Origin of the sequence: Ornithinimicrobium murale (assembly GCF_003352835.1) — a bacterium.
Taxonomy (GTDB): domain Bacteria; phylum Actinomycetota; class Actinomycetes; order Actinomycetales; family Dermatophilaceae; genus Ornithinicoccus; species Ornithinicoccus muralis.
This window is the reverse complement of record NZ_QLVD01000032.1, coordinates 1-114652: the sequence shown is the minus strand read 5'-3', so window position 1 is coordinate 114652 and position 114652 is coordinate 1. Positions and strand designations below refer to the sequence as shown.

Below are 114652 nucleotides of genomic sequence, written 5' to 3'. Positions count from 1 at the left end.
CCGATCCTCCCGATCGCCCTCTTCCGTAACGCACAGTTCCGACTGGCCAACCTGGCCGGCCTGGTGGCCGTCATGCCGCGGTTCACCTCGGCGATCCTGGTGGGCCTGTACTTCCAGGTGGCCTGGGGCGACTCGGTGATCGAGGCCGGAGTGAAGATCATCCCGTTGGCAGTGGGCGTCACGATCGGCTCGGTGATCGCCAGTCGGATCGCGCGACGCCACGGGGACCGGCGGACGGCGGTCCTCAGCGTGGTGCCCACCATCGGGTCCCTCGTCGCGCTGCTGCCGGCGTTGTTGTACGACCTCGACTACATCATCGTCGCGGTGCCCCTGGTGGTCCTCGGCCTGGGGATCGGCGTCTTCGCGACCCTGAACTCGGCGATGATCATCGGCTGCGCCCCGCAGAGTGAGGTGGGCGTCGTCAACGGGGTCCGCCTGACCGTCATGGGCATGGGCGGCTCGATCGCCACCGCGATGAGCCTGTTCCTGGCCACCAGCATGCTGCCGGCCGAGGCGCGTTCGTCGTTCTACGAGGCGACGCTGGACCCCCAGCACTTCGCCGGTCTCAAGGCCGGCTTCATCGCGGTGTTCGTGCTGATGATCGTCACCAGCGCCCTGAGCGCTGTCCTCACCGCGAGGATCCGGGACGAGCCCGACGCCGCACCGATCAGGATTCGAGAAGCAGCGACACCTCGGGCTGGCTAGCGTGGTCGGCATGACCATCGCATTCGAGACACAGGCCCAGCGCATCGGTGACCGGCTCATCGTGTCCCTGCCGGATGAGGCGAGCGCGCACCTGCCCTCCCGGGGTCAGGTCGCGGTCGACGCGGACCTCAACGGGCACTCGTTCACCACGGTGCTCGAGCCCGATGGCCGCAAGGGTCACTGGGTGGCGGTCGATGACCAGCTGGAGCAGGCCCTGGCCCTGCAGGACGGCACCGCAGTGAGCGGGCAGCTCACGCCGACGAAGGCCTGGCCCGAGCCAGAGCTGCCCGAGGATCTGAGCGCCGCCCTGGACGCAGCACCGGACATCGCCGAGGAGTGGGCCGACATCACGCCGATGGCCCGCTGGGAGTGGGTGCGCTGGGTGCGGGCGACCCGGAGCCCCGGGACGCGCGAACGCCGGGTGGAGGTCACCATCTCCAAGCTGCGAGACGGCAAGCGCCGCCCGTGCTGCTTCGACCTCGCCTCCTGCACCGACCCCGAGCTCTCGCGCGGCGGCAAGCTGATCGACGCTGGGTGATGTCTGTCAGAGCCACACAACCCGGGCCGCACAACATCGGCGCCGGACGCCCTCCACTGCCTTCCCACAGACGCAGAGACCCCCGACATTGTCGGGGGTCTCTGCGTGCCCTGGGGCGACTGGCGGTGGCGGTGGGATTTGAACCCACGGAGGACTTGCGCCCTCACACGCTTTCGAGGCGTGCTCCTTAGGCCGCTCGGACACGCCACCGCCTGGCAGGTTACCCGAGGCGGTGGGCGGCCAGGAAATTTGACCGACCCGAGCATGCCACCACCGGGTGGTCAGGTTCGGTTGCGTCCAGTGACCAACTTGACCAGGAACAGCAGGATGCACGCACCGAGCAGCGCTGTCAGGAAGCTGAAGAAATATCCTGCCCCTTCGATGTCAACGCCAAGTGCACCCAACAGGAATCCGCCGAGGAGGGCACCGACGATGCCGACCACGATGTTGAGCAAGAGTCCCTGCTGTGCATCGGTGCCCATGATCTTGCTGCCGAGCCACCCGGCCAGGCCACCGATGACGACCCAGGCAATCCAACCAACTTCTGCACCCATGTGTCCACCTCTCCATGCCACGGCAACCTGCCGTGTCGCGGCGTTGACCCTACGCGTCGCTCGGTCGCTTCGCGCTCCGGACGGACACCCCGGGCGTTCGGGTCAGCTGCCGCGGTGCGGGCCGAAGAAATCGACGAGAGCCGCAGCACACTCGGCCTCGAACACGCCGCCGACCACTTCGGGGCTGTGGAGCGCGCGTCGGTCGCGCGGCAGGTCCCACACCGACCCGCACGCACCGGCCTTCGGGTCCCAGGCCCCGAACACGATCCGAGCCACCCGCGCGAGCACGGCGGCCCCGGCACACATGGCACACGGCTCGAGCGTCACCACGAGGGTGCACCCCTCCAACCGCCAGGCCCCCAGCGCGGCCCCCGCCTCCCGCAGGGCGACCACCTCCGCGTGCCCGGTCGGGTCGTGCAACACCTCCCGGACGTTGGAACCGCGCCCGACCACGGCACCCTCGGCCGAGATCACCAGGGCACCGATCGGCACGTCCCCACCGGCGCGGGCACCCGAGGCGAGGTCGAGCGCCTGACGCATCCAGTCCGCATACTCACCGTGGGCCCAGGCCGGCGCCCCGCTCACCGGGGCGGCTCTCCGGTCGGCCGGACCGTCGGGGGACTGTGCCTCGTCCGGCTCGGTCATCATGCGTGCTCCTCCGCGGGGTGGGTCCAGCGTGACAGATCGTGGCGGCGCCGTCGGCTCAGGAGAAGACGACGATGCCATAGACCGCGAAGACGGCCAGGTGTGCGGCCCCGTGCATCGCCGTCACCCGCGGCGCGGAGAAGGTCGTCACGGTCAGCAGCAGGGTCACACCCAGGAGCAGCAGGTTGGCCGGCGACTCGGCCAGGAGCACGGTCTGACCGGTCAGCCCGCCGATGATCAGGACCGCGGGGATCGTCAGACCGACGGTGGAGACGAGCGCGCCGTGGCACAGGTTGCTCATGCGCTGGATCTCACCCTGCAGGGCCGCGCGCACCGAGGTGATCGACTCCGGCAGGAAGACGATGACGGCGATCAGGATGCCGGACAGCGCCACGGGTGCACCCAGTCTGCCCAGGCCCTCATCCAGCAGGCCGGCCATGTCGTGGGAGAGCAGCACGATGGGCAGCACGGTCACCACGAGCAGGGCCGCGCGCAGGAGCAGCTCGCTGCGGTGCTCGACGATGACCTGCCGGATCCCTGGGGTGGTGTTCTCGCCCGATGGGGCGGCGACGCACGGGTCGACCTCGCGGAAGTCATCGGCCTGGGCGCCCATCTGCCGCACCAGGAAGAAGGCATACAGCCCGACGGTCAGCAGGACGACGGGCACGGCCTGGCCCGGCGTGTAGGAACCGGACCGGCCGATCAGGGCAGGCAGAGCGAAGGCCAGCGCCGAGAGCACGACCAACAGGGCCAGGTATGCCGAGGTGCCGGTGCGGTTGTGCGCCAGGCCGCCGTGGCGCAAGCCACCGACGAGCAGGCAGAGTCCGATGATCGCGTTGAGGATGATCATCGAGACGGCCATCACCGAGTCGCGGGCGATGGTGGTGTGCTCGCCCGGGCCGAGCATGACGGCAGAGATGAGGACCACCTCGATCAGCACGATTGAGAGGGTCAGCACCAGGGAGCCGTAGGGGTCGCCCAGGCGACGCGCGAGGTGCTCCGCCTCGTGGACCACCCCGAAGGCGCACACCAGGATCACCCCGACGATGAGCGCGAGGGCGCCGACCAGGAGCGGGGCGGAGACGGGTGGCTGCAGCAGGGTGCCGGTGAGTTGGAGGGCCAGGACGGCGCCCCATCCGAGCACGAGGCGCCCGAGGGCGACGGGGGTCAGGACGGAGGTGGTGGCAGCGGGCATCAGGGATCGAGGCCTGTTCCACGAGGCCGTCCCCGTGTCGAGCGAGCCGGACGGGTCGTCCCGTCCGCGGCGATGCGATCACGCACTGCGCCGGATCCATTCTAGCGGAGGCGGACCGGCCGGCGACCCGATGGCGGACCGGCCGGCGACCCGATGGCGCACGGAGCGGTGGCCCGGCGGCGGAGGCGCGAGCACCTGGGTGAGCACTCCGCCTACGAGGTCGTCGTGGGTGACTCCCCCGCGGTAGGTTCGGGGCATGCGCGTCCACGTTGCCGACCACCCGCTGATCGCCCACAAGCTCACCTACCTGCGCGACAAGCGGACCGACACCCCCACCTTCCGTCGCCTGACGGACGAGCTGGTGACGCTGCTGGCCTATGAGGCCACGCGTGAGGTGCGGGTCGCGCCGTTCGACATCGAGACGCCGGTCGGGCCGACGACGGGCATCCACCTGGCCACCCCCAAGCCCCTCGTCGTGCCGATCCTGCGCGCCGGGCTCGGGATGCTCGACGGCATGATGCGCATGCTGCCCACCGCGGAGGTCGGCTTCCTCGGCATGGTTCGCAACGAGGAGACCCTCGAGGCGACCACCTACGCCAACCGCCTGCCGGACGACCTGTCCAACCGGCAGTGCTACGTCCTGGACCCGATGCTCGCAACCGGCGGCACCCTCGCCGCGGCGGTGCACTTCCTCGCCGAGCGCGGGGCCCACGACATCACCGCCATCACCCTGCTCAGCGCGCCGGAGGGCATCGAGCTGTGCCGGCAGGAGCTGTCCGCCCTGACCCCGCCGGTCACCCTGGTCACCGGGTCGATCGACGAGCGTCTCAACGACCAGGGCTACATCGTGCCGGGACTGGGCGATGCGGGCGACCGGCTCTATGGCGTGATCTGAGGCGTGGCCTGAGGACCTGGCGCTCTGCATCTGGTGCGGTTCCCGCTCCGTGCTCTGCATCTGGTACCGGTTCCTGCTCTGCGCTCTGCATCTAGTGCGGCTCCCGCTCTGCATCTGGTGCGGCTCCCGCTCTGTGCTCTGCATCTGGTGCCGTATTGCACCCCGAATGCAGAACCGGGGGGGCGCGCTGCCGACGAATGCAGAGCCATCCGGCGCGCACCCCTTCGGCACAGCGCAGCCGCCCCGGATAGGTTGCCGTCATGGCCACCCCGTCCTCCCGCAGCAACGTCGAGCCCTTCCACGTCATGGAGGTGCTGGCGGCCGCTGCCGAGCGGCAGCGCACCCATGGCGATGCCATCTTCCTGTGCGCCGGGCAGCCCTCCACGCCGGCACCGCAGGCCGTGCGCGAGGCAGCAGTTGCGGCCCTCTCCGGCGAGGTCCTGGGTTACACCGAGTCGACGGGGATCCTGCCGCTCCGGGAGGCCATCGCCACGCACCACCGGCAGGCCTACGACATCGAGGTCGACCCCGCCGACGTGATCGTGATGACCGGCAGCTCAGGCGCGTTCACCACCCTGTTCCTGGCGGCGTTCGAGGCCGGCGACACGGTCGCGATGACACGGCCCGGCTATCCGGCCTATCGCAACACGCTGGCCGCGCTCGGCTGCGAGGTGCTCGAGCTCGACTGTGGTCCGGAGACCCGCTATCAACCGACCGTGGCGATGCTCGAGGCACTGCCGAAGCCACCGAAAGGCCTGATCGTGGCGAGCCCGGCGAACCCGACTGGCACGGTGATCGACGCCGACGAGCTGGCCGCGATTGCCCGCTGGTGCGAGGAGGTCGGGTGCCTGCTGATCAGCGATGAGATCTATCACGGCGTGACCTACGGCCGCCCGGTCGCGAGCGCCTGGCAGACCAGCCGGGAGGCGGTCGTGGTGGGGTCGGTTAGCAAGTACTTCTCGATGACCGGCTGGCGCCTGGGTTGGGCGATCGTGCCCGAGTGGCTGCGTCGCCCCATGGAGGTGCTGACCGGCAACCTCAACATCTGCCCTCCGGCCATCACGCAGTATGCCGCGCTGGCCGCCTTCTCCACCGAGGCGCGGGTCGAGCTGGAGGGCCACGTCGCGCGGTATGCCGAGAACCGGGACCTGCTGCTGCGTCGCCTGCCTCAGCTGGGACTGACCTCTTTTGCGCCGCCGGACGGCGCGTTCTATGCCTGGTGCGACATCTCGCACCTCACCGACGACTCGCTCCGCTGGTGCCAGGAGGTGCTGGCAGCCACCGGTGTGGCGCTGACGCCGGGCGTGGACTTCGACACAGCGCACGGTCACCAGTGGATGCGGCTGAGTTTCGCCGGCGGCACCGCAGAGATCGGCGAGGCGCTGGACCGGCTCCACCAATTTTTGTAGTGGATCGGACCGCCCCGTCCGCATTCTTGTAGTAGATCGGACCGCCCACTCCTCCGTAGAGTCGTGACGTGAAGGTGACCGTCGAGGAGACCGAACCAGGCACCCGGTGGACCGCGACGGCCCCCACCGGGGCCACCGCCACAGCGCGGCTCAGCCGGTTGCACACCACCCACACCTGGTTGGAAGCCGAGGAGTCCGTGCCCTCCCCCACACTGCGTGGGCTTGCCACGGCACTGGCCGTGGCGACCGGTGTGCCTGTCGCGGCCAAGGCGAAGCCCAGGACAACGAGGCACCGGTGGCTCACGAAGGCCGGCGCCACGGCATACCAGATCGTCCCACCCTCGGACATCGACTGCACCGACCCGGACAATCTCGCCTGGGCCAGCCGGCCGGTCCCGACCGGGCTCGAGATCACGGACCTGACCGGTCTGTCGGACGACGCGGTCCTGGACCTGTGGACCGACTTCTACGTGTGGGTCCACGAGGGCTGGTCACCGGTGGCCGACCGGCAGGCGGCACGCAAGATCTTCGCGCCGATGATGGCCGAGGAGCTCGACCGGTCACGCAGTGTGCTGGTCGTGCGCGACGGGCGGCCTAGTGCGCACGGATTTGTCTTCGCAGAGGACGACGGCTGGCTTGTCTGCTGCGAGGCCGTGGCGCCCGATGTCCCGCACGGGCTGGAGGACGTCGACACCTGCCTGCGCGCTGTCGTCGGCGTTCTCGCGCGCACTGGCGCACAGGATCTGACCGTTGACGGCCACGTCGACGACCCGCACCTCTACCCGGTACTCCAGGGGGTGCCGCACGTGACCGGCGCCGGGCTGCACCTGCTCCACCTGGGGTGATGCCCGTTCTGCCAGGGCGACATCTCGTGCCCTGGGCTGCGCAGCATCGATGAGTTCCGGGGAGCCGAAGGGTCTACAGCACCATGACCATGACCACCCACACGCTCCAGACCGAGGGCGCCGAGATCACCTATGACGTGCACGGCGAGCTCCCCACCACTGACGGTTCACGACCGCTGGTGATGATCGGCCAACCGATGGACGCCGGCGGCTTCTATGCCCTCGCGTCCCACTTCCCCGAGCGCACGGTCGTGACCTACGACCCCCGCGGACTGGGACGCAGCACCCGGTCTGATGGTCTGGACACACAGTCGGCCACCGTCCAGGCGGGCGACGTCCATGCCGTGATCCGGGACCTCGACGCGGGACCGGTCGACATGTTCGCCAGCAGCGGCGGTGCGATCACAGCACTCGCCCTCGTCACGGCATACCCCGAGGACGTGAGGACCCTGGTGGCACACGAGCCACCCCTGAACCACGTGCTCCCGGACGCAGCGGCGGCCCAGCGGGCATCGGATGAGGTGCAGGCGCTCTATCAGGCCAAGGGTTGGGGCCACGGCATGGCCGCCTTTGTCGCGATGACCATGTGGCAGGGGGAGTTCACCGACGACTACTTCGACCAGCCCCCGCCGGACCCGGCACAGTTCGGGATGCCGACCGAGGACGACGGCTCCCGCGACGACCCGCTGCTGTCCAACCGGTCCGATGAGGTCGGCGAGTTCCGCCCCGACCCCCAGGTGATCGGCGCGGCACCGACTCGCGTGCTGATCGCCGTCGGGGAGGAGTCCCAGGGGATGCTCACCGGACGGATGGCCACCCACACGGCAGAACTGCTCGGTCAGGAAGCCACTGTCTTCCCCAGCCACCACGGTGGCTTCAGTGCCGAGGACGGGCCGTGGCCTGGCCAGGCCGGCGCGTTCGCGGTCCGGCTGCGCGCGGTGCTTGCGGAGGCTGACTGACCCAGCGGGACGGGCCCCGTCACGGGCCCTTGCTCGGCGACGTGACACTGGTGTCCCCTGGCACACCAGTGGGTCGGCTGGTGTCCCCTGGCACACCAGTGGGTCGGCTGGTGTCGTCCGGCGCACCAGTGGGTCGGCTGGTGCCCCCTGGCGCACCAGTGGGTCGGCTGGTGTCCCCTGGCGCACCAATGTCACGTGTCCCGAACGTGCCCCGCACCCCGAACGACGCACGACGACTCGCCCGCCGCAGCGTCGCCAGCAGGGCGGGACCCACCAGCAGGATGAGCACCGCGTTGGTGATTGCGCGCCCGGTGTCCCAGCCGAGGGTCGAGGTGAAGAAGGTGAAGATCAGGAAGCGGTGCAGGTTCTCCAGGACCGGGGCACCCGGCTCATAGCCCAGCGACCCCTCGACACCAGAGACCTGGACGCCGGTCACGAACGGCCAGAACCACATGTTCATCAGGGCGCCGAACAGATACGCCACGACCACGCCATAGACCGCCAGCATCGCGATCTCGGCCTTGCCGGTCACCCTCCGGGGCAGCAGACCCGCGAAGAGTCCGATCCAGGCCGAGGTCAGCATCTGGAAGGGCAGCCACGGCCCGACACCTGCGGTCAGCAGCGCCGAGGCAAACATCGAGGTGCACCCGAGCACGAAGCCGAATCCCGGCCCGAAGACCCGCCCGGCGAGCACCATCACGAAGAAGACCACCTCGATCCCGGCCGTGCCCGCGCCCAACGGACGCAGCGCGGCGTTGACCGCGGAGAGCACGCCGAGCATCGCCAGGGCCTTGGAGTCCATGCCGCCCTCGCTGATCTCGGCGAGCACGATCAGCACGAGCATCGGCAGCACGGCCATGAAGACGAACGGGGCGTCGACCGTGTGCTGCACCACGGTCGGCTGGGCGGGGATGAACAGCGGCCACAGGAACATCGCCAGCCCGACCAGGCTCACCAGGGCGATCGCCAGCGTCGACCGCGGACCGATCCGGACAGCCGCCACCCGGTTGGCGCCTGCCCGCCGCCGCGGCAGCGGTGCCGCCGTGGCGCTCATCCGACACCCCCGGTGAGTATGCCGAGGCGCGCCTCGATCACCTGACTCACCGTGAGCCAGGGCTGGCCGAGAATCTTGGCCACCTGTGGCGCGAACATCGGCGAGGCGCCGATCACCTCGGCGGCGGTGCCGTCGGCGACGATCTCGCCCTCGGCCATCACGATGGCGCGCTGGGCGACGGTGGCCACGAACTCCACGTCGTGGGTCGCGACCACCACGGCCTTCCCCGTGGCGGCGAGCTCGCCGACGATCCGGGCCAGCTCGTCCTTGGCGCGATAGTCCAGCCCGCGGGTCGGCTCATCCAGCATGAGCACGTCCGGCGCCGCGACGAGCTGCACGGCCAGGACCAGGCTGAGTCGCTGCCCCTCGGACAGGTCACGCGGGTGCCGGTCGCCGACGATGCCCGGAGCGATCCGGTCCAGCAGCGCCCGCGTCGTGCCCACATCGCGCCCGGACTCCTCGTCCGCGGCGCCGCACTCGGCGTCGACGGTCTCCAGGTAGAGCAGGTCGGAGGCCGACTGCGGCACCAGTCCGACCAGCTCACGCGCCACCCTGGCGGAGACCGCACCCGGGTCCTGACCCTGAACCTCGACGGTCCCGGAGTGGCGCGGGCCCGAGCCCTGCAGCGCCCAGAGCAGAGAGGACTTGCCGGAGCCGTTGCGACCCATCAGTGCGGTCACCGTGCCGGACTCAAGAGTGAGGTCGACGCCGCGGACCGCGAGCACGTCGCCATAGCGGACCACGACCTTGCGCGCCAGGAGCGCCGGACCGCGCGCCGACGCGCTCGGTCGCCCAGAATCTCCGGCGCCCACGCGCTCGGTCGGGGTGAAACTCCCGGCGCCCACGCGCTCGGTCGGGGTGAAACCCCCGGCGCCGACGCGCTCGGTCGGGGAAGAAGTCACCTCACCGGGCGCCCGGTCGGTGGATATCCCGGGCGACGGCGCGCCCGGTCGGAGGGACTCGCGCAGGGGGCCCGCGACGCGACGAGCGTCGCGCACGGACAGCGGCAGCGGTGACCAACCGGCGACGCGGCCCAGCTCGACCACGGGCGGCGCGACCGGTGAGTCGGCCAGCACCGCGGCCGGCTCACCCGACACCACCACGCCGTCACCGGGGAGGAGGACGACGCGGTCGGCATACTGCACGACGCGCTCCATCCGGTGCTCGGCGACGACGGCCGTGATCCCCAGGTCGTGGACCAGCCGGGTGATGGCCGCGAGGGCCTCCTCCGCAGCGGTCGGGTCCAGGGCGGAGGTCGGCTCGTCCAGGACCAGCACGCGTGGCCCCATGGTGAGCACCGAGCCGATCGCCACGCGCTGCTGCTGGCCCCCCGAGAGTGTGCGCAGCGGGCGGCGGCGCAGCTCGGCGATGCCCAGCAGGTCCAGGGTCTCCTCCACGCGCTTGCGCATCACGTCCGGGGCGACGGCGAGCTGCTCCATCCCGTAGGCCAGCTCCTCCTCCACCGTGTCGGTCACGAAGCCGGCGAGCGGGTCCTGGCCGACCATGCCGACGACATGGGCCAGCTCGCGCGGCGGGTGGTCGCAGGTGTCCAGGCCGTCGACGGTGACCCGGCCCTCGAGGTGCCCACCGGTGAAGTGCGGCACCAGCCCGTTGATGGCCCGCAGCAGCGTCGACTTGCCCGCGCCGGTGCGCCCGACGACCAGGGACAGCTCGCCCTCGGGCAGCTCCAGGTCGACATGGCGCAGGGCCGGGAGGTCGGCCCCGACATAGGTGACCGAGACGTCCTCGAAACGGATCATCGGCCGGCCTCCACCAGCTCGGGTGCGCGCCGGGGCATGGCGGTGCGCAGCTCCTCGGCAGTCAGCGGTGTCGGCGGGGCCAGCACCGCGGGGAGCGCGCCGACCAGGATCGCCAACACCACGGGCAGCTCGGCCTGGGGCCAGGACAGTGGGAAGAGCGAGGGGTGCAGGTTGGTCGGGTCGACCGACAGCAGCACGGACAGCAGCAGCCCGACCAGGATGCCCGAGCCGGCCACCACGGACTCGGCCAGGCCCCACGAGTCGGGGCGATAGCGGCTGCGCTGCACCCGGCGCCCGGTCAGGATGAAGCCCCCGGCGGCGAGCGCCAGGCCGAGCACCAGCATCGGCAGGCCGAGAGCGGCCGGCGCCGTGCCGTCGAGCACGCCGTAGATCCCGACGCAGACGCCGACCAGGCCCACCAGCGTGCACACCCCGGCGAGCGCCCGGGTGCCCCGCGGCACCTGCGCCGAACGCCCGTAGCCGCGGGAGTCCATCGCCGAGGCCAGCAGCAGCGACCGGTCGAGGGCATCCTCCAGGACCGGGATGATGATGCCGCGCAGTGCCCGCAGCCCCCGGCCCGAGCCGCCGCGCAGCCGTCGCGCGCGCCGCACGCGCTGGACCGACTCGGCCAGCTGGGGGAAGACCGACAGCGCGACGACGACGGCCGAGCCCACGTCATAGAGTGCGCTGGGGACGGTCTTGAGCAGGCGCTTGGGGTTGGCGAGGGCGTTGGCCGCCCCGATGCACACGATCATGGTGGCCAGCCGCAGCCCGTCATAGAAGCCCCCGAGGACCGACTCGGCCGAGACCGCGCCGAGCAGCCGGATGCCGGCCAGCCAGTCCGGCAGCGGGATGGTCGGCAGGGTGAACAGGATGGTGCCGCCTGTGTTGCCGCCGAAGACGACCCGGAAGGCCACCCGCATCAGGACGATGAACGCGCCGACATAGAGATAGAGCCGGAAAGCCAGCGCCCACGGCGCATCGCCCCGACGCGCGACCACGACGGTGCACGCGACGGCGAGGATCAGCGCCAGCAGCAGCGGGTTGGTGGTGCGGCTGGCGGCCACGGCCAGCCCGAGGGCCCACACCCACCACGCAGCCGGGTGCAGGGTCCGCGGCAGGTGATAGGCGCGCCAGCGCAGGGCCGGGCTCAGCGTCACGGGTCGACCTGGTGGGTGATCCCTGGGTCACGGCGGCGCCGCGAGGCCAGGAAGGCCAGGGCCCCCAACACCAGGAGTATGCCGACCGTCACCCACAGTGCGCCGGCTCCACCGCCCTGCTGGGACGGGTCGGAGGTGAACTGCTCGCTCGCCGCGGAGTCGTCAGTGTCGGCGGCGGAGTCGTCCGCGCCGTCGGCGGAGTCGTCCGCGCCGGCGGCCGTTTCGTTCGGGTCGCCTAGCCCGCTGGTCACGGCCGCACCATCGGCCGGTGTGTCCGGGCCCGCGGTGTCGGTGGCGTCGTCCCCCGCTGCCTCGGCGCTGCTGCTCGCGGAGGAGGTCTCGGGGGCGTCCTGGGCGGTCGCCGAACCGCTGGTGCCCTCCTGGCCGGAGGTCCCGCCGCTGGCTCCTGGTGTTGTGGAGGTCGGTGACGCCGACTCATCGCTCGGGCCGGGCGTGGTGGGTGGCTCCGGTGTCGTGGGCGACGGGTCGGGCTCCGGGGACGGTGATGTCGGCGCGGGCGGCGGGTTGGTGCCCGGCGGGGGGCTGGGCTGCTGGGACGGCGGCGGCGTCGGCTCCGGTGCGGGCTCAACCGGCGGCTGCGTGGGCTCGGGCTCCTGCGTGGGCGGCGGCTCCGGAGCGGGTGACGGCTCGGGAGCGGGCCGGCTCGGCGCGGTGCGGGGCGCCGTGCCCCGTGAGGAGTTCAGGGCAAAGGACAGCGCCTCGAAACCGCCGGCGCGGGCGGTGCTGCTCGCGACGCCCAGGTTGCTGAACGTCCAGCTGCCGCCGTTGTCGGCCTGCCAGTAGGACCAGAAGGCACCGTCCGGCGGCATCTGGACGCACTGCTCGGTGTAGCCCTCGTCCCCCTGGACCGGCAGCGGCTCGTCGGCAGCCGGGCGGCCGTTGACCCGGCAGATGACCGACAGCCCGTTCTGGTTGGTGCCGGCCAGCTGGAGGCCGGCTGCCTGGAAGGCCTCCAGACCGCTGCCCTGGAACGGTTGGCCCCCGCTGCCCTCGGCGCAGCGCACGACGGTGGAACCGCCCAGGCCCTGGAAGTCCACGACAACCGTCACGCCGAGGTCGTCGGTGCAGGGCCCCGCATAGCTCTGCGGGGACGGGCCCTGGGGTGACGCGCTCTGCGGGGACGGGCTCTGCGGGGACGGGCTCTGCGGGGACGGGCTCTGCGGGGACAGGCTCGCGGAGGCCAGGCTCGCGGAGGCCAGGGCAGGTGACCACAGGCCCGCGGCGACCAGGGAGAGCACGGCGAGCACGCGGCATACGGCCTGGGTGGTGATGCGCATCGCGGGCGGCTCCTGGTCTCTGGCCGGTGACCGGACCGGCCGGACACCGCGGGACTGCCGGCGCCCGGACTCCGGCCCGCAATCCTCGGCGGGTGTCGTGGAGTCCAACTCGGCTGCGGGATGATCGGGCTCGCCGCCTGCGATGGGCGGCCTACCGTTGCGGGTCAGCGCCGGACTCGGACCGGCTTCCCCTGCAGCGTCGTGGGATGTCTTGAGGGTAGCACCGGACGGCCCGCCGACACCCTCGCGCGTGCGCCCTCCACCGGCGCCGGGGATGGGACGATCTGCGCATGTCCGGGGCGCAGCAGACTTGCGGGCGGGGTGCGCGCTCCTGGCATCCCGCCCACCTGGCGCTCGGTGGGCTCGCGGTGCTGGTCGCGCTGGGCCTGGTGCTTGCGAGCCTGAACCGTGGGTTCGACTGGACTGACGAGGCCTTCGTCTACACCATGATCGCCAGCGACCGGCTCGCCGTCGGGGAGGCCTGGGGGTTCCAGCACCTGCTGCACCCGGTGTTCGAGGCGGTCGGTGAACGGGTGCTGGTGTTCCGGGTGCTGCGCCTGGTCGGCTACCTGGCGCTGGCGGGTGTGCTGACCTGGACGGCCGGCCGGGTGCTCGCCCGCCTCGGCAGGCCACTGGCGCGCCGGGAGTGGTGGCTGGTCCTGCTCCTCGCGCAGGCCGGCACCCTGCTGGCGTGGAGCTATCCGCCCCGCTACCTGGGCTACAACGAGCTGTCGTCCTGGCTCGGCCAGCTGCTGTGCGCGTGCCTCGCGCTCGGCCTCGTGCCCGCACCAGGTCCACCTCGACGCCGGCTGCTGGTCTGGCTGGTCGCCGGCCTCCTGCTCCCGCCCCTGGTGATCGCCAAGTTCACGACCGGGGTCGGCTGGGTGCCGCTGCTGCTGCTCGCGGTCGCCGTGCCGGTGCCCGGGTGCTCGCGGCGGCTGCGGGGTCTCACGGTGCTCGCCGGCATGGTACTGGGCCTCGCGCTGCTGGTGGCGTGCGGCGTGCCCGTGGTCGACACCGTGCGCCAGGCGACCGGGCTCCTGGTCGATGTCCGCGCCCAGGAGGTGACCGACCACTCGGTCCCGGTCGTGCTCGGCACCTATCTGTGGGCGACCCTGCGGACCGCGTGCGCCCTGTCGGTGCCGCTGGCCCTGTTGGCCGTGCTGGCGCTGCTGGTGCTCCGCCCCGCGGGCCGCCGCGTCGTGGCGCTGGCCTGGCTCCTGCCGGTCGTCGTCGTGCTGGGGCTGCTGCTCTCGCCGGCGAGCGGGTCGTGGGACACCCTCGGGGTGCTGTCCGCGTTCCTGGGGTCTGGGGGCGTGCTCGGGCTGGCCCTGGTCCGCTGGCGGGGCGTGCGCTCTCCGGACCGCTCGGCGCTCTCCGGTCAGCGCCCTCCCCAGTCCCCCGGTCCGGTGCTGGTGGTCGGACTAGCGCTCGCGACACCGCTGCTGGCGGCGGCGGGCACCAACAACGGGATCTGGGGCCAGACGCTCTTCGCGACGACGGTGTGGGCGGTGCTGCTCGGCACCGCCCTCTGCCTGCTGTCCCGTGCAGCGGACCCGGTGGTGCGGGGCGCACCGGTGCTCCTCGGCGGGCTGGTGCTCGTCCTGACCGCTGGGCACGTGGCCGGTGACGTGCTCATCCACCCCTACCGCACCACGCCCTATCTCTCCCAGGGCGCACCGACCTCGGTCCCCCAGTTGTCCGGCATACGGATGGAGCAGCAGCAGACGCAGGAGGCGGACTGGCTGGCTGCCGTGGCGCGTGAGCAGGGTGCGGCGGGGGTGCCGGCCGTCGCCATCGCCTCGCCGGGGCACCTCTTCGTGTTCAACCGGAGCGGGTGGGCCAGCCCGTGGCGTGGCACCAGCTGGGCGAGCTCCGTGGTCGAGGCCTGCCGCACGCACCCGCCCGAGGAGCTGTTCGTGGTCGACCCCGGTGCCGCCGTGCCCGGCGCGGCCGAGGACCGGGAGCTGCTGCGGACCGCGCTGGGCACCTGTGACCTGGCCTTCCCCGACGACTTCCGCGTGGTGGCGCAGCGCGCGGAGACTGTGGTCTGGCGGTGGGGCTCGACCGCCAGTGGAGGCCTAGGCGCTGCGGACGGTCTGCTCGATCGCGGTGCAGGCGCGCTCCAGGTCGTCGGTCGACGCTGAGCGGTGGGTGACGAGTCGCACCCGGTCATCGCCGATGCGCTTGACGTAGACGCCCCGGGCGATGAGGGCCTCGATGAAGGCGTCGATCGACAGGACCGCCGGGTCGACCTGCAGGGAGACGATGTTGGTCTCGACGGGCCGGTTGACCACCGTGAGGCCGACCACGGAGTCGAGCCGCTCGGCGACCTGCTGGGCAGCCCGGTGGTCGGCGGCGATCGTGTCCTGCCACTCCTGGAGCGCGATCAGACCCGGTGCGGCCAGCCACCCGGTGTGCCGCATCCCGCCGCCCAGCCGCTGACGCAGCCGACGGGCCCGCTCGATGAAGGCCTGGCTCCCGGCGAGCATCGACCCCAACGGCGCACCGAGGCCCTTGTTGAGACAGAACTGCACCGCGTGCACGTGCTGGGCGATCTCCCGGGGGTCCACGCCGAGCGCGTGGGCGGAGTTGAACAGCCGGGCACCGTCCAGGAAGACGGGGACGTCGTGCTCGTCGGCGATGCGCCGGATGTCCCGGTAGTTCTCCAGTGGGGTGACGAAGCCGGAGTTCAGGTCATAGGTCGCCTCCAGGCTGATCAGCCCGGTGCGGGCGACCTGCAGGCTGCTGGCGCGCAGCTCGCGTGCCAGGGCGTCGGTGTCATAGGTCCCCCGGTCGACGGGGATGCAGCGGATCTGGACGCCCGCGTTGGCGGCGAGTCCGGCACTCTCGAGGTTGCGGACGTGCGAGGCCGGTCCGAGGATGACCTCCTCCCCCGGCGAGGTGAACGCCATGACGGCGATCTGGTTGGACATCGTCCCGGAGGGGGTGAGCACCGCATCGGCCGTCCCCAGCACCGTGCACGTCTGCTGGACGAGGGCGTTGGTCGACTCGTCCTCCCGCAGGAGGTCGTCGCGGAAGCCCAGCGCCTGCACGGCCTCCAGCATCGCCGGGGTCGGCTGGATCGCGGTGTCGCTGCGCAGATCGATGTGGCGCGTCTCGCCCTGGTCAGTCGCGGACATCAACGGGCTCCTCCTGCTCCTGCTGGCCGGCCAGGGCCTTGCGACCTGCGGTGTCCTTGCCGAACCACTTGTTGACGATCATGGTGAGGGCGCCATCGCCGGTCACGTTGCCGGCGGTCGCGAAGCTGTCCTGGATGGCGAACAGGGTCAGCATGAGGCCGATCTCGGCCTCACCGAAGCCCAGGGTGCTCTGCAGGATGCCCAGCGAGGCGAGGATCGAACCACCCGGGATGCCGACCGCCCCTACCTCGATGACGGCCAGCAGGATCACGAAGGCGACGATGGAGCCGGCGTCTGGCAGGCTGCCGGTCGTCAGCACCGACACCGTCATGGCCGCGACCCCGATGCCGATCCCGGCGGCCGACTGGTGCACCGTGTTGAAGAGGGGGATCGCGAAGTCCGTGACGTCGTCGTCGATCATCTTGGAGGAGTGGACCTGTTTGAGGGCCACCGGCATCGTCACCGCGCTCGACATGGTGCCCATGCCGGTGAAGTAGGCCGGGATCATGGCCTTGATCATCCGCAGGGGGTTCTGCCGGGAGATCGCCCCAGCGACGCCATACTCGATGGCCAGCCAGACCCACTGCATCACGACGATGAGCAGGAACATCCCGAGGAAGACGGGAATGTTGCTGAAGATCTCGCCCTCGGCGGCGAGCTTGATGAAGGTCAACCCGATGAAGAACGGGATGACCGGCAGCACGATGGCCTTGATCGACCACAGCACGATGTCGCGGAACTGGAGTAGCCCGTTGCGGATGACGGTGGAGGAGTCCCACGTGGCGCCGATGCCGAGGAGGAACGCCAGCAGCAGCGCGGTCAGGATCGCCAGTGGTGGGTCGATGACCATCTCGAAGAAGGGGTCCGGCAGTTCGGCGCCTCCCTGCGACGGGTCGCCCTGGTTGGTGATCCTCGGGATCACCAGGATGGCCACGAGCACGGCGAGCGCGATGCCGAGGACCGTGTCCAGGTAGGCGAGGATCACGCTCGTCGACAGGAGACGGCCGACCTTGCCACGAAAGTCCGCGATCCCAGCGCCGATGAAGGCCAGCACGATGAGCGGGATGAAGAACTTCAGGAGGCCGCTGAGGAGTGTCCGGAAGGACTCGGTGAGGCCCAGGACCGGGTCGGGAAGGATGAGCCCGAGGCCCACTCCCACGAGAATGGCCACGATGATCCGGGGCAAGAGACCAAACTTCACGATCGCTCCTTGAGTGGAAGCCCCCGACCGATCGGGAGGCTAGCACTCCCCCTGACACCGCAGTGCGACGGCCTGCTGTCGTTCCGGGCGGCGTGGCGCACCGGCGGGTGTCCGGGCGCCTGCCATGATGCTGGGCGAGTGTGACCGACTGTCTGCCCACGCCCGAGGAGTCCCGATGCCCAAGAACATCAAGCAGATCCTGATCTGGCTGCTGTTCGGGTTCATCGTCTACGCGATCATCACCAGCCCGGAGCGGGCGGCCGACATCGTCCAGGCGATCTGGGACATCATCGCCACCGGCTTCAAGAACATCGGCCAGTTCTTCAACTCGCTCATCGACTGACGATGCGCCCTCCCCGCGTCCCCGTGAGCCGGTGAGCCCGGTGCGCGAGAGGCGTGTGCACAGCCGGATCCTGGACCGCTACGTCCTGGGGGACGAGCGGGTCGTGGTCGCGATCCGGCACCACTGGGGCCGGATGATCGAGCCCGTGCTGACCACGCTGGCCGGGCTGCTGGCGGCTTCGTGGCTGTCGGCCAACGCCCCGCCCGAGGCGAGTGTCCTGCCGTTGGTCGCCTGGTGGCTGTGGTTCGCCGTGGTGCTGCGGCTGCTGTGGAAGGCGCTGGAGTGGCGCAACGAGTGGTTCGTGGCGACGGACAAACGACTGCTGATGACCTACGGCCTCATCACCCACAAGGTGGCCATGATGCCCCTGCGCAAGGTCACCGACATGAACTATGCCCGCTCGCCGCTGGGCCGGGTGCTGGGCTACGGGCAGTTCATCATGGAGTCCGCCGGCCAGGATCAGGCAATGCGGGAGATCAACTGGGTCCCGGAGCCGGACGACACCTACCGCCGGATCTGCGACACCATCTTCGGCCCGGAGGGCCGCGACCCGGAGGACGACCCCTTCGGCGAGGGCGCCCCAGAGACCGGCACCTCGGCATACAACCGGTGGGAGCGGACCGACGACCAGGCGGAGCCCGCCCACCAGCAGGTCGACGAGCAGGAGGAGGGGCCGGCCTGGGAGGTCTCCCACGAGGACGCCGCCTTCTATGCCCCGGTGGGTCAGTGGGAGGACCCGGACATCACCGGTCCCATCCCGCGGCCCAAGCGCAACTGACAGAGTGCCGGGCCGGGGGCGCCTCCCCCTTAGGATCGACGGGCACCAGACCGTTGTCATGTCTAGAGGAGCCCGCTCGTGACCGTCCGCGAAATCACTGTCCTCGGCCACCCGGCGCTGCACCAGCCGACCCGGCGCGTGCGCGAGGTGACCGACGAGGTCCGGACCCTCGTGGCCGACATGTTCGAGACCATGGAAGCGGCCGACGGCGTGGGGCTGGCCGCGAACCAGGTGGGGGTGCGGCTGCGGATCTTCGTCTATGACTGCCCGGTCCCGGGAGAGCCCAACGCCCGCGGTGTGGTCATCAACCCGAGCCTCGAGCGGCTGGGCACCCCGTCACCGCTGGACGAGGATGAGGACGGCGAGGGCTGCCTGTCGGTGCCCGGCGAGTACTTCCCCCTGGCCCGCCACCCGCGCGCCCGTGTGACCGGCACCGACCTGGACGGCAACGAGGTCGTCATCGAGGGTGAGGGGCTGCTGGCCCGCTGTCTGCAGCACGAGACCGACCACCTGGACGGCACCGTCTATGTCGACCGGCTGATGGGGCCGATCAAGCGCCAGGCACGGGAGGCGGCACTGGATCGCGGTTGGGCCGACCGGGGAGTCAAGAAGTGGAACCCCGAGACCGCCAAGGCCGAGGACGTCTGAGCCGATGACCGCTCACGCCGCCGCCGAGCGCCAGGCCCTCTGCGACACCTTCGAACGTGTCGGGCCGGCCGCACCGACCCTGTGCGACCCGTGGTCGACGGCGGAGCTCGCTGCCCACCTGGTGATCCGCGATTCCCGACCGGACCTGGCCGTCGGCGCCGCCGTGCCGTTCCTGGCGCCCAGGTTGGAGCGCGGGATGGAGTCCTATGCGACCAGGCCGTGGGCCGAGCTGGTGCACCTGGTGCGGACCGGGCCGCCCGCGTGGTCGCCGACCCGGGCGCCCTTCGTCGACGAGGTCGCCAACCTCAGCGAGTTCTTCATCCACCACGAGGACGTCCTGCGCGGCGAGGGGCAGGTGGGCCCGCACCGCGAGGTGTCCCCGGACCTTGAGGCGGCCCTGTGGCGGCAGCTGACCACGGTGGCCAAGCTGCTGGCTCGCCGCCTGCCCACCGGCCTGGTCCTGGTGGCGCCGGGGCATGGCCGCTCGGCGGTGAAGGGCCCGACGGGCGTCGGCACCGCTGTCCTGACCGGGGCTCCCGGTGAGTTGCTGCTGGCGCTGTTCGGTCGAGCACGGGTGGCCGAGGTCGAGGTCACCGGGCCGGCCGAGGCAGTCGTCGCGCTGCGTGGCGCGCTATAGGTGAGCGACGCTCGGACCACCGCTGCGGCGTGAAGGGTTGGTCCCGTTGCTGCCGGGGGTGCGCAGCCGGTAGCCCACACCGCGCACCGACTCGATCAGCCGCGGCCCGCCAGCGGCCGTGATCTTGTTGCGGAGCCGGCTGACGTGACTCTCGACGGCGTGCGGCGCCATCCGGCGGGAGTCCCCCAACAGCTCGGCCAGCACGTCCTTGCTGACGACCTGGTCCTGCTGCTGTGCCAGCACGACGAGCAGCCGGAACTCGGTCCGGGTGACGGGCACGGGCCGGTCGTCGACATGGACCTCGTGGTGGTCGGGGCGCACGGTCACATTGGCGAACTGGTAGGGCGTGCGGGCCGGTTCGCCCTCGTGGACGTGGTGGAACATCGAGCGCAGGCGCGCTCCGATCAACTGGGACGAGGCGGAGGCGCGCACCACGTCATAGACACCGGAGTGCAGCAGGGTGACCTCATCGGTCTCGCTGAGCTGCTCGGCCACCAGGAAGGTCGGCACCAGCTGCTCGCGCAGGCCACGCACCAACTCGATGGCCGGGATGTCGAGGCCGCGAACCAGCGCCACCACCATGGAGGACCGGTTGGCCCGGTGGGTCCGGGTGAACTCGGCGGTGGACAGCACGTCATACTCCAGGCGCTGCTGCATGAGCACCTGGAACACCATCTGGGCAGTCGCGTGCCCAGCAGTGGACGGAAGCACTGCGATCGGGCGCATCGACATCTCCTCAAGGGCTCCAACAGCGCCAAGTCACTCGGCGAGGCCCCTCGCTGTTGGGAGAATCTTTACCATAATCTTACCCAACCATTGCCTTTTGCAACAGCAACGCGGCAGTTCTCGCGCGATGGCGCGGCTAGAGTGGCCTGACTGCCGCGAAACAGGGGTTTGGGATCGCCGCAGAATCCACGGTCTGGCGAGGTGTGCGGTCGGCCACATAGTGGAATCTCCAAGTTCCTCACGATTGGCTCGCTGAGACTGGCTGGCTGCTCAACCCTTGGTCAAAAGTCGCCTCCGGGTTCGTCTCAACCAGCGGTTGCGCACGCGCGGGGCCTCCACCATGGAGAGATCCCCCGATGTGTGCAGGAGTTTCCCCATGCCCCGAAGTGCCCTCAGCATCCTGAGCGCCATTGCGCTGGCCGCCACGGTCAGCGTTGCCCCTGTTGTCGCCAGCCCCAGCGATGACTCGCCCTCAACCCCGCCCGCCGAGTCTCCGTCAGCAGTCACCGTCGAGCGCCTGGCCGGGAAGAACCGCTATGCGACCGCCTCCGAGGTGTCCGCCCAGTGGTCGGCCAGCGACAAGCGCGTCTACGTCGTCAGCGGTCACAACTTCCCCGACGCACTGGTTGCCGCCTCGCGCGCCGGCGTCTTCAGTGCCCCGGTCCTTCTGACGAAGTCTGACCACCTGCCCAGCCAGACCGTCCACGCCCTCGAACGCCTTCAGCCCAAGCGCATCACGGTCGTCGGTGGCGAGGGCTCCGTGTCCGACACGGTCCTCTCCGAGCTCAGCTCCTACGCAGGAGGCGAAGGTGTCGAGCGCCTGACCGGAGATAATCGGTATGCCACGTCCGCGCGCATTGCGGCGCAATACACCAAGAACCGTGACCGGGTCTTCCTCGCCAGCGGCGCGGACTATCCCGACGCGCTCTCGGCGGCAGCCGTCGCTGGCGCCGAGCACGAGCCCTTGCTGCTCACCAAGCCCGGACAACTCCCTTCCGTGGTCGCCGACCAGCTTCAGCGTCTCGCCCCCGACCAGGTTGTGGTCGTTGGCGGTCCGAAGGCGATTAGCGATGCGGTGGCCAAGGACGCAGCCGCATACTCCACGAGCGGGGACTACCACCGTGTCGCCGGAGAGGACCGCTACAAGACCTCGGCTGCGGTAGCGAAGGAGTTCTCCACCGATCTCACTCCCGGCTACGTCGCCTCTGGTGCGGACTACGCCGATGCCCTGGTGCTGAGCGCCCTCGCAGCACGCGACGAGGTTCCTGTTGTCCTCACACCGGCCGACCGCATTGCGAATGGCACCCGTGAGGCGCTCAACCACCTTGAGCCCAATCGCATCTTCGTCGCTGGTGGACCACAAGCCGTCTCCGAGGATGTTGTCGGAGCATTGGCAGACCCTGGGACCCCCCCGCCGTCGCCTGAGCCTCCAGCGAATGGCACCAGCGCTGGGTCCTGGAACGGAATGGCTGACTCCGCTGACGACGAGTTCAGCGACCTGGTGGGCGGACTGGACCTCGGCCACGGCACGTCCTACTACACATCTGGCCAGTTTGGGCCCAACTGGCCGAATTCCCGTGACAAGGAGCGCCTCGCAGGCGGCATGACCTTGCAGTTGGGAATGGCCTCGAAGAACTACAAGAAGGGTGGCCCGACGTCCTACATGTCGTGGCCCAACATCGCCGCCGGCAAGCACGATAGCGAGATCCGGGAGTGGGGGCAGGCACTGTCGGAACTGAATGGCGATATCCGGTTCTCGTTCGACATCGAGCCGGACGTCAAGTTCAAGCAGGGCAAGATTCCTGGTGACTGGACAGCTGCCGACTACCGAAAGGCCACCCAGCGCATGGCTTCCATCCTCGCGGAGGAGGCCCCGGAGGTGCAGTTCACGTACTGGGTAGGCGGAACGCAGAAGGACATCGTGTCCGAGATGTATCCTGGGGACGAGTACGTGGATGTCATCTGTTGGGACCCCTACATCAACGCAAGCCGTTCGCCGGACACTACGCCCCTTGAGTTGTGGTCAGACTTCAAGAACTGGCTCGACGACCAAGCGTGGGGTCAGGGCAAGGAGCTCGGCCTCTGTGAGACCGGCTTCCATAACGGCCACTCAGATGCAAAGGGCGCCGCCTTCTGGGACAAGGCCCCAGCGGCCGCGGAAGAACTCGGACTTTCCTTCATCACCTACTTCCACAGCAACACTGGCCCCCGGGGCGACTACACCATGGAGAGCATGCCGCAGACTCGCGAGGCCTACGCCCGAGCGATGGCGGAGTTGCAGAACTGACTGCGAACAGCCAGGGACGGGTTGGCCGGTGCCATGTGCACCGGCCAACCGCCCCTGGGCTTCACTGGTGACGTAGCTCATCCTGGGCTGAACGGCACTGCATTCTGTGCTGCGGCCCTGGTGATCAGATCTCGCACGTTCTTGGGGTTGGATCCGGCAACGATGGCCAGACCTGACGCCGCCAGAGCCCCAGCGAGTTCCTCCTGATGGTCGTCCACGTGCTCTGAGAACTTGCTTCGACGGGGAAACACCACGGGGCACTTGCCCGCACGCAACGCCATCAGAGTTGATCCGACGCCGCAGTGGGTAATCACAACATCCGCATTCTCGGCGGCGCTGCGCATGTCGTCGAAGGGCAACCATTGGTGCACGGTTCCGGGGAGGTCCGAGGGAGCTTGGGTATGGCCCAACTGCCAGACCACTTCCGCGTCGGGCGGCAGCGAACGGGCGACCACCCGCACGGCGCGCGAGAACGGGAACCGCTCGGACCCCAGGGTCACCAACACGCGACGCACTACTCCCTCTGGGCGCGGCTCCACTCTGAAAGCGCTGAACACTCCGCTGGTCCTTTGCCACCGACCATTCTCCCAAGGACCCTGGCAGTACAGGTGGACCCCCGGAACCCGCTCAGCAAGTCGTCCGGTAAGGGAGGGTCCTGACAGGCGGGTAGCACTGTCGATGAAGTGCGTTGCGATGCTGCTGAACCGCGCAGCAACCAAGTACGGCACGCTCAATGCCGCCCCAGTCGACACCACCAGTGCAGGACGGTGCCTCCTGACCAGCATGACCGCGCCCGGGAAGGTCCGGGCCGCACGCAGGCCTTGCCGAGCGCCGACCTCAGGCACCCATTCAACGGTAGCCCCAGCGAGAAGGGAGCGAGATTGGGCGGTTTCAGCCGTGACCCAGACCACCTCCGTGCCTGAGGCAACAAACCGTGGCACGAGAGCGTACAACTCGTCTAGGTGCCCCCCGGGCGAGGCCACAGCCAACGCAGGAGCACCCATTCCGTCATCACGAGACATGAAACTCGCGCCCGTTGAGGTTAGCGAGCAAGCTACCGCAGGTGTCCTCGAGCCATGCCAACTCGCCCGGCTGGATTGTGTCCCGCCAGGCACGAGCCACGGTCTTCGGATCGCGATCAAGATTGTGCAGTCGCCCCGAGTCGGGTGTCATATCGCCCTGGGCGGGTGCTTCCGCTTCGGGTCGTTCGCCTGGCAGGGCAAGACCAAGGCGCGTCCTTAAGTGGTGGAGCCCAACGTACCCGCCGCAGGCTAACTTCTCGTGGGACACGACGATGCCATCTACAGGGCCGTCCAGATCCTCCAGGGCGAGCTGATGCAGCACGGTCCACATCCGGGCGATGAGGTGGAGGTCAGTCTCTGGCTGTGCCAGCGCTCCGACTGGACTTGAGAGGTTCTCCAATTTCCGCACTTCCTCCGGGTCCGGCGCCCAGCCGATGCGGCGAAAGCTCGCCAGAACCGCCCCAGGATGCCGGTATACGAGCACCACACGAGCGTCTGTGGTCTCCGTTATGGCTGGGAGAGACAGCATGGCGAATGGGTCCTTGACAATCACTCGAACCCAGGGCAGGGGCGCCCACCACTGGTGATAGCCGTACCGGCTGTACACCCATGGGTTGAGACCTGCGAACGCCTGCCGCAAAAGAAACTTCTGACGCTGTGTGGGCGTGGTCAGGCGCGTCCAACCGCTGAGGGTGCCGCCGAGGGCATACTGCCTACCTCTCGGGTTCATAGGCTCACGACCGGTGAGCGCGGCCTGCGGGGAACGTGCGAGCTCTCTGGCGAGCCAAGTTGTTCCCGACCTCGGCATTCCTGTCACAAGAATCGGCTGCGGCTTCATCGCATCTCCCGGAAGTCCCAGGACATCAGCCGTGTAAGGTCGTCAATGTCATAACCGTACTCCTGCATCCGATCACCAAATAGTTTTTCGATTCTACGTCGACGCAGGCGCTCCAAGCGCGACCCTTGCTCCATTCGATTCCAAGACTCGACATAGCGGTTGGAACGTGCGGGCTCCAAGCGGTCGGTAGCCAAATCAGACCTTAGACCTAAGAACTGACGGATGCCCTGGAGTGCTTCGGCAGGGGCTGCCATCAAATCCTCATAGCGAATGACATGCAACCTCCGGAGGTTGGACGCGTCCCTGCGAAGGATGTCATGCGCATGGAACCAGTGATCGACAAGGTTCGGAAGGCTGGTTGTCCGAGTCCATTTCTTAGTCGACAACGACACCACGAGCGGATGTCGCAAAATCACGATAAGGGCACTTCCTGGGAAGATAGATTGGAGATATCGGCCCATCAGCATGTTGGGCGGCGACTTCTCCACAAGGAAATCTCGGCGCGTATCCCAGTGCGGGGTCCAGGCTGCCAGCAGTTGCTGGGCCAAAACGGTGCTCTCCGACTCGTGAACCTCTGTCAGGTGCGACGCTGGCCTGCGCGCGAATCGGCCAGGCCCCCCGTGATGACGTGCGGGCGCGTAGACAGACTGAAGATGCTGCCCCTCATCCTCCAGTACGCCCGTGCCCTCGAAGCCCGAGATGTCTGGATGGTCCGCCAGCATGCGACCGAGCAGCGTCGTGCCGCTGCGGTGCAGTCCACCCACGAAGATGAGCCGAGTTGGTTTCACCGACGACGGGTGTGCCCGGTCACTACTCTGACCCCCTGGAAGGCGTTCTCTGAATGCCGTCACCGTTCACTCCTCAATGAGAATCACTCCGACAGGAACAAGGCCAGCCCACGAACAGGTCAGGTGCAACCGCTGAATGCTGCTGGCCTTCGAGGCGCTCGAGGCAACGATGAGCACCCGTGTCCCCGAAAGCGCGCCAGTGTCAGTGGCTGTCGTGCTGAGCGTCTCTGCGAGCCGCACCGCAACTGGTTGCTCCTCATCTGCGAGAACCGCGCAGACGGGCTCGTAGGAGCCCAGGACGCGCCGACACTCGCGCATCCCGGACGGGGTTGCACCCACACCTTCGGCGACCGGTATTCGAGCCAAAGTTGGAATGACCAACCCCGTCATGCGTGCCATCCGCCTTCGGCCGATGCGGCGATTGACGTGCAGGGCGAGCAGCGAGCCTCCAGTGGCACCCAGCATTAGCCCGCTCACAATGGCGACCAGCCATGGCCCGGTCGCTCGCACTGGAGGGTCGACCCTCAGGACCTGGGCCACTCCCGAGGAGACTCCTAGGCCTGGTGCCAATTCGTCACGCAACTCGATGAACGCGGCAACAGCCGCCTCCGCACCGTGGGAAGCCGCGTCAGCGTCGGGATGGGTGTATGTAATGTTAAGGATGCGCGTGTTGGGGTCCGCGGTGATCTGCAGCTCATCAACGACGTCCCCAGGGTCGGCACCCGTGGCAGCCGCGACAGCTCCGAGAACAGCGCCCGATCGGGCAAGCGCGGCTTCGCTGTCCATGGACAGTGGCCTGGCATCAATCGGACCCACGGTGAGATTTCTGGGGGCCAGGACGGAATAGGTGACTGCCGTGGGCACGCCAGCCATAGCCTGGATTCCCGCCCCCACCAAACCTCCACCCAATGCACACACCACTATCAGGACGACATTTCGACGGAGGCAGGTAAAAAGGTCCACCAACCGATACTTTCGAACCCGCACTCCCTCGCGGTGCATCACACCGACCGCGATCAAGCAGATAAAGATTGCTGGTCCGACTGAGTTGTACACCGGCATGGTTACCAAGCTCGCCAAGATCGAGCATGCCGCAGCGATCGAGTAGCTAGAGGCGTCTCGCAGGTGTCTGAGAACTTGCCCGATGAAGAAGCTCAGGAACAGGAGGGCTCCGACGAATCCGGCACCAAAGATCAGGAGCCACAGCTGTCCTTGGGTGCCCAGCGCAGGTGGCGAACACGCCGGACACAAGCTAGTAGCCCCGCCGGCGATACTTGAGAAGTTTCCCTGTACATCACGGGTGGTCCCAAACCCGAGGAAAGGGGATCCACGAAAGGCGCTGTCTACTGCTAAGAGGCTGAGGTTTGTTCGCCCCTCGTTACTATGAGGCGTGTTGATTCGCTCCACAATCAAGTCACCGAAGGAAGACGATGCGATGGCGAAGAAGCCGACCACCAAGGAACCCATCATCAGGAATAGAGCATTGATGTGACCCTTTAGCCCGATACGCACGGCAGCGAATATAAGCATGCTCAGAAGAGCGAGCCACAGGCCTCTATTGAGAGAGGACACAATTGGGATCGCGGCCAACGCGACCACAATAGGAACAGCTAACCTGGATAACCCGCCTCGACGCCACCAAGACACCACGAAAAAGGGAGCGGTGACCGCGATACACAACCCCCACTCATTCGTAAATGCGAAGGGGGCACTTGGCCGGGCCTCGGCGTACCCGAGAAAGGTGTGTATCTGGGCCACCTGCGGGTGGATCAGCCCTCTGACGAAGCCGTCGGCGGCGATGCTGCCGGGAAGCAACAACTCCAGGAGCGAGGGGAACTCGAGCGTGGGGACAATGACGGCCAACAGTCCTCCAGCGACGAGGACCAAGAACATCCAGCCTACTGCGTGAGCGATCCGTTGAGTCGAGAGGGAACCACGAAGGGTCACGACGTATAGCAGCGCAATGGTCCCGATGACATACCAGCCGAACCTGAAGAGGAACGTCAGGTATCTCATTGAACTTTGACTGGGGATCGCCCCGGGCGCGTCGACCTGGAGCAGCAGGGCACCGCCAAGGACCCATGCCAAGAAGAGGATCCAGAGCCCGATGCCAGGTGGCGCCAGCACATCGCGTCTCCGCAGCAGATGGACCAGCATCGGGATCGCCAAGGCGAAGAATGAGACCTGCACCAGACCGAGGACCCACCAGAGGGGGAGCCCAGCGAAGATGACAACGAACGGCCAGTCAGAGCTCCACAGGCGCCACGGTGACCGGGTGCCGCCAGGCCGCGCGCGAGCCTCAGGAAGCCCCGAGGCAGTGCCCAATCCGTCCTCCGCGGTAGTCTCAGCTAAGCCCTGGCTGGACACGGTCATTCCAGTGACGGCCATGGTGCGGGGCGCCCGACGAAAGCTTCTAGGGCGTCCCTGCTAGGAGCGAAATGCTCAGTCAACTCCTGGCGGGCCCGCTGGGGCATGGACGTGCTAGGTCGCGCATTGTAACGGTCGAACCGAGTCAGGTCGTACCGACTAATACCAAGGAATTCGGCCAGTCTCGAAAATTCCCCCAGTGGGTCACTAAAGAAGTCCTCGCTATACATTATATGCATCTGATGACGCCCAAGAGTCAGGGCAGTCGGCGCAAGCAGGGACAAGTACTCTCCCCTTCCGCGATAGGCGTGATGCCGGTGGGAGAAACTCCGGTACGTCGGGTCGGATATCATACGCTGAGCCTCGCCTGCGAGCCGCGACTCCTCTAGGCCTAGGGCAGCAAGGAAATCCTTTGTCTCGAAACCGCGCTCCTTCTCATGCTTCCAGGCGGAAAATGCACGCTCTACCGGGTCTCGCAGCATAGCGACCAGTCTAACTTTTGGTAGGTCCCGAGCGATGCGAGTTAGGGCCAATGGGTGGAACATGTAGTAGCCACTTGCTTCAAAGGCTACTGGCTTGGACCCTTGAGGAACTTTCCTGCGCGCTACCGCGCTTAGTGGAAAGTGCCCGGTATACCATGCTTCCCCTCGGTCATAGTGCACGTCAAAGTAGTTGATCCCCTTGTGGAACGTCGGTCGGACGACCTGCGGATGTTGCATGAGAGCACGGAATAGCGAGGTCGTTCCACAGCGCTGGCCACCGATCAAAATGAAGTCCGGGGTCAGACGGAAGGGTGCAGATCGGCGCCCCACCTCAACGTAGGTCGATCGACCCAGCCTCCTCAGCATGGCTGGCGCGGCATCCCGGACTGCGTCAGCCAACATCACAGCCCCTCTCCCCGCGCTTGCATTCGGCCGATTCAGCCTGGCGCCTAAACCGCTGGGGGAGCCCAAACATGCCAAGCATGATCTGACGATGCCTGGGCAGCTGGGCTCTCCATTGCTCATCTTTGCGCAACGGGGTGATACCACCGGCAAAACGTGATGGGTTCCCAGACAGACCGTGACTCGGGCCGAGTAGCACCGCACGCTCCCCGAGGTGAGAGAGCGCTTGATCACTCACACAAAGATCCAACTCATGGAGGACACGTCTAACCTGGCTCCGAGCATCCTGGATCATCCCCTCGTAGGTCATCACTGACACCGGAACCCCCTTCAAGCGGAGCGCATCAACCTCTGCCTGACACAGGGTCCATTCCGCTGCCGTCGTGACCATGCCGCGGCTGAACATCACCTCCAACCCTTGGGTAGCCTGGGGTCGAACGAGATCTCGCTTGCTCATCGACCAGGCAACACCACGAACATCTCTCACGACGTGGATCACCCTGAGGTCTATCGAACCCCCTGCTAGAGCCATCGCCTGTGCTGGCCACTTGCTGGCGTCGACCACAATCTCAGCACCAGCCACCTCGGCAATCACCTGGTACAGCTGGGAGTAGCGGTCCGCGTAACTCTGGACCGCAGCAGAAAAACTGGCGCCTTGCCGGGGGGCCAGGTGTCGCGGTATGAACCGTTGCCGAGCGACAGTCGCTTGCAGGTCCGCCATCTCCGCGATCAGGCCTTGGCTCCAGCCGCCAAAAGCCCGTTCGCCAACAGCACACCAGAATGTACATTCCGAGAACCGCTCCCCACAGCCGCACAACTCGTCCCCGCTGTGCACCCGGCGGAACAGGTCAATTAACTCTCCGACGTTGACGAAGCCATGGATCTCCCCGAGCATGCGCTCCAGCAGGGTACTGCCCGAACGCCCCGAACCAGCCAGATACAAGACCGTGGGCCTGCGCTCCTCCACCACTGCGAACCCGTCCCCTCCGTGCGACGTTGAACGCGCTCCGCCATCGGGCCCGTGCGTGGACCGGCTCGCACGAACGACCGGCTCACTCACGCAAAGGTATAGGCTTCCTAAAGGTTTGGTCAAGAGCCTCGCGGTCATGTGCGGTAACGTGGCACCGCCGCGCGGTTGGCGCCGGTTCTTCCGAGAGGGGGAGGTCGATGGAGACTCCTGTAGCTACCCAGGGCCTACCGTCGTTGGTCACTGCGTTGCGGCACCACGTCGCGGCACTGGTGTCCGTTGTTGCCGTGTTCGTCGGGTTGGCCGTTGTCTATGTGCTGACAGCGACGCCGCTGTTCACAGCCAGTGCGGTGCTGCTCCTGAACCCGTCGGCTGGAAACCCGCTGTCCCCGGAAGAGACCGTCAGCAGCACGCGAATGACGGTCGCGATGGAGACCGAGCGCGGCCTGGCGACGACCCCAACGATTGCTGATCTGACCAGTGACGCGATAGGCCGCGAGGCACCAGCTGCGGAGGAGAGCCTCCAGGTCAGCGTGCCTGGGGGCACTCAGATGCTCCGCTTTTCCTTCACCAGCACGACCCCCGAGCGCGCCCGAGAGGGCGCCCAAGCGTTCGCGGAGACGTTCCTGGCCTATCGCGAAGGCCGAACAAGAAGCAACCAGAGCACAAGGTTGGAAGCCCTAGGGGCCCAGGCAGAGGCCGTCGAGGAGAGCCTTCAGGTCGCGATCGCTGCCGATGGGACAGCCGAAGAAGAAGCCTTCGCCTCGAACTCTGTGGACATATTCACCGGGCGGCTCGCGCAGCTCAATGCTGACATCAGCGCGGTCGAGGTCGAGAGCACGCAACCTGGCAGTGTGATTACCCCTGCGGAGCTTGCCACCAGTCCCGTTGGCCCCAACCCCAACCTTGTGGTGATTGCCTCGGGGATCGCGGGGCTCCTACTCGGCATCTTGCTAGCACTCTTCCTCGAGTGGCGTCGCGACCTAGTCCGGGAAGACGACGAGTTTGAGGTCAGCGGAGTCCCTGTCTTTGCCAAGCTCCCCCGGCGGGCAACTCCTGGCCTGATTGCTCGCACACAGAATGGGCAGCTCGTGGACCCGAACACGCACGAGGCGTACCGCCGTCTGCGGGCGGGGGTCGTGGCCAACGGTCCTCGCCCCCACGTCCTCGGAGTCGCGGCTGTAGGAGAACATGAGCATGCCTCCGCCGTCGTTGCCAATCTCGCTGTCGTGCTGTCGGAAGCACGGTTCTCAGTGCTTCTGATCGCTGCCGATCCACGGAGCCGGCAGTTGGAGTCCTTGTTCGAGATCCCGGCGTCTCCGGGCCTTTCAGACGTGGTCCAGGATGGGCGTGATCCGAAGGAGGTCCTCCAGACCTCATCCGGCATCGCCGTCCTCGCTGGCGGAGCGGATGCCTACGGAGCCAGAGAACTCTACGCCGGGCAGGCCCTGCGGAATGTGGTCGACCGATTCCGCGCCGAGTACGACTACATCCTGATCGCCGCGTCAGGCACGGGTACCGCTGATGGCGACGCCGCGATCGGGGCGGCGGACTCCGTACTGCTCTCAGTGACCAGCAGCCGAACGACGCATGCCCAGGTTACCGCAGCACTCGATAGGTTTGCACGGCTCAACATCGTCACCCTTGGGGCTGTCAATGTTCCGCCTGCATCGACTGACCCGCAGCCGGAACCAGCACACAGTTTCCGTCGGCGGTCCCCTCACACCAGCGAGACGAGGGAGGGTAGTCGTGCCCGGATCCCCTAGATCTGATGTTGCGGAGCTGCTTTCCCAGATCTGGCCAGCCCCATACGAGTTCGAGTTTTCGACCCGCCCACGCCCGCATGCTGCGGGCTTGACCTTCGCACTGCTCCCACGTCCGCAACATCCAACCTTGTTGGTGCCGACCCGACCGCACGCAGTCGCGGCTTCAGTGCTGCGAAGTTATTGGTCGCCAGCGACCCGACGTGGTGCAGCCGCCACGGCCATAGTAGCCCGAGCGGCCGCTTTGGGGGCGGTGCGCCTTGCGCCATGGACCGTCACAATCCACGGCGCACCGGGAGCGCAGAGCTTCCTAGATTATCTGAGTTCGCACCTAGGCCAGGAGATTCACGCTGGTATTAGCCTCGGTCCCCCTCGCGCTAACCGGAAGCCAGTCCTGCGTCTCCTGACCGCCTCGGGGGCCCCGGTAGCCTTCGCAAAAGTGGGTGTGAACGACCTGACCTGTTCCCGAGTGGTCGCCGAGACCCGGGCCCTTCAAGTTCTGCGCGACGTGCCCCTGCGGCACCTCGTGGTGCCCGAGGTTCTGCAGGTCCCAACGTGGGCGGAACTGACGTGCCTTGTCACCCGCCCGGTTCCCACCAAGTCCCGCGGCCGAGGCGACCCTGCCTTGCGAGGGGTGGCACTTCGCGGGCTGGTCGCTGCCCTAGGGCAAGAAGTTCACCCCCTCGCCGAGTCTCCGTGGTGGCAAGGGCTCTCCAGCCGGATTGACTCATTGGCGGACACCCCTGATGCGGCTGCGATCAGGTGCCACCGTGACCAAATCGGCGTCGTGGCCTGTGGCGCCGAACTCCTGCACGGTGCCGCCCATGGAGACTGGTCGCCCTGGAACGTGGCCACGGACGGGGACACGGCGGTCGCATGGGACTGGGAGCGCTTCGCCACAAATGTGCCCGTTGGTCTGGATGCCCTCCACTTCGCGACCCAGGACCAGATCGGCGTGCGCGGCGCATCCCCGCCCGAAGGGTTGCACGCCGTCCTGCGTCGCTGCCAGCACGTGGTCGTTGAGAACGGCGCACTGCCCTCACACGCCAGGATCCTCTTCGCTCTGTACCTCCTTGAGTTGGGTGAACGATTCCTTGCCGACGAGCAGGAAACAGCGGGGTCGAGGCGTGGCCCACTATCGAACTGGTTGCTGCCAACCCTCAAGGAAGCAGTCGCAGGCCTGGGCCAGGTGGTCAGGTGACCACCTCCGGAGACTCCCTGCATCGCGCCGCAAGGGGTAGCCTCCTCAATCTCCTTGGGTCCCTCGTCTCCGGAATCACCACCTTCGTCCTCACGATCGCTGTTACCAGGCTGTCGTCGCAGTCTGAAGCAGGCGTCTTCTTTTCGGCGACATCGCTGTTTCTGCTGGCGACCAGCTTAGGCCAGCTGGGAACGAACACAGGCCTGGTCTACTTCATCTCGGGATCGCGAGCGCGGCGGGAACTACGACATGCCAAGACCTATATGCGAATCGCGGCCCTGCCGGTCCTCGTCGCGGCAGTGCTGATCGGACTCGGTGTCTTTGCCCTCGCCGACCCCATCGGGAACCTCCTCAGCCCCGGCGAGGAGGAGCAGTTCGCCGGGTACATGCGGGTCATGGCCATGTTCGTACCCTGCGCGGCTTTGCTGAACCTTGCCCTAGCGGCGACTAGAGGGCTCGGAACGATGCAGGCCACGGCCATCCTCGACCAGATGGCGAAGCCGCTGTTGCAACTGCTTCTCGTCGGAGTCGCGCTCACCGCGATCGGACCAGGCGCCGTGAGTTGGGCTTGGTCTGCTGCCTACCTACCGGTTGCTGTAGTCGGGTGGTGGTGGTGGACGCGACTCCGGGACAGGGCCGAGACCCAGGTCTCAGACCCGACGTTCCGACCGCAACGGGCCTTCTGGCGGTTCAGTGGCCCGAGGGCGCTGGCCGGAGTCACCCAGGTGGCTATGCAACGCCTGGACATCATCTTGGTCGGCGCCCTCGCGGGCCTGCAGGCGGCAGCCGTCTATGGGGCCGCGACACGCTTCCTGGCCCTCGGACAGATGGTGGCTCGCGCCGTCTCGCTCAGTGTGCAACCGCTCTTCGGCGAGTCCCTGGCCCGTCGTGACTTCACGGACGCCCAGCACCTGTACCAGGCCGCGACGGCGTGGTTGATCCTGGTGACCTGGCCCCTGTATCTCGTCCTAATCGGCTTTGGCGAGACAGTACTCGGGATCTTTGGCGATGGTTACAGCGTTGGTCTGACGGCCCTGATCGTCCTCTGTAGCGCTATGCTTCTCGCGACCGCGTGCGGGATGGTCAACATGGTGCTGGTCATGGCCGGGAAGTCGTTCTGGAACCTGACCAACATCCTGGTCGCCTTCACGGTCAACCTCGGCCTGGACCTGCTCCTGATTCCTTCCCACGGCGTCCTCGGGGCGGCAATCGGCTGGGCGGCAGCGATCGTCCTTGGGAACATCCTTCCGCTGAGTCAGGTCGCCCACTGGTTCCGACTCCACCCGTTCGGCCGTGGCACGACCCATGCGATGGGCGGATGTCTCCTTGCCTTCGGTGTTGTCCCCGTAGGGCTCCGGATGACACCACTCGAGGGAACAACCTTGTTCATTGTCAGCATGGTCGTTGCTGGCATCCTGTATGCCGTGTTCCTCGGGACCTTCCGTAGGCCCCTTCAACTCGCAGTCCTGATCAACGTGCTCCGCAACCGTCGGAGGGCACGCAGAGGGGATGATCTGCTCACAAGTGACGCACCACGCGGCCGGGGTTACCAGTCATGAGGACCCGACAAGGGACCACCCCGCGCACAACCGCGCCAGCACCAATCATACTGTCGCTCCCGATGACGGTGCCCTTGAGCACGATCGCCCTGGCGCCGATCCAGACATTCCGCCCCACGTGGACAGGTTTCGTAGCACGATCATCAGGTGGCAATTGCCTTGCCTCTGGCGCGAGGTTGTGAAAGTCGGAGTCCGTAATGTCACAGTTTGAGATCAGAGCCTGATCCTCGATGACAACTTCTGAACGAGCTCCGATCCAACAGCCATTGGGTAGACATTCCTCCCCGATGCGCACTCGGCCGCCCCCGTTGATGTGGACACCACGTGTGACCCGGGTGCCGGCCCCGATCACGACGCTGGTGCCGTGTGAGATATGCAACCAACCACGGATGTAGACGTCGCCTCGGAGCGTCAGTTGTAGGTATCGCACCCGGTGCGCCCACGCATTGAGCCGGAGGACCACGCGCACCGCCACGGCAAAGATCCGGGGCGCCTCGCCCAAGCGCCGTGCGACGGCATCGTCAGCCATCGCTCATCATCCCGAACAAGGCTAAACACCCCGTCCGAAGCGATGCAGCAACCCCAGCGCGTACTCGCCCGAGGGAGGCACAACGGCCACCGCACCGGCTAATGCCCCCCGCCACTGCAGTGGGTCGCGCCGCAGGCAGCGAGCGGCCCACATCCACGCCCGGCGGCGGTGCCCCGAACATGCGTAGGCGAAGGCTATCTGCCCCATGAGGCGGGCTGCCCCTCGAGAGTGGCGCGCCACGTCACTGTGCTGATCGAGCATCCAGATCGAGCTCTCGATCTTTGTGTCCCACCTACGCGAGAAGAAGGAGCTCTTCCCCCACGTGACCTTCACCAGCGGGGAGTCGACATGGAGCACCGGGTGAACCTGGGAGTAACGAAGCAGTAGATCCCAGTCCTCGTTCTGAGATCCTGGGATCTCCTCGTTGACGAGCCCGACAGTCTGAGTTAGGGCCGACTTCCGAAAGAGGAACGTCGAGGAATGCAACATCGACATCCGTGACCTGACGAGCATGTCATGCGTCACGACGTCGGTTCCGGCGAGACGCGGAGTCACACGGCCGTCGTAGTGGACCTCGATGGCGGACGTCACCAATGGCGCCCCGGGTGAAGCGACTAAGGCGTCGACCTGTTGAGCCAGTTTATTCGATTTCCAGTAGTCGTCATCGTCACAAAAGGCGACGAGCTCATTGTTGGAAGCAAGGATGCCCGTGTTTCGCGCGCCTGCCAGTCCAGGGGTTCTCACATTCCGTAGAACTCGCACGGGACGCTCCCCACCAGCAGTCAGTGACTCGTCCGGTTCCGCCTTGTCGAAGACCACTACGACCTCTAGGGGGCCCGCGTATTCCTGAGCGCGGACCGCCGCGATCGCGCGCCGGAGTTCCACCGGGCGCTGATGTGCCGGAATCACGACACTGACACCCGCACAGGCGTCTGGCGGCTTATCGGCGCGCTCGAACAATCCCTCCTGCGAGTCGAGCATCAACAGCCAACCTCCACAACCTCATCACCGGGAAGAGTGTCGATGACCAACTCGGCCTCCTCGATTTGTTCCACCGCAGCGTCGACGTCATCCACGTCCGTCAAACCAATCGCATACTCCCAGTGGCCATAGACCGAGCGTGCAGCATCAAGTTCGTCCTCAAGGTCGGCGTACTGCCAGGCAATCCCTTCCCACACACCGAGGTCGTCGCTCAGCGATAGCGCCGCAAGTCGGAGCATCTGGACGTCGATCTGACCATCGACAAGGATCCGTGAACTCAGCAGCTCCACGTGCGACTGCCTCAGATTGCAAAGCGTTCCGAGGACTTCGTCCGCAGGGGCCATGCCGTCTCCATAGGTCTCCTCGATCTCCTGGGCTGGTAACGCCGGCTCAGGCAGAGTGGGGCGTACCGGCGCCATGTCCTCCTCCGTGATGGGTTCGCCAATCTGGTCGTCCGTGCCTGTGGCCGTTCCCTCGGCCGCGCTGGGCGCGGGAAACGAGCTTGAAGTGGACTCATTGGTGCTTGTGGTCGATTTCGGGCCACCCGTTGCGCGAGGCCCGATCACCTGCGTCGCATCAGGGGTCGCAGCAGGGCCCGCAGTACCGGAGTGTGGTGCGGCACCACCAGTCGCAGGAACGTCACTACACGCCGTTAGCGCGCCGAGGACCATCACGCCCGCTACTGCTAGGTGCACGGGTAGCGCTCGGAATGTGGTGCCCTGTTTCGCGTGGTCATTCATAGTCCGACGTCCTCTCAGGCTCTGATGATGGCGGTCATGGACATGGCCCGTGAGGTCGGAGCATTGGTCTCGGCGACCAGACCCCCATACGGACCGATCGGGGCCGACTCCGCCACCAACAACGAACTCACCCGACCACCACCAGTCCCGACCTGCGTGGACAGCACCGTCGGTCCCGTTGGCGGTATCCACTCCGTCGTCGACCCGCCACGGTCCGACCAGTACGTCAATCCCACCCGGTCCTCTCCCGTGACCTGCACCACCGGCGAGACATGCGTAGCGGTATTGCGGACGACGTCAACAGCGACCACCTCGACGGCCTCACCCGCCGCACCCCGATAAACCACAACCGTCAAGTCCCACTTGGTCACACTCGACCCGGTGAAAGTGACAGCCTGACCCGACTCGCTCCCGTCGGCCACACGCGAGAACAACCTGGTCGACATCGGAGACAGGACGGTCTCCTCCTCCATCACCCACGGCACCACACCACTGGTCGCCACCGCCTCGTCATCACTGGCCGTCAGGAAAGCCAAGATGGCATCACCGGCCTCAATCCCATCCGGGAGCTGAAGCGACACCCCAGTCGCATGGCCCTGAGTAGCAGCCACGGCCACTACCTCCGGCTCACCCGGGGACACCTCGTCATTAACCATGACCTGCGTGCTAGCCGTGTCAGAGGCACCGGCATCGTCCACCACAGTCAACGCCACAGTGAACTCACCAGACGCGGCGAACTCATGACTAACCACGGCTCCGACAGCCGTCCCACCGTCACCAAAGTCCCAACTATAGGACTCAACAGACCCATCACCATCGGACGACAACGACCCATCGAACTCACACAACAACTGAGCACACGACACATCCATCGCCGCAACCGGCGCCTCATTGCCGACGACCACCTGAAGGGTCTCGCTCACTGTGTCGGTGGCACCGTCATTGTCGATCACAGTCAGAGACACTGTCTGCGAACCAGCCTCAGCGAACTCGTGGCTCACGAGTGGACCGGTTGCGGTCGAACCGTCACCAAAGTCCCAACTGTAGGACTCAACGGTCCCGTCACTATCCGACGACAACGACCCATCGAACTCACACACCAACTGAGCACACGACACATCCATCGCCGCGTCGGGAGCGACATTGCCGGCCTCCACCACCAGTTCCTGCGTCGCCGTGTGGGTCGCAGAATCGTTATCGGTCACGGTCAGTGCGACGCTGAATGTGCCGGACTGTGCGTACTCGTGCTCCGACGTGACGCCACTTCCCGACGCACCGTCGCCGAAGTCCCACTCGTAGGACGTGATCGTCCCGTCACTGTCACTCGACCCTGAGCCGTCGAAGAAGCAGGTCAGCTCATCGCATGAGGTGTTCACTACTGCCAACGGTGCGACATTCTCCGTCTGCACGGACACGACCTGTGATGTGGCACCGGTGGCACCGTCGTCATCGGTCACGGCTAAGGTCACGGTGAACTCACCGACCTCGGTGTACTCGTGGCTGACCACGGGCCCGGTAGTCGTCGCCCCGTCCCCGAAGTCCCAGCTGTAGGACTCGACCGTTCCGTCGGTATCGCTGGAGGCAGAACCGTCGAATGAGCACACCAGCCCGGTGCAATCACTGATGATGCTCGCCGTTGGTTCCTCGTTGGATCCCGAAGGGGGTGGCCCCGCAGCTAGGAAGAGCGCTGCAGTGCGCCAGTCCATGCCGTCAATTGCTGGTCCACTGACGGCGCTTGCCGCACCTTGCGGTTCCCCGTCAGCCCACGAGATGCGCGAGAGGTTCCCCGTCACCGAGTTGCTGAAGTAGAGATATCCTCCGGCAGGGTCGAAGAACAGCTCACCAACGTTGGCCTGGTCGAATCCCGGAACCGTGCGGGTCGTCTCCCGCAGAATCCCACTGTCCGCGAGGAACCCTCGAGCAAACAGCGAGCTAGACCCGGCGCGGGTGTAGTACAACTGGTGGTCCTGATAGGCTAGGCCCCGCACCGTGGGGATCTGGCCGTAGAAACTCGGCTGGACGCCACCATAGGTAGAACTCCCCGAACCTGTTGGGTAGTCAGCCCAGTACGGGTCGTTGTAGGGATCTATCGCCGTAGCCGGGCCGAAAGTCTCACCGTCGAACGTGCGCCGCCAGAACTGGCGATCGTCGGTGACGTAGAACAGCTCACCGTCGATCATCTCGGCTCCGCGCACAGTGGACCAGTCGATGTCGTTCGGCGGGGCTTGGCCCGGGGAAATGTCCACCGCGCCGCCTGTGAACCACACGTGCTGGAGACCAGGGTCCTCGGGCTCTGGTGCTGGCTCGTCGGACTGCATCACGATCTCTATCCCGTCAATGAGGGGATTCTCGACCTCGTGCAGGAACTGGATGTCCACGGCTCCGTCCGACGTGATGTCGAACTCCTGGACCGTACCCGTGTCGTGCCCGACATCGGCAGCGATGTCGTAGTCGTCCAGCACTGTCGTGCCATCGAGGACCACATCGAACACGCGCTGACCAGGTTGACTCGTCCCTGAGTAGCGGTTGGCCAGGTACAGCCGCACGGTGATCTCCTCGCCGCTGGGGACGGGGAACGACCAGGACATCTCCCCACCATCAAGGCGGATGCCAGGGTCCCAGCGCTCAGAGTCAAAGAGCGCGGCAGGAGTCGTAGGAGGAACGTCGGAGGTCACACTCGGCACAGGTGTCCAGGTCGCGGCGTTGCTGCCGCTGTTTCGCCATGGGCTGTCCGCTGCCTCGTCCCCGGCCCAGGCCGGTCCCTGGTCAAGTGCTGGCAACTCGGGCCCAGCCGCATTCACCCGGAAGAGCACGTCTTCCTGGACGAGGGGTGGCAGGCCGATGTAGTACACGTTGCTCGGCAACTCGCCGGTGTTCCCAGATCCCAGGTCGTAGCCACCGTCGGTGGGGAAGAACGCCAAGCGCGCACGCCGGTAGTCGAACTTGCCCACCCACAGAGTGTCGCTACCCATCCACAACCCCGCCTCTGTGGAGGTAAATGCCTCCGCGCCGACGCCTCGCGGGTGTCGTGCCGGGTTCCACGAGAGAGGAACGCCGCTGGCCCCGTCCAGCCCTGTGAGGCCTGGCCTCGGGACAGATCCAATCGCCGGGAAGTCACGGCCGTTCATGTTGTTGCCCCAGCGCTGATGACCACCAGCGTAGACAGCGGTCCCGCTCGTTGTGACCCCAAGGATGGAGTCTCCACCACTCTCATCGACCCAGGTCGGTTGGACATCGTCTCCGGAGTCATCCACATCCCACCGCGCAACTGTGTCGCACAAGGTTCCGGGGTTGCCGCCACCGGTTGTCCCCACCGCGAAGTACTCTCCGTCGGGAGACGCAGCCAGATCACGCATGTAGGTGTCGAAGGCCCACGAGTAGCAGCCAGGTTCGTACCTCCTCGTACGCCAGTCGGGGCGAACCTCCGCTGTGGGCCCGGTGAGGTCGATCAAGGTCATCTGCCGACGGTCCAGACCGTCCGCCTTCCGGAAGTTCCCAATGACCGCCAGGGTTGTCCCTGCCGGATCGACCGCCACTGACATCGCACCAACGCCCGCTCGGGCACCGTCTGACCCCTCCGTCCAGTTGTGGTTTTCGGTGAGTTGCACACTCAAAAAGTCGAGCCGCGCCCCCGACGCCGCGTTGAGGGCGACGAGCCCTCCGTGCTCCTCCCCACCGACCTCCCGGAACAACCCCCCGACATACAGGGTGTCTCCCGACAGTGCCAGGTCCCTGACCTGCCCGTTCATGGCGGGCGCCGCGAAAGAGGACACGATGGATCCATTGCTCACGTTGAGCAGGAACACCTTCCCGCTCTCCCCGTTGATACCTGGGAACGTTCCGCCGACGTAGACCGTCCCGCTCGTAGGACCAGGAATGATCGCGTTCACCCGACCGCTGGGAATGCTCGGGTTGAAACCACTGCGTATGGACCCCTCCGTGGCGTCGAAGGCAAAGATCCGCTGTCGGTCCTGCGTAGTTCCACCCCAGGTCTGCGACACGCTAGTGAATGAACCGCCCGCCACCATGGTGTCGCCGGCCTGGGCGATGGCCAGAACCTTGCCGTCCAGGACTTGCGGTGTCCACGCCACGGGGACTGCCGAGACCACTCCAGCATGCTGGGCCCCGACGGTCTCGGCCCTGGGTGTGATCCCGGTCGTGGTGACAGTCGGTGGTGGAGCGGCCGAGGCCGGGAGCCCCAATCCGACAGCTGTCGCCAGTGCGGTCACGGCAACCAGCAGAACACGTGGCATACGGAACATAGCGGACATCTGGCTCTCCCTCGAGCGCGGAGACCGACCCTGAGTGGGTCGACAGTGGCGAGTATGCCGCTCCTGACGCGATTCCGCTAGACCTACAGTAGACTTTTTATTTACTTGGCCTTGACTGATTCGAGAGTTGTTGCTTACTGGCGCCTCCACTCTCGCCGCTGGGCCCGCCCCCTGGAGCCTTGGGCCGCAAGGGCCACTCGTGCTTTCCGAGCACACCCCCGTAGAAGGCGGGCTTGCCATGTATCCTCCGCACAGCACCCCACGCGACCGGCCCCAGAACCAACATCCCTCCACCGATCAGTCCAACCGCGACCGGCGGCACGCCCACCATCGCCAGGCCAGTCAGGCTCAGCACGATCGCGATGCCCCTGCGGATGACGCCGGGAGGGACCCAGCTCGCCAGGCGGGCACCCAGATAGGTGCCGGGAACGCCGCCGATCACGAGGGGGATCAGGATCGACCAGGTGACACCAGTGACGATCACGTGGCTCACCGCGGCTGCGACGACAAGCGGGATCGCCTGGAGCAGGTCTGTCCCGACCAGCCGCACCGCAGTGAGAGTCGGATACAGCAGCAGCAAACTCACCATGATCAAGGACCCCGCACCGACGCTGGTGATCCCCACGAGCAGTCCGCCAAGCATGCCCACCAGCAGTGTCGCCACCGGCCGCAGTCTGGGGTTGGGGTCGGTGCCGGGCGGTCGCGAGCCACGCAACTCGAAGTAGACCCGCGAGATGAAGGTCACCGCTGTGAGCAGCAGGGCGATGCCAATGGCTAGCTTCACAAACTGCTGCTGACTCTCGCCCGCTCCAACTCGATCGATGATGAAGGCTCCGGCAAAGGCGAAGGGCACCGATCCGACAATCAGCAGCAGCGCGAGCCTGACATTGGGCGAGCCGTGCTTCCAGTGCACGGCGGCCCCCACCGATTTGTTCACAGCCGCTGCCACCAGGTCGTTGGCCACGGCTGCCGTGGGCGGGATCCCGAGGAAGATGAGAGCCGGCGTCATGAGTGCCCCGCCACCCATGCCGGTCAGCCCCACCACGATCCCTACGGCGAAGCTGACAGCAAGCAGCGCGATCGCATCCTGGGTCAGCAGGTCCACGGGCCCACCGGCACTCTTTGAGGACAGATCACCCGGTGCAGTCTGCCAGTTCACGGGCAGGCAAGGGAAGAGTAAAGTCGAGTCAATCTGCCGCAAACCACAAGACGCCCCCGGCATCCCGGGGGCGTCTTGCTTTTGGTCTGTCTCAACACAGAAGCGCGCCCGGCAGGATTCGAACCTGCAACCTTCTGATCCGTAGATCTCAGCCCGGGAGCCAGACGCCGCCCCGGCACGCCTACAGGCGACGTCAACTTTCACCACATGCTAGCAGGTCAAATCCTCTTCCCGCCCGACGACTGCCCCAGGCGGGCCCAGTCGCCCCCAGTCCCCCAGACCGATGAATCAACAGAGTAGTTGGACGTTTTTGAGCCGAGGCCAACCAACTGTCACTGGTTGACCTTCACGGGGCATCAGGAAGCGACGACCACCGGTACGTGGGTAGGCGAAGCTTCAGAGGGCCTCACCTCACCTGCCCGGGAATCCCCCGGTGCTGTTCACCCGGGCCGGGTGCGGCGAGGTCGGCCAGGGCCGGTCCAATAGGTCACCTGGCTTGACTCACGTTAGGGACTGCGGCGCGCTATCCAGGCAGATCCAAATGTTGAGCGACCAGCGGCATGTGCGGACGCAGCGACGGCTCCAGTACGGTCCCAGGGTGAACATCACGATCCGTGGCTACCGCCCGGGGGATGCTGAGGCAACGTGGCGAGCCTTCCATGAAGCAATCCATCGCACCGCTGCCTCGTACTACAGCGAGGAGCAGATGAAGGCGTGGGCTCCGGGCGTGATGGATGCTCAGGGGTGGAACGCCAGGCGCACTCAGGCCTGGACTGTCGTGGCCGACGTCGACGGTGAAGTCGCAGGCTTCAGTGATCTCACGGCGGACGGGCTACTGGACATGCTCTTTGTCCACCCGGAGTTCGGACGTCGGGGCGTGGGGCGACTGCTGGTCGAAGCAGTCCTCAAGGAAGCGCAACGCCGTGGGCTCAACGAGGTGCGAACGCACGCGAGTAGGGCGGCCCGCCCAGCTTTCGAGCGGCTCGGCTTCATCGTGGATCACGAGAATGAAGACAACTGGATTCGGGGGCAGAAAGTGCCGAACTTCGACATGTACGTCGCTCTCGCGCCGTAGAGCTACGCCAAGGAACAACTCGGCACGTCGCAGATTCGCCGCCTCAGACACCACCATGAGCCATCGGCGGCAAAGTCGGACTAGCGTAGCCGTCATCCACGCGGCAGATGAGGTCATGTTTGGCGTGGACGAGGTTGCGCGAATCAGCTTGGGTAGGGCGAGAGGATCCTGCTCTCGCGGAAGGCCTGCGCGACTCGGTCCGGCCCCCACGAGATGAGGCTAGGCAGGTCGTGACCCGCGGCGAGTAGCTCGTGCACCACTTGATCACCAACCCAGTACCCGGCCCTGCTCGGCCACGGATGCTCGTCGGTCACACCGCACAGTGAGTATGCGATGGCAGCATCGGCCCTGGTGAGGTTGGGAACGAGCGTCGCAGCGAGAGTGGGGAGCGCTGCTTGGCACTCCTGCACCCACCGCCTATCAGGGACAAACAAGTATGCGATGTCTGGGTGTCCAGGTCGTAGCTGTCGGGTGGCCGCTACCGCGAGGCCTTCGAGCCAGACGCGCATGCCGACATGGTCCTCCAAGGCGGGTTGGGTCACGAGGAGGGGAAGAAGCGCGCGGACATGCACCACGTGGATGAGCTCGTGGAGCACAAGGAGTGCGTCCCGCTCGGGATCCGGCAGCATCTCCAGCGCCACGAACAGCACGGGAGTTCCGTGAATGATCTTTACCCACGCGTCGGAGTGACCAGTCCCGACCATGAGCACTACGTCGAGGCTTTGTTCGGCACGCATCAGGCCGCGAGCCACGAAGTCCTCGGCGGCAGCGTTCAGAGCCTTGAACACGCGTGATTCACGCTCGACGACGCCAGGGGCGAGGTCGGGGACCAGCGCTGCGGCCGCTTCTCGGCCACTGCGGTGCCCATATCCGGAGTAGTAGGTCTCGAAGATGTCAGCATGAGCCGCTTCGTACTGGCTCACCCAGGCCTTTACGCGCTCTGCCGGACCCAGATTCCTCAGGTGCACGTAGGCGGGCACGGTGCTCGTGACATTCAGCATGCGGGCAGCCTAGGCAGGTCACGCCGAATACCGCCGGTGCCCGCCGCGCCTCCGGCCGTCCGGGAGGGAGGGATGAACACATGGAACCGCCCCACTCACCGCTGGCGGCGTGGTCGGACGCTACGCGCCCACAGCGGCAGAAGAGGATGTCAAGTTGGGCGACTGAATCGGTCGCCTGGGGGCGTTGTGTGGTCTTGTGTCGCTGCTGTGATGGCTAGGAGGACTGGGAGCAGGGCAACCAGGTAGCGGGGTCGGGCTTCGAAGAGGGTGAGGTAGCCGGTGAGTCCGATGAGGGTGAGGGACCAGGTGGTGACGAGCCAGTGGTAGGGCATGACCAGCAGGCGCATACCGGTGATGGCGAGTAGGGCGAGCCAGATGCCTTGGGTAATGCTCGCCTTGGTCCCGTAGTGCTCGCCGGAGGCGACCGTCCAGGTTGACAGTTCATTCAGGAGCGCTTTGTTGTGGGTCGGCTCTTGGCGACTGTCGGAACCCTCGCCGGATGCCCAGAAGGTGCCATCACCCCAGACCCAGGCAACCTTCTGGGAGAAGAAGACGAGGTTGTCCCTGACGCTGCGGCTGGTGATCTGATCCCGGACTCGTTCCCGGAGCATGTCCTGTTGCCGCTGCGGTTCGGAGAGTGCGGCCGTGGCCTCGATGAGTTGTTGGTTGTAGGCGCCGTAACGGCGCACCGGCGACGACTCTTGTGAGTCGTAGGTGCCAGAAGCCAGCCAGAGCTCGACGGGAAACGGATGGCGCACGTCCTGGAGCCGTTCACTGGTCAAGCCGGTCGCGTGCTGGGATGCCAGGTTGATGCCGGTGAGCGTCGCGGTGACGAGGACGGCACCCAGCCCGAGTGCGAGTACGACTTTGCGGGCCAGCCGCCAGGAACGGGCCGTCATCATCACGATCAGGAGCATGAGGGCGACAGCGATGAGCGCGACGGCGATATAGGGCTTGAGGATCATCCCGACCGTCAGGGCTACCGTCGTGGCGGCTGCCCACATCATGCGCCGCCCCGGCGAGGCTGCCAGGGAGGCGCACGTCATCGTGGTCACCGCGACAGCGACACAGGCAGCGCCGGGAATGTCGGTGTAGGGGACAGCGACTTGGGGCGAGAGCCCGATCAGCACCGCACCGACCGCCTGCACTGGCAGGATGCGTCTCGGGTGGCCCAGCAGCAGCACGGTCGAGCCGAGACAGGCGAGGAGCAGGCCGACGAGGAGGACCTGGAGGAGGACCAGAGTGGTCACTGCAGACAGACCAAGCAGTGCGCCGGCCCGGATGGCAGTCACCTCTAGGAACAGGAGTGGGACGTTGTTGGGGAACCGGGCGAAGTAGTCAAGCAGGTGGGCGCTGAGCGTGTCCCCGGTATGCACCATCACAGCGGCCTGTGTCACCGCGCCGGCATCCCAACCGAAGGAGATGGTGGCTGAGGCTGCGTATATCCCGCTCAGGACCATCCCAACCGCTGTGCCCGCAGCCACAGCACCACGCGGATAGGACTGGGACCAGTGAGCAGCCGGGAAGCTTCCGCCCCGCCTGGCCACCAGGAGAACCGCCAGGGTCACCGCCGCTGAGATCAGGACAACTGGACGGTCGAAGACGAACCACGAGTTGCGCGGAGTCAGCACCGCCACCACGACGACGCAGCAGAGGCCGAGGCCGAATGCGACCTGAATTGAGCGTCCGGCCCGTCGTGGTGGCCGACAGATAGAGACGATGCCCCAGCCGCTAGTGGCTTCTAGTCCTGCAGGCTGGGCTCGGGGCACAACTCCACGGCGGCCGGGTCATCGATGGTCTGGTACGGCGTCCACCGCAGGGTCTCCGGTTCCGTCAGGGCGGCGTCGTACGTCTTGGTGAACTCAGTCTCGGAGACCGCCGGGGCCGGGTCGTACCCGTGGCCATGCAGGCACTGGGCGGCGTCGAGGTTCAGCGCATACAACTGCGAAATCTGCTCCGTGCCCAGAGGCTCCACCTCCGGGAAACCAGCCTGAGCGCTGCACAAGCGCATCTGACGATGGGTCTGGTCCACTCCGCCCGGGCTGTCTCCGGCAACCGGGCCGATCTGTGCAGAACCGTCTGCGAACCGCTCGATCGGGACCCCTCGGGACTCCATGCAGTCGTACTGACGCTCTTGGGCGGCTTGACCGGCCCGCTGGATCGCCGTGCTCGCTTCACTCATGCCCGTGTCCGGGCCGTCCTCCACCCCGTAGGTCTCTTCCGCTGCCGGGACTGAGACACCGGCCGGGGTGAGGTCCGATGCCGGTCCGGGAAGGACATCCACCACCCAGAGGCCCGCCGCGGCGACCCCTACGATGCCGGTCGTGGCCACCAGTGCCTCTCCCAGGCGTCGACGTCGACGGGCCCGGTGCGCGGTGGTCAGCACGGCTGTCAGGTCGACCGCCAGGTCCGGATGCTGCCGCGCGGTGTGCAGCGCGTTGGCGAGTCGTTGTTCCTGGTCAGTGTTCATGAGCGAGTTCCTGTTCTGCGATGTGGTGGCGCAGGGCGGCTAGACCGCGGGAGGCGTTGCTCTTCACGGCCCCGCGGCCGATGCCCAGCTCGTGGGCGACCTGTTGCTCGGACAGGTCGCAGTAGTAGCGCAGGACCACGACACGTCGTTGCTGTGGGGGAAGGTGCCGCAGCGCGGTCACCAACGCCTGAGTCTCGGCGAACCTGCCGATGTCATCACTCGGGGTCTGCCGGTCGAAGTCGGTCACCTCGTCAACGAGCACCTCGGCGCCGTGTCGGCGCCACTGGTCGATGTTCTCGTTGACCATGACGCGGCGGACGTAGCCGATGGCACTGCCCGGCGTGATCCGGGACCAGGTCAGGTATGTCTTGACCAGCGAGGCCTGCACCAGGTCATTGGCCCGATGCGCGTCCCCGGTCAGATACCACGCGATACGAAGCAACTCAGGGGACGCCTGATGGACGAAGTCCGAGAACTCCGCATCCCGCCTGGCCTTGCTCGGCACCCGGACCTCCCTAGTCGGATCGTGAACATCATCGTCCTACGCCCCTCCTACGCAGGCTGCCCCGAAAAGGTTGCATCCATGAACTCGAAACTGCCGGGACGCGGAAGGCGACACCACGTCCATCAGACTCGAGCAAGCCTTCCCGCCAACTTCCGGCTCTCGGCGTGACCGGATCACCTACATATCCCCGATGACAGTGTCCGCTCATCGGCATGAGGGTGAAACAGCGAGCCTTGCGCAGCGCACCGGCGAGGATCTGCCCCTCGCTTCGATCGGACCGCCACGCGCGACGACGTCGCATCGACCAACGCCTATGCCACATAGAAGTGGACGTTGTGGCAAGTTCGCTGCATCTCGACATCTCGACATCTCGACGGCAACCGACCAGCTCGAAAACATAACACAGTGTTGTTTTTTACATAACGTGAAGGGATGTTACATGGCAGGTGCCGCTGCGCAAGATTGGCTGCATCTCGACAAATCTCGACAACTCGCGAGTGTCGAGATGCAGCCAAGGTTGCACGGTCGCGTGCCGGCTACCTTGCATGATCATCCCACTTTCGTGGGGTCGTGCAAGACCCGTGTTGCCCTTCTCTACTGCTCTCCCGCGCCCATCACTGACTGAGTCTTCGACGCTCATCCCGGCCCTTGCGCACCTGCAGGCACCGGAGTGAGGCGTCGACCCGGCGAGCGGCAAGAGCCGGATGAAGCGGCTCGAATGCCGTGAAGGCGGACCCAGCCACGCAGCCTTCCTGTCCATCGGTTGCGCCCCTGGCCGCTCAGCAGGGCCGCCGGCTCGTCAAGACGCGGAGCGTGCGGCCAGCCAAACAGACTTGGCCCGATGGCGTTTGACCGCGCCAGCGAACAGGGCCAGAGCAGGCGCCAGAAGGAGAACGGCAGCCACGGTGGCCGCTCCGTGCACCGAGGTGAAAAGTGCAACCAGGACGGCGACGATGCCGGTGAAGGCCACCCACACGGGGACAGAGAGGACTACCAACGCGACGCTCAGGGGACGCAGTGAGGGAAGTGGTCGAACCACGAGCACTGTCCCAGCAACCAGAGCGATCACACCGGCCGTCCACAGCCACCACGCGGCCTGCCAACGTGCCGGATCCTCCAACATGCCACACGGCGCGATCTGGCAGGCGCCGGTCACGAACAGTTCCGGTTGAGGGGGCGCCCACAAACTCGCGGCCGCCATCATCACGAGCCCGGCAGGCATCAAGAGACGGGGAAGATGCTTCGGACGCATGGGGGACAGTCTGGCCCACCCATCACCGTCAGCACCACCGCGTCCGTTAGCAGTAGCGCTGCAAAGGTCTTCTTACTGTGTGAGCAAGTTGCAGTTATGCGACATACGGATGGCAGTTATGCAAAGTTCGCGGCATCTCGACAGGAGGGGCGCTCACCTCGCCGTCACGCCAATGCTCTGGCAACGAGGGAGGGACAGGCGAGGCCGCCGACCAAGAGAACGTAGTTGCTCGAGGGCTCTCTGGACTGCTCGAATGAGCGGATGCTGCCCGACGTGATGCCCACGCTGACCGGTGACCGAGTCACCTTGCGCCCCTTCCTCGACACTGACGTAGCCCTCGTGCAGTCCGTTGCGGACGATCCCTTGATTCCGCTCATCACCACCGTGCCCGCCTCTGGGACGACTGAGGACGCCGCCGCCTACATCGCTCGGCAGCACGATCGGATCCGCAGCGGATCGGGCTACTCGTTCGCCATCGCCGAGAACGACCATGGTCAGCCAGTCGGCCAGATCGGCCTTTGGTTGGCCAACATCGACGACGGTCGGGCCAGCACCGGCTATTGGGTGTCACCCCAGTTTCGTCGGCGCGGTCTTGTGCGTGCTGCGCTGCACTTGCTCTCGGACTGGGCGCTGTCGCTGGGCGAGGTAGAGCGTTTGGAGCTCTACGTCGAGCCGTGGAACGAGGGTTCCTGGCGTGCGGCCGGGGCGTGCGGCTTCGAGCGCGAAGGGCTCCTTCGCTCGTGGCAGCGCGTAGGAACCGAGCGCAGGGACATGTTCATGTACAGCCGGCTCCCGATCGCTTGATCCCTATTGCGCCCCTTGCCGGGCAATCCTTCCTGCATCTCGACCGCTCGGCTCTTCTCTAGATGCCGACGGTCCCGTCGATCGCTTCGCGGATCAGATCGGCGTGTCCTAGGTGCCGCCCGTACTCCTGGACCAGGTGAAGCAGGATCCACCGCAGGGAGCATGGTTCGTCGTAGGGCGTGTCCTGGGACAGGGCATCCAGAGTCGAGGCCTTCGACACCACCAACTCGGTGACACGTTGGGACTCGTCGAGCCAGGTGAACAACCGCTCTGGTGAGTCTGCTCCGGCAGTCCTGAAAGTCCACCCCTCGCTCTCTCCCTCGTGCTGGCTCTTCCAGCTGGGTGACTCGATCCCGCCGGCGAACGTCAGATTCACCCAGGCGGCCTCTACCACGGCCAAGTGCTTGAGCAGTCCGCCGAGCGACAGCTCGCTGGGCGCGTGCTGGTACGCAAGCTGCGAAGGGGTCAATCCTGAGCACTTCCAACGAAGCGTGTCCCGCTGGAAGGCCAGCATCCCCAATAGCATCAACTTCTCATCGGCCACCATTGGTGTCTGGGCGCGGTCAGCGGGATCAACGATCGTCGTCACCCCTCAACCGTATGCGGGAGGACCCGTCCGCACTGAGATCCCGCGCCACCGACACTCGGTCCTTCCAGTCTGGCTACTTTGCACGGACCCACGATGCAAGCCTCGATCGTGTCCGCCGCGGTTGGTCGTGCAAAGTAGGCGGTTCACTGTCGGCGGCAGTACGGGATGCTTCAGGTGTCGCCGTGAGTTCTGCGGTCTCGGGTTGTCGAGTCCGACGCCCAAGGCTGGCCGTCACCCGGTGTGCGGCGCGTGGAACTCGCTGTGGTCTATGTCGGTCACGCCCAGTGAATCGGTCGACCTACGTCGACGAAACCGAGCCTGCGGTAGACCCCGTGGCCGATCTCGCTGCTGCTCAGCGTCGCTGGCAGGCCCGGGGCAAGGGCAAGAACTCGCTGGGTCAACGCAATGCCCAGTCCGGCTCCACGGAACTCGGGTAGGACCGCGACGGCGCTGACAACGACACAGGAGCCGGTCACCAGACCCAGAGCAGCGCCGACCGAGCGCCCACGGAAGTCTGCGAGGAGCAGCGATAGGCCCGGCTGACGCTGAGAACCTGCAGGATGAAGTTCTCCCGGGCGGCTGGGCGGGCCACCGTTTGATTCGAACACCACTCGTTCCCAGGCAGCAACGTGAGAATCGGCGGTGACTGGCCGGATCGCGACCCCGACCGGGAGTGGCTGAGCATTCAACGCTGCCGGGGCTCGGTGCATCCACGGGTTTGACTCATCGCCCCGACGGCCCGGCATGTCATACGCATCAAAGTCGCGGAAAGAATCGCACACCGTGCCCTGCACCTCGGACAGCGCACGGCGCGGAGCCTCATGCGTCAACGTCACAGCGCCGAGGAGGAAGCGATGCGGAGCCCCCTGTGGGGACCAGCCGTAATCCCCGTCATCCGCCCAGGCCCTACCAAGCCCTCGGTGGAGCACACGTTGCAGCGCACTCTCGCCCTCGGCACATTGAAGGGCACGGACGTCAGGCATGCAGGCAGCGTAAGACCGGGCGCTGGCGTTCGCCCGAGGCGGCACGGTCGGGCGTTCGCCGGGAGCGCGGCAGAGGCGCTCGTCGCCCATGCCAGAATGCCGGTCGTGGACTCTCGGAGCGTCGCCACCGATGACGGGGCACAACTCCACGTGGAGACGTGCGGCGCTGGACCTGATGTGGTCGTCCTGTCGGGTGGCCCTGGTTGCGTGCACTACCTCGCGGACGAGGCGCTGGCACCGGTTGGCTTCCGATGCTGGTTTCCAGACCCGAGGGGAGTGTCGCGCTCAGTCGGCGGTCCCCACGGCATGACGCGTGCGATCGCGGACCTGGAGGCTGTGCGCCGGGCCCTCGACATCGAGGCATGGATCGTGCTGGGGCATTCCTTGGGTTCAGATCTCGCCGTGCGCTACGCCCTTGATCATCCTGACCGGGTTAGGGGCGTGGTCGGCGTAGCCGGTCACGGGCTGCACCGCGATCGCGAATGGTCCGCAGCCTACGAGGCAGGGAAGAAGAACGGGCCGAAGATCGACATCGACTAGGTCCCCGAGGTGCACGCCGCACTCTGGGGATCCTTCAAGGACTGGATCCATGAACCCATGCTGTGGCGAACCCTTGCCGACAGCACGGTCCCTATGCGTTTCATCGCGGCCGGTGGCGACATCCGGCCGAACTGGCCACTGCAACAACTCGCCCTGCTGGTCCCTGGAGGGGCGTTCGATGTGGTGGCCGACGTGCCTCACGACTTCTGGGCCACTGATCCCGAGCTTTGGCGTGCGACCTGCAGCACTGCATGCGAGTTGCTGCGCTGAACCGGTTGCAGAACGGACTCAATTCGACAGATCCGGCCGTTGGGTCGCCGCTGTACGACAGCGGGTCTACGGCGGTGAGGGCGATGGCGTGGTCGTAGGTGGGCAGCGGCAGCGGGCCGCGGGTCCCCCGGAAACGCCATCCGCGCCGGGGGAGCTCCGGGCCCTGCGGTGGTTCTGCCGCGGCTCGCCCGTGGGTCCTCGGTTCTGCTCAAGGAATACGGCGGGGCCAGTGACCATCACTGAGAACAGTGCTTGTCTCCCCTCGGCTGGGCATCCCGGACGGCGGCACTTTTCAGGTGGGTTGTTGGCGCCCGCCTGTTCTGCTGGGTGCGGTGTGGTCGCCGGCTTCGGGCTGGTGGAGGTGGGTGTCGATGGCGTTCGCGACGTCGCCGTCGGTCAGCGGGAGGGCGTGGGAGTACTCGCGCAGGGTGGTGGCGGCATCGGCGTGGCCCAGGCGCGCCTGGGCGGCGAGGATCTGACCGCGGGCGACCAGGAAGGTCGCGACCGAGTGCCGGAGCCGATGCAGCGTGGCGTCCGGGACACCGGCGCCCTCGCGGAGCCGGGCGAAGCGGTTCCCCAGCACCTCGGCACCCACCCTGTGGTGGTGGCCCGGGTCGGGGCTGAACAGCCACGGCCCGAGGGGTTCACCGGCCCGGGCCGCCCAGGCGTGCTGCAGGTGGTGCCACAGGTGCGCGGTGGAGGACCCGGGGGTCAGGACGCGGCCGTGTCCGGACTTCGGCAAGGTGAGCTGCCCGGCGGACACGGCCCGTTCGATGGCCAGGACCCGCCCGGTCACGTCGCCGATCCGCAGGGCAGCGAGCTCGCCGCGGCGGGCGCCGGTGTCCGCGGCCAGACGCACCAGGAGCAGGTCCTGCTCGGCCCGGTGCAGCCGGCCCGCCGAGGCCACCCGGTCGGGCCGGTGGTTGGCGTGGGTCTCCAGGACGGCGCCCTCGGCGGTGCGGATCAGGGCCCGAACCGCGGCGTCGGGCAGCGGGCGCCGCGGCGGCACCCGGGCCGGGCCGCGCATGCCCCGCAACGGCTGCTCGGGGAGGATCCGTTCATCCCAGGCCCAGGACAGGGCCGAGCGCAGCACCCGGAACCGGCCCCCGGTCACGGACACGGTGCCCCCGTTCGCCTGCCACCGGGACATCGCCGCCCGCACCAGCGCTGGCCTCAACCCGGCAGCGTCCTCCAGGCCGATCGGGTCCGCGGCCAGGGCGCATGCCACCGACCGGTGACTGGCCCGGGTGGATGGCTTCCACGGGTGCTCGGCCGCCAGCCACGCCTCGAGCAGGCCGGCAACCGTCAGCCCCTTGCCCGTCGCCGCCGGCGCCGTGGTGAGCAACTGGACCCGAGCGGCGTCGGCATCGGCCCGGGTGCCGTGCACGGTGACCGACACCTGCCGCGTCCGGCCGCTGACGGGGTCCGGCGGGGCCGGGACACGGACCTCCCAGATTCCCGGGCGGCGCTCCCGCTGGCTGCCGCTGCCCCGGCGACGCCGAGGCGGGTCCGAGGATGTCCGGCTCTGGCGCTGAACCATCCCCCATCATCCCACCGCTCGCGCAATCAAGGGATCTATCAAGGGATGAGGGACGACCATCTCGCAGGGAGGAGACCCACAGGACGTGAGGTCCAGACCCGTCGGCGCTGGCCAGGGCGCATAGCGTCGGTGTCGACACAGAGCGCGCCCGGCAGGATTCGAACCTGCAACCTTCTGATCCGTAATCTCAGCACAGGAGCCAGACGCCGCCCCGGCACGCCCACAGGCGACGTCAACTTTCACCACAGCCTAGCAGGTCAAATCCTCTTTCCACCCGCCGACGGCTCCAGTCGGGGCCAGTCGCCCCCAGACCCCCAGACCGTTGAATCGACAGGATAGTTGGACGTTTTTGGGCCGACCGCTCGACCCACGCACACGCTCGGATCGAGGAGGACGGCGTCCACCGGGACCCGCCGGCTGCCCGTCTTCTACCCGGAACACTCCCCCGTGGATCAGTCTCTCGGCCGGGCTGTGCGCAAGGGTCCATCGCGCTCGCGTGATGTGGATCGAAGCTCCGCGTTGGACTCCACGACGGCGCTGCCACCGGATGAGGGCGTTGAGGACGTGCGGTTCTGAGGGTGCCAACCATGGCCCAGTGAGGACGACAACAGCCAACCCTGCTGGAGCACGAGCTCGCGGCCCTCGCCTTCCAGCAGGTCGACGCCAACGACCAGGCCGTGGTCGACGTGGCCCAAGCCAGACCCTCGACCGAGGGTTCGCTGGGCTGCCGCACGGGCAGAGTGGGACCCGTCAGCGATCGGGAGACCATCGCCCCCGCACGTGCGCGCTCGGCCGCCCGTCGCAGGTGATCCTCGACCGGAACGAGCACCCCGAGGACAGACAGTGGGGTCGGACAAGGTCCACGACGCAGTCGGCGGCGACCTCGGGTTCGCCGGATCCCTGCCCAGCGCCGGTCCGGGTAGACTGCCCACATGGCACCCGAGGTCGCAGAGGTCGAGCGAGCGCTGCTCGCGCTGTCTCCCGACGAGCGCGCAGCCGTCATCGAGCGCGGCCTGCTGAGTCTGCATGACGCAGCCGATATGGACCGGGCGAACACTGATACTGCCTGGCTCGCCGAGGTTGATCGACGGGCGACCGAGCACACTAGCGGCGACGCACATTTAGTTGACGCGGGCGAGCACTTCGCCGAGCTCAGAGCGCGGCTGGCTGCGCGTGAGCGGTGAGGCTGCGCGTCCGCGAGCACGTTGACGCGGCAGCTGAAATCGACGCGGCTGTTGACGGTACGCGGACAAGCGTCGACTGCTGGCCGTCGAACTGCTGGACGCGGTCGAGGCCAGTCTCGCTCACGTCCTCGCGTGGCCGGACTCTGGGCGACCCTACCCTGGCCTCGAAGGGCGCACCCCGGTCCCGCGGACGACGCGGGTCAGGGGCTTCCCCTACAGCATCGTCTACCTCGTCGACGGCGACGACCTCGTTCTCCTCGCCTACCATCACGACAGGCAGCGTCCCGGGCACTGGAGGCACCGGCTCGACGGGTGACTGGCTCGCCGTCCACGCGTGCCGGAGGTGGTGCCACAGGTCGGCGGTGGAGGACCCTGCTCACTGGATGACGAGGATGTCCCCTGGCCTCGCGCATCGGCCTGGCGGCTGGCCAACAGTATGGCGCACCCTCAGATCCGGGCCGCGCCTACACGTTCGGGCTGCGCACACTCCTCGGTGGGGGTGGACCGACTCATCCGTGAGCGGACGGAGACGTCTGGGTGGTCCTGACGGCACGCGGGACCTCACGCGCTGGCTTGGTTCAGACGACGACGGCGAGGGCGTCGATTTCCACGATCACGCCCGGCCGGGCGAACCCCGCGAGGTCATGGGCGGATGTCGAGATGCGCTGAACGTTGCACGGTGGTGTCGAGATGCAGCGAACTTGTCGCAACGCCCACTTCTATGTGGGCATAGGCGTTCGTCGATGGGACGTCGTCGCGCGTGGTGGTCCGATGAAGCGAGGGCAGACCCTCACCGATGCGCCGCGCAAGGCTCGTGTTTCGCCCTCTGCCGATGAGCGTGCCCTTGTTGGTTGGCATGATCATGCACTAGTGAGGATGGCTATCCACCGTTGGTGGAGCGTCGGCCGACAAGACCGAACCGTGGCGGCCGACGGGACGCGCACGCGCGCGGCCGTCACCTCGCACCCCGGTTTGGATCTCCTCGGCCGTGCCCACTCAGCGCCCCTTCACCGGGCTTCATCTCGGGCGGGTCTTATGGGACACCCGAACAGGGATGCTCTCGCTGACCTGCGGCGTTCCCGTTTGGGGTTCGTCTATCGAACGGACTGGACTGCTAACGACGCGGCGGGGTGCACCCCTTGCTCGGCGAGCGCTGCTGATGGCAAGGTTGACACGGAAGTGTCATCCGAATCGATGAGTTCTGGCCTTGGCGCCAGTCAGCACTCGAGGCGACGCCCGAGTACCAGCTGTCACGACAGGAGACGCAACATGACGAAGCTCACCCAGCCCACGGCCGCCCCCACGGTCGTCGACCGAGCCCGCTTCGACGAGGCCCTCGCCGAGCAGGTCGCGGCGGAGAAGGAGGTCACCCGGCACGACGACCGGGTCTCGGCCAGTCGCCGCCGCCTTCCCATGGTGGAGGTGGCGGACTACACCTTCACCGATGCCGACGGCCCAGTGCGGCTGTCCGAGCTTTTCGGCGAAAAGTATCTGCTGCTCGTGCAGAACGTGATGTTCGGCCCCGACTGGGATGAGGGCTGCCCGAGCTGCACCTGGGCGGTCGACAACCTCCCAGCCAACATGGAGCGGCTGACCGACGAGGGCATCGCCTTCGCGATGGTCTCGCAGGCGCCGGTGGCCAAGCTTGAGGACTGGCGCGCCAAGCGGACCTGGGACCACCGGTGGGTGTCCTCGTACGACACCACCTACCACTACGACTGGGGGTGGACCCAGACCGACGAGAACGGCGAGGAGGGGCAGCTGCCCGGCTACTCCTACTACCTACTCAAGGACGGCAAGCCCTACCTGACCTACATGACCACCGCGCGCGGCACTGAGGCGACCCTGCCTGTCGCCCACATCATGGACCGCAGCGTCTACGGCCGTCAGCAGGACTGGGAGGACAGCCCGGAGGGCTGGCCGCAGGCGCCGACGTACGGGTGACCCGGCGCTGGCGTTGCCGCAAGGGGATCGGCTTACGGGACGCGAGCCGCCCCAGCTATCGCCCATGGGGGCCGCCACGGAGCATCAACAGAACACCGCCATTTAGCGGACGAAGTCACAGCAACAGGGGAAACGCCGCGCGCAGGGGTGTTGCAGTGGGGTGCACCCCAACGCGACACGTGCCCTTCGGTGACTACGCGCTATTCCACTGGTCTTGAACATCTACAAAGCCGCGAGGCCTGACTCGCCTTGGGCGGCGTGCACTGCAACGGGAGCGCTCGACAGGATAAGGGACGCGCGCCCCTGATCCTGTCGACGACCGGTTTCCGTGAATCCATGACGCTGTTGCGCGGTGCTGCCCGGCCGTTCCCGGGGGACTCAGGGGCGACCGGCTCCCATCAATCCGGAGGCGTAGTTGATGCCGTTGATCTTGGAGCCGTCCCAACTGGACCAGTCGCGAAGGGAGTGGATGACCTGCCCGTCCCCGAGGTAGATCGCTACGTGGAAGATGCCAGATGCGGAACCGTTGTCGCTGTAGAACAGCAGGTCGCCACGTTGGATCTGCGAGAGTGAGACACGGTTTGTGGCGTGGTACTGCGCCTCGCTCCCGTGCGGGATGTTGATTCCAGCAGCACGGAAGGCTGCTGTGGTGAAGCCGGAGCAGTCATAGGCACCGCCACTCTTGGAGCCCCAGCTGTAGGGCAGTCCCAGGTTGGCCTGGGCCCAGGCGATGGCCCCCTCGCCTCCCTGACCTGCCGCCGCCGGCGCCTCAGGGGCGACTGGCTCGGCCGGTGCTTCCGGCCTGGCCTCTGACCGGCTGGCCGACTGGCCCTCAACGCGTGAGCTTCCAGCGGAGACTCCGGCACCGTCCAAGGTCTCGCCACTGGCGCCCCAGGTGTCGTCGGTGGCGGTCTCGACCGGAGTTTCCGGTTCTGGTTCAGGGGTGACCCCGGTGAAGCCGAGGTCACCGAAGTGGGTGTGCTGACCATCTTCGGCGGGTGGGGCTGGGACTGCCTTGACTGGAAGATCGCTCTCCAAGTCGTCGGAGGCAACCTTCAGTGTCTCAACCAGGCTCGACCAACTATCAGCAGTCAGGTTCACGACCTGGGCTCCCTGCGACACCGAGAGCTGGTCGTTGCTGACAGCATCGACGGTAGTGATCGGGCTTGCCGGTGCAGCCGGAGCTGCGGCGCCGATCGTCGCGGCGACAAGCAACCCGGATGCTGCCACAGCGGCGGTTCCGGATAGGGGGCAGGGCAGGTTCAGGGCAGCGCGGTGGCGCCCGGGCAAACGTCGTTTCATCACGGGGATAACCTCTCCGGCGCCTGCGGGGTTAGCTGTCGGGCTCGGGCTGGAGTTGCCCGGCGCTGACCCAGGGGGTTGAGTCAGCCCTTGGCCCCAAGGAACGTCTTGCGCTCCGCTGGTGGGTCCCCCGCTCTTGTCATACGGACGTCTCATTCGACCCGGAGCGCTGACAAGATTCGGCGAACGCCCGAGACCCACCCAGGGACAGGTAGGTAACAAAACGGTAACGGCCAGGACTCCGGGGGATGCGCATCAGAACCGAATCCTGGCCGATCTTCATGGAACCTTCATAAAGGCCTCGCAGTCTCAGCCCGTGCTTGGAGCGCTGGGTCTATTCGATCGGGACCCACCAGGTGACGGTTGTTCCGTGACCCGGGCCGGGGCTGGTGATCGAGAGGTCTCCGCCGTGGGCCTTGACGATGCCGCGGGCGATCGTCAACCCCACCCCGGAGCCGCCACGCTGCCGATCGCGGGCCGTGTCGACACGGTAGAACCGTTCCAGAACATGGTCGAGAGCCTCGACAGGGATGCCGTCACCTGAGTCGGAGAGTGTCACCACAACCCGTCCCCCGGTGGGCTGGGCCGCAAGTGTGACCACCCCACCCTCGGGAGTATGGCGAAGAGCGTTGTCTAGCAGGTTCGTCATCACCTGCCCCAACCGATCCGGGTCAGCAGATACCGCGGGCAGGTCCTGCTTCACGTCTCTCGCGAGTCGAACACCTTTAGCCGCGTAGACCGCCTCGTGGGCGGTGATGGCTCGCTCGAGGAGACGTCCGAGGTGCACCGGTTCTCGAGCCAGCTTCAAGTGGTTTTCTTCGATGCGCGAGACGGTGCTGATGTCTTCGGCCAACCGTGCGAGCCGTTGGGTCTGTCCGCGGAGCATCTCCACGGTCGGCGGGTCCAGTTGAGTCACGCCATCCTCGGTGCCCTCCAGGTAGGCATCAAGGGTGGCGATGGGGGTGCGCATCTCATGGGCGAGGTCTCCCAGCAACTGCCGGCGGGTGGTCTCGGTATCCGCGAGTCGGCCCGCCATCTGGTTGAACGAATCGGCCAGGACCTTGAACTCCGGTCCCAGGGCCGGGGTTCGCACCCGGGCCTCATAGTCACCGGCAGCGATGGTGGACGCCGCCTCTGCTACCCCTCGCACCAGCCGCGCCACCCGCCTGGTGAGGTAGTAACTGGCGGCTAACGCGACCACCAGGGCAGCAGCCAGGGCCACCACCAGGGCGACCGTGATCGCGGAACGGAACGCCTCCTCGACGTGGATGGCCTCCTCGTCCGGGTTCTCGTGGCCAGCCAACACCATGTGCTCGCGAAACAGGGCGAGACCCACGATCTCAGTGACAAGGAGGATCGTCGCAAGTCCGACCAGGACGACCAGCCCCTGCGCTATCAGGAGCCTGGTCACCAGACCAGTTGTCCGCAGGTGTTCTCGAAGGCTCACCGCCGACCCTCCCCTTCCCACGAGGTGGCCTGTTCGACGTCCAGCCGGTAGCCCACCCCTCTCACCGTATGTATGAATCGTGGGCTGCTGGCGGGGTCGCCCAGTTTGCGCCGCAGGTGGGCAACGTGGACGTCGACCAGTTGCTCATCACCAACCCACGCCTCTCCCCAGACACCATCGATAATCTGGCGGCGAGTCAATGCCTGACCCGCCCGCGCGGCCAACGCCTGCAGGACGTCGAACTCAGTGCGGGTCAGCACCACACGACCGCCATCCAGGTGGACCTCGCGGGCCGAGCCGTCAATCCTCATTGGGCCGAAGACCATCGGCCGGGTGCCTGCCGGTGGCTCCTTAGCCTGCTGCTGTCGCGGCCGCCGCAACATCACCTGGACCCGCGCCACCAGTTCGCGCGGGCTGAACGGCTTCGTCATGTAGTCATCGGCCCCCGCGCGCAACCCGGCCAGCGTGTCCGGCTCCTCGGCTCGTGCAGTGAGCATCACGATGTAACAGTCCGAGAACTCACGCAGCCCGCGGCAGACCTCCAGGCCGTCCAGGCCGGGTAGTCCCAGGTCGAGGATGACGACGTCGGGGTCCAACCCGCGAGACCGCTCCAAGGCTGTCGGGCCATCATGGACAACCGTGACCTCGTAGCCGTCCCTGAGCAAGTACCGGGCAACGACCTCGGCCAGGGGCTTCTCGTCATCGACCACGAGCACCCGAAAGCCCCGGCCGGGGCCGCGCCGGCCAGGAGGTTGCAGGTCAGGGGGCGGCAGGTCAGCTGTCATGGGCCGCTTTAGGACTTGACCAGTCGGGCGATGGCTTGTGAGGCCTCGTTGATTTTCTGCTCTGCCTCGGGTCCACCGGCTTTTGCGGCGCCGACGACGCAGTGCTTGAGGTGGTCATCGAGCAGTCCGAGCGCGACGTTCTCCAAGGCCGAGGTGAGTGCGCTGATCTGGGTGAGGATGTCGATGCAGTAGGTGTCCTCATCGACCATCCGGTGGATTCCTCGAGCCTGCCCTTCGATGCGCTTGAGGCGGGCCAGGTAGCGGGCCTTGTCGCTGATGTAGCCGTGCGTGGCCTCCGTGTGTGGTGTGGCCTCGGTGGTCATCTGAATGCTCCTGTCTGGTGAGGGTGGGGTCACGACCTGGCCGGGTGGGCTGGTCACTGGCTGACCTGCTGCTGGTCGAGGAAGGTCTTGGCGCTCTGCGCCGGTGTCAGGTCGAGTCGGCGCAGCAGCTGGGCGTTGAGGGCGACCACAACGGTGGAAGCGGACATGAGGATGGCGCCGATGCTCATCGGCAGGACGAACCCGATCGGTGCTAGGACGCCCGCGGCCAGCGGTACGGAGATGAGGTTGTAGCCGGCGGCCCACCACAGGTTCTGCTTCATCTTCCGGTAGCTCGCACGCGAGAGCTCAGTGACGGAGAGGACCGAGCGTGGGTCCGAGGAGGCCAGGATCACCCCGGCGGAGGCGATCGCCACGTCGGTGCCGGCGCCGATGGCGATGCCGACATCGGCCTGGGCCAGGGCCGGGGCGTCGTTGACACCGTCGCCGACCATGGCGACCTTGCGCCCCTCGTCCTGGAGTTCGGCGACCTTGGCGGCCTTGTCCTGCGGACGTACCCCGGCGAAGACCCGGTCGATGCCCAGTTCCTTGGCGACGGTGTCGGCCACGGCCTGGGCGTCGCCGGTGATCATCACGACCTGAGCGCCAGCAGCGTGGAGCGCGTCGACCGCAGCCTGGGACTCCGGGCGGATCTCATCGGCCAGGCGCAGCGCGCCGATCACCTCACCGCCGGCCAGGACGTGCAGGATGATCGCACCCTGGGCCCGCCAGTCCTCGGCGACCGGCAGCTCGCTGGCACCGTGCTGCTCCAGCAGATAGGGACCCCCCACCTCGATGACTGTCCCGTTGACGCTGGCCTTGACCCCGACTGCCGGGGAGGAGGAGAAGTCTGAGGCGGAGGACACTGTCAACTCCCGGTTGCGGGCCGCGCCGAGGATCGCCTTGGCCAGCGGGTGCTCACTATCGGACTCTGCTGCCGCGGCCAGGGCCAGCACCTCCTCCTCCTCGCGCCCAGTCACGGGTTCGACGCCGGTGACGGTGGGCTCGCCCCTGGTCAGCGTGCCGGTCTTGTCGAAGAGCACGGCGTCGACCGTGCGCATCGATTCCAGTGCGAGGCGGTCCTTGATGAGGACCCCGCCCCGGGCGGCACGTTCGGTCGCGATGGACACCACGAGCGGGATCGCCAGACCGAGGGCGTGCGGGCAGGCGATCACCAGCACGGTGATGGTGCGCACGACCGCCGAGTCCGGCAGACCTATCAGCGACCAGATGGTCGCGGTGACCACCGCGGCACCCAGGGCAAACCAGAACAGCCACGCCGCGGCCTTGTCGGCGATCCGCTGGGCGCGTGAGGAGGAGGCCTGGGCATCGGCGACCAGCTTTTGGATGCCGGCTATGGCGGTGTCCTCACCGATGGCCGTGACCTCAACCCGCAGCCCAGAGTCGGTGGCCACGGTCCCGGCGACCACCTGCTCACCGTTCCCGCGCCGGACGGTCTTGGACTCACCGGTCACCATCGACTCATCCATACTCGCCGAGCCGTCGACGATCCGCCCGTCTGCGGGGACCGACCCACCGGGGCGGACCAGCACGACGTCCCCGACGACCAGATCGCCCGGGGCCACCTTGACTATGTCCTCGCCGCTGACCTTCTCGGCCTCATCGGGCAGCAGTGCCGCCAGGGAGTCCAGGGCCGAGGTGGTCTGGGCCAGGGAACGCATCTCGATCCAGTGGCCCAACAGCATGATGACCACCAGCAGCGCAAGTTCCCACCAGAAGTTCAGCTCGTGATCGAGGACGCGCAGGCTGGCGCCCCACGAGGCCAGGAAGGCCACCGTGATGGCCAAGCCGATCAGCAGCATCATGCCGGGCTTGCGGGTGCGGATCTCTTCCACCGCGCCGGTCAGGAACGGCTGGCCGCCCCAGGCGTACATGACTGTCCCCAGCACGGGAGAGACCCACCAGTCCCACCCGCCGGCGGGCAGGTCATACCCCAGGAGGTCGGCGAACATGTCGTTGAATCCCACGACCGGCACGGCCAGGACCAGCATGATCCAGAACAGTCGCCGGAACTGTCCCACGTGATCACCATGACCGGCGTGACCACCATGACCTGATTCACCATGTGACCCGTGCGCGCCGTTGGCGTCATGGTCACCGTGCGCGTGGTCGGGGTCATCAACCATCTGTTCTGCGTGGTGAGCATGCTCACCGTGCTGACCTGGGCCGCCGTGGTGATCATCGGCGCGGTCAGGGCCGTGGTTCTGGTCGTGGCGCATGGTCATGTTCCTATCGCATACCTGTCATGGAGTGAGTCCGTGCCGCGTGTGGGGCTCCTGCGGTGGGGGTTTGTGCTCGCGGGTGTCTATGCGGCCGTGTAACGGTCGGGGTCGGCGTCGAAAAGGGGACCGCAGGAGTCACAGCACAGCCAGTAACGGGTGCCCAGGTAGTCGCGGTACAGGCCGGCGTCTTCGGCCTGGGCCTTGATGACGGTGGTGCCGACCATAACGGGGCACTCGGCGATGTCCTGTGCGCCGACTTGGGCCAGGTCATCCGCGGAGGGTGCGTGCCCGCCGCAGGACCCCGCGCCGGAGGCCGCGCCGGTGTCGTGATCGTGGTCATGGTGGTGGGTGGTCATCTTGGTTCCTTTCATCGGTGTGTTCTCACGCTGGTGTAGCAACGCGGGCGGAGGCGGTGGTGGAGGCCATCGCTCCGGCGGGCGCGGCGGCCTTCGATGTGAACGTCCGCAACCGCAGGCTGTTAGAGACGACGAAGACACTGGAGAAGGCCATCGCCGCACCGGCGAGCATCGGGTTGAGCAACCCGAAGGCGGCCAACGGGATCGCTGCGGAGTTGTAGGCAAAGGCCCAGAACAGGTTCGTCTTGATTGTCCGCAGCGTCCGTCGGGAGAGCCGGATCGCGTCGGCGGCAGCCCGCAGGTCGCCACGGACCAACGTGATGTCGGCGGCTTCGATGGCCACGTCGGTGCCGGTGCCCATCGCCAGTCCCAGGTTGGCCTGGGCCAGCGCCGGGGCGTCGTTGACACCGTCGCCAACCATCGCGACGGTCTTGCCCTCGGCCTGCAACCGGGCGACGACGTCGACCTTGTCCTTGGGCAGGACCTCGGCGATCACCTGCTCGATCCCGACCTCAGCGGCGACCTGCTGTGCCACGGTCTGGTTGTCACCGGTGAGCAGCACCGGGGTGAGTCCGAGCTCCTTGAACTGGGCGATTGCTTCCGCGCTGGTGGGCTTGACCTCATCGGCCACGACCAGGATCCCGCGCGCGGCCCCGTCCCAGCCGACCGCGACGGCGGTTCTGCCCTGGGCCTCGGCCTCCCGCTTAATCCCGGCCAGGTGGCCATCGAGGTGCTGGGACCACTCCTGTAGCAGCGATTCGCGGCCGACCAGGACCGCGTGGCCCTCGATGACCCCTTGCACACCCAGGCCTTCGACGTTCTCAAAAGACTCCGGGACCGGCAGGTCACCGGCCTCGGCGGTGGCGCCCTTGGCGATGGCCTGGGCGATCGGGTGCTCGGAGGCGTCCTCGAGCGCGCCGGCCAGGCGCAGCAGCTCCTTCCGGTCGACCCCTGCTGCCGGGACGGCGTCGAGCAGCGTCATCTTGCCGGTGGTGACGGTGCCGGTCTTGTCCAGCACGATCGTGTCGATCCGCCGGGTGGACTCCAACACCTCAGGGCCCTTGATGAGCACGCCCATCTGCGCGCCGCGGCCGGTGCCGACCAGCAGCGCTGTCGGGGTAGCAAGCCCGAGGGCGCATGGGCAGGCGATGATCAGCACCGCCACCGCAGCGGTGAAACCGGCACTGAGCGGGAAGCCCGCACCGATCCACGCCCCGAGCGTGGCAACGGCGATCGCGATCGCGATCGGCACGAAGACCCCGGACACCCGATCGGCCAGGCGTTGAATCTCGGCCTTTCCCGACTGTGCCTCCTCGACCAGGGTGGCCATCTGGGCCAGTTGGGTGTCCGAGCCGATCCGGGTCGCTTCGACGACCAGTCGCCCGCCGGCGTTAACCGTCGCACCGGTCACCGCGTCACCCTCTGCGACCTCAACCGGCACCGACTCGCCGGTCAGCATGGAGGCGTCGATCGCGCTGGTGCCAGAGACGATGATCCCGTCGGTCGCGATCTTCTCACCGGGGCGCACCACGAACTCGTCCCCGACACTCAACTCCTCGACCGGGATGCGCTGCTCCCGCCCATCACGCAAGACCGCGACCTCCTTGGCGCCGAGCTCGAGCAGGGCGCGCAAGGCGGCCCCGGCGCGGCGCTTGGAGCGCTTCTCAAAGTACCGACCCAGCAGCACGAACGTGATGACCCCGGCCGCGACCTCCAGATAGATATTGCCCAGGCCCTCAGACCGGGAGACGGTCAGCTCGAACGGGTGGACCACGCCGGGCTGGCCGGCGGTACCGAAGAACAGCGCCACGACCGACCATGCCAGGGCAGCGGTCGTGCCCACCGAGATGAGCGTGTCCATCGTCGCCGCGCCGTGCCTGAAGTTGACCCAGGCGGCCTTGTGGAACGGCCAGCCGGCCCACACGACCACCGGGGCAGCGAGCACGAGCGAGGCGAACCCCCAGTAGTCGAACTGCAGGGCAGGGATCATCGCCATCGCGATCACCGGCACCGCCAGGACCGCGGCGCCAATGACGCGGTGACGCAGGCCACGCAACTCGGCATCCTCGGCCGAGCCACCCTCCCCGACCATCTCTCCCGAGGCCTTCTTGGGTGGGGCCGGTAGGGCAGCGGTGTACCCGGTCTTCTCCACCACAGCGATCAGCTCGCGGGGGTCGTAGCCCTCAGGTGCGGTGACCCGCGCCTTCTCGGTGGCGTAGTTGACGCTCGCGGTCACGCCATCGACCTTGTTCAGCTTCTTCTCGACCCGCATCGCGCACGAGGCGCACGTCATGCCACCAATCTGCAGCTCGATAGTGCTCGACGTGGTGGGTTCACCCGTCGTGATCATGATCGTCTCCGTCCTCGTGTCTGGTGCCATCCTCCGGGTCCGTGTCAGTGGCGGTGGGCGCTTCGCCGGTGGTGGGGCCCTCATCGCCGGACCCGGCGTTGTGATTAGTCATCGTGTCCAGGACGAACGGGGCGGTGCGCACTTCTCCGGCGACCTGGAAGTCCAGGTAGAGCAGGTACCGGCCCGGTGTCGGGGCGCTCACCTCGAAAGCCACCTCCGGGCCTGACGTCTGACCAGGCTGGGGCTCCTCGCCGCGCGGGTGCACGTGCAGGTACGCCAGGTCCCCCTCGCGCAGCGCGACCAGGTGACCGTAGGCACCCAGGTAGGGCTCCAGCGTGGTCACCGGCTCGCCATCGCGGGTGACCCGGACCGTCAGCGTGGAAGACTCACCGGCGGCCAGGTCTCCCTCGATCTCGACCTCGTATCCGTCGGTGCGGGCCGTCCTGGCGGGTTCGTCCGCCTGCTGAGGGGAGAAGTCCCCGCCGACCTGCACCACGGTCGAGAGGGTGATGTCCTCACCGGTCGCGGTGGGCACGAACTCGGCATACACGCGGTGACTGCCCGCCTGAGGCCACTGCCACGGGATGGACCACTGGCCCTGGGCGTCGCGTTGCGGGTGCACATGACGGAATCCGGCACCGTCAGTGCGGACCACGATCAGGTGCAACTCCTTCTCGTGGGACAAGTCAAAGTCGCTCACCGGTTGACTGTCCGGACCTTCGATCGTGAGGGCGAGCTCCTGCTCCTCCCCCACCGTCGATGGTGCGGTGACACCGGTCAGCCGGTAGCCGTCCGCAGCCAGAGACAGTCCGGTGTCAGTGGTCGCGCTGCCTGGGTGAGGGGTCCCCATGTCGTTACCTCCTGCGTCACTGCCTCCTGCGTGGTCCCCCGCGTGATCGCCGGTCTGCTCCGACCAGGACTCCACGACCCCATCCGGGACGACCGCGCCCGCCGTGGCGAACGCCACGGCGAACACGGTCACCAAGGTCAGCCCGTAGAGGCCGAGTCTGGCTGGGGCACGCATGGTCAGTTCCGCGCTGCCTGGTACCCGGCCTCATCCACCGCTGCGATCACCGCAGCGTCGTCAACAGGGCCGTCTGCGGTAATCGCAAGCGTCCCGGTCGAGGCGCTGACGTCGATCTGCTCGATGCCAGGGATCTGGGAGATCTCCTCGCGCACGGCGGACTCGCAGTGCCCGCAAGTCATCCCGGTCACGGCATAGGTCTGGGTGTTACTCATCTTTGATGTCCTTTCCGTTCTTCATCAGTCCAGACACCTTATACCCGTATAGGGTATGACGCAAAGGCTGGATTTTCCTACCTCCGTTGCGCGTGGGTTGGTGACCCTGTGCGCGGCCGGTGGGGACGAGGGGATGCATGGGTGCGTCTTTGGCGCGGCCCCCATGAGGGACAAAAGCCATCGCGTGCATGGGCGCGATGACCATGTCAACGTGTCTGCTAGGCCCACGAACAATGTGGTGGGGGGCCGGTCAGACGACCGTGGAAAGCGGAGCGGGTGCTGGTTGAAGGCCGCGCCGCTTGCACGACGTCCGAGCCACCAGGCTCAGATCAGAGGATGGTTCTCGATCGGCGGACTTAGGTCAGCGGATGGTGGCAAGCAGTTCGTCACAGGCTTGCTCGCAGGCCCGGCATGCCTCTGCACAGATGCGGCAGTGCTCGTGCATCTCCGCATGGCGGGCACACTCATCCCCACAGGACTTGCACGCCTGGGCGCAGGCCTGCACCTGGGCTCGGGTGAGGTTCGCGTCATAGCCGGTGTGTCGGGATAGGACGCGGGCAGTTGTGTCGCAGATGTCAGCGCAGTCCAAGTCGGACCTGATGCACTTACCCAGGTCAGCGACCATGTCCTCACTCAGGCAAGCGTCCGCGCAGGCGGTGCACGCTTGAGAACAGGCCATCACTGTGTCTACGACTCTGGCGAGCAGCTCCCGGTCGAGGTTGATCTGTGCAGGATATGCATTCATCATCTCGGCGGTTCTCATCTCTTCCTCCATCCTGCTCGGCGTTGGCCATCAGCACCGAGGCTTTCCAATTCTTCACGCTACGGCGGACGGGGGGCGCCTGCACCCGCACAGGGGATACCTGACGATGAAGATTTCATGAAGGCACTGTCGTGAGGACGCCGATGGTGCTGTCCCACCACTGCGCGGCGTGAGTCTTCAGGTGGCAACCCCAGAGTAAGAGTGCAGGCCGGTGATGAGCAGGTTGACGACGGTGTAGTTGAAGACGACGCACAGCATGCCCAGGAGTGCCACATAGGTTGCCTGTCGCTTGGTCCAGCCGCTGGTGGCGCGGGAGTGCAGGTAGGCGGCGTAGACGACCCAGATGATGAACGTCCAGATCTCTTTGGGGTCCCAGCCCCAGTAGCGGCCCCAGGCCACCTCCGCCCAGATCGCACCGGTGATGAGAGTGAACGTCCACAGCGGGAAGGCGAAGATGTGGATCCCGTAGGTCATCGCCTCCAATTTGTCTGCATCGGGTAGACCGGCCAGCCAGCCTCGGACTCGGTTCTTTTTATCGGCCGAGTCGCGCAGCAAGAAGGCGACGCCGAGGGCGGCCCCGATGACGAACAGGGCCACGGACAGCGTGGCCAGTGTGACGTGGATGGACAGCCACATGGTGTTATCCAGGGCGGGCATGAGCTGGGAGGCCTCGGTGTACCAGATCTTCCCGGCGATGAGGACAACCATGACCGGGAGCACCACGAACGGCCCCAGCCACATCCGGTCACGCTTCAGACTCCACGTGGAGAAGACGATCAGGGCGAAGGATGCGGCGACGATCGCGAACTCATACATGTTGCCCAGTGGCCAACGCTGCACCGACAGGCCACGCAGTGTCGTGCCGCCGACGACACCGAAGGTCGCCAGCCAGGTCAGCTGCACTCCGATGACGCCCCAACGGCGGGTGACCTCGGTGGGGTGACTAAGGGTGGGTGGCTCGACCGCCACGCCGGTCGGCCCGGTTGGCTCCGTAGCGTCAATATCGTGGGCATCTATGGATGCCGTCTGAGGATCGGTGTCGGCCCCTACGCGGACCTTCTGTGCGAATTTGACGGTGGCGGGGCGCTCCCTGGCAGCCCCAGTGACCGCCAGGTGTGCCGAGAAGGAGATGAGGGCCAGCGCGAGCACGGCCAGGCTGGCCCAGATGGCGATGTCGCTGGCCAGGGCCAGGTGCGGGTCAGTCATACGGTGTCCTCATCTGCACGGTGAAGTTCAGTGGTGGTCCGGTTACTGGTGGCGGTGGCGATCCGGTTCAAGACGTCGTCGACGGCGACCTGGAGTCCTGGATCGCTGCCCTTGGGCTGGCCAGCGACGCTCACTACCGTCCGCACCGGAGCAGTGGTGGGGTGTTCGCGGTCGATCCGGACGTAGATCCGTCGCCGTTTGATGCCGAGCATCAGTGCCAGCCCGATTGTGGCGGCGATCGCGAAGCCCAGGGCTGGCATCCGGCCGGGGTCGTGACGCACCAGCAGCCCGGCCCAGCGAATGACACTCTCAAACTCCACCGTGGTGCCGTCGGACAGCTCGAAGTACTCTCCCGGTCGGATCAGCATCGCGACGGGGTCCCCGTTTTCTTTGGTGAGCTGGGTCATCTGGTCGGTGTCGATGCTGAAGACCGACTGCGCGCGCCCGTCGGGAAACAGGTCCCCCTCGAAAACCGTCAGGGCCAGCGCTGGGTCGACCAGGCCCGGGAAGGAGGACGTCATCCCGACCTCGGGATCAACCTGCAGGGTGGGTAGGAAGCCGCCGACCAGACCGAGCCCAGGCTCTCGGCCGGTGACCTTGATGGCACCTTCGCTGGCGTAGTTGTTGTCCTGGGGCAGGAAGGTCACAGCCTCGGAGTAGAGGATCGCCCCGTCGGGGTCGCGAACGGTCACGATGGGGGCGTAGCCGTTGCCGAGCAGGAAGATCGAATCCCCCGCGACCGAGATCGGGTGGTTTACTGCGAACTCCTGCTGCTCCGGCTCCTGGCCGGGGGCCTCGACGGTCACCAAGCCGTCGAACTTGCGTGGTTGCCCGAACTGGGCGCCCTCGCTCTGACTCTCGAAGGCCACGTCGAGTTCGTTGAGCTGCACCGTGAATGTGGGAATGTCACTCTCATCGGCCAGTGGGCTGAAGTTGAGTGTGTCAAAGGCACCGGGATGGGCCGTCCACGACTGCTCCTCCTTGAGGATGATCTCCCCCCGCCAGCCGAACAGGTGACCGCCGGCGAAGGCGACGATCACCCCCAGCAGGGCTACGTGGAAGAGCAGATTGCCTGTCTCCTTCAGGTAGCCCTTCTCACCGGTGACCCATAGGTCCTCCTCGTCGGCGCGCACCCGGTAGCCCTTGGCTGCCAGCGCGGCACGCGCGGCGCTCAAGACCTCGTGTGGGTCGGCCGCGACGGTGCCGCCAGCCTTGGCCAACAGCCGGTTCAGGCGACGGGGTGCCCGTGGTGGCTGGGCTCGAACTGACTTCCAGTGCTGGCCCATCCGCGGAATGATGCAGCCGATCAGGCTGATCATCAGCAGCAGATAGATGGAGGCGAACCACGGCGAGGAGAAGACATCGAAGAGGAACAACCGGTCCAGCCATGGCGCCAGATCGGGGTTGCTCTCGAAGAAGGTGCGCACCTGCACCGGGTCGACCGAGCGCTGCGGGAAGATCGAGCCGGGGAAGGACGCGGCAGCTAGCAGCAGAAGCAGGTAGATGGCGGTGCGCATACTGGTGAGCTGTCGCCAGGCCCAACGTGCCCAGCCCAGTGGGCCGAGCCGGGGACCGCCCAAAGTCGTGCGGTCTTTGGGGTAGCCGGACTCGAGCCGTTCCGGTGCCTGCATGCTGGCCATATCAGATGACCGTCGTAAAGTTGCTGGTCAAGCGGGTTTGGACCCACGCCATCGCCTCGGCCCAGACACCGAGCACCATCAGCGCCCCGAGGAGGGCGAACAACCCGCCACCGACCCGCTGCACCACTAGGTGGTGGTCTCGAAGCCACCGGGACCAGCGACTCACCCATCCCATCCCCGCAGCGACCAGGACGAACGGCAGTCCCAATCCAACGCAGTAGGCAACCCCGAGCACCACCGCCCGGGTGACCGCACCGTCTGCGGGCAAGATCGAGGTTCCCAACGTCTGGATCGCGGCCAGGGCCGGACCGGTGCATGCGGAGAAGCCGAGCCCGAAGACCACTCCGAGCAGCGGGGCACCGCTCAGCCCAGCAGCCGGGCGCCAACGCACCGAGACCCCTCCGCTGGGCTGCCACAGCATCACCACTCCGAGGGCCAGCACAATCACGCCACCAACACGCAGCAACAAACCCTGATGCTGCACCAGCACCAGTCCGAGGGAGGAGATGACCACACTCATCGTGAGGAAGACGACTGAGAAGCCCGCCACGAACAGGACCGCCCCCACCACGAGACGCCACCGTGCACGCACGGACACGGCGGACTCGTGCGAGGTCATTCCGGACAGGTACCCGAGATAGCCCGGGACCAGCGGCAGCACGCAGGGGGAGGCGAAAGAGACCAGCCCGGCCAGCGCCGCGATGCTGGCCGCTAGTACCAACGGTCCGGTGAAGACGATCTCACTCATCGGGCCGGCTCGCTCCGAAGGACGTCCTCAACCAAGCCGTGCAGGGTCGCGTCGTCGATTGGACCGCTCACCCGAGCGGCCACCCTGCCTTGCCCATCCAGCAGGATGGTCGACGGGGTCGCGACCGCTAGGGCACCGAGCTGGGCACGCGTGCGGCCGCCGTCGTCCTGCAGCGAGGGGTAGGGGACGTCGTAGGCCTCCTGAAAGGCCAGGGCGCTGGCGCTCGAGTCGCGACTATTGACACCGATGAACTGCACCGACGCACCGGCCTCGTCCAGCTCGGCGGCCACCTGCACCAGATCGGGCGCTTCCTCAATGCATGGCCCGCACCACGAACCCCACACATTGATCACCACGACTTCACCGAGGTGCTTGGCCGAGGACCATGTCTCATCCTCCAACGTGGTCCCCTCCAACGTGATCACGGTCTCGCGCTGCTCGGGCGTCAACGCCTGGATCGTGCCGTCACCAGCGATGTAGCCCTTCTGGTCCCCCTGGCGCGCCTGGTCGCTGATGCCAGACCCGTCGCTACAACCGGCAAGCACCAGGGCCGCGAGGAAGGTGCCGACCACAGCGGCTCTGAAGCGGGCAGAACTCACGGAGAAGTCACCGCCAGGTCATCCCGGTTGCTGCGCAAAATCTGGCTCTTGGTTCATCAGTATCGGAATACTCCCTCTCTACCTGCCTACCCTTACCCGGATAGGGTATTCAGCAGCGTACGCCATCCTTCGTGATGCCCTTCGCCAGGGTAGGTAATCACTGGAGAACCCAGGGCTTTCCGTGGCCAGGGGCATGGGCTCGTCAAGAACGCTCCGTCGCAGCCCGCAGCCCGCAGCCCGCAGCACGGTGGGCAAACAAGAGAGCCCAGCGGCTAGGGGATGTCAGGAACCTGCGAGGAGCTGCTCCATCTCAGAGATTTCGGCCTGCTGGTCCTCGATGATCTGCTCGGCGAGCTCGAGCGCCTGCGGGTTCTCGCCATTCTCCAACTCAGCCTCGGCCATCTCTACCGCGCCCAGGTGGTGCTCGATCATCAACTCCAGGAACCGCTGGTCGAACTCGGCGCCTGATAGCGACCCAAGCTCGGTCATGGCCTCCTCCTGGCTCATCCCGTCCATCTCCATGCCGTCCATCTGCATGCCACCGTGTTCCGGGGCGGTGTCCTCGCCCCAGGCCTGGAGCCAGGAGGTCATCTCCTCGATCTCTGGTCCCTGGGCGGCGGAGATGTCCTCCGCCAGGGTGCGCACCTGCTCGGCGGCCGCGTTCTCGATCGCGAGGTCGGCCATGTCGATGGCCCCTTCGTGGTGGACGATCATCATCTGGGCGAACTCGGTGTCGGCCTGATTGTGTGTCTGGTCCACGGCGGCATCGGGTCCGGTCGTCGTGGCCCCAGCAGTAGAGGTGGGAGCCGGGGATGCGGCTTCATCCTCGGCGCTCTCGCCGCATGCGGTGAGGCCAAGGGTGAGGAGGCCAGCGACTGCGGCGGTGCTCACGCGGCGTGCAAACTTCACGGGGATCCTTCTTCATCGGCGGTTGGGGTCACTCCCGAGTCAACAGGGCGAAACAGGCACCGACCGCACTGACGTCCAGACCTTCACCAACTCTTCATGGAACGGGTGAGTGGTCGACCGGCGGCGTGGGTTAGCGTGTTGATGGCCGTTCCGCCCGGGCCGTGACAGGCCCCGTAGTCCGGTGAAGATCGGACCGACCGCCCGGCCCCACCCCTCGGGCCACATGGGATCGGTCCGCGTTCCTAGGAGAAGGTGTTCTGTTGCCCCGCTTGCGCGTTCTCGCAGTTGTTGTTGTTGGTTTGATGGTCGTTGCCGGCTGTTCCTCGCAGACCCCCGATGCGGACAACGAGATCCTGAGTTCGCACAACCTGGTGGGGATGGAAGCGACCGAGATCATCGAGCACCTGGATCGGCTGGACGTCCAGGATCGTCCAGCCGGCCTGATGGCATCAGTCCGCGTCGATGAACTGCAGCTCTCGACCGGGACCGAAGAACTGAGCCTCGACCTTCCCGAAGACCGCTTCTACCTCTCGTTCGCTCCCTACATGAACCAGACCCACGAGTGCTACTACCACAGCCTCACCACCTGTCTGGGCGAGTTGAGCAATGAGGACGTCCAAGTCACCGTCACCAACGAGGTCGGCGATGTGGTGGTCGATGAGGAACTGACCACGTTCGATAACGGATTCGTGGGCCTGTGGTTGCCCCGTGATCTCCAGGGAACGCTGCGCGTCTCAGCAGAAGGAGGCACTGGGCAGGTTCCGGTCTCGACCGGAACTGACGATCCCACGTGCCTCACCACGATTCAACTTACCTGAGGGCGGACCTGAGGCGCCCCTCGGCGGGCACGTCCTGACTTCGTGCTTGATGGCGGCGCCGGGGCCCAATGTGTGACTCAGGCATCTCCGGGCGGCGCGTAGGCCCCCAGGAGAGTTGCTCGCAGCATCGGTCCCGCGTCATCTGGTTCGAGTCGTCCGGCAGCAATCTCGTTGGCCGCGCCGTGCATCAGCGCGTGCATCGTGGCCAACAACCAGTCGACGGGCAGGTCCGCGCGAAACAACCCCTCCTGCTGGCCACGTTCTAACAACCGTCGGACCCGTCCTTCGAGGTCCCCGTGAAGGTCACGGATGCGACCCTCGGGCAGTTCCCGCTGTGCAGCGGCCAGGAGACTGCGGGACTCATCCACGAGTTTCCAGCTCGATACGACGAGCCGTCCCAACGCCTCACGCGGATCCCCGTCGAGGTCGAGCTGTTCCAGCACCCCGTTGCCACGATGCAGGACATCGGCCAGTGCGGCATCAATGAGCTCTGCCCGGTTTGAGAAGTGACCGTACAGCGTGACCCGGCCCACGCCGGCCGCGTGAGCGATCTGGGCCATCGTCGCGTCCGGGTTGGCGCTCAACGTGCCGCGGGTAGCCGTCAGGATCGCGGCCTGATTCCGCACAGCGTCGGCGCGACGGCGTCCTGTCTGCCCCGCGGTGACCGCCCCACCTTCTCCCGGGCTCCCGGCGCGCCTGCTTGCTGAGACCGCTCCATTCGTCACGCGCACCAACCTTTACTCGAACAGGAATGTATGAGTTAGTGTACCCGTTACATAACCCGTACACGACTGTTCACTTTCAACTCCTCATGGGAAGGAGGGGTCATGACGACCTCCACCAGCCAGACCTCCGGACCGACTCCCGGCGCCCCGGGTCCCAACATCCCCTACCCTCGACGCTGGCAGGCGCTCACCATCCTGGCGATCGCCCAGTTCATGCTGATCCTTGATGTCACCGTGGTCGCGATCGCGCTGCCCCAGATGGGAGCCGACCTCGACCTGGGCCGGCAGACCCTGACCTGGGTCGTCAGCGCCTACACGCTCACCTTCGGCGGATTGATGCTCCTCGGCGGAAGACTCGCCGACCTGATTGGTCCACGCCGCCTGATCTTCACCGGCATGGTGGTCTTCACCATCGCCTCCCTCGCCACCGGCGCAGCACAGGACGGCTTCACCGTCCTGGCCGGACGCGTCGGCCAGGGCCTGGGGGCCGCGATGCTGTCCCCGGCCGCCCTGTCAGTAGTGGTTCGTCTGTTCGAGGGCGATGAGCGCAACCGTGCGCTCGGGATCTGGTCGGCCCTCGGCGGTGGTGGCGCAGCCGTCGGCGTCCTGGTCGGCGGACTATTGTCGGCCGGTCCCGGGTGGCCGTGGGTGTTCTGGGTCAACGTCCCGGTCGGGATCATCGTCGTGGCCGTGCTGACCAAGGTGCTCCCCGCCCTGCCGCCGGTCGACACCGGTACCCGTGATCGCGCCGACGTACTCGGCGCCCTGCTAGTCACGGCAGCTACCGGCACCGCCATCTATGCCATGATCGACGCCGGGGAGTCCGGCTGGCTTCAGCCGCGCACCCTCGCCCTGTTCGGGGCCGCGATCGTCGGCTACCTGCTGTTCGTGCTGCGTCAGCGCACTGTCGCCTCACCGCTCATGGACCTGAGGTTGCTGTTGCGTCGACCGGTATCTGCCGGGGTGTTCGTGATTGGCATCGCAACTGCCCTTATGGTCGCAGTGTTCTTCCTCGGTACCTTCTACCTCCAGGACCTCGCGGACCTCGGACCGCTCATGACCGGGCTGTTGTTCCTCCCGGTGGCCCTGTTCACCATGGCCGGAGCGAACGCCGGCGGCCGGATCATCGGCCGTACCGGCGGCCGCAGCCTCGGCGTCATCGGCCTCACGGTCGCCGCGATCGGGCTCGCCGTCCCCGCCGTCTGGACCAGCACCCTCGGGGTCGTGGTCGGGATCAGTCTCGGCGCAGCCGGCATCGGCACCCTGTTCGTCGTCGCTTCGGCCACCGCCCTGGGAAACGTGGCACCGCACGAGGCCGGCATCGCCTCCGGGGTGCTGTCCACCTTCCACGAGTTCGGAGCCTCACTCGGCGCAGCGGTGGTCTCCAGCGTCGCGGCCGCCAGCCTCGCCGCACAGACCACCACCGGCTACGCCTCAGCATTCACAGTGGCAGCCATCGCGGCTCTCATCTCAGCCCTAGTAGCAGGCTTCGCCATCCCCGGCCGGGCCAAGGACTAGAACTGCTTCGCGTGGGCGACGTCCTCGAATGCTGCGCCGGCCGCCTCGGTGAGCTCGGCCTCGCTGGAAATGCGCGCCGCTCGATAGTGCCCTTGTGTCGTAGGTGGAGTCAGCGACCGCCAGGGGCTGGCTGGTGCCCTCCAGCGAGTAGCGCACGACGCTGTCGTTGCGGTAAACGCACAGCAGGACCCCGACGGTGGCGGCGTGGCGGTCGCGGGCGCGGAGGTTGCCATCGACCTAGGAGACGTTGAAGTCGAGCTTGCCAGCGTACTCAGGCTGAAAACCGGACCACCTTGCGTTCGATTACGACGTAACGGCCCTGTGGAATGTGGAAGAACAGCAGGTCGATGTAACATTCATGCCCTCCGATCTCGAAACGCAACTGGCGCCCGACGAACGCGAAGCCGTGTCCCAGTTCGAGCAGGAAAACCTGCAGGCGGCGCGGTGACGTCGATGAAGTCGAGCCCGGACCCATGGGATAGATCGGTGCCCTTGGTGGAGTGCTCACGCGGCAGCCGCCGGTGTTCTCGGCGCTGCCGCGTTGCCAGGGCGGGCGTGGGGCGCAGAGGACCACCCTCCGATCAGCGCGGCACCGATGGCCCCAGCTCTCGCCCCATTGCCGGTAAAGTTCGTTCCGTAGCACTTCGCCCCAGGGATTGGCTCACACCCTTAGCCAGAATGGCCCCACCGGCGGAGGGAAGACCTGGTGTCCGGGCACCGGCCGCGGCAGAGAGCGCGACCATCGAGTGCTGTGCCAGGAGGTCGGCAGACTGGACCATCGGGGTACGCAGAACCGAGGGGACCATCACGTCACGTCCCAAGGTCAGGTCCCGCACCGAGAGCCCGTAGGTCAGCGGATCCCTTCTCGTTCCTGGTTGCAGTTGGGCGTTGAACTCCTTGAGTTTACGGTTCACCACCGCTGCCGGGCCATTGATTTGGTGGCTGCCGGTGGCCACGTCCCGGGCCATCAGGGCAAGGTCGGTTCCGGCCCCGATACTCTGCCGTGCTAGCCCCGCTGCCTGCACCACGTCCACGCGGGCAGCGATCGTAGCCGCACTGGCCGTTGCGCCACGATCGAGCACCACGTCACGCATGGCCGCCCGCAGGCTCTGACTGGACTTAACCAGCTCGACTGGCGGCAGCGTGCGAGCAGTGGTGAACTCCGAGAGGTGCCCCCGCAAGGCTGACCACTGGTGGGCAGTCTCCCGCAGTGCCGGTCCAAGCCGGTCCTGATAGGCATCCCGCGATAGATGCCCTGCTTCCATCGCGGCACCGATCAGGGTGTCACTAGTTCTGGTCGCCAGCGCCTGAGTGAGCGCAATCGCCTCCAGTGTGGCGCCCGTGGGCGAGCCCGCCAGGACACGGTGCGCCTTGATGTCCCATTCTGCGAACGCTGCGGACAGCCGCGACATCGCCGGCTCTGGAGTGCTCCACTGGTGTGGCCTGCCGTTCACGGCCGCGCTGGCGACATGTTCGATCGTCGATACCCGGTCCCGCAGCGCCTGGACCCCCGCGGCCCGTTGTCTCTCGCCGCGGCTGATCTGCGTGCGCACTTCCTCACGCAGCGAGACCTCCACGAAGTGGCTGGCCACGTACACCGTGTGCAGCATGCGTGCTCTGACGCGTTGGGCGGCGCCGGCTGATAGCTGTTCCGGCTGGGCACATGCGGCCTGGCGCAGCAGGTTTGCAGCCTGATCGAGTTGCCGCGGCGCGGGCACGTGGGGATGCTTCTGGGTCGGCGCCGGCCAAGGGAGATCGACCACGGCTCTGGTCATTTCCGCGAGCCTGGCGATCGCCATGCTGTGGTCGATCCCCTGTGAGGGGTGGGCCATTCGGGCCGAGAGGTCGGTTGCCGCGTCGACGAGCGCGCTGAAACTGTGCAGCACGTCGTCGGCGTTGGTCGTGAGCTCAAGCAGGGATTGCCGACTGGCAAGTTCAGCTCGGAGCACCGGGTCCTCCACACCGCCGAGTGCTGCGCTGTTCACGCTGCGGCCTCGCGGACGAGGTCGCGCACGTCGGCAACCACCTTCGAGAGACCGACCAGCTGATCATCGACAGGGACCTGGCGCAGCAGCAGTTCCGCGGCCCGCAACAGCAGTGCCGGATCGCTCTCCCCCGGCTCGGTGCCCTCGACGTCGTAGCCCTCTGGCAGCAGTTGACACACGCCGCAGAAGGCCAGATAGGCGCCAAGCGCGAGGTCCTCGGCGACCAGCGCCTCGGCTTCTGCGACCGGTCGCTGCCCAGCCAGCCTCGAAGCTCGGCGAAGTAGCCGGGCAACGCCGGCCAGAAGGTGGGCGCCCTCCTGCTCATCATTCATCTCTGATTGCCTCCTTCCGGTCTTCGGTGCGAAGACCCCTTGTCCACTCATGAATCCACATCGGCCGCCGGCACAGCAGTCGTCTCGGGGGCCCTGTGGATAACTTCCTGCGGGGTGTCCGCGGTGTCGGTCACACTGGGTCACACACCTAAGGCAGTGAGAGCGGCATCCAGAGTTGGAGACTCCCGAAACCACTTCAATTGCACTAGTGCAGTTCACCCAGAAAAGGGGAGTGAGGATGATGCAGCGGCGCACGCTCGCACGCCGGAAGGCCCTGGCGGTGACACCGGGACTGGTCGCCAGCACGGTGTTCACCTGGATGATCGGGCTGGTCCTGCCGGGGTGGCTGGCGCTGCCCCTGTTTGTCGTTGGCCCTCTCGTGCTGCTGATCCTGGTGTTCGGGGGGTTGGAAGGTCGCGCGGTCCGAGTGCTGCGCGGTGGCAGGGCAGTGACCCCGGATGAGGCGGCCGCTGTGGCGCCGGCGGTCGAGCTGCTGCATGACTTGGGAGTTCTTCCACCGGACTGCCGCCTCTACGTCATCCCCGGCAGCACGGGGTGGGACACGTGGGGTAGCGGGCGCCGCTCCATCCTGATGACGGAGGACCTGCTGTGGGCCACCTCCCGTGGCGCCCTCGACGATCGGGCTGTGGCGGCGTTCCTCGCTCACTCCGCCGGGCGCGTGCGTCACGGCTTGACCCGTAGTGACCCGGCGATCGAGTTCTGGTCGCTGCCCTGGACGGTGATCCGAGGAGTTCTAGACACGATGTTGAGCAGCACGGTTACCCAGCCGTTGGTCGCCTTCTCTTGGCACGCACGGTTCATCGTCGGCTCGGTAGCCGTCGCACAAACAGCGCTCAGCGGGCACTATCCGATGGCGGTGACGATCGCCGCCATCGTGCTCGTGAGTTACCTCGCCCCGTGGTGGCGCCGCCGATGGTGCGCCATCAGTGAGCGCCTCGCCGACCAGTACGTGCGCGCGACAGGCCTGGGAAGCGACCTAGGGAGAGCACTGACACTGCTATCGAGGACACCGGAGACCTTGCGACGCGTCCAACGCCTCACCCACGACCCGACGGTTTCCACGCGCCACCGGTGGATGGGGAAGCCGTGATCTGCGAGAAGTGCCGTGTCCCGCACGACAGACTGGATTGTGAGGACGCCGCCCGCCCTGCGCGTGTCTACCGCTCGTGCCCCTGCCAGCACAACTCGACGCAACCACCGGCTGGTGAACCGGCCGAAACCGAGGAGGGTCGGCCATGAGTCTCACCATCGCTATCGAGGTCGTGGCTGCCCTGATTTGCGGTCCGGCGCTGCTGGGTACCGCGCTGCTGCCGCTTCGGCAGGCGTGGGCCGATCGAAGCGCAGCCCGGGTCGTACCCCGAGCCCAGCCGCCATGTCCCCACAGGGCAGCACCTCCGCAGGCACCACCAGAAGGGACCTGATCATGGACTTGCAGATCACCGGCGAGGCCAGCGGCCTCGGCTTGGCCTTCCTCATCGCGGCCGTCCATGGCGACCATCGTGGCGAGGTGAAGTGGCGATACCCCTGCTGCACCACCTCGCGGACCTGAGCTTCTGCCTGCTCCGTCGTGATGTCCGGATCCATCGCTGGCCTCCTGTCTCAACCCGTAAGGCAGCGAACCACCCGTTCACTCACCCCACCGTGGGACTCACCGCTTCACCGCTCCAGACCACGACCCTGCGACTTGCCATCCTGGCTGCCCGCGCCTGGCTCGAGCATGTGCTGACCACGTCTCAGTCGGCCGGCTCCATCGGTGGCGCAGAAGCCGTAGGGCACGCCACCTTGTCCGCCGTCCAAGCGTGGCTGCTCCCAGCCCCGCGCCTCCACGACCGAGTGCCAGTGGTAGCTCGGTGCGGACGGCCCGAGCTCACGCTTTTGGATCTGCATCTGCTCAGCCAGCCACATCAGGTCCCGCTCCTCAGGAGCCGGCTCCGGCAGGTGCGCGCTCACGAAGTGCTCTGGACGTAGGTCCGCCAGGGGGACCGTGAAAAACTCCTCACCGCTGTGGAAACGGTCTTCTGGGACGAGGAGCTCCCGTGGCAGTCGCACCTCCACGATCGCTTCTCCGTAGCCGGCCATTCCGGCCGCGTTTCCGTCTGGCCACGTGGAGAAGTGCGCCCACGGCCGGTTCACCGGTGCGTTAGACATCATCTTTCGACCCTGCAGAATCTGCACTGCAGCCTGGGGCGAGGTGTGGTGATACAAGGTCACGAAGTTCTCGTCGCTCATGTGCCCCTAAGCCGGTCGACCTGAGCTCCACGACCACGCCGACCGGCACGAGGGACTCACCAAAGCACCACACGCGGCCCGCGGCTGTTAGTCAGTAGCCTCCTGCCATGGCTTATCCCGGGCGTGGCTACCCCCAGACGCTTCCGCAGTTCCGCGGTACCGGCACAGTGCACCAGACCCCTGCCCAGCGCCAAGTCTTCATCCAGTTCGTGGCGGCGGAGTATCAGGCTGGTCGGTCGCTGCGTGAAGTGGCCGCGCTGACGGACCGAACTCAGATGGCCGTGCGACGTGCCTTAACTGAGGCCGACGTGCCACTTCGTAGACCCGGTGCTCCACGGATCAGGCGGGCTAAAGGGACGGGGTCTCTCGCTTAGCCCCGCCCCAAACCCGCTCAACCTCGGGCGGCGTTGACGATCCGACTGACGAGGCCCCGGCTGATCTCGGCGGCAGCTGCCACCTGGCCACCGTGGGCCCCCGCGCCCACCGCGGCTCGAACGGCCTGGTCGCGGATCTCGCGGGCGTGCTGAACCTGAGCTTCAGCACACCTGAGTTCTCCGGCGGCAGCTTCTACCCGGTCGAGCAGTGCACGTTTATGGCGGGCCGTAGCGCCGATCTCGTCCATAGAGGTCGAGGGTAGCGACGAGTTGTGCAGGTAGGTTCCTAGGTCATGGCGCCGGACGATTCGACTACTGCCGTCGACACCCGACCGGCTGGACCTGGTGGACGAACCTGCTCGGTGCCACAGGTCCTGGCTGACCGAGGCGAGCGTGCGGTACGCCTGACCCGTCAGCGCCCCGGTTCCCGATGAGGCGGCGTCTTTGGTGGGGTGACCTGCCGGCCCTGTTCGAACGTTCCGCGCGAAAGCCCGGGGGCACTCCTTTCCGATGGGGACTGTTCCCTGACCTGATTCGCCCGCATCTGGTCCAGACTCAGGATCGGGGTATCTGACTGGGCTCGGGACTCCTCGTAGCGCGCCAGTGCGTAGGGCACGAGCAGGGGCATTGCCATCCGGACTTGCCCGCGGCCGGGAGCGTAGATGTCTCCCTGGTCCAGGAGCCGCTGGCGGACCATGCTCAGATTCGGGGCGGTTCTGCCCAGTGTCGTCGCCAACTGCTTGGTGGTGGCCTCTCCCCCGTGCAGCGCGAGGGCGGCCATGTACTCCATGGAGCGGTCTGCTAGGCCGTTCCAACGAGGGGAGAGGGTTCGCCTGTTCACCTCCTGGACTGCGGAGGTGATACCCGTCTTGGCGTCATCGAGAGTGATCCGGTGGGGGCCGGGGGCAACCCGCCAGATCGCGTCGGCGAAGAGTTGCACGTGCGCTGGGTACCCGTTGGTGGCGTTGGTGATGGCTTGGAGTGCGTCGGGGTGCCAGCTGACGCCGCGGCGGCCCGCGGGAACAGCAACCGCCAACTCGACCTGCTCCGGAGTGAGAGTGAGCGGGACATCGTCCTGGAAGAACAGCCGATCCGGGTGGGTCACACCGGCGTCGGTGAGGACCTGCGGGGTATGCGGTAAGCCGCTGGCGGCGAATGTGACCGTCGCTGTGGGGTGGTCCACGTTCAGGCGGTGGAGTGCCGCGGCGATCAGGGTGAGATCACTGGGGTGTGCGGCCTGCAGTTCGTCCACCGTGATCAACAACCCTCCGCTGCCCCGGTCCTCGCGGATGGCGTCGGAGAGAGTGGCCAACGCCGCAGCGATCGCACCGGGGTCGTTGACGCGGCTGGCTGCGGCCGTGCTGTCGTCTCGGGTGCTAATCCCGACGCTGAGACCAGCCACGCCTACATTGAGTCCACTGAGCCGCTCCACCGCGTTGCGGGCCTTGACCCAGGCACCCGCTCCGTCCTCCAGTTTGGTGCGTGCTTTGGTGATTAGCGCGTCAACGACAGACTCGTGGTGCCGGATCGCCTGCACGTTGACCACATCGAAACCCTGCTCTGACGCGGCGCGCCCATACGCGGTGAGCATCGTGGTTTTACCCACACCGCGAGGGCCGGTCAGCAGCATGTCCCTGGCCGCGACACGTCCCTGGGCGGCCACGCTATTGAGGGTTCGATGCCACTCCTGGATCAGCGCGTCCCGACCGACGAGCTCAGGCGGACTGTGCCCCGCCCCGGGTGTGTACAGGCTTCCCTCCACGACGCTTATACCACTTTATAGAAGGCTGGTTGTATAAAGTTATCTAAAGCCTCGTCGGCGTGCGTTGCGGTCACCACTCCTGACCTGCGTTCAGCTGCTCGCGCAGGCGCTCTCGCCTTGCGTTGGCGAGGTCGTACCGGACTCGCGCTTTGAGCCCACGATCCATGACCCACACCAATGTGATCATCCCCAGCAGTGCGGGGACCAAGGCCACCCACCTGGCGGTCTCGTTGTCGGTGGTGAAGTTGACGATCATGGCGCCACCCAGAAAGACCAGCGTGACCAGTCCGTACCGCACGTTCGCTCGCCGGTTCTGCTCGACAGCATTCCCGGCCTCCTGCCGAGCCTGAGTCACGTGACTCAGGCTCGCTGTCTCCTGTTGCGCGTAGACCAGCACGCGCTGGTGATAGCGGACACCGTCGAGCCGTCTCATAGTGGTCAGGTAGAGGATGCCGGCAACCAATAAGGTCAGGACGCTGACCATCATGAGGATCCATGTCGCCCACGCTGCGACACCGGAGTAACTGCTGCCCCACAGGAAGCTGGCGGTGACGACAGCCGCGCAGACTCCAATGGCGATCGCGCCAACCCAGAGCCAGTAACGCTTCCGGCTGCGGAGCTCGCCAGCGGAGTCCTGCAGCAGGCGCGCCTCGTCCTCTTGCTTCATTGATCCGGTCACCCCTTCCATTCCCGTCTCGTGGGCTCTTGTCGACCCCCACGAGTTCAGCCACTGCCCTTGGCTCCATGCGATCGCCGGACAGGACGGTTAGGCAGGCGCTCCGGAGCCGGCGGCAAGTTGGCCCCAGCAGCGAGTCTGGCCTGCGCTTGCCCGGCAGCGGCGATCACGGCCTCCCGGAGGAAGCCAGAGCGGCTCAGCATCCGCCGGGTTATCTGGCGGTCTTGGATGATGGCCTCCTCGAGGGCATCGATCGTGCTCGCGTGCAGCGGGTAGGTCCTGCTCAGTCCCGCCGGCTCCCCCTGCTGGTGACGCCGTGCGGGCGGAATCTGTAGGGCGGCGCGCCCTTCCGGTCCTCGCTGGACGTGTTGGTCCAGGGCTCGGTGGAGCCAACCTACGAACGCGTCTGGGGAATCGGGGTCGGTGTCCAGGTCTGCGACGTAGGCCGATCTGGCCAGGTCCCAGGTCTCCCGGTCCCAGTACGTTCCAGTAGGAATGACCTCATCGGCCGCGGCTGAAGGGGTCACGAGCGATCACCGTCCTGGGTGCACACGCACTGGACGCTAGTCACCGGCTCTGACACCGGATCGACGTCGGCCATGGCTCCACCGTTTCCAATCTGTTGTTCCTATTCTCAGTGCGGAGCCTACTGAAAATCTTCGACCATAGGGCAGCATCCCCGTGCATCTTGTGGATAAGCCCTAGCGCAGCGACAGGGCGGGCGAGGTACTCAAAACCGCCGGGCGTCAGAGTTCGGGGTTTTAGGTGAGTTGGCGCGGTCTGGCGCTCGGTCGGCGCGGGCGAGGCGCTGGCTGTTCCGGGTGACCCGCTCGGTGTTCCTGCACATCCGCCCACGCGGTGCGCCCGCTTCCCCACCCGTTGACTTGGACGGTGACGCTTTTGGCATTCACGCGGATTACCGTCCGCCAGTAGCCACGGATCCGCACCTGATCGCCGGGCATGACCGTGCCCGGGCCGTGTGTCGTCTCCTGGCTCGTCTGCTGCCAGTAGGCCAGCTGCCCTCGGTCGAGTTCCAGTTGATCATGCACCTGGCACCACTTGTCAGTGCCTCGCTCGTCCGCGCGCTCGAGCGCGTCCAGGGTTCGCTGCCCAGCCGCGACGTCGCGCTGCAGATGGGCGATCCGACCTCGGATGGCGCTTGGGCTCCTGCGACTGTTGAGCTGCTCGGTGATGCGGCCCGCGCGCGCTCTTGTTTCGGCCGCGGCTTGGCTCTCGCTCCAACGCAGTTCGGTGCTCTGATTGTCGCTGTTGGCTGCGGATTCGTGCCGGTCGGCGCGGGCGATCAATGCTTCGCGCGCGTCCTGGAGCCGCTCGATGTAGCGGCCTTCGGCCGCGGCGTAGCCGGCTGAGGGAGCGACCACCACGCTCGCCTCAACGGCGTGCCCGACCTGGCCGAGCTGCTCGATGGCCTGAGTGAGCCGCCCTCGGTCTGGGGCATGCTCTCGACTCGAGGGCAGGTACCAGGCCCGCAAGCCCCTCCCCCAGCGCCACCCGAGTGGCTTGAGCACCTCGCCCGCCCCGTCGCTGCGCTGGGTGCCGCGCACCAACGCGCCGTCCTCAAACGTGTGGGTCACCGCCAGATTCGACATGACACCTCCAGGAGCTCAGGAAATCCTCTCCACCCCTAAGTCTTTTCCGACACCCTCGGGACTGCTCAGGCGCCTAACACCAACCCTGCATTCCCGGTCTTTGTGCGTTCATCCCCTCTTGTTTCTACCCCACTTTGGCCCAGACGGAGGTGCCGCGCCGCCCGCGTCCGCCGCCGTTCCCGACCATGAGAGTTGTCCACATCTTCCCAGGTCAGCCCCCGTATGGGTGCGAATCTTGACAGACTCTGTTCTATCCATTCCACACCCATGAGAGGGAGTTGAACAACATGTCTGATGTTGAGTTGATTGAGGTGGACCCCGCGACGTTGACCGTCGGCGCGAACGTCCGCACCGACACCCACCCCGACGCCCGCGAGTTCGCCGCGTCCATCAAGGCACGCGGAGTCCTGGAGGTCATCACCGTCTACCGCGACGAGGACGGCCACCTGGTGGTGCTCCGTGGGCAGCGCCGCACCGTAGTCGCGACCGAGGTCGGCACCCCTTCGGGCACCGTCCCGGTCAGGGTGCTGCCCCACCCCGACGAGGCCGACCGGATCACCGACCAAATCAGCGAGAACGTGCACCGGGAGGCGATGAATCAGCGCGAGGTATGTGACGGGTTGGAGCAACTCGCCTTGCTCGGGGTCAGCGCTGCACAGATCGCCAAGCGCACCGGCATCGCCCGCCCCACGGTGAAGGCCGCCCTGACTGTGGCCGGGAGCGAGTCGGCCAAGGAGGCCATGACCCAGGAGGCGCTGACCTTGGATCAGGCCGCGATCCTGGCCGAGTTCGACGGCGACGACGACGCCGTCGCGCGGCTGACACGCGCCCTACAGTTCGGCTGGTCCCTCGAGCACGAAGCCCAGCGGCTGCGGGACGATGCCGAGGACGCCGCCGCCCTGGCCCAGGAAATCGAGCGGCTACGTGCCGAAGGCCTGCCAGTGCTCGACCCGCAGGAAGCACCCGACCTGCACCAGGTGGGCATGCGCCACCTGCGGGACAGCGAGGGCAAGCCGATCCCCGAAGAGGACTGGCCCCAGGTCACCGGCGCCGCCGTGGTGCTACAGCAGGGTTGGGACTACCCCGAACCCGAGGACCAGGACGACGAGGGAGCCGCCGACCAGGACGACGAGGTGGCCGAGCCCGAGGCCGTGCGGGTCTACCGACAGGTGTGGGTGTGCACCGACCCCGAGGCCGCCGGACTGATCCACGCCCAGCAGCTGCGGGAGAGTTCAGGCACCAATGAGCCGGACGAGGAGCAGGCCGAGGCCGCCGCCGAGGCGAAGCGGGCCGAGCGTCGCCAGGTCGTGGAGAACAACAAGGCGTGGCGATCGGCGCAGACCGTGCGCCGTGAGTGGCTGGCAACGTTCCTGACCCGCAAGAACCCGCCCAAAGGAGCCGAGGCGCTGATCTGTGAGGCAGTGCTGACCGCTCCGCACTGGCTCAACCAGGCGATGAGCACCAACCACCCGATGCTGCAGGAACTGCGCGGCGTCGAGGTGGGCGGGTACTACGGCCACAGTCAGGAATGCGACCGGCTGGCCCACGAACCCGCCACCCCGAAGGCAGCCACCATGCGCGCCCTGGCCGCGATCCTGGCCGCCTGGGAGAAGGCCAGCGACGTCCACACCTGGCGCAACCCCGGCCCCTGGGACCGGCGCATCCTGTCGGCCATGACCGAATGGGGCTACGGCTCCAGTGAGATCGAGGCGCAGACAGCCCAAGAGCCGACCAGGGAGGCCAGCGACACCGAGGCCGAGCCGCAAGACCAGGGCGAGGTCACCGAAGGCCAGGAGCACGAGACGTCACCACGGCCGGACGCGACGGCTGCCGACGAGGCAGCGGCCTGACCCTCCCCCACTGATGCCCGGAGTTCTCCCCCTTGTGGATAACTCCGGGCATCAGTAGAACAGAAAGAATAGACTCAGCAATAGTTGATCCGCTCAACCGGAACGGACCAACACAAAGGGAAGGAAACCCGCGAGATGTCACACGAGATTGAGACCTACAAGGGCCAGGCCGCCGCGATCTACGCACGCCAGGACGCCTGGCACCGGCTGGGCACGACCGTCCGAGACCGCGCGTTCACCGCCGAGGAGGCCATGACCCTGGGGCACCTGGGCGGCTGGGACGTGCGCAAGGTGCCACTGACCGCGAACGAGGTCACCGAGGACGGCGTGAGCAGCATCCCCGCCCCCGGCTTCGCGACCGTGCGAACGAACCCATTCACCGCCGCCGCCGAGGCCCTGGGCGTGGTCGGTGCCGGATACACCCCGCTGCAGAACGAGGAGCACGCCGAGTTCCTGAACACCCTTGCCGAGGAGTCCGGCGCGGTGTTTGAGACGGCCGGTTCGCTGCGCGGTGGCCGTCAGGTGTTCCTGACGATGCGTCTCCCGGGGTCGATCATGGTCGGCGGCACCGACCGGATCGACCTGAACATCGCGGCGCTGAACAGCCACGACGGGTCAAGCGCGTTCCGGCTGCTCCTCACCCCGGTCCGCGTCGTCTGCGCGAACACCCAGGCCGCCGCGCTGCGGGACAACGTCGCGCACGTGTCGATCCGGCACACCCGCAACGCCAAAGCCGCTGTGCAGCAGGCCCGTGAGGCCCTCGGGCTGACGTTCGCCTACGTCGAGGAGTTCGAGCGCGAGGCCGAGGCGCTGGTGAACACCACCACGACCGAGGCGCAGTTTCAGGCGATCATCGGCCAGGTGTTCGGCGCGACGGACCGAGACGCGTCGAAGCGGGCCAAGAACGCCGAGCGCGACCGTCAGGCGACTCTGTCGGCGCTATGGCACGACGCCAACACACAGGAAGGGATCCGCAGCACCGCGTGGGCCGCTTACCAAGTGGTGACCGAGTACGTCGACCACCACGCCCCAGTGCGTGACAAGGCCGACGCGGCCACCGCCCGCGCTACTCGGCTGCTCACCAGCGAGGGACCGACCCGGATCAAGCAGACCGCCTGGCGCGCTGCTGCCGCCCTGGTCTGACCCCCACAGACAGGCCTGGGCGGGGTCGCTTCCCCTCCGACCCCGCCCGGGCCACCCCCGCACCACCAGAAGGAGGCACCCGTCATGACCACCCCTCAACATCTCGCCCTCCAGGTCGCCCAGGACGTCACCCGGCACCTGACCGAGGCTGGATGCACCCTCGTCCCCTACGCGCCCGGTCCCGGTGGTGCCGACCATCTGCGCGTGCACACACCCGGCTGTGGCTGGGCGCTGATCGGCCCCATGAGCGCGCTCACCACGCCGGCGCATCGTCCACACCGACCCGACCCCCTACGGCGTGGAGGAAGCGTTACCGCCGTGGTCCCCGCGCACCCCACGATGCGCCACCATGACGCAGGACACCCCAGACCCCGCAGCCTGGACACTCGCGGCGCTAGTCACCTTGCGCGGAGGTGCGCGTCTTGAGTGAGGACTTTGACGGTCTAGACGTCGGGTTCTGTCCCCGGTGCGGCGCCCGGATGGACGACCAACCGCCCGCTGCCCTCGTGTGCGACAGGTGCGCCGACGAAGACGACTAAAGCCACCGTTGCCCGACCCAGCGACCCTTCCCCGGCCGGGTCCGGCAACGGTTCACCACAACGCCAGTTGCTCCCCCGAGATGCGGCGCAGCTGCTCCAGGTCCACCGCGACCCGCGCCGGGTCGCGGCGCGCCAGGTCCCGCAGCTGCACCGCCCGTTTCCGCGCCCCCCGTGGATCAGTCAACGGATTGCCCAGCAGGTGGCGACGGCTGGCCCACTCCCGCCGATTCTGTAGCGGCGAGGAGACCACGACATGCCCCGGCCCGATCCGCTGACACAGCGGGTTGTCACAGCGATGACCAAGCACGCGCTCCTGCCCGAGCGCAGCCACCCCGTGCGCTACCGCGAACGCGAACCGGTGCGCCAGGATCACCCGGTCATGCCCCAGCCAGAACCGGCCATGCCCCCGCCCGCTGACTGCACCCGTCCGCCACAGACAGGAACTACCGGGCACCTGCACGATCTTCCCCGTGTAACGCGCCAGGCTCGCCGCATCACCCACCGACCCCGCGAGGACCGACAGCCCCTCAGCGCTCAGCCGTGGGGCCGGCATCTACTCTCACCGGCTCATCCGCCGCCGACGACGAGCCGGCTGCACCGTCGCCTGCTCCGTCCGTCTCCTCAGCCGCCGCGTCTCGCGCCACCGCCCGCAGCCGCGAGGCCTCCCGCGCGCTCACCTGACCATCACACCAGTCGACCGCCTCCCGGGCACTCAGCCCCTCAGCCTCAACCAGCGCCGCTAGCGCGACCCCGGCACGCCGCTCAGCATCAGCGCGCTCCCCCAGCGCCACCAGCACATCAACCACCAGGCCCTCTAGACGCTTCTCACGCTCCGCCCGCTCACGCTGACGCCGCGACCTCACATCAAGCGCCGCCCGACGAGCCGCCTGCCTCACCGACTGACCCATGACCTGACCACCTACCTCCCGAACGCGACCAGCACGCCTGATATCCACCAGTTCTGACACTCCCCTATGTCAGAACACGCCACCTTCACGACCACACAGACCGACACCAGAACACGGCGCCACACGCCGACAACCAGCCGAACACGCAGCCAGACCCGTTCCCCCACCAAAACCGACCAACCCCATGTTCCACACACCTCTTGCATTCCCGGAATAAGCGAGCATTATCGCGTCAGAAGTCACACGCGAAGGGTGGTCTGCGGATTCGTAGTCCGGTCTCGCGTCACTGGTTGATGCGCCGACCAGGGGACGCCATCCATGGTGTAACGTCAGAGGCAACAATATTACTTCTGCGGCAACGGCGGATGGCGGTCCTGATGGTCGATGTGCCGGGCTCGGCAGGACTGCTCCTCGTCGCGGGGATCGCTCTTCTGAACGAGGAGAGTGCCGTCTTCGAGGCCATGCTGACAGGGTGGGGACGACAGCAGCAGTCCCGACTTCTGGGGAGCAAGACGGTCACCGACCGAGCGCGACTGGTGCGCCGGTTCAGCGAGTTCGCCGACTCCTACCCATGGGCGTGGGGACCGGGTGACGTAGAAGACTTCACTGTGTCCCTGGCCAGCGGACCCGGTGCCCGAGCACCCCCCACGATCCGCGGATACCACCTGGCCTTGCGGATGTTCTGCGACTACGTCACCGACGCTCGTTACGGTTGGCTGAAGGAGTGCCGCGACCGGTTCGCCGCCGTGCCCTCCCAGGTTTGTCACGAGTGGAACACGGTGGCACACCTGAACGAGTACGAGGGCCGCCCGGCACGGCGCCCGCTGACCTACGCAGAGTTGCAGGATCTCTTCGACCACCTGGACGCCCAGGTCGAACGGGCCGCGTCCTCGGGCCGCAAGGGGGCGCTCAGCGCCTTGCGGGACGCGCAGGTCTTCAAGACGGCCTACGCGTTCGGGCTGCGCCGCAACGAGCTGTGCCGCCTGGACGTGGCCGACCTACGACCCAACCCGCACGTGCCCAGGTGGGGCACTTACGGCTCGGTCCACGTCCGCTACGGCAAGGCCGTCCGCGGTGGCGTTCCGCGCCGTCGCACGGTCCTGGCGGTGCCGGAGTTCGACTGGGCCATCGAGGGCATGCGGCAATGGGTCGAGCAGGCACGGCCGCTGTTCAAGGCACCCGGCCAGCCAGCCCTGTGGGTGACCGAGCGGCTCTCCCGGGTCTCGCTGCGCCACTTCGACGCCCGCTTCGCCGACGTGCGCGAGCAGGTAGGCCTGGACCAGGCGCTGTCGCTGCACTGCCTGCGGCACTCCTACGTGACCCACCTGATCGAGTTCGGCTACCCCGAACGATTCGTCCAGGAACAGGTCGGCCACGCCTACGCCTCGACCACCGCGATCTACGCCTCGGTCAGCAACGACTTCAAGGACAAGACGCTCAAGGCTGCGCTGACCCGCGTCTACGCACCCACCGATCAGGAGGACCTGTCATGACCGTCCGCACCGCCATGGGATGGCACCTGCGCCAGGTGATGGCCAGCCACGGCATGTACCAGACCTCCGACCTCGTCCCGCTGCTGGCCGAACGGGGCGTGCACCTGTCCCGCGAGCACGTCTACCGGCTCGTGGCCCGCACCCCGCAACGGCTGAACATGGACGTCCTGGCCGCCCTGTGCGACATCCTCGACTGCGAACCCAACGACCTGCTGGTTCCCACCGTCCTCGAGGACCAGACCGCCAAGACAGGCACCGGGGACAGCGGTCCGGGGATCGGTGACCTGCGCCCGATCCGGGCCCGGGTCCGCCGCCCGCCCGAGGACGGATGAGCCCACGGCCGCGACTGCCACGCCAGGACTGCGCACACTGTGGCCGACACGAACGCTGCACCCGGATCGTCCTGGAACAACCGGTCTGCCAACGCTGCACCCTCCGCTTCGCCCGGACCGCCCAACCCTGCGCCGGCTGCGCGAACATCAGGGTGCTGGCCTTCTACGACGCCGACCGCCGGCCGTCGTGCGCGACCTGCACCGGCAACGAGGCCGTCTACGCCTGCACCGCCTGCGGGCGGGAAGACTCCCCGTGGGGCCGGCTGTGCGGACACTGCGCCCTGGAGGAGAAGGCCACCACGCTGCTGTCCAGCCCCGACGGTGGCATCCGCCCCCAGCTCCGGCCGGTGCACGAGGCCCTGGTCTGCGGACCACGGCCACAGACCACCCTGTACTGGCTCACCCGCTCCACCGGCCCATCCGTCCTGGCCGCGATGGCCCGCGGCGACATCGAGATCTCCCACGCCGCCTTCGAGGCCATGCCCACGAACAAGACCAACAACTACCTGCGCGACCTCCTCGCCGCCCTCGGGGTCCTACCGCCCTTCCACGCCGAACTCGAGCGCGTCACCCCATGGCTCAACCAGCTCCTGAGCACGCTTCCGGACGAACACGCAGAAGTGCTCAACCGATTCGCCCGCTGGCAGGTCCTGCGGCGACTGCGCCGCAAGGAACAGCGCGGGACCTTGACCCACGGAGCCATCTCCGCGGCCCGTGCCACCATCGTCGTCACCGCCCGATTCCTAGGGTGGCTGACCGAGCACCACATCGGCCTGGCTGACCTCACCCAGGACGACCTGGACCGGTACGCCCACCAACACCGCTCCCGCGCCACCGCGCTGAGACCGTTCCTGACCTGGTGCGAGGCCACCGACCTAGGCCAGGAACTGTCCCCACCCAAGCGGCCCGACCTGCAACCGGCCGTCACCCTCGCCGACGAGGACAGATGGACGCACGTCCAACTGCTCCTGCACGATGACACGATCCGCCTCTACACCCGCATCGCCGGCCTCTTCGTGCTGCTCTACGCCCAACCCCTGGCCCGCGTGTGCCGCATGCGCGCCGACCAGATCACCGTCACCACCGACGGCATCACCCGGGCCACGTTCGACACCTACCCCATCGAGCTGCCCGACCCCCTGGACCATCTAGTGCGCACCCACCTCACCCATCGCGGGCAAGCCTCCTATGCCAGCCGGCCCGACAAGTGGCTCTTCCCCGGCGGTATCCCGGGCAAGCACCTGGCCACCGAGAACGTCCGCAGCCAGCTCGTCGAACGCGGCATCCAACCGCTGGCCGCCCGCAACGCCGCCATGTTCCAGCTCGCCGCGAGCATGCCCACCCCGATCCTGGCAGAGGTGCTCGGCCTGGCCCCCAACACCGCCACCCGGTGGGCCGCCCTGCCTCACGAGACTGGAGCGCCTACACCGCCCAACGCGACGCCCACCTCCGACGCTGAAGCTGATGTGACTTCCCGTTGCACCGACCTCACGGACGGTTCAGCACAAACTGTATAGTTCAGCCCGTGCTGACTACTTCCTCCAGGCTGGACGCGATGCATCGGATCGGCCGGGCCCTGGCAGATCCGACGCGGGCTCGGATCCTGCTGTCGCTGCTCGAACGGCCTGCCTATCCCGCTAGCCTTGCCCAGGACCTCGGCCTGACGCGGCCCAACGTGTCCAACCACCTGACCTGTCTGCGTGACTGCGGCATCGTCGTGGCCGAACCGCAGGGACGTCAGACCCTCTACGCGATCGCCGACCCGCACCTCACCAACGCGCTGCTCGCCCTGGTCGAGGTGACTCTCGCCGTGAACGAGGACGCCCCGTGCCTGGATCCCCAGTGCCCGATCGCCAGCTGTGAGGTCAACCGGTGATCCTCACCACGGTCCTGCAGGCGATCGGGCTGTTCATGGCCACCAACATCGATGACATCATCATTCTTTCCCTGTTCTTCGCCCGAGGCGCCGGCCAAAGGGGCACCACCGCCAGGATCGCGCTGGGGCAGTACCTGGGGTTCGCAGGCATCCTCGCTGCTGCGTTGCTGGTCGCCTGGGGAGCCGGGCTCGTCCTGCCCTCAAGCGCCATTCCGTACTTCGGACTCATTCCCCTGGCGCTCGGTATCTGGGCGGCCTGGCAGGCATGGCGAGGCGACGGTGACGACGACGACGAAAAGGTCGAGGGCAAGAAGGTCGGCATCCTGACTGTCGCCGCCGTCACCTTCGCCAACGGTGGAGACAACATCGGCGTCTACGTCCCGGTGTTCCTGAACGTCAGCACGGCAACCGTGGTCCTCTTCTGCGTCGTGTTCCTGCTGCTCGTCGGCGTGCTGGTCCTGCTCGCCAGGTATGTCGCGACCCGTAGGCCTATCGCCGAGGTGCTCGAGCGGTGGGAACACGTGCTCTTCCCGATCGTCCTGATCGGCCTCGGCATAGCCATCCTCGTCAGCGGCGGCGCATTCGGACTCTGAACAACCGCCCCACAGCCGGAAGCCTGACCTGCCGCCTGCAACTTCGAACCGGCTATAAGGACTGGTTCTAATAGGGCTGTCCACCAGTACTATTCTTTCTATTCTACTCTTTTCCTCACGCGAGGTGACGGCCCTCGCGAGTGACTTAGGGGGTGTGACGATGAGCATCCACAAGCTCACTGCCGGGTCGGGATATGACTACCTGACCCGGCAGGTCGCCGCGCAGGATGTCACGGAGAAAGGCCACTCCGGTCTGGCGACCTACTACACCGAGCGCGGCGAGACCCCCGGGCAGTGGATCGGATCCGGCATGGCTGGCATCGACGGGCTGGACGCCGGCGACGTGGTCACTGCCGAGCAGATGCAGGCCCTGTTCGGATCCGGTCACCACCCTCTTGCCGAGCAGCGCCGAGCAGCGCTCGAGGAGCGGGGGGCCAGCAACCGGGAGATACAAGACGTCACCCGGCTGGGCACCCCGTTCAAGGTGTTTACCGGTGACGTCGATGAGTTCCGGCGTCGGGTCGCCGGCGCGGTCCAGGCCTACAACACGCAGCATGCCCAACCGGTCGATGCGCCCATTCCCGACGAGGAGCGCGCACGGATCCGCACCGAGGTCGGAGGAGAACTGTTCCGGGACGAGTTCGGCCGTGAGCCGCGTGATGCCCGCGAGTTGTCCGGGCAGATCGCCAAATACTCCCGGCCCCGGACCACTGCGGTCGCCGGTTTCGACCTCACCTTCTCCCCGGTCAAGAGCATCTCAGCATTGTGGGCGGTCGCCGACGAACCCACCGCAGCAGCCATCGAGCTCGCCCACCAAGGAGCAGTGCAGGACGCGCTGTCTTTCCTCGAGAACCACGGCCTGTACACCCGGACCGGCACCAACGGTGTCCGTCAGGTCGACACCCGGGGCCTGGTCGCGGCCGCGTTCACCCACCGTGACTCCCGCGCCGGTGACCCGGATCTGCACACTCATGTGGCCGTGGCCAATAAGGTGCAGACAGCCGAGGACGGACGGTGGCTGAGCGTCGACGCCCGGATCCTGTACAAGGCCACCGTCACAGCCTCGGAGACCTACAACACCTCCATCGAGCGGCGGCTCCGCGCGACGATGGGGCTGCGGTTCACCGAGCGTGCCGACCTATCCCCTGGCAAGCGTCCGATCCGTGAGATCGACGGTGTTGACGTCGCACTGAATCAGCGGTGGTCTTCCCGGCGGGTCAGCATCCAGGAGCGCACCGGGGAGCTGGCCGCCGGCTTCCAGGCCGACCACGGGCGGCCACCCACGGCGATCGAGTCGGTGCAACTGGCCCAGCAAGCCACCTTGGAGACCAGGGAAGCCAAGCACGAACCCCGGACCCTGGCGCAGCAGCGAGAGGCCTGGCACGCCGAGGCACTGGACGTCCTGGGGGAGGAAGGCCTGTCCCGCATGCTCACCCACGTCCGCCACCAGGCGCCGGGCCCTGGCCAGGTCGCCGACACCGCCTGGGTCTACCAGACGGCTGACACGGTGCTGGAGGCGATGCAGTCACGTCGCTCGACCTGGCAGGTGTGGCACGTCCGCGCCGAGGCCCAGCGCCAGGTGCGATCGGCCAACATCGTCCCGGAGCAGGCAGAGAAGGCCGTTGACCTGATCGTCTCTGAGGTCCTCCAGGGCCGCTGCGTCGCCCTGACAGCCTCCCGTGACGGCATCACCGAGCCGGACCAATTGCGCCGCGCCGACGGCGCCAGCGTCTACTCCGTCGCCGGTGCGGACCTGTTCACCTCACAGACCGTGCTCGACGCCGAACATCGGATTGTGGCGATGGCCGGTCGCTTTGACGGCTTCACCGCACCCCAGTCCGCGGTCGACGTGACTCTGCTGGAAAGCACCGCCAACGGCATCACCCTGAACGCAGGACAGTCGCTCCTGGTCTCTCAAATGGCCACCAGCCCCGCACGTCTGGCCCTGGCGATCGCCCCGGCTGGGTCAGGCAAAACCACCGCCATGCAAGCCCTCTCCAAGGCGTGGACAGAGGGGGGTGGCACCGTGGTCGGGCTGGCACCATCCGCGGGAGCCGCCGCGGTGCTGCGCGAACAGATCGGCGCCAGCACCGACACCCTGGCCAAACTCACATGGGGCCTGTCCGGCAAGAACGACCTGCCCGACTGGGCCGAAACCATCGGCCCCAAGACCCTCGTGGTGATCGACGAAGCCGGGATGGCCGACACCATTTCCCTGGACGCCGCGATCGGGTTCGTCACTGATCGTGGCGGCAGCGTCCGCCTCGTGGGAGATGACCAGCAGTTGGCTGCGATCGGCGCCGGTGGTGTGCTCCGCGACATCCAAGCCACCCACGGTGCCTCGCACCTGTCCGAGCTGATGCGCTTCACCGATCCCGCGGAGGCAGGTGCGACCCTGGCTCTGCGGGACGGCCGAGGCGAAGCCCTCGGGTTCTACCTGGACAACGGCAGGGTCCACGTCGGAGACCTGGCCATGCTCACCGACGACGTCTTCACCGCCTGGCACGCCGACCGGGCGGCAGGCAAGGACACGATCATGCTGGCCCCGACCCGCGAACTCGCCAGTGAACTGAACCAACGCGCCCGTGCTCACCGGCTGCAGAACACCGAGCAGGTCGATGGGCCGGTCGTTCCCCTCGCTGACGGCAACCGGGCCAGCGTCGGAGACCTGGTCATCACCCGCCAGAACCAACGCTCCCTGCGGCTCACACCCACCGACTTCGTCAAGAACGGCGACCGGTGGACGGTGAAGGAAACCCACCACGGCGGCGCCTTGACCGTCCAACACACCCGCAACGGCAGACACATCACCCTGCCGGCCGCCTACGTACGCGATCACACCGAACTGGGCTACGCCTCCACCATCCACGCCGCCCAGGGCATCAGCACAGACACCGTCCACGGTCTAGCGACCAGCGACCTGACCCGCCAGCAGCTGTACACCATGTTGAGCCGCGGTGGGCAGGGCAACCACCTGTACCTGCCGACTACCTCCGATGGTGACCCGCACAACGTGATCCGGGCCGAGGCGGTGCACCCACCGACCGCAACAGATCTGCTTGAGGACATCCTGGCCCGGGACGGCTCCTCGGTCTCCGCCAGCACCATGCTGCGCCGCCAGGACGACCCGTCCGAACGGCTACCGGATGCCACCGAACGGTACGTCGACGCCCTCTACTACGCCGCCGAGGACACCGCCCCAGCCGGGATGGTGAAGGCCCTCGAAGACAACGCCGAACAGGTTGTCCCCGGCCTCACCGACGAGGCCGCCTGGCCGGCACTACGCGCCCACCTGTTGCTGCACAGCGCCCACGGCGTCGACCCGCTGGCCGCCCTCAAAGCAGCAGCTGGCAACCGGGAACTCGACACTGCCGCTGACCGTGCGGCCGTCCTGGACTGGCGTCTGGATGACACCGGCCACCGTGGGGCCGGGACCGGTCCCCTCCCCTGGGCGCCGGCGATCCCCAACGCACTCAGCCAGCATCACACCTGGGGTCCGTACCTGAATGCCCGTGCCCACCAGGTCAGCGACCTGGCCGAGCAGGTCCACGGCGCAGCCGCCGACTCCACGAGAACACCGGTGTGGGCCCGCCACGGCCGCCCGTCCGACCGTCTCGTCGGCGATATCGCCGTGTGGCGTGCCGCCACCAGGGTGCCAGCCCAGGACCTCCGCCCCACCGGCCGGCCGCAGCTGCAGAAGGCCGCGTCCCGGTGGCAGGGCAAGCTGAGCATCCGTCTGGGTGAGCAGGTCAGCCCCGAACTCACCGCCTGGGTCCAAGCCATCACCGCGCACGTGCCGTTGGCCCACAAGGACTCATTCACTGCGCTGCTGGCCGAGCACCTGCAAATGATCGACCAGGCAGGGCTGCCCGCGGACGCGATGCTGGACCGAGCCGCTGCTGAAGGACCGCTGCCCGATGACCACCCCGTCTCAGCGCTGTGGTGGCGGATCAGCGAGCACGTCACCGGGGTCGACCTGGGCGACGCGACCGAGGGGCGCCACCCGCTGCATCCAGCCTGGGCCGACCGGCTAGGAGACCTGTTGGGGCAGGACCTGGCCCAACAGGTGCACGGCAGCCACTGGTGGCCACAGCTCATCACCGCGGTCGAGCGCGGGATGCGCGAGCGGTACTCCCTGGAAGACCTGGTGAACATCCCGTCCGACTACGACTACGCCACCAGCGGCAGCGATGACCTGTGCCAGGTCCTGGTTTGGCGGGCCGCCACCCTGCTTCACCCCGAACCGGGCGACGACCCCCCACCGCCAGACCCCGAGGACGACGCTGAGCCGTCGGAGGATCTCTGGCAGAGCCCGACTGACCAGGAACCGGTTCCGTTTCACCAGCAGCCACCGGACCCCGAGTACGACGCCGCTACCCCCGAAGGCAGCGACCTGCTCGAGGAGAACGCTGTGGCATCCCTCGGACTCGCTGCCCTCGTCCGGCAGACCATGGGTCCCGTGCTCGAACCGGACGCAGCAATCGAACGGCAGGTCGTCCGGGCCACGGCCTGGGATGAGTCTCCCGTCTCGCGGGAGCGGATGGTGCAGATCAACCAGTGGTCACTGGAGTTCTATGAGTCCCAGCTCCCCGGCTCCTGGGGCCAGCAGCATCTTGTTGACCGGCTGGGGCAGGACATCACCGGCGACGCCCGGTTCCGCCCCGGGCAGGCACCCGCTGGGTGGACCCACCTGGTCGACCACCTGCGCGGCCGCGGAATCAGCGATGAAGAAATGGTCACCACCGGGGTGGCCACCACCGCCCGCAACGGCAACGTCATCGACCGGTTCCGCGACCGAGTCGTATTCCCCATCGTGCACGAAGGTGACGTGCTCGCCTTCGTGGGCCGGCGCCACCCCGACGCCACCGATGCAGACAAGTCTGGCCCCAAATACCTCAACACCCCGGCTACACCCTTGTTCGACAAGTCCGCCCAACTGTACGGACCCGCCGTCGCCGACGAGTGGGCGATCCCAGTCCTCGTTGAGGGTCCAATCGACGCCATCGCAGTCACCCTGGCCAGCAACGGCACGCACGTCGGCTACGCACCCTTGGGCACCTCCCTCACCGAGGACCAAGCCATCCAGATCGCCCGCGGGCAGATGAACCCCATCGTCGCTACCGATGCCGACCAGGCAGGCGCCGCCGCGGCCGAACGTGCCTACTGGTTGCTCACTCCCCACGGGCTCGACCCCACCCAGGCCCCGCTACCGCAAGGCGCTGACCCGGCCAGCATCCTCACCGAGCACGGGCCCGCCCGGCTGCACGATGTACTGCTCCAGGCGCGCCCACTGGGTCAAACGTTGCTCGATGAGCGGCTAACCAACCTGCCTGCCCACCAAGCGCAACGACATGCGGCCCAGGTTCTGGCCGCCCGGCCAGGCACCGCGTGGGCCACGGGCATCCAGCAGGTCAGCAACCGGCTGCGCCGCTCCACAGAACAGGTCACCCGCTCGGTGGCGGCTGTGGTCCAGGTCTGGAACACCGACCCGCTTAAGGCAGCCAGCAAGCCACTCCAAGAGGTCAACACGGTCCGGCAGAGGCTGTCTGCCGCCGATCCTCAGGAGCAGACCACCCGGTGGGCGGGCCTCGCCGCCGACCTCGATCCACGGTTGCCGCACGCACCAGACTGGCCCGCGTTGGCGGCCGTCATGCAATCAGCGCAAGAGCAAGGGCACGACGTGGCCAAGGCCGCCCGCGCACTCGTGTCCCGCGACCCCCTTGGGCCGGAGCCCGCCCTCGAAATGCGCCACCGGCTGCAAACACACCTACCACTGGGTCAGCCTGCGCAACCGCTGCTGCGCACCTCGCCCGCTGGCCGGTCGGCGCGAGAACAGCGCCGGTCCGTTCCTAGTCAGACCCGCAGGCGGTCCCCAAGCAGGGGCCGGTGACTCCCTCGGCGGTCTCCACAGGGGCTCGAAAGCAACGACTAGAGCCAAAGGGTTGCGCCGACCAAGCGGCCAACGATGCAGACGACCAGCACCGAGTCAGGCCCCCTGCAGGGGCCGCTCCCCCGTGAACTTTCGGCACGCGCTCCGGTCGTCCCTCCCTGCGCCTATTTCGCGCCGAAACTGCACTCCTCCAGTCCCTACGGGTTGACACGGCGCCGCCCGCCCTGGCGGGGCTCCGCTATTGGTTCGGACGCCACCACCTGCTCTCACAGGTTGTCACACCAATAGACCTGGGAGCACACCATGAACAACAGCATCCTGAGGACCGACCGAGACCAACTCACGGTCGAAGACGTCGCGCACTACCTGCGCGTCGACGCGCACACCGTCACCAGATGGCTCGATAACGCAGACCTCCCCGGCTACCGGCTACCCACCCGCTGGCTCATCATGAGCGACGACTAGAGACGTTCCTTGCTGCCAGGAGTAACTCGAAGGGGCCCCTCAAGGGTGAACGACCAGCCCTGGGGGAATGCGTCGCCCACCCGGTCAGCGGTTGCCCTTAGAGCGGTTGTGCGGAACGCAGAGCATCTCGCAGTTCTGCAGGGTGGACTCCCCACCCTTAGACCATGCGGCCACGTGGTCGGCCTCCATCTCGTTCGACTTGTAGATCCGGTCCTTGTTGGCGTTTAAGCCGTGCGCGCACAGCGGGCAGTTCGAGGTGCCGTCGGCATTGGCCTTTGTGGTCTGCGCTGCGTAGGCCTTCTTCTTGGTCGGGGCGTCGAACAGGCGGACGTTGAGCATCCGTGTGTCCTGCTTGCCGTCGAGGAGGTACTCGTAGATGCCCTTGCGGTCGCCGACAGCGGGGTCATCGAGCAGGTCCTGGAGGTCTGCGTCGATCGTGGCAGTGTTGTAGGACTTGTGGTGGTACTTCTCGTAGAGTCGGCCCCAGTCGATCCCGCGCATGGTCTTGTCCGGCGAGGCGGTGAACACGCTGTCGATCCAGTCGATGACGGTCGTGAAGTAGACCTTCAGCTCGTTGATGGTGGTGTCGGTGCGGTGGGCAGCCATGTAGCCGTCGATCGTCTGACCCTTGGATGATGCGACCCAGTCGAGGGCCTCTTCGAGGACCTCCTGCCGCTTGGGGTCACCCTTGACGAAGTGGGACCACTTCTGCTGGAGGGCGTTCTGCGAGTTCGAGAACTCGGCCTTGGCCGCAGTGACAAAGGGCCCGGAGTAGAGGGCGTTGTTAATCTCCTGCTTGTTGAGCGGCACCCCGGCGATGTTGATGGTCTCGAACCAGTCCCTGATCTCGACCTCGGTGCCGCTGCACACATAGACCAGCAGCTCGCTGTTCTCGATGCGCTCACGGTCCTCCTTGGGCAGCGAAGAGAAGGTCTGCTCCTTGCCGTCGCGGATGATGGCGAACTTGCCGGTCACGAATCGCCCGACGCTGGTGATGCGCTGCTGGCCATCGAGGACCTCCAGGTGCGGGCCGGAGGGGTCCTTGGTGTCGACGAAGTAGATGAGCCCGAGCGGGTAGCCCTTAAGCAGAGAGTCGATGACGGCGACGTCCTTCTTGCCGTCGCCGTAGATGTAGTTGCGCTGGTACTCCGGCTGGATCGTGAGCGTGCCACCGAGCCCGTAGAGGCCCTTGCCTTCGAGTTCGTTGTAGACGAAGCCCTCAGTGACCTGGGCCACCGTGTATTGCTTGAGATCGGTCTTCATGAAGACGGGGTATCCCTTCTCCGGATCAGGACTCGCATATAGGGGACAACAGGTCGCCCAGCGTTGCTGTAGTAGCAGAGGTCAGGGTGACCCTCGCTGATCTGTCCGGTCTGCCCAGACGCGTAGTACGCATCGACGAACTCCTTCGACATGCCCTGCGTCTTCGCATAACGACTGAGGTCGACGATCTCGAACTGGTCGGGATTGAACTTGTCCAGGAACGTGATCGGAACACCCATCACGCCGTCGAAGTCGCTGGGAATCGCATCGGTGTACGGGACCTCGATCGCATCGAAGTTGTCGTACCTCTGGTACCCGTCACCGCCGTCGAGACCCTTGATGAGCTTCTTGTTGAACCTGAGGTTGTCAGCCATGGTCATCAACTGCAGCGGTTCATGTCGGCGGCCGTGCTCGATGTTGGTGAACCAGCATGAATTGCCGAGTCTCGTGAAGTCGTACTCGGCCGTCGACGGGTAGCCCATGCGTTCGGCCTTCGCGCGATCGGCGTCCTTGAGTGGGAAGCCCTTCGGAACCCCGAAGACCATGTCGGTGGTGTTGGCTGTCGCGCCCTTCCACACCCGGTTCTCCTTGATCAGCGGGAAAATCTGGCTGTACGTGATGGCATTGCTGTTGCCGATCACAGAGAACCGCACGTCGCCAGCGCCAAGCCATGCCATGAAGGTGCGGAAGAGGCTGAACGGCGGGTTCGTGATAACCATGTCGGCCTCATCGCGCATGGCGGTGACCTCGGCGGAGCGGAAGTCGCCGTCACCGTCGAGGTATTCCCACTTCAGGTCGTCGATGTCCACGCGCCCGTCACCGGAGACATCCTCGGGGGTGAGGGTGAAGACGCGACCGCGTTCAAGCGACTTGCCCTCGTCGTACGCCGGGTCGTCGGTCTCGAACAGGGTCGGGGTGTAAAAGGCCGCTCCGGCGTTGCTGTTGGGCGCGTAGGAGGTCGAGATCAGCTTCTTCAGGCCGAAGTCGGCGAAGTGCAGGGCGAGGAACTTGGTGAAGTTGGACCACTCAGGGTCGTCGCATGGCAGGAGGATCGTCTTGCCACGGAAGACGTTTGCGTCATACTCCAGGTAGGCGTTCATCTCGCGCTCGATGTCGGCCCACTGGGTGTAGAACTCGTCCTGCTTGGCCTTCTTGGCAGCTCCCAGGTCCTTGTTCGCCATGCTCCCTCGCATCTCCTCGTGTGCCGAACGCATGGCAAGACTAGCCGTGAGCGCCCCGGCGGAGTCACCCGGCTCTCACTTGCGCCCGCCGTGGAGCCCGAAGTGTTCGCGTCCGGTGTTGTGCACCCGGCGGTAGTCAACCGGACCCGAACCTGCAGTTTTTGTCAATGTCCGAAGTCGGCTGCACGATTGTCCGAAGTCCTCTGCACAGCGATGAGCGCTCGGTGCAGGGTCGATCTGTCGACGCCGAGCCGGCGTGCCATTTGGGCCTTGGGCACCCCGGTTGCGATCAGCTCGCGCGCCTCGGTCAGTTGCGCGGCCGTCAGCTTGCGGGCTCTGCCGGTGTAGACGCCGCGGGCCTTCGCGACGCGGATGCCCTCGGCTTGCCGTTCCTTGGCGATGGCGCGTTCGAACTGGGCGGAGGAGGCCATGATGTTGAGCTGGAACTCGGCGAAGGCGTCGGTGGCGCCGGGGCGGAAGGCGACCCGCTCGGTGATGAACTCGACGACCACGCCCTTGGCGACCAGCTCTCCCACGGTCTGGTTCAGGTCCACGACTGAGCGTGCGAGCCGGTCCATCGAGGAGACGACCACGGTGTCCCCTTGCGGGCGTAGGCGATCATTTCGGCCAGCGAGGTACGGCCGTCGCGCCGGGAGCCGGACTGCTTCTCCTCGAACAACCGGTGCACCGCGTCGAGCGTGGCGATCTGCCGAGCGAGGTTCTGGTCGGTGCTCGACACCCGCGCGTATCCGATCCGCTGCCCACTGTGTTGCGCCATGTCTAGGCCCTTGCACGCATGTGTTGCAAAAGCCGGGAAGTAGACTTGGCGCACCAGGGAAAACGTCTCATCGCTGACTGTTGCGTTGGGGTGTACCCCAACGCCTCAGGTGTTGTCGGCAGTTCGGGAACCACGCCGAATGATCACAGTCCTGTGCCCGTCGCCCTCAGATCCTTCGTTCCGAGGAATGTGAGAAGCGGCGACCATCAGCGCCCCCTGGATCCAGGGCGCGGGATGGGAGCCACAATGAGCGCGACGTCGCCGTCAATTGGTGGTGCGCCGGGCGGAGGAAGCACTTCCACCTGCAAGCCACCGACACTCTGGGTCTGGCCGACGACCACGCTGGGCGAGGTACTGCCGTTTGGAGTAACGATCCACGGGGTGTACATCTCTGGAATCAGGCTGCCGTAGACCTGGACCGATAACCCTTCAATGGCCGGTCGGTACTGCACACGCAGCCCAGCGGAATCGCCGCGGATGACGCCTTCGACGAGCATGACGTCTGGCCCTACGGTCGGCTCCTGCGATGCGGTATAGCGGCCTGCGAGGACTGCGGCATCGTTTATCAACACATTGGGTTCACGCAGGAGGCGCTGGAACTCGTTCTGGAAGAAGTACCGTCCCGATCCGATGGTCCACGTCGAAGTGCGATTCGAGTAGCGGACCTTCTCGGTTGACAACTCGCGCAACGATGCGTTGCCATGCGTGATCTGCAGGTCCCACATAAACGGAATGCTGAGTTGTCGGCGCCGGTGGAAGCCGGAGATCCCAAGTTGCACGAACCAACCGGGGATCCGTGCGGTGCGGGACGTGAGGTGTTCCGTGATGCGCTTCCTGATCTTTCCAAGCGACATGTATCGAGGGTCAGGGTTCGGTGGGCGACCGACGAATGATGCCTTGTCCCACACGTCAGTCCCAAGGATGGCCTCGACGATCGCAACATCGATGGGTGTTTCTCCGATGTAGGCGTGGCCCGTGGACCCAATCGTGAAGAGTGCATCATCCGCCAGCACCGCGACGACTTTGTTCGCTAAGTCGTCCATTCGCCGCTTGGATCGACTGTCAGTGAGCCACCGGTCACTGGCATGCAAGAACTGACTGTCGGGACTCAGCGCGAAAAGATGGACCGTCATACTCAAACGCTAGTCCTACCTACGACTTCTGAGGACTTGACTTTGGCTCGGAGTCGCACTTCCCGATACCACTCGCAGCAAGGCACGGCCCGCAGGTGACTCGGCCCAAAACACCGGTTGTTTCGGCAAACCCAGGGTAACTGAATACTAGTTTTTTCGAACAGTTCACAACCTTCACCTGGGTCAACAACACCGATCGGGTGGTCTTCGGTACGCTGCGCACCTTAGGGCCGGCCACGCCAACCACGGTGAGAAGTACACCAGCATCCCTGCTGACCTGGGTTAGCGGTCGGTGACCTCCCCGGTGGTCAGGTCGACCACTCCCAGGCGTGGGCGGGAGGACGGTTCGCTGCGTATCTCTGTGGTTGCCGTTACGTCAGCTTCGTAGAGGCGAGTTCGCTCGACGGTGCTGGCTTCGTTGGCGTGTCGGTTGTAGCGGCCTCTGGAGGGCCAGGGTTGATGGCCTTCTTCGCAGTGGGACTTCAGGCGGGTCCGCATCCGGTCGGTGAACGCCGGCAGGCAGTACCGGTGCCACTCCTCCAGTGCGTCGCTGTCCACGTGTAGGCCTGCCCGGCGCCGCTGATCGGCGATGACACCGATCTCGTGCACAAGGTGCGGGTGTCGTGGCCAGCACGCGGGGATGCTGGTGGCGACGTCCCAGACGAACTCGTGGTTCAGCCAGTTCACGACTTGTTCCAGCCACTGCCAGACCTCCCTGCGCAGGTGCGGCATCGTGCACGTGGTCACGTCCCAGGGCCTGGGTAGCCGGGATGGGTCGCCGAGCGCCTTTTGCTGTTCCTTCGTTCCTTCCAGGCCCCCGGCGATGTTCAGGTCCTGGTAGGCCACCAGCATCGCTGGCCCGATCTGCGGGAACGGAGCCACCAGGGGTTGAGCCAGGTGGGTGGTTTGGGTGCTCACCGGTAGGACTTTTCTTCGTGACGGGCCAGACCGAGGCGCCTGGCTTCGACGAGTGCGGCTGTTTGGCGCGCCTGCGGGCTGATGGTGTGGTGGCGTCGGGTCTCCAGGTGCATACGCATCTGTTGCTGCTCCGTGAGCAACACCTTGCCGGTCTTGCCGTCGATGCAGCGGTGCACCTTGGCGATCACCGGTCCCGCGTTCTCTGGGACGACGAGGGCTTGCCGTTCGGGTAGGCGCCGCACCTCGGCGGCGCTCACGATGGGGATGTCCTCTCCGGAGGTGGTGCGACCGCCCCGCTTGCCGGTCTGCCAGCTGTTCCTGGCTACCCGCACGGGTCCGAGGAGGTCGGATATTTCCTGGTTGAACTGGACGTCTTTGGATCCGCCGAAGAGGACGGTGACGTTGGTCAGCCCGAACACTGCCCGGGCTTCCTGTTCGCCGAAGATCGAGTTCAGTTGGGCTCGGGTCTGCGCGGCCCAGATGAATGAGATGCCCAGCGCGCGTTCGTTGGCCATACGGGTCCGTAGCGTGGGCAATGGTGCCGTCGATGGCAGTTCATCCAGGCAGGCCAGCATGGGTGGGCATAGTTTGCCCCACCGGGAGGCGTTGCCCAGTTTCAGTGCGGTGTCGAGGACTTGTTCGGCGACCGCTGTCATCAGCGGTGACGCGGAAGCGTAGGGGTCTTCCCGGCCGAGCAGGTAGATGGTCCCGTTCTGGGCGATGACGTCTTCCAGGTTGGTCGCCGGGCGGCCGGGGCCGGGGACGCACCGGCCGCGGATGTCTGCCTGGAAGAACAGGGCCATGGATTGCTGCATGGTGGTGATCGTGTTGCCGGCGGTCCTGTCATCTCCGCGCAGGGCGCCCTCGAGCAAGCCGTACCAGAACGGTGCGCTATGTGGGTGCTCACGCAGGATCTCTCCGGGGTCGCTTGCTGCTAGCGGATTGGCTACCCAGGTGAGCACCTGTTCTAGGTGCTGGCCGGTGAGGGCCGCGGCGTGGAAATAGGCTTGGATCACCTTGGATGCTTCAGCTGCGTAGAACCGGGCGGCGTCGTCTCCGGTCCCGCCGTGCACTGCCCCTTTCACGGTGCCTGCGGTGAAGGCTTTGGCTCGGCGTTCGGCCACCATCGGGTCGACGCATCCGGCGATCGGGTCCCACACCAACTCCGGTACCCCAGGGGCCAGACCGAAGGGGTCGAGCACTGCAATGGGACGTTCGTCGGCCGAACGTGCCGTCAACGTCAACAGGAGGTCTTCAACCTTTGTGAGAGTGACGAGGGCGGCACCGGGTGCCTGCAGCAGCGCTGGAGTCAGGAGATCCAGGGTCTTACCGGAGCCCTGCGGGCCGATCACCCCGGTGGTGCGGTCCCATGGCACCCACAGGCTCCCCCCGCGAGGCTGGTAGGAAGTCCCTAGCTGCCACCCGACGTCTGTCGGTTCGAATCGGTTGTGTCGCCTCATTCCCGTTCCTTTCCATACAGGTCGGGACGCACCACGGCTTTGATCCTGCGGAGGCGGCCCACCCCCAGGGTCTGCTGGGTCTCAGGCTTGGTCGCCACCCCGTGGACTCGTCCAGGCCCCCACCTCCCCAGTCCGTACCAGGTCGCCACGCCCAGCAGCACCACGATGACCAGTTCGGTGACGATGACCCAGACGCGCACCCACCCGGCCCCGGGTCCGCCTGCCGTTGTCTCAGCGAGACCAGCGTGTGCATCGCCTCCGAGCACTGCCGGCAGGGTGGTGATCAGGTCCAGTTGTCCCGGCCAGGCCCACCCGTGGCCGGAGAGCAGCCATGCCAGCCCGCGTCCCACGTGCACCCCCAGGATCAGCAGGAGGGCGGCGGCGATGATCGCGCCCACGGGGATTTCCCAGGTCCACGGGTAGGGGTCAGCGCGGCGGTCCCGTTGCAGTGGTCTGTTGGTGGACATCAGGTCACGCCCTCAGGGTCGTCGGCGATATTGCCCACTCGCCAGATCTCGAAGATGTTCTTGTCGATCCCGGCGGTGTAGTCGCCGTGACTGACCCGGGGGATCTTCGCCTCGATGGTCGACATGTTTGCCGGGTCCCAGACGATCATCACGTGACCGATCTCGTTCGGTCCCCGGTAGGAGTCCCAGAACACCAGGTCTCCGGGCCGTTCCTTGCCCAGCGGCACCCGGAAGCCGTTACCCGAGGCCAGCCAGTCACGTTGTGCCCTCGCGGTGCGTGGCATCGTGATCCCAATCTCGGCGAAGGCCATCCGGGAAAAACTGGAGCAGTCCCAGGCGTTGGGTCCCTCGGCTCCCAGGACGTACGGGTCACCAAGTTCCAGTTGGGCTCGGGCAAACATCCTCTCGATGCGCTCGTTCGTCAGCGGTGGCAGTTCGGGGTTTCCGGGGTTGACCGGGTCATCACAGATGATCGGGTCACCGATGACGATCCCGCCGCCGTACTCGTGCGCATAGAAGAGGACGTCGTTGACGTACCAGTCGGCCTGGTTGTAGGCATATAGGGCTTCGCGCACCCCGTCAGGGCCGTTCTGCACACCCGAGATCGTCAGGTAGTTCGCGGCAGAGAAGATCGAGTCCGCGTCGTTGCGGATGTCCGCGATCCCATCGCCGTCTCCGTCGACCCCGAATGCTGCGAACGTCTCCGGCATGAACTGCATCAGCCCCAGTGCCCCGACCGGCGATTCGGCCGTGTTGCGGCCATGGGCAGTCTCGGTCATCCCGATCCCCGCCAGCAGCGTGCCCGGGATCCCGTAGTCCTCCCCCGCCTGCTCGTACAGTACTTCGATGTCGGCTGGCACGCTCAGTGCCGGGTTGGTCAGCGAGTCCTTGCGTGGCTCGCCGGGCTCGGGGAGCTCGAACCCGACGCCTCCCTCTAGGACCTTGTCGCCGACGTCCAGGGCGATCCACTGGTCCGCGGCAGCACCGTTCAGCGGTGTTCCCCGTTCCCGCATGAACTGCACCGGGTCTGTCAGGACGTCCTCGACGAGCACTTGGAAGTGGAGCAGGGTCCCCGCGGTGGTGCCGGTGCCGCCCTCGGTACCCAGCGGCTGCCCGATGCTCACCTTGGAACCGTCGGTGAGGCCCTCCTTGATCTGGCCAAGGTGCACGTAGCGGGTGGTGATGCCGTGTGCGTGGTCAATCTCGATTGCCTTCGCGCCGCTGTCCTGCGTCGCGGTGGAGGTGACCACTCCGCGCGCGGCCGCGACGACCTCGCCGGGCTGTTGCGCCGAGAGAAGGTCCACTCCCTCCAGGGGCGGTCCGCCAGTCTGGCGGCTCTGCCCGAACTCGGTCGCGATCGTGTACTCCTGCTCAAACGGGGCACGCCAGTGCTGCGACAGGGGGTTGCCCTCACACGGTTTGGCCCTGATGACCTCACCGGCCGCCGGGGTACCGACCGCCATCAACCCGACGGCGGTGAGCACGGGGGCTCCGACCAACACGGCCATCACGGCTAGCACGATCAGCCCTACGGTCTTCACGTTCCCCTCACCCGGCCTTTTCGAGTGCCTGGTTGGTGTTCGTCAGGGCAACCTCCAACGGGTGGCGCACCATCTGGACCTTGAACGCTTGTTCTCCGACCATCCAGACCGCCCGGCCCGGTCCGCGCCTGGCCCACCCGGTCACCAGGTCGCGCACGATCGGCCCCAGCTCCAGGATCTGTTCCAGCTCGTTGGCGATCTTCGGGTCCTGCCCGTGCAGGATCTTGATGTCAGCCAGGTTGATGAGGTCCTTGGCGATGTTCCATGCCTGCGACCCGGCGTCGCCGGCCGAGAGCGGGTCCGATGGTTTGTGCATCACAGCCCACTGCAACTCGCCATCGGTGCGGGACAGCCTCAGGTCCGCGTCGAACGACTTCACCGCCGCAGGTCCCAGCCGCATCTGCATCCACGACTCATCGCGCACCACGATCCGCAGGTCGCCGGGGATGGCCAGCTCTCGCATCCCACGTCCCCAGGAGTTCACGCACAGCAGGGCGACCCCGACAGCTTCCTCTCCCAACTGCCTCAACCTGGACAGGCTCAGGCTCTGGATCGGCGCGGCCCAGTCGACGTCGATCGTGGTGTGGTTATCGAAGAGCCCCGCCAGAGCGCCCCGCACCAGCCCACTCAACGAGTCCCGCAACAGCCGGGTGTCGTTGAAGAAGTGCGCCTCCGACTCATACCGGCAGGCTTCAATCAGCGCCTTGGGCGGGTTATCGATCAGGTCCCACAACTGCGGGATCGTCGTCTCGGTGAGGGTGCTCTGCGCTGAGGCGTACCCGGTCAGTTCGCGCAGCGCCGCCTCCACGACCCGCTCCTCGGTCGGCCCGAACGGCACCCGCCGGTCACCCACCTGCTGGCTGCCGACCAACCCCCCGACCAGGGTCAGCCAGCGAGAGAACACGATCTGGGACCGCCGCTCGATCTCCTGCCGGTCCAGTCGTTCCCACCCTTGCCGCAAGGGCCCGAAATCCAGAGGGTTGATCCGCGCCGGCAGTCCGATGCCGACCTCGAATGGTTCTTGGCCCAGTGCCCGGCACACATCGACGTACTCGTCCTTGATGTCCCCCAGGATCAGCAACCGGTACCCGTACTCCATCATCCGCAGTGCCGAGCACTTCACCGTGGTCGACTTCTGGGTACCCGGCTTGCCCATTTGGATCACGTTCGGGTTGGTGACCTGCACCGACTCATCCAGCACCCACCCGTGCGGGTCGAAGTTGAACGCACCACCGGAGAGCTGGTTGATACCCACCTGCGCACCCGTGGGTGGTAGTCCCGGTGGGGCGATGAACGGCCAGAGCACCGGCGCCTGGTCGGTCGTCATCCGCCAGGGGGACACCGGCGCAACCGCCGGCGCCCAACCCGCACCGTTTCGCCGCGCCCCGCGCCGCTGCGCGTACCGGAACACCCGTGGCGCCGTGGCTGGCTTCTCGACCCGGGCCACCCGGGGCAGTTCGTGCCCGAAGTCACTCAGTAGCCGCCCCATGTCCCGACCGGAGCCTCCTCGCCGCACCATCACCGCTCACCCCTGCGGCTCAAGCACGACCCCAACGGAATCGTCGACGCCGCGAACGCGGCACCATGGGCGATGTCCAGCCGCATCGGAGCGAACCCGGCTCGACGCACCGAGGCATCCAGTCGCCGCCCCGCCTCGGGCGCCGACAGCGTCTTGGGCACGGTGACCGTTGCCACCGCATACGGCACGATCATCGCGTTTCCCCGAGCCAACTTGGCGTCCATCTGCTCTGCCTTGGCCTCCGCGTTACGCTGCCGTGCCCTGGTGTGGATCCCCGCCCGCGCGCGCAAGCCGGCCCCGATGCCGGAGGCGAACTCGGAGTTCTGGGTCTGCCGGTCGGCCTTGCGCTGGTCCACCAGCGGGTAGGCCACCACCAAGGACCGCCGCTCCCCCACCTCCGAGGGGGTCAGCACCGGCGCGAGGGCACCGATCACCGCTCCTCGCTCGGGCAGTCGCACGGTGACCGACACCGAGTTCCACGCGTCGTGGCTGTAGTGCCGCATCCCCTGATCACTGCCGGAGGGACCGGCCATCGCCCACGGGATGTCGGCCTCGACGTCAGGGTTGGTCTCCCGCTCGGCCACGGCCGCGATGACGCTGGCCCGGTCTCCCGGCGCGAAGCCCGTGCGACAGGCCAACGCCAGTTCTGGCGAGGTCAGCCAGTTCACCGTTCCCATGTCCAGGCCGCCGCTCAGGTGTGACTCCACCTCGGCCATCAGCTCGTACAGCACGCGGGCGCGGCCAATGACCCCTCCACCGTGCTCCCGTGCTTCACGTCCGAGCCGGGACTCCGGGACGCAGATCGTGAAGAACTCCTCGGTTCGCACCGACGCCCTGGTCAACCACTCCCCCATCTCGGCATTGATCTGCCGGGACAACGCCGGCGCGCTCGGGCTGGCGTGCGTGCGCACATACTCGGCCCGCTCGGCGCCGTCGTCTGGCACTGTGCGCACCATAATCAGGACCTCATCGATCAGTTCGGTCCGCGCGCACGCATCGAGCAGCTCGGTCAGCGCCAAGCCCTGATCGTGCCGTTCTCGACCGTCCATCATCCCCACGCCCGGGTGCACCACCGCCGCGGTCACCGACCAGGTCCGTGTGCCGTGGTCCTGGATCACCGCGACTCGGTCCTGGGTCGGGGCATGCGGTGGCCCGTCGTGAATCTCGACGCCCTGCAGGACCCCCGGCAGATCGACCCGCCCCAGGTCTTCCACGGCTCCCTTGCTGGCCTTGCTGCGGAACCGCGTCCACCCGCGTAGGCCCCCGACCGCGAACGCTGTGCTCGCGGTCAGCCACCCGGTAGCGGACCGGCCTTTCACCGGGACCACCACCAGCAGGAACACAGCCGCCCAGACCAGGGCGAAGATCCCGACCGCGCTCCATGCCTCCCGGCTCACGCTCCAAAAGACCGGCAGGCTGCCCAGGGCCAGCGCGCTGAACTGCCACCCGGAGAGCCCGAAGAACCACCCGACGCGATCACGCTGGTAATCGTCATACACCGTCATGCCTTAACCTCCATCACTTGCCGCCACCGGCGGGCGGCCCGCCGGGACCACCACGTCCAGGACCGCCGGCACCGCCGCCCTTGCCGCCACCACCAGCCGCCCCGGCACCCGGTCCGTTGCTTCCACCACCGGGAACCGGTGGGCTGGGCACCTGCCGCGGCGAGGTCGGCAACGTCCCTGGATCCACACCTGTCTCACTCGAGCCGTCCTGCCGCCGGGCGTCGGCCTCCCCCTGATCTGGCTGCCGCCGGGGGTGGTTCCGTCGCCTCTGCTCACCACTACCGATGTCCGGGTAGTAGGAACCGTGACCCATGCCCGCCTGGTTGGTCACGTCGGCGCCGATCGAGGCGCCCTTGACTCCCACTGACTTCATGCCGCCATACAGGGCCGCCAGTCCACCAACCACCCCGCCGACCACTCCGCCCGCGACACCCGCAGCTCCCGCCGCGCGGCCACCTGCCGCAGCACCACCACCGGCAGAGGCACCACTTCCAGCTCCGCTGCCACCGGCCCCGCCGGTCGACTGGCCGCTACCGGCCTGGCTGAACCGGCCGGTGGTGGCGCTCTCGGCGCCGCTCTCCCCCTGCGCTTGGCCCAGCTGGTTGCTTTGGCTCGCCTGCCCCGAGGAGGATTCCGCCCCTTGACGGCGGAAGAGGTTCTTGACCCCGCCCTGCTGCTGCACTCCGGCCCGCACAGCGGCGCCGGAGGAGGTGCTGGGGTCAATGAACGCCAGCAGTTTGAACAGTGCCAGCGGTGAGAAGCAGGCGATCAGGATGAGGATGACCCCGATCAGCGCCATTCCCACCTCTGTGGGTAGGCCGGTCTCGCTCGGCGTGGCCTCGTTCACTACGCCAGCGGTCAGCTGGACCCCGATTCCGATCACGAGAACGATCAGGACCGGGGTGAGCGCCCCGGCGTGGAACCAGCGGGCGCTCTTCCAGAACCAGGTCCTGCCGATGTCGGAGACCAGTCCCCCTGCTGCGATCGGTGCCGTGGCTGCGAGGACGACCAGCGCTCCGCTTCGGGCCAGCATGATGATCAAGAATCCGAGGCCGCTGATCCACAGGACCAGGCCCATGAATCCGAGGACTGTCGCCAACGTCCCGTCCGTGATGTCCTCGGTACTGAAGCCACCCCACGGGTTCCATGCCGACCACATGTCGACACCGAGCAGAGCCTTCATCAGGCCCTTGGTGAGGCCGCTGGCCGCGAGCACCACCGCGGCGCACCAGGTGATGACTGCGACCCACACCATCATGAACTGGCCGACCCCAACCAGTGCTTGCCCGAGCAGTCGGCCGTCCCGGCGGAACGCGGCCAGCCCCAGCTGTGTCATCAGCATGAGGAGCACGAGCGCACCTGCCATCCAGAAGGTGGTCTGGTAGATCAGCCCCGCCGGGCCGTCCATGCTCAGGTCGGGGGTCAGGAAGCCGTCGACCCACCCCATCACCGTCCGCAGCAGCCACAGCCCGGCGTTCCACAGGCCCAACATGGCAGCGGTCCACCCGTCTGCGACGACCTTTCCTGCGGCGTCCCCCAGGTACTTGAACGGGTTGATGTAGTCCCACCACGAAGTGCGGATCATCGATCCCACGCCTCCACCCATGTCTGCCAGCCGGCGTTGACCGCCGCCGCGCTACCTGGCCACGTCGAAGGTGCCTGCACGGGAGGCTCGCCCGGCGCGATCATCCACCGGCCCTGAGTGGCCTCCCACTGCATCCGTTCACAGTGGCCGTACCCGATCTGGGCGTCCTGTTTCACCGTGGCCCGCACCTCGAGCAGGACACAGACCACCACCCATTCAGAACCGTCTACACCCTTGATCTGTGCTGCCGCTGGTTTTGCCACCACCGTCGTTGTCGCCGGCTTGGCCGCGCTGTTGCTCGTCGCCCCGAGGAAAGCCACCACGTTTTCGGTCATCACCCACTGACCGGCGCCGACACCCCCGGGAAGAGCCCACGCGTCATAGACCTCGCCTGCTTGCCTGACGTCCATGGCGTGCAGCACCGCCACATCGATCGCCGCCAGCTGTCCAACCGCGCCCTCGGGGGTGGCCGGGAATCCTGTCGGGATGTCTGCCGGCCCGGTTTCCGTTGCCGCGGGCACCTCGATCGTGTCGGCCACGACAGTGGCGGGTTCGGTGGGCCGGATGTCTGAGGGGTGGGCTGTGGCCATCGGCGCGGAAGCCACCTTGTCGCGATGGTCTTCGCCGCGCACCGTGCCCAGGTCACCTGCGGGGGTCGTCGGCACTGGTGCTTGTGCAGGTGCTTCGCTCGCGCTCTGGTCAGCCTCTGATGGCTGCACGGCGTAGTAGACCGCCAACCCGATGCCCAGCACCACCACGAGACCACCGGCCACGAGCACACCCAGGAGTATGAGGAGTTTTCCCCGGTTCCAGGGGTCGACTTCCTGACGCTCCCGCCGATGGACTGGAGACCACCTCATCGCACAGACCCCAACTACTCAGATGCTCAGTGACGTCGAGAGCTGTTCGATGAGCAGCGGCGCGGACACAACGCACCCGTCACCCATCATGGCGTCGAGGATGGAGGGGGCCACGAAGTAGGCGATGACCGCGATGAACACCAGCACCACGCTGAGCACCCCTGCCGTCGAGGCGTGCCGCATCCCGAAGAACCGACCTCCGACAAACGCCGCGATCCCCAGGATGATCCCGACAATGAAACAGATCCCGACCCCCCACAGCACATACCCGAGGATGGTGTCGACATGTGCCTGGGCTCCTGGTGGAGCTACCGGGCACACTCTGGCGGGCAGAACCATCGCCTCGTTCACCACGGTGCTCGCGGTTCCTCCGAACGTGATCATGCTGTGTCTCCTTCGTGTGTTGCTCTTTCGCCAACTGAGATGTGAGTCAGTGCCTGTGCGGTTCGCAGCACCCCGCTCGGTAGCTGTTTCTCCGGGTTCAGCCCGGTCGCTGCCAGGTGCCGGTCCACTGGCACCGTGACCAGGCCCCCTGCTTTCAGCAGAGAACTGACCTTCGGCCCGACGCTGTGCGTCACCGCCTGGGGCCACTTCTTCACGCGCGGCCCGAGGACTGCCCCCTGGACCGTGCCGCCGGGGATCATGTGCAGCACGGTCTCCAGGCGTCGTATCCCGGGCACCGTGGCCCTGGCCACCAGCACCACGGGAACTCCGGAGAGGACCAGGTGACTCATCCACCCTTGGGTGCTGAGTACGGTCGCCGCGGGCCATCCCGGGTCGACGACAGTCAGCGGGACCTGGCGGTCTGGTTCGGCCGGCAGGGGGGTCTGTCCCGGGTGGATGAGCGCCTCGGCCACCCGCTCGATGACCACCTGCTCACGGGTGCCCCGCCGCCACGACCCGGCTATCCCAAGTTCCGCGGTACACGCTTCGGCCAGCCCGGAGGTTGCCGCCGAGCACCCCTCTATGACCCGCGCTGTCCCTTCGGTGGCCATGGCCACAGCCACCGCCAGGGTACTGGCACCGCAGGACCCCTCACATCCCAGGACCACCATCGCCTGCTCTCCGGGACCGGCTTCCCAAGCTTGCCCCTCCGAGACGTCGGCCACGTGGCCAGTCGTGGGTCGGGCAACCCTCCCGGGTCCGCTCCTGCGGAACTGGCCCTCGCAAACTGCGTGCCACGCCAGCTTCAATTCATCGACCGAGACCACCGGGCGGGTTGCGGTGCCCGTCATGCCAGGTCACCCCGCAGCTGCTGGCGGCGGGACTCTAAGCCTGGATCCACCGATCGGGTGAGCCGGTGAAGCGGCGTGGGAAAGCGAGAAATGCCCTTCTGACCTGGGAAGATACGACTTGTCTAGAGCACGTATCACCCAAACCGGAAGGGCAT

106 protein-coding genes, 3 tRNA genes, 1 pseudogene and 1 riboswitch (1 of these 111 cut by a window edge) are annotated in these 114652 nt (G+C 66.9%); of the genes and pseudogenes, 35 read left to right on the top strand and 75 right to left on the bottom strand.

Features of this window, described 5'->3' with window-relative positions:
• Both DPQ65_RS14635 and DPQ65_RS14630 read left to right on the top strand, forming a co-directional pair.
• Window positions 1–705, top strand: partial view of an MFS transporter gene (locus DPQ65_RS14635; RefSeq protein WP_114908086.1) — the 3' portion only. It extends 780 nt beyond the left edge of the window; only the last 705 of its 1485 coding nucleotides appear in the window; its start codon lies off the left edge, out of view; its stop codon occupies window positions 703–705.
• Between the two features lie 10 nt (window positions 706–715).
• Window positions 716–1243: a YdeI/OmpD-associated family protein gene (locus DPQ65_RS14630; RefSeq protein ID WP_114908161.1), complete on the top strand. Its 528-nt coding sequence runs from the start codon at window positions 716–718 to the stop codon at window positions 1241–1243.
• A gap of 120 nt (window positions 1244–1363) precedes the next feature.
• Here the strand turns inward: DPQ65_RS14630 and DPQ65_RS14625 are convergent.
• From DPQ65_RS14625 to DPQ65_RS15805, 5 genes are all read right to left on the bottom strand, one after another.
• Window positions 1364–1453, bottom strand: a tRNA-Ser gene (locus tag DPQ65_RS14625).
• Between the two features lie 71 nt (window positions 1454–1524).
• The gene (locus DPQ65_RS14620) at window positions 1525–1797 is read right to left on the bottom strand and encodes a GlsB/YeaQ/YmgE family stress response membrane protein (protein ID WP_114908085.1); all 273 of its coding nucleotides are present in this window, start codon (window positions 1795–1797) and stop codon (window positions 1525–1527) included.
• Window positions 1798–1899: 102 nt separating this feature from the next.
• Window positions 1900–2337, bottom strand: coding sequence for a nucleoside deaminase (locus DPQ65_RS14615; RefSeq protein WP_114908160.1), 438 nt, complete (start codon window positions 2335–2337; stop codon window positions 1900–1902).
• Between the two features lie 163 nt (window positions 2338–2500).
• Window positions 2501–3637: a calcium:cation antiporter gene (locus DPQ65_RS14610; RefSeq protein WP_114908084.1), complete on the bottom strand. Its 1137-nt coding sequence runs from the start codon at window positions 3635–3637 to the stop codon at window positions 2501–2503.
• 78 nt (window positions 3638–3715) lie between these two features.
• Complete coding sequence (locus DPQ65_RS15805; protein ID WP_162802284.1) at window positions 3716–3895, bottom strand: hypothetical protein; 180 nt, start codon at window positions 3893–3895, stop codon at window positions 3716–3718.
• Between DPQ65_RS15805 and upp the strand changes: the two genes are divergently transcribed.
• The 4 genes from upp (at window position 3894) to DPQ65_RS14590 (ending at window position 7745) form a co-directional block, all read left to right on the top strand.
• A complete protein-coding gene (gene upp, locus DPQ65_RS14605) occupies window positions 3894–4532 on the top strand; it encodes a uracil phosphoribosyltransferase (protein WP_114908083.1) in 639 nt (212 codons plus the stop codon). The two genes, DPQ65_RS15805 and upp, sit on opposite strands and share 2 nt — an antisense overlap.
• 260 nt (window positions 4533–4792) lie before the next feature.
• A complete protein-coding gene (locus DPQ65_RS14600; RefSeq protein ID WP_114908082.1) occupies window positions 4793–5941 on the top strand; it encodes a pyridoxal phosphate-dependent aminotransferase in 1149 nt (382 codons plus the stop codon).
• Between the two features lie 68 nt (window positions 5942–6009).
• Entirely contained in the window at window positions 6010–6786 is a 777-nt protein-coding gene (locus DPQ65_RS14595; RefSeq protein WP_114908081.1) for a hypothetical protein, read from the top strand.
• Window positions 6787–6875: 89 nt separating this feature from the next.
• Window positions 6876–7745 (top strand): alpha/beta fold hydrolase, encoded by an 870-nt coding sequence (locus DPQ65_RS14590; RefSeq protein ID WP_114908159.1) that lies wholly within the window; start codon window positions 6876–6878, stop codon window positions 7743–7745.
• A 19-nt stretch (window positions 7746–7764) separates the two neighbouring features.
• Here DPQ65_RS14590 and DPQ65_RS14585 read toward each other — a convergent pair whose 3' ends face one another.
• Genes DPQ65_RS14585 through DPQ65_RS14570 form a run of 4 tightly spaced genes read right to left on the bottom strand, consistent with a single transcriptional unit; the run spans window position 7765 to window position 13017 of the window.
• A complete protein-coding gene (locus DPQ65_RS14585) occupies window positions 7765–8799 on the bottom strand; it encodes an ECF transporter S component (RefSeq protein WP_202863160.1) in 1035 nt (344 codons plus the stop codon).
• Window positions 8796–10559, bottom strand: coding sequence for an ABC transporter ATP-binding protein (locus DPQ65_RS14580; protein WP_114908080.1), 1764 nt, complete (start codon window positions 10557–10559; stop codon window positions 8796–8798). Before DPQ65_RS14580 ends, DPQ65_RS14585 begins: the two co-directional genes overlap by 4 nt.
• Window positions 10556–11719 carry a CbiQ family ECF transporter T component gene (locus tag DPQ65_RS14575; protein WP_114908079.1) on the bottom strand — a complete coding sequence of 388 codons (1164 nt, stop codon included), beginning with the start codon at window positions 11717–11719 and terminating at the stop codon, window positions 10556–10558. The genes DPQ65_RS14580 and DPQ65_RS14575 overlap by 4 nt, the downstream gene beginning before the upstream one ends.
• Window positions 11716–13017, bottom strand: coding sequence for a hypothetical protein (locus DPQ65_RS14570; protein WP_162802283.1), 1302 nt, complete (start codon window positions 13015–13017; stop codon window positions 11716–11718). Before DPQ65_RS14570 ends, DPQ65_RS14575 begins: the two co-directional genes overlap by 4 nt.
• Before the next feature lie 290 nt (window positions 13018–13307).
• Here DPQ65_RS14570 and DPQ65_RS14565 point away from each other — a divergent pair, with 290 nt between their 5' ends.
• Complete coding sequence (locus tag DPQ65_RS14565) at window positions 13308–15164, top strand: hypothetical protein (RefSeq protein WP_114908077.1); 1857 nt, start codon at window positions 13308–13310, stop codon at window positions 15162–15164.
• On the opposite strand, the gene DPQ65_RS14560 is transcribed toward DPQ65_RS14565, so the two are convergent.
• Window positions 15099–16160 carry a threonine aldolase family protein gene (locus DPQ65_RS14560; protein ID WP_114908076.1) on the bottom strand — a complete coding sequence of 354 codons (1062 nt, stop codon included), beginning with the start codon at window positions 16158–16160 and terminating at the stop codon, window positions 15099–15101. The genes DPQ65_RS14565 and DPQ65_RS14560 overlap by 66 nt on opposite strands.
• The gene (locus DPQ65_RS14555) at window positions 16147–17361 is read right to left on the bottom strand and encodes a cation:dicarboxylate symporter family transporter (RefSeq protein WP_162802282.1); all 1215 of its coding nucleotides are present in this window, start codon (window positions 17359–17361) and stop codon (window positions 16147–16149) included. Before DPQ65_RS14555 ends, DPQ65_RS14560 begins: the two co-directional genes overlap by 14 nt.
• 175 nt (window positions 17362–17536) lie before the next feature.
• Here DPQ65_RS14555 and DPQ65_RS15920 point away from each other — a divergent pair, with 175 nt between their 5' ends.
• The 4 genes from DPQ65_RS15920 (at window position 17537) to DPQ65_RS14540 (ending at window position 19767) form a co-directional block, all read left to right on the top strand.
• The gene (locus DPQ65_RS15920) at window positions 17537–17704 is read left to right on the top strand and encodes a hypothetical protein (RefSeq protein ID WP_202863159.1); all 168 of its coding nucleotides are present in this window, start codon (window positions 17537–17539) and stop codon (window positions 17702–17704) included.
• 40 nt (window positions 17705–17744) lie between these two features.
• Window positions 17745–18482: a PH domain-containing protein gene (locus DPQ65_RS14550; RefSeq protein ID WP_162802281.1), complete on the top strand. Its 738-nt coding sequence runs from the start codon at window positions 17745–17747 to the stop codon at window positions 18480–18482.
• Between the two features lie 78 nt (window positions 18483–18560).
• Entirely contained in the window at window positions 18561–19130 is a 570-nt protein-coding gene (gene def, locus DPQ65_RS14545; RefSeq protein WP_114908073.1) for a peptide deformylase, read from the top strand.
• Window positions 19131–19134: 4 nt separating this feature from the next.
• On the top strand, window positions 19135–19767 hold the full coding sequence (locus tag DPQ65_RS14540; protein ID WP_114908072.1) for a TIGR03085 family metal-binding protein: 633 nt from the start codon (window positions 19135–19137) through the stop codon (window positions 19765–19767).
• Here DPQ65_RS14540 and DPQ65_RS14535 read toward each other — a convergent pair.
• On the bottom strand, window positions 19762–20493 hold the full coding sequence (locus DPQ65_RS14535; protein WP_162802280.1) for a response regulator transcription factor: 732 nt from the start codon (window positions 20491–20493) through the stop codon (window positions 19762–19764). The genes DPQ65_RS14540 and DPQ65_RS14535 overlap by 6 nt on opposite strands.
• Before the next feature lie 376 nt (window positions 20494–20869).
• Between DPQ65_RS14535 and DPQ65_RS14530 the strand changes: the two genes are divergently transcribed.
• The gene (locus tag DPQ65_RS14530; RefSeq protein ID WP_162802279.1) at window positions 20870–22780 is read left to right on the top strand and encodes a cell wall-binding repeat-containing protein; all 1911 of its coding nucleotides are present in this window, start codon (window positions 20870–20872) and stop codon (window positions 22778–22780) included.
• Window positions 22781–22857: 77 nt separating this feature from the next.
• On the opposite strand, the gene DPQ65_RS15800 is transcribed toward DPQ65_RS14530, so the two are convergent.
• The 6 genes from DPQ65_RS15800 to DPQ65_RS14500 all read right to left on the bottom strand — a co-directional run bounded on the left by DPQ65_RS15800 (window position 22858) and on the right by DPQ65_RS14500 (window position 29787).
• Window positions 22858–23286 carry a glycosyltransferase gene (locus DPQ65_RS15800; RefSeq protein WP_162802278.1) on the bottom strand — a complete coding sequence of 143 codons (429 nt, stop codon included), beginning with the start codon at window positions 23284–23286 and terminating at the stop codon, window positions 22858–22860.
• 505 nt (window positions 23287–23791) lie between these two features.
• Window positions 23792–24640 carry a sulfotransferase gene (locus tag DPQ65_RS14520; RefSeq protein WP_114908068.1) on the bottom strand — a complete coding sequence of 283 codons (849 nt, stop codon included), beginning with the start codon at window positions 24638–24640 and terminating at the stop codon, window positions 23792–23794.
• On the bottom strand, window positions 24637–25404 hold the full coding sequence (locus DPQ65_RS14515; protein WP_162802277.1) for a sulfotransferase family protein: 768 nt from the start codon (window positions 25402–25404) through the stop codon (window positions 24637–24639). Before DPQ65_RS14515 ends, DPQ65_RS14520 begins: the two co-directional genes overlap by 4 nt.
• A 90-nt stretch (window positions 25405–25494) precedes the next feature.
• Window positions 25495–27618: a hypothetical protein gene (locus DPQ65_RS14510; RefSeq protein ID WP_162802276.1), complete on the bottom strand. Its 2124-nt coding sequence runs from the start codon at window positions 27616–27618 to the stop codon at window positions 25495–25497.
• Between the two features lie 179 nt (window positions 27619–27797).
• On the bottom strand, window positions 27798–28643 hold the full coding sequence (locus tag DPQ65_RS16560) for a sulfotransferase (RefSeq protein ID WP_420330100.1): 846 nt from the start codon (window positions 28641–28643) through the stop codon (window positions 27798–27800).
• A gap of 25 nt (window positions 28644–28668) precedes the next feature.
• On the bottom strand, window positions 28669–29787 hold the full coding sequence (locus DPQ65_RS14500) for a sulfotransferase (RefSeq protein WP_114908065.1): 1119 nt from the start codon (window positions 29785–29787) through the stop codon (window positions 28669–28671).
• A 59-nt stretch (window positions 29788–29846) separates the two neighbouring features.
• Between DPQ65_RS14500 and DPQ65_RS14495 the strand changes: the two genes are divergently transcribed.
• Both DPQ65_RS14495 and DPQ65_RS14485 read left to right on the top strand, forming a co-directional pair.
• Window positions 29847–31412 carry a Wzz/FepE/Etk N-terminal domain-containing protein gene (locus DPQ65_RS14495; protein WP_114908064.1) on the top strand — a complete coding sequence of 522 codons (1566 nt, stop codon included), beginning with the start codon at window positions 29847–29849 and terminating at the stop codon, window positions 31410–31412.
• Between the two features lie 1194 nt (window positions 31413–32606).
• Window positions 32607–34169, top strand: a complete 1563-nt coding sequence (locus DPQ65_RS14485) for an MATE family efflux transporter (protein ID WP_162802274.1) — start codon at window positions 32607–32609, stop codon at window positions 34167–34169.
• On the opposite strand, the gene DPQ65_RS14480 is transcribed toward DPQ65_RS14485, so the two are convergent.
• The 6 genes from DPQ65_RS14480 to DPQ65_RS15795 all read right to left on the bottom strand — a co-directional run bounded on the left by DPQ65_RS14480 (window position 34129) and on the right by DPQ65_RS15795 (window position 42039).
• Entirely contained in the window at window positions 34129–34698 is a 570-nt protein-coding gene (locus tag DPQ65_RS14480; RefSeq protein WP_114908061.1) for an acyltransferase, read from the bottom strand. The genes DPQ65_RS14485 and DPQ65_RS14480 overlap by 41 nt on opposite strands.
• Before the next feature lie 21 nt (window positions 34699–34719).
• Window positions 34720–35679, bottom strand: coding sequence for a glycosyltransferase family 2 protein (locus tag DPQ65_RS14475; RefSeq protein ID WP_114908060.1), 960 nt, complete (start codon window positions 35677–35679; stop codon window positions 34720–34722).
• A complete protein-coding gene (locus DPQ65_RS14470) occupies window positions 35679–36023 on the bottom strand; it encodes a hypothetical protein (RefSeq protein WP_162802273.1) in 345 nt (114 codons plus the stop codon). The genes DPQ65_RS14475 and DPQ65_RS14470 overlap by 1 nt, the downstream gene beginning before the upstream one ends.
• A gap of 410 nt (window positions 36024–36433) precedes the next feature.
• Complete coding sequence (locus DPQ65_RS14465; RefSeq protein WP_162802272.1) at window positions 36434–40690, bottom strand: PKD domain-containing protein; 4257 nt, start codon at window positions 40688–40690, stop codon at window positions 36434–36436.
• Between the two features lie 97 nt (window positions 40691–40787).
• A complete protein-coding gene (locus tag DPQ65_RS14460) occupies window positions 40788–41795 on the bottom strand; it encodes a sulfite exporter TauE/SafE family protein (protein ID WP_238146881.1) in 1008 nt (335 codons plus the stop codon).
• A gap of 157 nt (window positions 41796–41952) precedes the next feature.
• A tRNA-OTHER gene (locus DPQ65_RS15795) sits at window positions 41953–42039 on the bottom strand.
• A gap of 408 nt (window positions 42040–42447) precedes the next feature.
• On the opposite strand from DPQ65_RS15795, the gene DPQ65_RS14455 reads away from it, so the two are divergent.
• Window positions 42448–42924 carry a GNAT family N-acetyltransferase gene (locus DPQ65_RS14455; protein ID WP_162802271.1) on the top strand — a complete coding sequence of 159 codons (477 nt, stop codon included), beginning with the start codon at window positions 42448–42450 and terminating at the stop codon, window positions 42922–42924.
• A gap of 143 nt (window positions 42925–43067) precedes the next feature.
• On the opposite strand, the gene DPQ65_RS14450 is transcribed toward DPQ65_RS14455, so the two are convergent.
• The 5 genes from DPQ65_RS14450 to DPQ65_RS14430 form a co-directional block, all read right to left on the bottom strand.
• Window positions 43068–43904 carry a DUF2268 domain-containing putative Zn-dependent protease gene (locus tag DPQ65_RS14450; protein WP_162802270.1) on the bottom strand — a complete coding sequence of 279 codons (837 nt, stop codon included), beginning with the start codon at window positions 43902–43904 and terminating at the stop codon, window positions 43068–43070.
• A 170-nt stretch (window positions 43905–44074) separates the two neighbouring features.
• On the bottom strand, window positions 44075–45322 hold the full coding sequence (locus DPQ65_RS14445) for a hypothetical protein (protein ID WP_162802269.1): 1248 nt from the start codon (window positions 45320–45322) through the stop codon (window positions 44075–44077).
• A 344-nt stretch (window positions 45323–45666) separates the two neighbouring features.
• Complete coding sequence (locus tag DPQ65_RS14440; protein WP_114908053.1) at window positions 45667–46395, bottom strand: hypothetical protein; 729 nt, start codon at window positions 46393–46395, stop codon at window positions 45667–45669.
• Window positions 46385–46900 carry a SigE family RNA polymerase sigma factor gene (locus DPQ65_RS14435; RefSeq protein ID WP_114908052.1) on the bottom strand — a complete coding sequence of 172 codons (516 nt, stop codon included), beginning with the start codon at window positions 46898–46900 and terminating at the stop codon, window positions 46385–46387. Before DPQ65_RS14435 ends, DPQ65_RS14440 begins: the two co-directional genes overlap by 11 nt.
• 799 nt (window positions 46901–47699) lie before the next feature.
• A complete protein-coding gene (locus DPQ65_RS14430; RefSeq protein WP_114908051.1) occupies window positions 47700–48152 on the bottom strand; it encodes a hypothetical protein in 453 nt (150 codons plus the stop codon).
• Window positions 48153–48413: 261 nt separating this feature from the next.
• On the opposite strand from DPQ65_RS14430, the gene DPQ65_RS14425 reads away from it, so the two are divergent.
• The gene (locus DPQ65_RS14425) at window positions 48414–48956 is read left to right on the top strand and encodes a GNAT family N-acetyltransferase (RefSeq protein WP_114908050.1); all 543 of its coding nucleotides are present in this window, start codon (window positions 48414–48416) and stop codon (window positions 48954–48956) included.
• Window positions 48957–49014: 58 nt separating this feature from the next.
• On the opposite strand, the gene DPQ65_RS14420 is transcribed toward DPQ65_RS14425, so the two are convergent.
• Both DPQ65_RS14420 and DPQ65_RS16555 read right to left on the bottom strand, forming a co-directional pair.
• Window positions 49015–49545 carry a DinB family protein gene (locus DPQ65_RS14420; RefSeq protein WP_162802268.1) on the bottom strand — a complete coding sequence of 177 codons (531 nt, stop codon included), beginning with the start codon at window positions 49543–49545 and terminating at the stop codon, window positions 49015–49017.
• Between the two features lie 275 nt (window positions 49546–49820).
• The gene (locus DPQ65_RS16555; RefSeq protein ID WP_420330099.1) at window positions 49821–50030 is read right to left on the bottom strand and encodes a GNAT family N-acetyltransferase; all 210 of its coding nucleotides are present in this window, start codon (window positions 50028–50030) and stop codon (window positions 49821–49823) included.
• 336 nt (window positions 50031–50366) lie between these two features.
• Here DPQ65_RS16555 and DPQ65_RS16405 point away from each other — a divergent pair, with 336 nt between their 5' ends.
• Together DPQ65_RS16405 and DPQ65_RS15910 are read left to right on the top strand one after the other, a co-directional pair.
• Complete coding sequence (locus DPQ65_RS16405) at window positions 50367–51068, top strand: alpha/beta fold hydrolase (protein WP_337589690.1); 702 nt, start codon at window positions 50367–50369, stop codon at window positions 51066–51068.
• Window positions 51069–51077: 9 nt separating this feature from the next.
• Entirely contained in the window at window positions 51078–51338 is a 261-nt protein-coding gene (locus tag DPQ65_RS15910; RefSeq protein ID WP_202863156.1) for a hypothetical protein, read from the top strand.
• A 292-nt stretch (window positions 51339–51630) separates the two neighbouring features.
• On the opposite strand, the gene DPQ65_RS14405 is transcribed toward DPQ65_RS15910, so the two are convergent.
• Entirely contained in the window at window positions 51631–52878 is a 1248-nt protein-coding gene (locus tag DPQ65_RS14405) for a tyrosine-type recombinase/integrase (protein WP_114908047.1), read from the bottom strand.
• Window positions 52879–53021: 143 nt separating this feature from the next.
• Window positions 53022–53107, bottom strand: a tRNA-OTHER gene (locus DPQ65_RS14400).
• 703 nt (window positions 53108–53810) lie between these two features.
• Between DPQ65_RS14400 and DPQ65_RS14395 the strand changes: the two genes are divergently transcribed.
• On the top strand, window positions 53811–54062 hold the full coding sequence (locus DPQ65_RS14395) for an addiction module protein (RefSeq protein ID WP_114908046.1): 252 nt from the start codon (window positions 53811–53813) through the stop codon (window positions 54060–54062).
• Window positions 54063–54704: 642 nt separating this feature from the next.
• Here DPQ65_RS14395 and DPQ65_RS15785 read toward each other — a convergent pair.
• The gene (locus tag DPQ65_RS15785; protein WP_162802266.1) at window positions 54705–54920 is read right to left on the bottom strand and encodes a hypothetical protein; all 216 of its coding nucleotides are present in this window, start codon (window positions 54918–54920) and stop codon (window positions 54705–54707) included.
• Between the two features lie 411 nt (window positions 54921–55331).
• Between DPQ65_RS15785 and DPQ65_RS14385 the strand changes: the two genes are divergently transcribed.
• Window positions 55332–56006, top strand: coding sequence for a DUF899 family protein (locus tag DPQ65_RS14385; protein WP_114908045.1), 675 nt, complete (start codon window positions 55332–55334; stop codon window positions 56004–56006).
• 378 nt (window positions 56007–56384) lie between these two features.
• Here DPQ65_RS14385 and DPQ65_RS14380 read toward each other — a convergent pair whose 3' ends face one another.
• The 5 genes from DPQ65_RS14380 to DPQ65_RS14360 form a co-directional block, all read right to left on the bottom strand.
• Window positions 56385–57308 (bottom strand): C40 family peptidase, encoded by a 924-nt coding sequence (locus DPQ65_RS14380; RefSeq protein WP_238146889.1) that lies wholly within the window; start codon window positions 57306–57308, stop codon window positions 56385–56387.
• 7 nt (window positions 57309–57315) lie between these two features.
• Window positions 57316–57497: riboswitch (cyclic di-AMP (ydaO/yuaA leader) on the bottom strand.
• A gap of 145 nt (window positions 57498–57642) precedes the next feature.
• A complete protein-coding gene (locus DPQ65_RS14375) occupies window positions 57643–58719 on the bottom strand; it encodes a sensor histidine kinase (protein WP_238146879.1) in 1077 nt (358 codons plus the stop codon).
• A 32-nt stretch (window positions 58720–58751) separates the two neighbouring features.
• Window positions 58752–59540: a response regulator transcription factor gene (locus DPQ65_RS14370; RefSeq protein ID WP_114908043.1), complete on the bottom strand. Its 789-nt coding sequence runs from the start codon at window positions 59538–59540 to the stop codon at window positions 58752–58754.
• 8 nt (window positions 59541–59548) lie between these two features.
• Window positions 59549–59863, bottom strand: a complete 315-nt coding sequence (locus DPQ65_RS14365; RefSeq protein WP_114908042.1) for a metal-sensitive transcriptional regulator — start codon at window positions 59861–59863, stop codon at window positions 59549–59551.
• 53 nt (window positions 59864–59916) lie between these two features.
• Window positions 59917–62007, bottom strand: a complete 2091-nt coding sequence (locus DPQ65_RS14360; RefSeq protein WP_114908041.1) for a heavy metal translocating P-type ATPase — start codon at window positions 62005–62007, stop codon at window positions 59917–59919.
• Here DPQ65_RS14360 and DPQ65_RS14355 point away from each other — a divergent pair.
• Complete coding sequence (locus DPQ65_RS14355; protein ID WP_162802258.1) at window positions 61954–62202, top strand: hypothetical protein; 249 nt, start codon at window positions 61954–61956, stop codon at window positions 62200–62202. The genes DPQ65_RS14360 and DPQ65_RS14355 overlap by 54 nt on opposite strands.
• Here DPQ65_RS14355 and DPQ65_RS14350 read toward each other — a convergent pair.
• From DPQ65_RS14350 to DPQ65_RS14305, 10 genes are all read right to left on the bottom strand, one after another.
• Complete coding sequence (locus DPQ65_RS14350) at window positions 62187–62459, bottom strand: hypothetical protein (RefSeq protein ID WP_114908039.1); 273 nt, start codon at window positions 62457–62459, stop codon at window positions 62187–62189. The genes DPQ65_RS14355 and DPQ65_RS14350 overlap by 16 nt on opposite strands.
• Before the next feature lie 25 nt (window positions 62460–62484).
• Window positions 62485–64809 (bottom strand): heavy metal translocating P-type ATPase, encoded by a 2325-nt coding sequence (locus tag DPQ65_RS14345; protein ID WP_202863154.1) that lies wholly within the window; start codon window positions 64807–64809, stop codon window positions 62485–62487.
• Window positions 64793–65833: a heavy-metal-associated domain-containing protein gene (locus tag DPQ65_RS14340; protein WP_202863153.1), complete on the bottom strand. Its 1041-nt coding sequence runs from the start codon at window positions 65831–65833 to the stop codon at window positions 64793–64795. Before DPQ65_RS14340 ends, DPQ65_RS14345 begins: the two co-directional genes overlap by 17 nt.
• Before the next feature lie 2 nt (window positions 65834–65835).
• Window positions 65836–66048 (bottom strand): heavy-metal-associated domain-containing protein, encoded by a 213-nt coding sequence (locus tag DPQ65_RS14335; RefSeq protein WP_114908038.1) that lies wholly within the window; start codon window positions 66046–66048, stop codon window positions 65836–65838.
• Window positions 66049–66409: 361 nt separating this feature from the next.
• Window positions 66410–66811 (bottom strand): four-helix bundle copper-binding protein, encoded by a 402-nt coding sequence (locus tag DPQ65_RS16225; RefSeq protein ID WP_114908037.1) that lies wholly within the window; start codon window positions 66809–66811, stop codon window positions 66410–66412.
• 177 nt (window positions 66812–66988) lie between these two features.
• The gene (gene ccsB / locus DPQ65_RS14325) at window positions 66989–68017 is read right to left on the bottom strand and encodes a c-type cytochrome biogenesis protein CcsB (protein WP_114908036.1); all 1029 of its coding nucleotides are present in this window, start codon (window positions 68015–68017) and stop codon (window positions 66989–66991) included.
• Window positions 68014–69657, bottom strand: a complete 1644-nt coding sequence (gene resB / locus DPQ65_RS14320; protein ID WP_114908035.1) for a cytochrome c biogenesis protein ResB — start codon at window positions 69655–69657, stop codon at window positions 68014–68016. Before resB ends, ccsB begins: the two co-directional genes overlap by 4 nt.
• 1 nt (window position 69658) lies before the next feature.
• Window positions 69659–70405, bottom strand: a complete 747-nt coding sequence (locus DPQ65_RS14315) for a cytochrome c biogenesis CcdA family protein (RefSeq protein WP_114908034.1) — start codon at window positions 70403–70405, stop codon at window positions 69659–69661.
• The gene (locus DPQ65_RS14310; RefSeq protein WP_238146878.1) at window positions 70402–71004 is read right to left on the bottom strand and encodes a TlpA disulfide reductase family protein; all 603 of its coding nucleotides are present in this window, start codon (window positions 71002–71004) and stop codon (window positions 70402–70404) included. The genes DPQ65_RS14315 and DPQ65_RS14310 overlap by 4 nt, the downstream gene beginning before the upstream one ends.
• A 282-nt stretch (window positions 71005–71286) precedes the next feature.
• Window positions 71287–71913, bottom strand: a complete 627-nt coding sequence (locus tag DPQ65_RS14305) for a DUF305 domain-containing protein (protein ID WP_114908032.1) — start codon at window positions 71911–71913, stop codon at window positions 71287–71289.
• A gap of 260 nt (window positions 71914–72173) precedes the next feature.
• On the opposite strand from DPQ65_RS14305, the gene DPQ65_RS14300 reads away from it, so the two are divergent.
• Complete coding sequence (locus DPQ65_RS14300) at window positions 72174–72731, top strand: CueP family metal-binding protein (RefSeq protein WP_238146877.1); 558 nt, start codon at window positions 72174–72176, stop codon at window positions 72729–72731.
• A 77-nt stretch (window positions 72732–72808) separates the two neighbouring features.
• On the opposite strand, the gene DPQ65_RS14295 is transcribed toward DPQ65_RS14300, so the two are convergent.
• Window positions 72809–73456, bottom strand: coding sequence for a TetR/AcrR family transcriptional regulator (locus DPQ65_RS14295; RefSeq protein ID WP_238146876.1), 648 nt, complete (start codon window positions 73454–73456; stop codon window positions 72809–72811).
• 102 nt (window positions 73457–73558) lie between these two features.
• Here DPQ65_RS14295 and DPQ65_RS14290 point away from each other — a divergent pair, with 102 nt between their 5' ends.
• Window positions 73559–74974, top strand: a complete 1416-nt coding sequence (locus DPQ65_RS14290) for an MFS transporter (protein ID WP_114908030.1) — start codon at window positions 73559–73561, stop codon at window positions 74972–74974.
• A 271-nt stretch (window positions 74975–75245) separates the two neighbouring features.
• Here DPQ65_RS14290 and DPQ65_RS16550 read toward each other — a convergent pair whose 3' ends face one another.
• From DPQ65_RS16550 to DPQ65_RS14275, 3 genes are all read right to left on the bottom strand, one after another.
• Window positions 75246–75449: a PDDEXK nuclease domain-containing protein gene (locus DPQ65_RS16550; RefSeq protein ID WP_420330098.1), complete on the bottom strand. Its 204-nt coding sequence runs from the start codon at window positions 75447–75449 to the stop codon at window positions 75246–75248.
• 106 nt (window positions 75450–75555) lie between these two features.
• The gene (locus tag DPQ65_RS14280) at window positions 75556–76959 is read right to left on the bottom strand and encodes a hypothetical protein (RefSeq protein ID WP_162802264.1); all 1404 of its coding nucleotides are present in this window, start codon (window positions 76957–76959) and stop codon (window positions 75556–75558) included.
• A complete protein-coding gene (locus DPQ65_RS14275; protein ID WP_114908028.1) occupies window positions 76956–77291 on the bottom strand; it encodes a hypothetical protein in 336 nt (111 codons plus the stop codon). Before DPQ65_RS14275 ends, DPQ65_RS14280 begins: the two co-directional genes overlap by 4 nt.
• 238 nt (window positions 77292–77529) lie before the next feature.
• Between DPQ65_RS14275 and DPQ65_RS14270 the strand changes: the two genes are divergently transcribed.
• Window positions 77530–78402, top strand: coding sequence for a hypothetical protein (locus tag DPQ65_RS14270; protein WP_114908027.1), 873 nt, complete (start codon window positions 77530–77532; stop codon window positions 78400–78402).
• Window positions 78403–78735: 333 nt separating this feature from the next.
• Window positions 78736–78861, top strand: coding sequence for a hypothetical protein (locus tag DPQ65_RS16370; RefSeq protein WP_272947654.1), 126 nt, complete (start codon window positions 78736–78738; stop codon window positions 78859–78861).
• Between the two features lie 107 nt (window positions 78862–78968).
• On the opposite strand, the gene DPQ65_RS14265 is transcribed toward DPQ65_RS16370, so the two are convergent.
• Window positions 78969–79463, bottom strand: coding sequence for a hypothetical protein (locus DPQ65_RS14265; protein ID WP_162802263.1), 495 nt, complete (start codon window positions 79461–79463; stop codon window positions 78969–78971).
• A 185-nt stretch (window positions 79464–79648) separates the two neighbouring features.
• On the opposite strand from DPQ65_RS14265, the gene DPQ65_RS16545 reads away from it, so the two are divergent.
• Window positions 79649–79915, top strand: a complete 267-nt coding sequence (locus tag DPQ65_RS16545) for a helix-turn-helix domain-containing protein (protein WP_114908025.1) — start codon at window positions 79649–79651, stop codon at window positions 79913–79915.
• A 17-nt stretch (window positions 79916–79932) separates the two neighbouring features.
• Here DPQ65_RS16545 and DPQ65_RS15780 read toward each other — a convergent pair whose 3' ends face one another.
• From DPQ65_RS15780 to DPQ65_RS14240, 5 genes are all read right to left on the bottom strand, one after another.
• Window positions 79933–80163, bottom strand: a complete 231-nt coding sequence (locus DPQ65_RS15780; RefSeq protein WP_162802262.1) for a hypothetical protein — start codon at window positions 80161–80163, stop codon at window positions 79933–79935.
• Window positions 80164–80327: 164 nt separating this feature from the next.
• Window positions 80328–81677 carry an ATP-binding protein gene (locus DPQ65_RS14255; RefSeq protein ID WP_162802261.1) on the bottom strand — a complete coding sequence of 450 codons (1350 nt, stop codon included), beginning with the start codon at window positions 81675–81677 and terminating at the stop codon, window positions 80328–80330.
• 70 nt (window positions 81678–81747) lie between these two features.
• Window positions 81748–82344, bottom strand: a complete 597-nt coding sequence (locus DPQ65_RS14250; RefSeq protein WP_114908023.1) for a hypothetical protein — start codon at window positions 82342–82344, stop codon at window positions 81748–81750.
• A gap of 56 nt (window positions 82345–82400) precedes the next feature.
• Complete coding sequence (locus DPQ65_RS14245) at window positions 82401–82880, bottom strand: hypothetical protein (RefSeq protein WP_202863151.1); 480 nt, start codon at window positions 82878–82880, stop codon at window positions 82401–82403.
• Between the two features lie 234 nt (window positions 82881–83114).
• On the bottom strand, window positions 83115–83963 hold the full coding sequence (locus DPQ65_RS14240) for a hypothetical protein (protein ID WP_114908022.1): 849 nt from the start codon (window positions 83961–83963) through the stop codon (window positions 83115–83117).
• A gap of 287 nt (window positions 83964–84250) precedes the next feature.
• Here DPQ65_RS14240 and DPQ65_RS14235 point away from each other — a divergent pair, with 287 nt between their 5' ends.
• Both DPQ65_RS14235 and DPQ65_RS14230 read left to right on the top strand, forming a co-directional pair.
• The gene (locus DPQ65_RS14235; protein WP_114908021.1) at window positions 84251–85813 is read left to right on the top strand and encodes a ParB/RepB/Spo0J family partition protein; all 1563 of its coding nucleotides are present in this window, start codon (window positions 84251–84253) and stop codon (window positions 85811–85813) included.
• Window positions 85814–85948: 135 nt separating this feature from the next.
• A complete protein-coding gene (locus tag DPQ65_RS14230) occupies window positions 85949–86956 on the top strand; it encodes a DUF932 domain-containing protein (protein WP_114908020.1) in 1008 nt (335 codons plus the stop codon).
• 591 nt (window positions 86957–87547) lie between these two features.
• Here DPQ65_RS14230 and DPQ65_RS14225 read toward each other — a convergent pair.
• On the bottom strand, window positions 87548–88048 hold the full coding sequence (locus tag DPQ65_RS14225; protein ID WP_114908019.1) for a hypothetical protein: 501 nt from the start codon (window positions 88046–88048) through the stop codon (window positions 87548–87550).
• Window positions 88023–88301 (bottom strand): hypothetical protein, encoded by a 279-nt coding sequence (locus DPQ65_RS14220; protein ID WP_202863150.1) that lies wholly within the window; start codon window positions 88299–88301, stop codon window positions 88023–88025. Before DPQ65_RS14220 ends, DPQ65_RS14225 begins: the two co-directional genes overlap by 26 nt.
• Before the next feature lie 479 nt (window positions 88302–88780).
• Between DPQ65_RS14220 and DPQ65_RS14215 the strand changes: the two genes are divergently transcribed.
• From DPQ65_RS14215 to DPQ65_RS14185, 7 genes are all read left to right on the top strand, one after another.
• Window positions 88781–89896, top strand: coding sequence for a tyrosine-type recombinase/integrase (locus DPQ65_RS14215; RefSeq protein ID WP_114908151.1), 1116 nt, complete (start codon window positions 88781–88783; stop codon window positions 89894–89896).
• Window positions 89893–90228: a helix-turn-helix domain-containing protein gene (locus tag DPQ65_RS14210; RefSeq protein ID WP_114908017.1), complete on the top strand. Its 336-nt coding sequence runs from the start codon at window positions 89893–89895 to the stop codon at window positions 90226–90228. The genes DPQ65_RS14215 and DPQ65_RS14210 overlap by 4 nt, the downstream gene beginning before the upstream one ends.
• Before the next feature lie 152 nt (window positions 90229–90380).
• On the top strand, window positions 90381–91745 hold the full coding sequence (locus tag DPQ65_RS14205) for a hypothetical protein (RefSeq protein WP_202863149.1): 1365 nt from the start codon (window positions 90381–90383) through the stop codon (window positions 91743–91745).
• 8 nt (window positions 91746–91753) lie between these two features.
• The gene (gene cmtR, locus DPQ65_RS14200) at window positions 91754–92104 is read left to right on the top strand and encodes a Cd(II)/Pb(II)-sensing metalloregulatory transcriptional regulator CmtR (RefSeq protein WP_114908016.1); all 351 of its coding nucleotides are present in this window, start codon (window positions 91754–91756) and stop codon (window positions 92102–92104) included.
• Entirely contained in the window at window positions 92101–92697 is a 597-nt protein-coding gene (locus DPQ65_RS14195; RefSeq protein WP_114908015.1) for a cadmium resistance transporter, read from the top strand. Before cmtR ends, DPQ65_RS14195 begins: the two co-directional genes overlap by 4 nt.
• A gap of 160 nt (window positions 92698–92857) precedes the next feature.
• Window positions 92858–98587, top strand: a complete 5730-nt coding sequence (gene mobF / locus DPQ65_RS14190; RefSeq protein WP_114908014.1) for a MobF family relaxase — start codon at window positions 92858–92860, stop codon at window positions 98585–98587.
• 303 nt (window positions 98588–98890) lie between these two features.
• Window positions 98891–99052 carry a helix-turn-helix domain-containing protein gene (locus tag DPQ65_RS14185; RefSeq protein ID WP_114908013.1) on the top strand — a complete coding sequence of 54 codons (162 nt, stop codon included), beginning with the start codon at window positions 98891–98893 and terminating at the stop codon, window positions 99050–99052.
• An 84-nt stretch (window positions 99053–99136) separates the two neighbouring features.
• Here DPQ65_RS14185 and DPQ65_RS14180 read toward each other — a convergent pair whose 3' ends face one another.
• The 14 genes and pseudogenes from DPQ65_RS14180 to DPQ65_RS14115 all read right to left on the bottom strand — a co-directional run bounded on the left by DPQ65_RS14180 (window position 99137) and on the right by DPQ65_RS14115 (window position 114269).
• Window positions 99137–100315 carry an HNH endonuclease family protein gene (locus DPQ65_RS14180; RefSeq protein WP_114908012.1) on the bottom strand — a complete coding sequence of 393 codons (1179 nt, stop codon included), beginning with the start codon at window positions 100313–100315 and terminating at the stop codon, window positions 99137–99139.
• Window positions 100312–101496 carry an adenine-specific methyltransferase EcoRI family protein gene (locus DPQ65_RS14175; RefSeq protein ID WP_114908011.1) on the bottom strand — a complete coding sequence of 395 codons (1185 nt, stop codon included), beginning with the start codon at window positions 101494–101496 and terminating at the stop codon, window positions 100312–100314. The genes DPQ65_RS14180 and DPQ65_RS14175 overlap by 4 nt, the downstream gene beginning before the upstream one ends.
• A 164-nt stretch (window positions 101497–101660) precedes the next feature.
• Window positions 101661–102274 (bottom strand): annotated as a pseudogene (locus tag DPQ65_RS14170) (recombinase family protein).
• Between the two features lie 206 nt (window positions 102275–102480).
• Window positions 102481–103407, bottom strand: coding sequence for a hypothetical protein (locus DPQ65_RS14165; protein ID WP_162802260.1), 927 nt, complete (start codon window positions 103405–103407; stop codon window positions 102481–102483).
• A gap of 282 nt (window positions 103408–103689) precedes the next feature.
• A complete protein-coding gene (locus tag DPQ65_RS14160; protein ID WP_202863148.1) occupies window positions 103690–104325 on the bottom strand; it encodes a hypothetical protein in 636 nt (211 codons plus the stop codon).
• The gene (locus DPQ65_RS14155; protein ID WP_238146874.1) at window positions 104322–105677 is read right to left on the bottom strand and encodes a type IV secretory system conjugative DNA transfer family protein; all 1356 of its coding nucleotides are present in this window, start codon (window positions 105675–105677) and stop codon (window positions 104322–104324) included. Before DPQ65_RS14155 ends, DPQ65_RS14160 begins: the two co-directional genes overlap by 4 nt.
• A 104-nt stretch (window positions 105678–105781) precedes the next feature.
• The gene (locus DPQ65_RS14150; protein ID WP_114908008.1) at window positions 105782–106252 is read right to left on the bottom strand and encodes a hypothetical protein; all 471 of its coding nucleotides are present in this window, start codon (window positions 106250–106252) and stop codon (window positions 105782–105784) included.
• Window positions 106252–107793: a lytic murein transglycosylase gene (locus tag DPQ65_RS14145; RefSeq protein ID WP_114908007.1), complete on the bottom strand. Its 1542-nt coding sequence runs from the start codon at window positions 107791–107793 to the stop codon at window positions 106252–106254. The genes DPQ65_RS14150 and DPQ65_RS14145 overlap by 1 nt, the downstream gene beginning before the upstream one ends.
• A gap of 7 nt (window positions 107794–107800) precedes the next feature.
• Window positions 107801–109282, bottom strand: coding sequence for an ATP-binding protein (locus tag DPQ65_RS14140; RefSeq protein WP_238146873.1), 1482 nt, complete (start codon window positions 109280–109282; stop codon window positions 107801–107803).
• A gap of 29 nt (window positions 109283–109311) precedes the next feature.
• Window positions 109312–110817 carry an SCO6880 family protein gene (locus DPQ65_RS16365; protein ID WP_114908005.1) on the bottom strand — a complete coding sequence of 502 codons (1506 nt, stop codon included), beginning with the start codon at window positions 110815–110817 and terminating at the stop codon, window positions 109312–109314.
• Between the two features lie 13 nt (window positions 110818–110830).
• On the bottom strand, window positions 110831–112402 hold the full coding sequence (locus tag DPQ65_RS14130; protein WP_114908004.1) for a DUF2339 domain-containing protein: 1572 nt from the start codon (window positions 112400–112402) through the stop codon (window positions 110831–110833).
• The gene (locus DPQ65_RS14125) at window positions 112399–113181 is read right to left on the bottom strand and encodes a hypothetical protein (RefSeq protein ID WP_114908003.1); all 783 of its coding nucleotides are present in this window, start codon (window positions 113179–113181) and stop codon (window positions 112399–112401) included. The genes DPQ65_RS14130 and DPQ65_RS14125 overlap by 4 nt, the downstream gene beginning before the upstream one ends.
• A gap of 99 nt (window positions 113182–113280) precedes the next feature.
• Entirely contained in the window at window positions 113281–113646 is a 366-nt protein-coding gene (locus DPQ65_RS14120; RefSeq protein ID WP_238146872.1) for a hypothetical protein, read from the bottom strand.
• Window positions 113643–114269, bottom strand: a complete 627-nt coding sequence (locus DPQ65_RS14115; protein ID WP_162802259.1) for a hypothetical protein — start codon at window positions 114267–114269, stop codon at window positions 113643–113645. The genes DPQ65_RS14120 and DPQ65_RS14115 overlap by 4 nt, the downstream gene beginning before the upstream one ends.
• Window positions 114270–114652: the final 383 nt, after the last annotated feature.

Excerpts from the sequence above, each read along its gene's own strand:
- DPQ65_RS16560 (WP_420330100.1), bottom strand. The coding sequence starts at position 28,643 with ATGCTGAGGAGGCTGGGTCGATCGACCTACGTTGAGGTGGGGCGCCGA.
- DPQ65_RS14495 (WP_114908064.1), top strand. The coding sequence starts at position 29,847 with ATGGAGACTCCTGTAGCTACCCAGGGCCTACCGTCGTTGGTCACTGCG.
- ccsB (WP_114908036.1), bottom strand. The coding sequence starts at position 68,017 with ATGACTGACCCGCACCTGGCCCTGGCCAGCGACATCGCCATCTGGGCC.
- DPQ65_RS14365 (WP_114908042.1), bottom strand. The coding sequence starts at position 59,863 with ATGACCACCGAGGCCACACCACACACGGAGGCCACGCACGGCTACATC.
- DPQ65_RS14175 (WP_114908011.1), bottom strand. The coding sequence starts at position 101,496 with ATGGCGAACAAGGACCTGGGAGCTGCCAAGAAGGCCAAGCAGGACGAG.
- DPQ65_RS14225 (WP_114908019.1), bottom strand. The coding sequence starts at position 88,048 with ATGCCGGCCCCACGGCTGAGCGCTGAGGGGCTGTCGGTCCTCGCGGGG.
- DPQ65_RS16225 (WP_114908037.1), bottom strand. The coding sequence starts at position 66,811 with ATGAGAACCGCCGAGATGATGAATGCATATCCTGCACAGATCAACCTC.
- DPQ65_RS14235 (WP_114908021.1), top strand. The coding sequence starts at position 84,251 with ATGTCTGATGTTGAGTTGATTGAGGTGGACCCCGCGACGTTGACCGTC.
- DPQ65_RS14440 (WP_114908053.1), bottom strand. The coding sequence starts at position 46,395 with ATGAACACTGACCAGGAACAACGACTCGCCAACGCGCTGCACACCGCG.
- DPQ65_RS15780 (WP_162802262.1), bottom strand. The coding sequence starts at position 80,163 with ATGGACGAGATCGGCGCTACGGCCCGCCATAAACGTGCACTGCTCGAC.
- DPQ65_RS14140 (WP_238146873.1), bottom strand. The coding sequence starts at position 109,282 with ATGGGGCGGCTACTGAGTGACTTCGGGCACGAACTGCCCCGGGTGGCC.
- DPQ65_RS14130 (WP_114908004.1), bottom strand. The coding sequence starts at position 112,402 with ATGATCCGCACTTCGTGGTGGGACTACATCAACCCGTTCAAGTACCTG.
- DPQ65_RS14465 (WP_162802272.1), bottom strand. The coding sequence starts at position 40,690 with ATGTCCGCTATGTTCCGTATGCCACGTGTTCTGCTGGTTGCCGTGACC.
- DPQ65_RS14250 (WP_114908023.1), bottom strand. The coding sequence starts at position 82,344 with ATGAAGCAAGAGGACGAGGCGCGCCTGCTGCAGGACTCCGCTGGCGAG.
- DPQ65_RS14230 (WP_114908020.1), top strand. The coding sequence starts at position 85,949 with ATGTCACACGAGATTGAGACCTACAAGGGCCAGGCCGCCGCGATCTAC.
- DPQ65_RS14425 (WP_114908050.1), top strand. The coding sequence starts at position 48,414 with ATGCTGCCCGACGTGATGCCCACGCTGACCGGTGACCGAGTCACCTTG.
- mobF (WP_114908014.1), top strand. The coding sequence starts at position 92,858 with ATGAGCATCCACAAGCTCACTGCCGGGTCGGGATATGACTACCTGACC.
- DPQ65_RS14535 (WP_162802280.1), bottom strand. The coding sequence starts at position 20,493 with ATGCGCCCGATCGCAGTGCTTCCGTCCACTGCTGGGCACGCGACTGCC.
- DPQ65_RS14470 (WP_162802273.1), bottom strand. The coding sequence starts at position 36,023 with ATGGCCCCTGCGGACGAAGTCCTCGGAACGCTTTGCAATCTGAGGCAG.
- DPQ65_RS14165 (WP_162802260.1), bottom strand. The coding sequence starts at position 103,407 with ATGACGGTCCATCTTTTCGCGCTGAGTCCCGACAGTCAGTTCTTGCAT.
- DPQ65_RS14395 (WP_114908046.1), top strand. The coding sequence starts at position 53,811 with ATGGCACCCGAGGTCGCAGAGGTCGAGCGAGCGCTGCTCGCGCTGTCT.
- DPQ65_RS14570 (WP_162802283.1), bottom strand. The coding sequence starts at position 13,017 with ATGCGCATCACCACCCAGGCCGTATGCCGCGTGCTCGCCGTGCTCTCC.
- DPQ65_RS14590 (WP_114908159.1), top strand. The coding sequence starts at position 6,876 with ATGACCACCCACACGCTCCAGACCGAGGGCGCCGAGATCACCTATGAC.
- DPQ65_RS14580 (WP_114908080.1), bottom strand. The coding sequence starts at position 10,559 with ATGATCCGTTTCGAGGACGTCTCGGTCACCTATGTCGGGGCCGACCTC.
- DPQ65_RS14560 (WP_114908076.1), bottom strand. The coding sequence starts at position 16,160 with ATGTCCGCGACTGACCAGGGCGAGACGCGCCACATCGATCTGCGCAGC.
- DPQ65_RS15805 (WP_162802284.1), bottom strand. The coding sequence starts at position 3,895 with ATGCCCCGAACCTACCGCGGGGGAGTCACCCACGACGACCTCGTAGGC.
- DPQ65_RS14345 (WP_202863154.1), bottom strand. The coding sequence starts at position 64,809 with ATGATCACGACGGGTGAACCCACCACGTCGAGCACTATCGAGCTGCAG.
- DPQ65_RS14585 (WP_202863160.1), bottom strand. The coding sequence starts at position 8,799 with ATGAGCGCCACGGCGGCACCGCTGCCGCGGCGGCGGGCAGGCGCCAAC.
- DPQ65_RS14275 (WP_114908028.1), bottom strand. The coding sequence starts at position 77,291 with ATGAATGATGAGCAGGAGGGCGCCCACCTTCTGGCCGGCGTTGCCCGG.
- DPQ65_RS14480 (WP_114908061.1), bottom strand. The coding sequence starts at position 34,698 with ATGGCTGACGATGCCGTCGCACGGCGCTTGGGCGAGGCGCCCCGGATC.
- DPQ65_RS16365 (WP_114908005.1), bottom strand. The coding sequence starts at position 110,817 with ATGACGGTGTATGACGATTACCAGCGTGATCGCGTCGGGTGGTTCTTC.
- DPQ65_RS14270 (WP_114908027.1), top strand. The coding sequence starts at position 77,530 with ATGATGCAGCGGCGCACGCTCGCACGCCGGAAGGCCCTGGCGGTGACA.
- upp (WP_114908083.1), top strand. The coding sequence starts at position 3,894 with ATGCGCGTCCACGTTGCCGACCACCCGCTGATCGCCCACAAGCTCACC.
- DPQ65_RS14120 (WP_238146872.1), bottom strand. The coding sequence starts at position 113,646 with ATGATCACGTTCGGAGGAACCGCGAGCACCGTGGTGAACGAGGCGATG.
- DPQ65_RS16370 (WP_272947654.1), top strand. The coding sequence starts at position 78,736 with ATGGACTTGCAGATCACCGGCGAGGCCAGCGGCCTCGGCTTGGCCTTC.
- DPQ65_RS14210 (WP_114908017.1), top strand. The coding sequence starts at position 89,893 with ATGACCGTCCGCACCGCCATGGGATGGCACCTGCGCCAGGTGATGGCC.
- DPQ65_RS14380 (WP_238146889.1), bottom strand. The coding sequence starts at position 57,308 with ATGAAACGACGTTTGCCCGGGCGCCACCGCGCTGCCCTGAACCTGCCC.
- DPQ65_RS14265 (WP_162802263.1), bottom strand. The coding sequence starts at position 79,463 with ATGATGTCTAACGCACCGGTGAACCGGCCGTGGGCGCACTTCTCCACG.
- DPQ65_RS14475 (WP_114908060.1), bottom strand. The coding sequence starts at position 35,679 with ATGCTCGACTCGCAGGAGGGATTGTTCGAGCGCGCCGATAAGCCGCCA.
- DPQ65_RS14405 (WP_114908047.1), bottom strand. The coding sequence starts at position 52,878 with ATGGTTCAGCGCCAGAGCCGGACATCCTCGGACCCGCCTCGGCGTCGC.
- DPQ65_RS14610 (WP_114908084.1), bottom strand. The coding sequence starts at position 3,637 with ATGCCCGCTGCCACCACCTCCGTCCTGACCCCCGTCGCCCTCGGGCGC.
- DPQ65_RS14530 (WP_162802279.1), top strand. The coding sequence starts at position 20,870 with ATGCCCCGAAGTGCCCTCAGCATCCTGAGCGCCATTGCGCTGGCCGCC.
- DPQ65_RS14335 (WP_114908038.1), bottom strand. The coding sequence starts at position 66,048 with ATGAGTAACACCCAGACCTATGCCGTGACCGGGATGACTTGCGGGCAC.
- DPQ65_RS14630 (WP_114908161.1), top strand. The coding sequence starts at position 716 with ATGACCATCGCATTCGAGACACAGGCCCAGCGCATCGGTGACCGGCTC.
- DPQ65_RS14615 (WP_114908160.1), bottom strand. The coding sequence starts at position 2,337 with ATGCGTCAGGCGCTCGACCTCGCCTCGGGTGCCCGCGCCGGTGGGGAC.
- DPQ65_RS14180 (WP_114908012.1), bottom strand. The coding sequence starts at position 100,315 with ATGAAGACCGATCTCAAGCAATACACGGTGGCCCAGGTCACTGAGGGC.
- DPQ65_RS14430 (WP_114908051.1), bottom strand. The coding sequence starts at position 48,152 with ATGCGTCCGAAGCATCTTCCCCGTCTCTTGATGCCTGCCGGGCTCGTG.
- DPQ65_RS14360 (WP_114908041.1), bottom strand. The coding sequence starts at position 62,007 with ATGGTTGATGACCCCGACCACGCGCACGGTGACCATGACGCCAACGGC.
- resB (WP_114908035.1), bottom strand. The coding sequence starts at position 69,657 with ATGGCCAGCATGCAGGCACCGGAACGGCTCGAGTCCGGCTACCCCAAA.
- DPQ65_RS14370 (WP_114908043.1), bottom strand. The coding sequence starts at position 59,540 with ATGACAGCTGACCTGCCGCCCCCTGACCTGCAACCTCCTGGCCGGCGC.
- DPQ65_RS15920 (WP_202863159.1), top strand. The coding sequence starts at position 17,537 with ATGCCCAAGAACATCAAGCAGATCCTGATCTGGCTGCTGTTCGGGTTC.
- DPQ65_RS14150 (WP_114908008.1), bottom strand. The coding sequence starts at position 106,252 with ATGTCCACCAACAGACCACTGCAACGGGACCGCCGCGCTGACCCCTAC.
- DPQ65_RS16405 (WP_337589690.1), top strand. The coding sequence starts at position 50,367 with ATGCGTCAACGTCACAGCGCCGAGGAGGAAGCGATGCGGAGCCCCCTG.
- DPQ65_RS14500 (WP_114908065.1), bottom strand. The coding sequence starts at position 29,787 with ATGACCGCGAGGCTCTTGACCAAACCTTTAGGAAGCCTATACCTTTGC.
- DPQ65_RS14520 (WP_114908068.1), bottom strand. The coding sequence starts at position 24,640 with ATGAAGCCGCAGCCGATTCTTGTGACAGGAATGCCGAGGTCGGGAACA.
- DPQ65_RS14540 (WP_114908072.1), top strand. The coding sequence starts at position 19,135 with ATGACCGCTCACGCCGCCGCCGAGCGCCAGGCCCTCTGCGACACCTTC.
- DPQ65_RS16550 (WP_420330098.1), bottom strand. The coding sequence starts at position 75,449 with ATGGGTCCGGGCTCGACTTCATCGACGTCACCGCGCCGCCTGCAGGTT.
- DPQ65_RS16545 (WP_114908025.1), top strand. The coding sequence starts at position 79,649 with ATGGCTTATCCCGGGCGTGGCTACCCCCAGACGCTTCCGCAGTTCCGC.
- DPQ65_RS15785 (WP_162802266.1), bottom strand. The coding sequence starts at position 54,920 with ATGCCAACCAACAAGGGCACGCTCATCGGCAGAGGGCGAAACACGAGC.
- DPQ65_RS14215 (WP_114908151.1), top strand. The coding sequence starts at position 88,781 with ATGGTCGATGTGCCGGGCTCGGCAGGACTGCTCCTCGTCGCGGGGATC.
- DPQ65_RS14340 (WP_202863153.1), bottom strand. The coding sequence starts at position 65,833 with ATGCGTGCCCCAGCCAGACTCGGCCTCTACGGGCTGACCTTGGTGACC.
- DPQ65_RS14350 (WP_114908039.1), bottom strand. The coding sequence starts at position 62,459 with ATGACCACCCACCACCATGACCACGATCACGACACCGGCGCGGCCTCC.
- DPQ65_RS14185 (WP_114908013.1), top strand. The coding sequence starts at position 98,891 with ATGAACAACAGCATCCTGAGGACCGACCGAGACCAACTCACGGTCGAA.
- DPQ65_RS14620 (WP_114908085.1), bottom strand. The coding sequence starts at position 1,797 with ATGGGTGCAGAAGTTGGTTGGATTGCCTGGGTCGTCATCGGTGGCCTG.
- DPQ65_RS14565 (WP_114908077.1), top strand. The coding sequence starts at position 13,308 with ATGTCCGGGGCGCAGCAGACTTGCGGGCGGGGTGCGCGCTCCTGGCAT.
- DPQ65_RS14600 (WP_114908082.1), top strand. The coding sequence starts at position 4,793 with ATGGCCACCCCGTCCTCCCGCAGCAACGTCGAGCCCTTCCACGTCATG.
- DPQ65_RS14385 (WP_114908045.1), top strand. The coding sequence starts at position 55,332 with ATGACGAAGCTCACCCAGCCCACGGCCGCCCCCACGGTCGTCGACCGA.
- DPQ65_RS14240 (WP_114908022.1), bottom strand. The coding sequence starts at position 83,963 with ATGTCGAATCTGGCGGTGACCCACACGTTTGAGGACGGCGCGTTGGTG.
- DPQ65_RS14315 (WP_114908034.1), bottom strand. The coding sequence starts at position 70,405 with ATGAGTGAGATCGTCTTCACCGGACCGTTGGTACTAGCGGCCAGCATC.
- DPQ65_RS14290 (WP_114908030.1), top strand. The coding sequence starts at position 73,559 with ATGACGACCTCCACCAGCCAGACCTCCGGACCGACTCCCGGCGCCCCG.